Consider the following 115343-nt stretch of genomic DNA (forward strand, 5'->3'; position numbering starts at 1 on the left):
TTCTTTTATAGCATCAGGATACGTTTTAAACCATTTCATGCAATTGGCTACTTTGCCTTTATGAGATTTTTTGTAATCAGATATTTCGAATTTATTCGGCACGTATTGAACATTTCCTAAGTTTTTGGCAGATTCTATCAGTGCGCCACTTCCTGCTATAACAAAGAGCGTTCGCCAAAATCCGGAATGCACCATTTTTTTCATAATACTAGGTTCAATAGTTGGTAGCGCAGCAGGTCCATCACCTATCATTAAAGATTTAATGCTGCTTTTATAATTAATTACATAAGACAAAGCTGCTGCCATACCAACATCTGGAGCAACTATATGCGCATTCTCTATCTTAAAATGATTGATAAAAGAATGTAGAAAATCACCTTGAAATTTAAAAGACATATAGGAAGTCTTTGTAGCACTTGCACCAAAACCAGGCAAATCGTAGGTGAATAAATTATATTCTCTTTTTAATGCTTCCCAAATAGGCGAATAGGCAACAATGGTATGAGGAAAAGCTGATAATAAAATAATCGTTTTTTTAGTAGCATCTATCACATCAGATTTGGCCATTCTTACAGAAACCTTATTAATCGTTTGGAATTCCAAAGGCATATGATAAGGTTGTTCTATGGTTGGTTGTCGCCTATAAGAATTCTGCTTTCTTATTGCATTTAATGACGACATTTCAGGAGTAATGAGACTTACAAAAGTGGCATTAAACTTATCGTATAAATTGATCCTACTTAGTTTTTCTTTTTTCGCCATAATTATGTTTAATCGATTGACGATTAAAAGATACAAATTATCGGTAAAAAGAGCATAGTTTTAAAGTCTGCGATCTAATGCTATCTGCTTAGAACGTATAGTTTGGGTCATGGTCATCCACTATTTGTTTTGCAAGTTCATGCAAATCAGTATTGAATCCAGTATTGTAATTATGAGTGCTTAAATCAACATTATAAATACTGCTCAACCAAACAAGAGATCCAGTTTCTATCACAATTTGCCCTTGATGTCCTTTTGTATCTGTAAAGATTGAAGTTGGTTTGGGGCCAAACATTGTAATCTCATCTTGCAGTAAATTATCTTGTTTCATTTGAGCTAAAAATTTACCAGCCCAACCCGTTGGAATAGTGAAAATATTGGTGTTTGGAAATTCTGTGCGTAATTGCTCTACCATTGTGTGGTTTACAAGATCATTTACAAAATAGTTATAAAGTTCTTCTATTGAATCAAATTCATACTCTTGTGCTCTTTGTTCCCAATCTGCTGGAAAATCAATTTGAGGAATGGCAATAAAAATTGCAATATTTGGATTGTTTTGTATGGCATATGCTATCCATTCGCGATGGCCCTCTACAGGGTCTTCTGGTTCATGACCAGCAGTCATTCCAAATATTTCAATGTTACCTTGGTCGAGTGTAGCTTTGATTTCTTGATGTTCAGGACTGTCTGAATCGTTCCAAAAATTAATGGGTCTACCATTATCTCCTCCACGCGTAATAAGTGTACTGTTATGGTTTGTAAATCCAGCATCAATTGCCAACTCATCTAGTTTTTGAGCGTATGGTTTAAAAAAACTATTTCCTATAAGAAGCATGTTGTAACCATCTACTTCGTAAATTGGAATATCATCGTCTTGTTCACATGAAAAACAAATAAAGATAAAGGCTGTAAGTGTTAATAGGGTTTTATTCATAATTATGTTTAGCTTCTTAGACTGTAATGATTTCTGTTGGTTTAATAGTACAAAGAAAAATATTTTTTATTGTTTGCTGAGAATTTTAAAAATTCTGCTATTGATAATTTCAGAAAGATTCCAGTTGTACAATTTAGGGTCTGTAGTACTGTAAAATGAGATCACAACCGCATCTAAGTCTTTATCGTAATTGGCAAAACTTTGATATCCTGGTACCCAACCCCCGTGTTCGTATTCGTAAACAGAAGCATAAATTTCTTGTTCGCCATCTTCAAACAGTGTACCCTCTATTAAGGCTCTTAAAAAGGTTGCTACATCTGCTGCAGTTGCATGCATGCCGTAATCGTTACTTTTTAAATCATCAGGATAACCCACGTGGTAACCACTCATAACATCATCTATATTTACCTCGCTAAGTGAGCTATATGTATTGTTGAGTTGTAGCGGATCTAAAATTTCTTCTTGAATAAATTGAAAGTTGTTGTAGCCCAATACATCATCCATAATCTTGTTGAGCAGAAGGTAATTTGTGTTGCAGTATTCGTAGTCTTCACCAGGGTCAAAATTGGCGGGTTTATCTAAAATTAAGGCAAGACTTTCTTCATAAGATTCCGTTGGGGCAGCCCAAAAATTTGGAGCATCTGTAAAATTGGGAATACCACTCCTATGCTGAATAAGCAATCGCAATGTAATTTTATCAGCATTTTCAATACGACCTTTTAGTTCAGGTAAATAATCAGCCACCGTTTTGTCTAACGATAGTTTTCCGTCGCCCACCAATTTAGTGACAGCCACGGCGTCAAATAGCTTACTAATACTTGCAATTTTAAACAAGGCATCAGGTTTGGCAGGTGTTTTGGTTTCTCGATTAAACCATCCTGCCGCATATTGCTGAGGTGCTTTACCTGTTTGATCTACATAAACAATCATACCTTCAAAACCATGATTTATGGCTTGTTCAGCTTGTTCTTGAACTGTATTTGGTAAAGGTAATATCCATGCTTTTACCAGTAGCCACGGAACGAAATAGAGCGATATAACGGTACCTACAAATAATAAAATTCTTAGAATGCGTTTTTTATTGCTGTTCATGTTGAAATGTATTTACAAGAGTAAAAGTCTGATTTATTACAAAGATGCCATTATTTTTGCTACCCAACCGTCGTTTTATTTGGATGGGTTGTGACATGATTACAATTTCTCAAAAGTTATGTACTAAGAACTTTCTGTTGTTCGCGGTTTTAGAATTAGAAACCCATATATCATTAAACTTAATTGTATCGCTAACCCAATACCTAAACCAAGTAAATTTTCTTTTAAAGAAACGAAGTTTTTTGTAGTCAGGTAAAAAATGGCATAAAGTCCTACAGGTATGTTTAATAATAGACTTACCACTAACCCTGGATTGTATTTAAACCGGAATGCCATACCAACATGTGATAGTGCATTAATGACAGAAAAATAGGCAGTCCATAATCCAATACCAATGGCAATACTACTCGCAAAATAAGCTGAAATTGGAAACGCGATAAAAATAATAGGCACATTGATCCAAAAAGCAGCTTTCTTGTCTAGAGGTGTATCAGATTGTTGAGAGCCCAATACTTTGGTGTTAAAGAATGCTAAAAATCCACCAGGTAATATATACTCTTCAAATTGATGCAAGAAATAAACTACCGTTTGCAACCAAATAAGAAAAACGGCCGTATTTTTTTCTACACCAAAAACCAACAAGACCGCTGTTGTAATTAGAGCCAATGCCAACGTTGCTTTGTGCCAGTTGTTATAGAACCATTTCATGGAGTATTTATTTTAGATAGCTTAAAGATACCGTTATTTTGAAAATTTTATGAACTAAGAAATTGTTTTATTAAGCCTTATGATTCCAATTGTAAAAATGAGTCTCTTTTTGGGCTTCATATCATGATGAAATTGATGGTTTTAGTTCTTGTAGACTTTAATTATATAAAATCAGTCACCTTATATTTTTGACAACTTAACTTTTGGAATCTTCCATTCAACGAAATTTTTTAAGGATCAAGTAGACCTTTTAGTAGCTTCAATAAAAAAAGCTATGAAAAATTTAAATCCATTAAAACAAATTATAAATATTACAATATTCTTAATTTTTGTTTCAAGTTTAAAATGCTTTAGTCAAGAAGTACTTCCATTTCCTGAAGAAAAATCTTCTAGTAAAGCTGGTGTTACTATTGCAAATTCAGTGTACAATCCTACCCCTCCTCCAAGAAGAATTGCTGAGGACGCTCCTAATATCGTTATCATACTTATAGACGATATTGGAAATGGAACTGCTGATACATTTGGTGGTGAAATTCATACACCAAATCTTTCTCGTATAGCGAATAGTGGAATAACATACAACAGATTTCATTCTACTGCAATGTGCTCTCCTACGCGTTCGTCTTTGCTTACAGGAAGAAATCATACAGCAGTTGGTAATGGTCAAATCTGTGAAATTTCGAATGATTGGGATGGCTACAGAGGAAGAATACCAAAATCAGCCGCAACAATTGCAGAAGTATTAAAAAACTACGGTTATAATACGTCGGCATTTGGTAAATGGCATAATACTCCATCAGAAGAGACGACATCAAAAGGGCCGTTTCACAGTTGGCCAACCGGGTATGGGTTTGAATATTTTTACGGGTTTCTATCTGGTGAGGCATCTCAATACGAACCGAGTCTTGTGCGAAATACAACTATTGTAGATCATCCAGAAACCAGTGGTGGTCACGACTATTATCATGTAACTGAAGATCTTGCTGATGACGCTATACATTGGATGCGCGAACAAAAAGCATTCGCACCAGATAAACCATTTTTTATGTATTGGGCTTCTGGGGCTGTGCATGGGCCTCATCAAGTAACGAAAGAATGGATAGATAAGTATAATGGTAAATTTGATGATGGATGGGATGCCTATCGAGAACGCGTTTTTAAACGTCAAATAGAAATGGGTTGGATTCCAGAAGGCACTGTTTTAACGGAAAGAGATAAAACGATGGCAGCTTGGAATGATATCCCCAAAAACGAACGTGAATTTCAGAGTAAACTAATGGAGGTGTATGCTGGTTTTACTGAGCATACAGATCATCATGTGGGCCGTATTTTTGATGAGATTGAAGCGCTAGGTGAAATGGATAATACAATTATTTTTTATATATGGGGAGATAACGGATCTTCTGCAGAAGGACAAAACGGTACGATTAGTGAATTATTAGCACAAAATAGTATTCCAACAACCATAGACCAACATATTAAAGCACTTGATGAACTTGGAGGTTTAGACGTATTAGGTAGTGGTAAGACCGATAATATGTACCATGCTGGTTGGGCTTGGGCTGGATCAACACCCTATAAATCTACTAAGTTAGTAGCTTCGCATTTTGGAGGAACAAGACAACCAATGGCAGTATCATGGCCAAAAAAGATTACACCTGATAAAACTCCAAGATCGCAGTTTCATCATGTTAATGATATTGTGCCGACGTTATACGAATTATTAGAAATTACACCTCCAAAAATAGTAAATGGTATAAGTCAAGATGCAATAGATGGGGTGAGTTTGGCTTATACGTTCAATAATCCTAGTGCAGAAGGACGATTAAAGACTCAATTTTTTGACATAATGGCAAGTCGAGGGGTATATCACGAAGGTTGGTTTGCTGGAACTTTCGGGCCGAGAATTCCATGGGTTCCTGGGCTTCCAGAAGGAATTATGGAGTGGAATCCTGAAAATGACGTATGGGAATTATACAATGTAGAGGAAGATTGGTCACAATCCAATAACCTTGCAGAGCAATATCCTGAAAAACTTCAAGAATTAAAAAGTCTATTTTTAGTAGAATCGGCTAAAAATGATAATCTGCCAATAGGAGGAGGCTTGTGGTCACTTGTCTATCACCCAGAGGATGCACCAAAAACACCATATGATAATTGGGAGTTTTTTGGAGATATAGATCGTATGCCAGAATTCGCAGCACCAAAGCTTGGAAAATTTACGAATACTGTAAAAATGAATGTCACAGTGCCTAAGAAAGCGAATGGTGTATTGTATGCATTAGGAGGATTTGGAGGAGGACTGTCGTGTTTTGTACAAGATGGATATTTGATTTATGAGTACAATTTATTTGAAATTGATAGAACGGTCATAAATGGATCTAAAAGATTACCTCAAGGTTCTGTTGAAATTGAAGTGATCTCTACGAAACTAAAAGAATCAGCTCAATCTCCTATGGAAATTGTGATAAATGTGAACGGAGAGTTATATGCATCAGGCATTGTGCCAATTATAGCGCCACTTACATTTACAGCAAACGATTGTTTAGATTTTGGAAAAGATTTAGGGTCTCCAGTCTCTTTGAGATATTATGATGAAGCTCCTTATAGATTTAATGGAAAAATTTCTAAATCTACAATTAGTTATCCTAAAAAATGATAATCAAGTGTTTAATAGACTTAATAAGCGCATAGAGTTCCTGTTTAAATAAGAGTTTATAACTCTATGTGCCTTTTAACATTGATTTCTGATGTTTTTATGAATATCATCTCACTAAATTTCAATTTTTGCATAAAAGATTGGTGATAAATGTCCTTAATGATTTATTAAAATTTTTCTACAAATAGTTGCAGGCATAAATCTAAATTATCATGAAAAAAGTAACATTATTTTTATCGCTAGTGTATGTATTTATTTTTTTTAATTCGTGCTCAGAAAATTTAGAAGACTGTATTACTTCTGCATTTAAAGTTAAGGTTGCCTCAAGCAACTCATCATCGTATGAGAGAAATTATACTACTACAATACCTCAAGTTTTAACTAATGATATTGTGGTTAGTACTGGAGATGCTATAGCACCATATGGTTTAAATACAAATGGTTATAATTTAACGGTTTTGAATGGTGATTTAATTATAAATGGAGGAGTCAATGGTGCCAGTAATACAATTATTAATGTTTATGGCACGTTTGATGTGAGCGGTTCTGTTAATTTAAACAATATGCACGTTTATTGTAATTCTGCTTTTATTTTTGGCTCAATGAATGGTGGAGGGACAATTTATTATTGCAATGCGATTTCAATGGTTGGTGTCATGAATCAAAATCAATCAAACCCTATTTTTCAGCAAAGTAATCACTGTAATACACTTAGTTTAAATGAATTGAGTTACGAAATGGTTGAGGTTCCTTGCCATTATTTGGGAGAAACAATTGATGGCTACAGATACATAGAAAATTAAGGTTAATTTTTTAAGTATACTTTAAATATTTTGAGTGCTAATCTGCGGAGTTTTTTCTTTGAGAATTATGTCATTTATAGCATTCCATAGTGAAATTCTTTTCGAAATAGATTGCTTAGCCACAGCTAATACTTCATTCCATTTAAATTCATCATTACCGCATAATTCTTTTATCATTTGAAGAGATAGTGGTCCATGTTCATCACCATCTAATTCTATATGTCTTTCTAAATAATATCTAAATTTCGTAAAATATTCATTTGAACTATCCGCCTTATTAAGAATTTCTATAAACATATCAGGAATGATATCTTCTCTACCAAAAGTAAATGCAGCTGCAATTAAATGTATTTTATTTGATTCAATAATTGTAAAGGTGAATTTTACAAAATCTGCTACACGTTGATCTATATCTATTTCACTTAAGGCATAATTGACACTATTTCCATTTCTAATAAGTTTGATAAATTTGTCAATCTGAGTAGTATTTGCTCCAAGTTGACACATTGCATCACAATACATTTCAAAATGACTCTTTGCCTCTCCAATTTCATTAACATCACTTTCTTCACTGAATACGATTTCATTGATAAACCTAGTTAAAGAGGCGTTATTGGAGTGAACCCAGGGAGATTGTATACTTGTAAGGTGTATTTGTAAAGATTTTAAAAGAGACATAAAATCCCAAACGGCAAACACATGATTTTCGGTAAAAGTTTTTACATCTTCTAAATCATTTAGATTCACATACACAATATGATTTTGTAATTGTTGCCTTAGATCATAAATTTCTTGTTCTATATATTCTATTCTACTCATTTTAGACTTATATCATTCTATTTATTTAACTCGATTTACAAACCAATTGTTGCACCATAGTATTGCCACAACGGTACATTGTTTAATTGATCCAATTTTGCTACAATCTTTAAGTATTATTGACGTAATTACTATTCAGTTCTTTCATAGAATATGCTTTTTATCTAAATATTATTTAATGAATATTTATAATCAATGATTCTTAATTAAAAATGTATTGTACATCTAAAAGAGAATTAAATTCTAATTAAACAAATAAGCAGGTTAGTTGCCGTCGCAACCTGGTTTAGCATCTATGTCAGATTCTAAACGTACATTGCTTAATCCAATATCTGTTCCGCTATTTGCATTTAGGGTTAAAGCCGTAGAAATTTGTGTCATATCAACACCTAATTTTTCAAAACAGCTCAGGCTAATTCTATATTCTTTCCACTCGTTAGCATCAATAACAATATCCAAGGTTTTATCACAAGAACCACTTATATCACACATACCAACTTGAATGGTTGTATTTTTTCCGGTAAACGATTTTGCATTAAAGGTCAATTCCATTGCACCATTAGATTGACGCGCCATATCTGTTGTATTCGCTGTAGAAATACGCATTTGATCGCCATCTGATTTTGTCCAGTTTAATCGCAATGCATCCTCTTGAGCTAAATGGTCTGTTTTACTAATAATTAAACCACCAACTGAAGTTGGGAAACTTGCAATTTGTTTTACCAAATCACCCGTACTTAACCATAAGCCCCAAGGCGCTACAGCAGTACCTTTTTTAAAGAATTTACCCGTAGATGCAACTTCACTATTTTCTAAACCAGAAACTTCAGAGAAAGCCGGAACTGCTTCAGTACTTGTATAATTTAATCCATAACCAAATTTAAATAAAGCCTCGTTATTATCTGAAACCACTGCGCTTGCTGGCCATGTAAAAGATAAACGACCTGTAAAATCAAAAGAAGGATCTCTTTGGAAAAGTAAGTCAGAAATACCACCTCCTTCACTACCAGGTAACCATGCAGCAACAAAGGCATCTGAATTATTGATTTCTGGGTTGGTCCACATTGGTCGTCCAGATAAGAAAATAGAAACTATTGGAATTCCTTTTTCTTTATAGGTTGCCAACGTAGACACATCAAATCCATTTGGAACAAAATCTAAATTTTCGCGGTCTCCTTGAAATTCTGCGTATGGATCTTCGCCATACACGGCAATTACTACATCTGCTTTTATAGTAGTATCTCCTTCAGGTGAAAAAATTACTTTTCCTCCTGCTTCATTAACTACTTCTTCAATTCCTGATAAAATCGTTACTCCATTTGGAAACTCATCGTTGGTATGACCTGTTCCTTGCCAAGAAAGTGTCCAACCACCACTTGCTTTAGAAATACTAGCAGCACCATCGCCAACTACCAAGACTGTTTTTGAAGCATCTAATGGTAAAACTTGATTGTTGTTTTTTAGCAATACCATAGATTCTCTTACAGCTTGTCTTGCGATAGCTCTGTGCTCAGGTGTGCCTAATAAATTTTCGTTACCTGCATTTGCACGTGTACTAGGAGCTCCTTTTTCAAAAATACCAGATGCTAATTTTACACGTAAAATACGACGCACTGCGTCGTCTAAGCGCTCCATAGGAATAACACCATCTTTTACTTGTTGTAATGTACTAACGTATAAACCTTTCCAGCTATCTGGAGCCATATACATATCTAACCCTGCATTTAAAGATTGAGCGCAATCTGTATTGGTACAGCCTGGTACTTGGCCATGTCCATTCCAGTCGCCAACAACAAACCCGTTAAAGCCCAGTTTACCTTTTAATACATCGGTTAATAATTCTTTATCGCCATGTAATTTTCTTCCATCCCAACTAGAGAAAGAAGCCATTACGGTTTGTACCCCTGCAGGAATCGCACTGTAATATCCAGCAGCATGTACTTTGGTTAATTCTTCTTCTGTAATTTTTGCATCACCCTGGTCTACACCATTTTCTGTAGCACCATCTGCTAGAAAGTGTTTCGCACTTGAAATTACTTTTCCATCGCCCATAAAATCATCAGCTCCAAATTTGCCTTGTAATCCAATTACAATGCGATCTCCATACGATTGCACAATTTCAGGGTTTTCAGAAAAACCTTCATAGCTTCTTCCCCAACGCAAATCTTGCGGTACTGCAAGAGTTGGGGCAAAGGTCCAATCGTGTCCAGATACGGTTAACTCGTGCGCAGTTACACCTGCAATTTGTTCCATTAAATCTGGATTGTTCATAGCGCCTAGACCCACGTTGTGTGGAAAGACAATAGCACCTTTTAAATTAGCATGACCGTGCACTGCATCTATACCCCAAATAATTGGAATTGCAATTTCTACACCTTCGTCGTCAATAGAGGCATTGTAATATTTATCTGCCATTTCTAACCACGAATTGGTGTCTGCATATGGTAATGGGCCAGGGGCAGAATTACCACCACTGAGCACAGATCCAAGTCGGTATTCTTTTACTTCTTCTGGAGTAACTGAACCACTATCTGCTTGAATTACTTGACCTACCTTTTGTTCTAATGTAAGTTTTGGTAGTATCTCATCGATTTTCGACTCTATAGCAGGGTTTAATGGTAACGATTCAATGGCTGCCCAAGTATCGACATTTTTAGTTTCTTTGGACGGTTCACAACTTAAAAATAAAATGGATGTTACACTTAAGACTAGCGCAACATAACGTAAAGATTTACTGGTGTGCATTTTGTGATTTTTGTTTTTAGATGGTATAAAATACCTTTTTAAAGCGGGCTAAAGATAATGAAATTGACTGAGATGATTCATTCATTTTTTTGTTACATATCTAAGAAGAGCTTTATGCGTAAAGTAAACAAACAAAGCCAGCTTTGGAGCTGGCTTTGAAATGTTTTTTTGTGAAATAATATTACTCAATTATAATTTTTTCTGCACTATCCGTACCAATCACTTTTAGATAATAAAGCCCTGTTTTCCAAGAACTCACATCAATTGTTTTCTTTCTGCCATCTAGCATAAATCGTTTAAATTCTCTACCAATGCTATCGTAAATAATTACCGGTGTGTCGGTTTGAATCTGCATTGGAACTTCAATATTCAATTCGTCTTTAGCAGGATTAGGATACACTTTTGCCATAGATTCTATGGTTTCATTGTTTACATTTAATACAGCATCGATTCCTGAATATTGAAATATGCCAGCATTGGCACTTGCTGCATAAAGTATTCCGTCTTCATTTACATGAATGGTTGGTATTGTAAGCATGTCTGGTAAACTATTATCATCTAGATTAGTCCAAGTAACTCCCCAGTCTGTTGATAGATAAATAGGTTTATAGGTTCCCTCACCTTCATACAAACAATTATTATTTATAGCCGGGTCTTTCCAATCTGACATAGATAGTCTATCGGATGTTTGCACAGAGTATACAACACCATTTTGACGAGGATCAAATTGAACTGGCCCCATCCAGGGTGTTGTTTCGGTTAAATTATAATGCAAACTACCATCTAAGCCTACACTGTTTATATTCCATTTATTTCCTGGTGCCCTGGTATCATCAAATTCATAGACACCTTTTCTACCGCCCATTAAAAATCTTAAGGTACCTCCAAGGGTTGGATCGTGCGCTGCGCGCGGATCTATAGCAATTGCATGTCTATTTTTGTTATACGTATTAAATGAAATAGGGAATAAGTTAGTAGTTCCACCTCCTGGAGCAGTGGCTGTTTCTCTATCTGGCTTTTCTAGAGAAGTCCAAGTATTACCTCCATCTGTAGTTAAATATAATGACCAAATAAATTGAGAAGTTTCTACTCTTTCACGAGTTGCAATGGCTACTTGACCGTTACTAGATGAAACCTCTAATACAACCAATCTTTTACCGTCGGGAAGCGCTAATTGGTCAAATGTTACTCCGTTATCTGAGCTTCTAAAATTTCCTAAATATACGTAATTATCTACCCAAAACCCTTCTCCTACAAAATCTGCATCACTTTTTTTATTAATATAAACACGCTGTGGATCTGTCGGATCACCACGCATTGTTAGAACCCAGGAAGACAAATCAGCAGTTTGCCATGCATCAACTATAATACCTGCTCTAGAAGCCAATAAAATGGCATGTTGAGGTTGATTTAATGGTATGCCTTCTTCCCAAATAATTCCAAAACCTGCGCGGTTTGAAGCACCTCCACTACCAAAATCACTTTGTGAAATACTTTCTATATCATGCATAATATCATCAGAAAACTCTGTAATACCTTGCCAAGATTCGCCCCCATCCGTTGATAGAGCAAAGCCATATTCTCCTAGACTACCGCCTATTAAAGTGCCATTTGCAGCAGTACTAATTTGATTTAACCATTTGGTTTCAGACCCCGTAGTAAATGAGGTAGCTGTTGCTCCAAAATTTGTACTTTTTAGAACCGGTCTATCTTTAGAAGACGACATCCATACTACTGTAGTGGCGTCCATAAAACCAACAGCAGAACCTTGATCTCCTCTACCGCTTTCTTGGTCCATTGACCATCCAAAATCTTGCATATGGAATTGTCCGACAGCCCCTGAAACAAAATCTGAAACATATTCTTGTCCAGTACCAGCATCGGTTGTTGTGCCTCTTGTAATATCACTCCAACTGAGACCATCATCATCAGACCAAATAAAACTGTGTTCTAAATTGCCACCAACTTGAATGACCCAATGATTTGGATTGTATGGATTTTGATAAATGGCACCAAGGGTATCCATATTTGGATAATCATCTGCATCTAATTTTACTTCATATCCTGCACTAGTTGTTAAAGTAGCACCATCCACATTCATTCCAAGATCTCCACTATCTCCCGAAACAGGTTCACCTTGAAGTCTAAAAGGATATAATGCGCGCCCTCCGGTAGATTCTCCACCTGCAGCAGAAGCATCAATAATAACAAATCCAGCTTTACCAACTTCATTAGTTTCAACATCGGTAATATTATACAAGCCATTTAGGCATAATTCTGGAGTACTCATTACTCCAGTAGCATTGTTTATATCAATCCTATAAAGGCGTCCACTATCGTGATACACTTGTCCGTGAATGTCTTCTGGAGTACTATAACCGTCTGCTACTACAAGATATAAGCGCGTTTCGCCACCAAGACTCACACCAGCCGACATGGTTTTAATAAATTTCCCAGCAAAAGCAACAACTTCCCATGTACCTGCGTCTCCGTTAGAAGTTGAACGAAGCAATCCGTTTTCACTACTACCATAATACACATGTGTACTTCTTGCAGGCGCAGGATCTACCAAAAAAACACGTTTCCCCACAGGTTCTTGACCTGGAGTTGTATTGATACTCGTTGGGTCTCCCGTTAGATTTTCTGGTAATCGCAATACTTGGGTCCATGTTTCACCCGTATCTAATGTTCGGTAAATTCCATAAGGGTGATCTGTTCCCCAATTGGCATCGTCAGAGCCAGTCCAATCTCTGGCACCCATTAATCCAAATGCTAATGAGCCATTATGCGGAGAGAAACCAAAGGTATTACCGCTCCAACCAGCTTCTGTGCTAAAAGGTTTAAAGTCTTTACCATTATTAGATACAAAACCTTGTATCCACATATTTCCAGACATGATCATAAAGTTTGGATTGGCAGGTGATATACCAAAGAAGTTGACTCTTTGACCACGCATTTCGCCTCCATATGGTATAAAGCTTTCTGCTTTATGTTTAGCACTCGGAAAAGAATTTCTGACCCAATCGCCTTGTGATAGTGCAACCTGAAAAGTACAGCAAGACAGGGTCAAAAAAAGCATCACATTTCGAGCAAATTTAGAGGATAATTCTTGAGCTCCACAAATTTTTGCTCCAATAGGGATAGCTTTTTTCGGGGTTGATAATTTTTTTTTCATTTTTAGGGGTTTTCAGTATGAATATTATCTCAATAATTAGTTTTGAGATTATTTGTGTTTATAAGACAGGATTCTATAGTTTTTACCCTGCTTTTTATACAGTAATCACAAAGATATTAGAGTTTTGTCTTAAATTCAATAATTAGTTGATTAATTTTGAAAGTGTTGTGTAATGAACCCACAAGTGGCTTTCGGAAATATTATTTAACGTTGGTTGTTCTCTTAAAACAAGCACGAGAGTAATCATTAAATAAGAATTACAAATTGTAATTCTTAACTAATTTATATTAGAATCATAATCGTCTTATAAATAAAAGTGTTTTAAGATCTGAGTTTTATTTTCTTCATTATTCTGGCTAACGAGCAAGTATAGGGCGCGTTTTAATATGCTTTATACATTGTTGTAGTGAATTTTTTTAAATAACTTTTTAATTGAATGCTTTACTAAAGTTGTGTAATAGAAGCTTATTTTTTAGAAAGCTTTTCTTTTTTAACCTATGTTGATCGGATTTATGATTCTAAATTTCAGTACAAAACTGGATGCAAAAGCTCGTGACGAATTGTCTTTCCATTACTTTTCTTTTTAATGCTAGCGGTAGATATCTCGCCTGCAGTGTTAGACCAAAGTATCCAATACTCTTTATTTAAATTGATTTGAAGTTTTTCATTACGAGTAAGTTTTGGGTTTAAGCTTCGATAAGTCCTATTGCGAGATTCTTCAAATTCTACCTTTATTCCTTTCGGCATGCCATTTGTATGCTTTGAAATGATGTTTACCCGTGCATTCTCATTATAAAAAAAAGCATCTAGTTGGTTCTTATTCTGATCGAAAATTCCAAAAGATTTAACAGACCCATTTTTGTTCATGTTAAATTCGAGCACTAATTTGTCTTTGTGATAGTATTTGTGCATTCTCGGCGTTAAAAATTGATCATAATAATAGATGTACGCAACTAATTTACCCTTGCTATCTAATAAACTTGTGTAGTTTTTATCGTAGAAGTCTTCTCTTTTTTTCTTCCAATTTTCGTAGTGCCTCACAATTTTAATGGTCTCGTCTTTATTATATATTATAATTGTACCATTACCATCTTTGAAGGTCCCTGAGTCGCGTTGCTCTCCATTTTCTTTGAACTGTTTTTCCCATGATAGCCTTCCATTATTCCAGAATTTAATGGAACTAATATTACCCGATGAGTAGTAGAACGTCTGCTCTCCGTGCCTCTTTCCTCCCAAAATTGTCTTCACTTGAGATAAGCCCCCATCTTCATTATAGTAACGTACTTCGCCCTCGAGTTTCTCTGATTCCGGAGAAACTAACGTCCCACTCATTTGTAAGGCCCCATTTTTGTAAAAATCTTCAATTTCAAGATTCATTACACCGTTTTTCCATTCTTGATTACGATAGAAAGTGAATTCATTAATGTCATTCGTTACCTTCCAATTAGAATCGTAGAAAATTTTGTACGAACCGTTTATGTTACCGTTTACATAATTCACCTTTTGTTTAACGGTACCATCCGACCAGTATTCTGTCCAAACTCCTTGTTTTTTTCCATTGACAAACTCTCCAAGTTCACCAGCTAGAGCTTGTTCTTGCAGTTTTCTTCTCTCAATTTCTTTGGTTTCCTCTTCAAATTTTTCCTTAACAATGGCAGTTAGTTTTACCATCTCCATATAATCGTCCCGAGATTCATCGGACACTTCAAAATATTTACGAAGATGTTGTTCTGCCTGCTGATAGTTATTTAGTGCCATGTAACTTTTTACATACAGTGCTTCTACACGACCATTAGTGGTTGCGAGGTATTCAACAACCTTATCAAGATTTTCGATTGCCTTTTTATGATTTTTAAGATTTGCAGCTTCCTCCGCCTGCATGTAGTAGGATCTTGCCAGCGTTTCATTATCTTGAGCAGTGGTTGTTATGTAGCTCAACGCAAAAAAAACAAAGACAAAAAGGCGGATCACTCTTGATCGTAAAATTATAAAATTCATTGTTCGGTTAATCATTATTGTTCTTTTTTTTGGTTCCCCAGAAATCATCTTTCTTTTCTTCGGTCTTTTGGGTTTTAGTCTTTTTGTTTCCCCAGTAGTCGTAGTTCTTATCTTTGTAATATTGGTCTAGTTTGAGTTTGATATCTGTAGCAAGCGTTTCTGAGATTCCAGTTATGTTAATAGGACTTAGGGTATAGGTTCCCATAGTACTCTGGTTCGGGTTTTGGAAAAGTGATCCTTGCCAGAAGAATGCATCTTTCTTTTCTGGATGGGAAAAGTTTTTAAAATAGGTATCTATAACATCGTTTTCGTAGTTATCGGACACTGAGCCAAGTTTATTTACAGGAAAATTGAAAATCTGGTATTCATCTTTTCGAGTAGAATTTGCGTTTATAATTTTAGGCGTCCATACCCAGAAATCAGCATCTATGAATGGTTTGCTTTTGGGAGTGTATGGAAGAGGAAGAAATTTGCTCGCCACATTTGAGTTTTGGCTGTAGCTGGCTCCTTCATGATTGATACGAGTAACGGTAAACTGTTCAAACTTTGCCACAATGTAGGGATAGCCAAAGAAGACAAATTTCGATTTTACAGTAACGAATCCATCAACAAAGGTCTTTTCGCTTATTTTCAAACTAGAGAAGAACACTTTTGTGGTGGTGACTTTGCTTTCTATTTTATCGCTTTCTATTTCTTCATCAAGTACTATAACTTCGTATCCTTTTTTCTTAAAAAAAGAAATATCTTCTTCTCTACTCTTAAGTATTTCTTGAAGGGACATACAGTTGAAATCTCCTTGAGATCCATCGTATATCACAGGGTAGGTGTCAGAAATATAGAGTGGCGATAGTTTCTTCACAAAACTTTGTTCATACTCCCTCTCTTTTTGCGTGTCATTGCCTTTTATAATAGGACTAAAATATGCGATGTATTTATCAGGTTTTACGAGAATATCAGAATACGTGTCAACATCGGCTGTATACAAACATACATACTCATAACAATTGTCATCACCAGTTGATTGAGCATTGCAGACATCCTGAATCGAAACATAAAGGATAACTGAGAAAATGAATTTTATGTAGGTACGGGCTTTGCTTTTGACGGTAATCCGATTCAGGATTTTCTTTTTATGGTAATAATATTCTTTTCGTTTGTTGATCATCTGTCTATGAGTTTTGGCTAACGGTCTTGTGTATGGCTCGTTGCGGAAAATCAGCAATAGTATCTTAGATTAAAAATAATAAAAAATATTGATTTGGTAATGTTTGTGTTTTGTTGGGATGCTTTTGGTAGGTTTTAAGCTTTTGTTGATTGTCAGTTGTGTTACTTCTGTATTTTTTGCAATTATATATTTGACTTATAGATGAACTATTGATGAATTGTGTTTAAATAACTATTAAACAAAGTTCTATTTTGACGAAAGAAGCAGTTAGCAAGGCCAAATTATTGGTTGTTAATTAGTTTGGCGCCAGCAAAGTGTTAATGGTAGCATTTAGAAGCTTGAGAATTATAGAATTTAGATTAAATTTCTTTTTTGCGAACGATGTTAAGTGTTTTACCTGGAAGCTCATTAAAGGCGATTCTAACTTTTTCGGCGAGCAGTAATCATTTGGTTTAGGTTCATAGGCTAAATTTTAAGACTGCATTGCTGCATCTAATTGTACCTTAAAATTAGTAGGTTGGTCTATATAGAAACTCAAAATACGATAACTTTTCTTTATACCATATACGCCTGTTAGTTGATGTTCCGATTTTAAATAGAGCACACAATTATGACTTTCGAGTGTCCCCAAAGCCGATAAACTCTTGGTAAGCTTGTCTTTTTCTAATTCTTGAGAATTGAGTTCTAAACGGTCTATTTGATCAAAAGTAATATACGTTTCATTCATAATACTATACCTTAAGGTGAGTCCGTTTGGGTCTATGCTAATTGGGCGTTGCGATAATGCTCTGGCATAGCCAAAAAATTGAATGGCGGTGTACACACTCAAAACTGTAACTATCCAAGCGGCAACGACGTTCCATTTCATTAAAAGAAAATGCAGCGCCACCGTTTCTATGGCAATTACTAAAATAATGCCTCCATATAAAGCAGGTGTTCCGCTGGTTTTATGATAGCTAAACTGGTTGGGTGCAAGGTTGCTTTTTTTAAAATGTAGAAAGCCGTAATACAGCACGCCCACCTCTGTAGCCAAAGCTAAAGCGAGTCTTTTTGGTACAATTTCACCACACACATTTTTAAGCACGTCGTAAAAATCGGGAGCGCTGGTCTTTAGTCTTTTATAGGCCCTTATGGCTTTGGTTACTTTATAGATAATAAAACCAACCACCGAAAGTTCAATAAGCGGCAATACGTAATGGGTAAACATATCGAGGTATTGCTGTTGCGCTTCTGGTATGGTTTTATAACCAATAAACAAGCCAATAAGCACCACCGGTATGCTAGTGGTTTTAGGAATCCTAGATTTGCGAATTAAAAACAAATACACCAACGGAATTACCAATAACAAATCGATACTAAGGGCAAGTGATAACGTGTTGTTTAGAGCTACTTGTTGGGTGAGCAGTACTGCCATGACAAACAAGAGTAACGGAATGCCAAAAATGAGCAGGTTGTTAGTAGGTGTGTATGTGCTTTTCATAGTAAAGCGGTTTTAGTTGAGCTATGTGTTTACTAGGATACCTATTAGTAGCTTAACCACTGTAGATGTTACACTATTTTACTGCTAATTACTGCTCGTACAATGCTATCGGTAAGTTGTCTGGATATTTAAAAAAGAATAAGCGTTTACCTATATGTTCTTCTGTACGAATGACTTGTGTGGTAATACTGTGTTGGTTTAAATGTGCTACCCATTGTTCTAATTAGTCTATTGCAAAAGCCAAATGCCTTCAACCAGCCGCTTCTGGGTAGGAGGGTCTTTTTGGCCGATTGGGAAACGAAAACAACAGCATCTACTGCAACCTTTATATTTTGAGAAATATTCATTTTGTATTGAATTTACACAAATGCACGGAAGTTATTTTCAAATGTTTTATATTGTTTTAGGCTATGATTTCTTTGTGGAGAAAGGTCGGAGGTATTTCGGAGTCTGGAATCATAGTTTCAAGGTTAGCTTTTATAGTTAGTTTTTTATTTAAATCTAGTAATCGACTATTATCATTATTCTACTGGGTTTTATTCAATCTTTTAAACTTATTTCCTATCCATAATTCGTGAGTGACATTACAATAAGAGCAAGTTTCAATCATATTAGTTTCAGGGTCGATTGCTCCAATATTGGTAATTATAAGCGTACTATCTTTTTTAAATTCTAAACCGAAAGAGGTCATAATTCCGTCATATATTTTTCCGGTTAATCTGTCAATAACCATACTATATTGGCAAGAACTACCGCATCCCCATAGAACAAGAGTGTATTTTCCGGCAAAATTTATTCCTTTTTCACATTCATTTTTAATTTGAGTAATAAATCGCTTAGCTTTTTTATTTGTTGAAAAATCTGGATCTAAAAGTTCTCCTTTATAGATTTCTACCTTGTATTTTTCAAAAGTTTGACTCGACATGAAGAGTTTAAATTCGCTTTGCACAGAATCAATTTCCTTGTTATTTTGTGATTCGCAAGGTGCAATAAACAATACAATCATAAGAAATTTTAAAATCTTCATAATCAAACAATATACGAATTCTTCTTAAACATAGTTCTGATTTTTGAAAATTAAGATAGTAAAATTTATATCAAAAACAGTAGAATAAGAATTAAGTTACATTGAAATGGCGATATTATACTTTGTTCTTTTGAATTTATATCACCATCTAAAAAGCATGAATCATGAAGTAAATGTTACAAAAGTACTTATATAAGAGGCCTAATTTAGGTTGCAATAATTTATGTTATGCTAATTACGGTCTATTTTCAAATTGTATTATTTATAATTGTTACTTTTAGATAAAATTGAGACTTATATACCTAAAGGTAAATAGGGTATTAGAAAGAAAAACCAATTATAAATTAATTATGAAACAGAAATATCTTTTTTTATTATTTACATTTTTATTTGTAAGTGCGGCACAAGCGCAAATTCCTTCAACACTATATGTAATTGTTGAGGATGCTACTTCTACCTATGAAGATTATTATGAATTTTTTAACTCCGGAACAAACATGAGGTTCGTTACTGTTTATGTACTGCCAGGAAAACAATATTATTTTGACACTGAAAAGGAAGGTACAGGAACACAATTTGGATTAGTTGATCCAAATATTGGGCAATCAGAAACACCACCAGTAGCGCCTAATTTAGATATTTATACCTCTACCAATATGGTAGGCACATTGTTATCCTCTGGACAAAAGTTTTCTGCGCCACAAGGTGAAGCATATGAAATTGAAATTGATTTGACAACAGGAGTTACGCAAATTAACAGAAGAATTTTTAACGCCGTGGTTTATGACCCTAATGATCCAGCAGGAATTAGTAGTGGAACCTTATATGCTTTAGACTATGTGAGTACAGACGAAGGAAGATATACCATTTCTAATATTACGATTCCACTAGGCTATGAATTGCGATTTATTAGTAGAGAAGGTGCTTTTTTAGGAATTCCATCAGGGAATGATCCTACTGTTTTGACAGGATCTATTATCAATGATTCAGGAGGTAATTCAGATCCCATTACACCAGCCGCTGGCGAATATGATATTACCTTAGACCTTGGAACCGGATTTGACGGAGCTTATGTATTATCAGATTCTACACTCTCAAACACATCGATTACGGACCCTACTTTTGAAGTATTCCCAAATCCTATAATTTCTGATATTTACGTAAATACAGATACAGAAGGAAGTTTCAAATTAGCTTCAGTTCTTGGTCAGATTTTGGTAACTGGAGATGTTAGAAACGGTCAAAATAGAATACAGGTTGACAATTTGGCACAAGGAACCTACTTTCTTACAGTAACTTCAAATAAGGGAATCATGACCAAAAAAATTATTAAAAATTAATTTTATTTACACCAACAATACATTTAGTTAATTTTTTTTATTGTAATAGCAACAAAGTCCTTCAGGTATTCAGGAGGACTTTTTCTTAGATCTTAATTTGTTTCTTTTAGGGGGAGGGAATGGCGAATACTTTTTGATTAAAAAATAGCCATAATTATTGAATTACCTTACTTTAATAAAAAAATCGGTTGAAAATACAATAGCATATAGTGTTAAAATAAAGGTGTAGTTCAGAATTTAATTGTACAGCTCGTTCTTAACTACTATTCTTTATGTTCTTTTTTGACAATAATTTTATTGTCTTGCTTTTGCTTTTAAAATTGATTCAATAGCCTTGTTATTATTGAATGAAACAGCAGCTTGTCTTGGTAGATAATTTTTAAATGTCTTTAAATGCTCATTTAGTATACCAATAGCCGCCCGCATAACCCATGATTTTTTTATAATCATATGAAAACCCGTGCAATTTTTAAGATATGCGCTGTAGTAATTTGGTTTAGCAGTTTGTTGAAACACATTTCTTTTGGGGTGGGAGTGCAAAGCACGTAGCAACAAAAGTTCAACGCTAGTTGAATGTGTTTCAACGTTTTTGTGTATGATTAGTTGCGGGAAAATCAGCAAGATTTTTCTGCTTTAGCACTTAGGTAATCAATTCGAGTGACACGAGCGAAGCGAACTGGTGCAACAATTTCTGCTGAGGAAATTCCGTTGCAATTAATTTTATACGGTGTTAGGCAAAGTATTTTTTTCATATTTATTATGGATTATTATTATTGCTAATCCAAACAGGACAGCTACGAGGATTAAAATTGTACTAATTGATTCGCTTACTCCGAATGACATACGAATTAAAATCGTTGAAACTACAAATCCGGAATTTCTAATTATTTTGTGAAATTTATCGGTGTAAAAGAAGGAAATTAACAGAAGAACGACATCCACTAAGATTAGTACGGTAAAAAATTCATCAAAGAATAAATTATTAATTGTTTCAAAACTAGGTAAGTCGTTAGAGGCAAGAGAAACATCTAAAGTCCAATTCAAAAGTGTAACTAGAGCCATGATAAAAAAAATCGGAACTAGAGCAACGGCAATAATTTTCTTTCTATGTATGAATCTTTCAATTTTTAGTTTATTGTCATTTAGTTGCGTTGATTTTTGCATTCCTTGTTTTTGGAACTGAAAAATCAGATAGAAAAGAATAACTGATGCCAAGATATCATAGGTGAATTGCAAATCTTCTTTTATTTGAAACCAATCTGATGACAGTTCAAGAGCAGACAAATCTTTAAATAATCTTCGGATAATTATAAGTGTTATAATTTCATACTGTTTAGTTATGTAGGTGGTAAATGACTTTGGTAAGTAATAAATTAATAAGTAAACTTCATAAACAAGTATAAATGAGAATGGAGTGTAAATTGCCGATATTGGATTTTTAAATAATTCTGGTTCAAGAGATAAATTTACTATACCGAATTTTGATAAGTAAATTAAAATTAAGTGGATGAAAAAGCCAAATAACGCAACATAGAGTATTGTTTTTTCAATCCGCCTTTTGGCATACTCAGATAGAAAAATTTTGTAAAGTTTATTTAATAAATTCATATTCTATTATATCTGATATATTTTGCCTAATGTGTTTATGTAGGGTTAGTTGTGTGGTTAAGCAACTAAGTTAGCAAACATATTACAGATAGAAAATTCCAGCGGAATTTTTCGTAAGTCGGTAGTGATCTAGCAATTAATTATACACGTTGTTCCCAACGTTTTTTAATACTCAGGGCTCAACTTTTTCATTGTTAAGATTACAGACTTCGCAACTTTAGGGTTATCTCGAAAAATGTGTAACGAATTAGACAAATTTAGATTATTGGTAAAAGCTTCTCCAGATCCTCCGAATGAACCTCTTATAAAATAAATTCCTCCATCTTTTGCATTAATTTCAACGATGTCTTTTTTTGAGTTTTTTTGATTGTACTTATGTACTTCCCCAGCTTTTATTTTGTGTAAGTAATAACTATGAGTTTTAATATTAATAAATGGTTCTCCATTATATTCTACTTTACAAGCTAAAGTGGAGCCCGTATATACGTATGGTCTATAAAAATAAACATGCGCAAATCCAGATTCCGGTTCTTCAATTTTGATATTTAATGGGTTCTTTATTATAGATGTGTCAGAGAAATATGCGTCAGCAAATTTGAAAATATTATTTTTCTTCTTTCCGTTTTGACCATTCACGATGTAGGTAACATTTTTATTTTTCAATTCGACAATTTTACAATGAACAGTATCATTTTGAACGGTTACAAGGTAATCGGAACCTGATGTTTGAGAAATTGCACAAATACTTAGTAAAGTCAAGGAAAGAGTAATTATTTTTTTCATTTTAAAGTTTAATTTATCAATTTTTAATGTTGGGTAACAACCTACTAAACGCAGTTCTGATTAATTCACCAGTCTTATCATAATAATGAATTTGCTTGAGCCTGCCCTAAAATTGTCTAGGGGAAGTCTAATCCGAACTAAATACAGTTCCACATGTTTTATAAAAATAACGCGAATACTATTAGGCTAATTATTTTTATGTTTTTGTTTGGTTGAATAGGCATATTGTTCGAAGGCTTTGATTATTTTCTTAGGAAATTCGTCAGATAGTTGGTAAAGTGTTTCTGTACATTTCATACTATCCATATTCCCAGGTTGATAACTTTTTTTGCATAGGTTAATAAAGATCTCCTCTCTTTTTTCTTGAACGCCTCCATTATCCCAGCTGACTGCATCTTTTTTAAAGATGAGCTTTATGTATTCATGGTTTCCATCATCAACAACTTTTTCAACTTGTATCAAATCATCAAGGTGAGCAGACTGAGTCAGGTCCTGATTCGTTTTTACATAGGTACTAACTTGTGTTAATCTACCATTTTCTATAGAATGTGTATAGCTATATACCAAAGAGTACCCTGCTGCATAGGAAAGCTCATTGATGAAATCGAATTTGCTAATGTTCTTTTGTAGAAATTCTAGTTCCTTTTCTTGAGAATATATATTTGAAATGGTAATGACGAATAGTAGTAAGGATAATTTGAATCTCATTTTTTTATAAATTTTGCGTTAATTTTTACCAACGGTTTGTGTATGATTAGTTGCGGGAAATGTCGGAGACTTTTCCGCTTAGAAATCAGCCTAAATGTATGTTTTTATTTTTGTTTAATGTTCAAGTGTAACAATGAATTATAGCCATTGTTACCAGCTTTTTTTATTTTCAAGGCACATACAAGTATCCATGTCAAAATTAATAATTCAATAATTCGTTGATAAAGACCCAAAAAATCTGATTTAAGATTAGAAATTAATAAAAAAACAAAACCAGCACTTAGAGTTCCCAAAATAACAGATATAAATGAAAGAACTTTATAGTTTGTGAATTTACTCAACCCGATACCTGTTATTATGATGCTTACAGGAACAAAAGCATATATTACCAAAGCTGATATATTATGTATTATTTGCGAAATACTTGGATTTATATATTCAGGATTACAGCCGGTATCACATGGAAAAATCGAAACTACAATAGTTCCAACCCCATAGAATAGTCCAACACTCAATAACCCCGTTTTGATTAATTTAGATGAGGGAAAATACTTGATCCCAAGAAAACAAAAAAGAGTAAATAAGACTCCACTTGGTATATAACCTAAAACTCTTAACCATAATCCATATTTTGTGTCTACAGCATAAGTTTCACTAATATATTGGCTAGTAACACTGTAATTGTCAATTAATATACCTCCAATAAGACAGCTACTTACAAATAAAATTATACCTATTACACCTATTAAATATATTGTTTTATTATTCATTTTTTATTTTTCAAGTTCTGACTAACGTCTTTGTATAGTTTTGAAAATCAGATGTTGACGTTTCTGATTTTTAGTCTTATTTTTTTCTTTTTTTTCGAAATAAGAGGAATTGCTGGTAACAAACTGCTAAACGCAGTTCTATATTTTACGAGTAAATATAAAGAATTTGAGCAACCATTATCGGAGTAATAGACTTCCTATTTCACTTCGATAATAGTTCATCAAATAGATAATTTAATTATCGTTATTTGTCAAATTCTGATTATTGAGAACGTAAAATACAGATCCAAATTACGTTTAGGAATATGGCCTGTTGTTTTTGGCTAATGGGTTATGTTCCTTGTTATAAACAGTATTTATTCTTTATAGTTTGAATTAATTGTTATCCTCTGTAGGAGTTTCTGCTTTAACAGGCATCGTAAATTCTGAATCATCAACCGATGGATTTAATTCAATAGCTTCAATGGTGATTGGTTGTCCAACTTGACTCATTGAGGTAGGGAAATAAAGTCCTCCAAACTCTTCATAATCACTCATTGTCGAAGTAAACACTTGTCCTTTCATCGGACCTTGTTTAGCCTCAGAGTCTAGCGCAATAGGCACAAAGTTTTCAGTGTCAAAAAAGTAAATAGTAGCATTTTCTTCCTCTTTGCCATCAACCATAATTGGATTTTTGGTTAACTTAATCTTAAAGCATTCAGCGCCTTCTTTTGTCTCTTTTCCCAGCAACTCAACTTTGTAGCCATTTTTTTTGTAGTTAAGAAAAGGATCTGGGAATTCTTTTGCTTCATTTTTCTTGTAGTTATCGGTACTTTCTTTATCAGAAACTACAGCTTGCTGTGTCATAACATTGGTGTTCCATAAAATATTACCATCATAAACACCTTGTTTAATTTCTTGACCTTGGAATTTAATTTTAAGCATTGTTCTCCCGTCTTTTAGTGTTAACATTTCTACTGGGATTTTCATGCCTTGTGCATTAACGCTTCCAATCATTTTAAGTCCTTTAAGGCTCTCCCATTTGGCTTTGCCTCCAGTATTCTCGAAATAATTTGCAATAATTTCCTCGGCTGTTTGAGCGTTTACTGAGAGCGCAATAAGCATTAAACAGGTAAATAGTATTGTTTTAAATGATTTCATCTTGTGTTTTTTTAATTTTTTTATATTCTGAGTAACGTTTTTTAAAAGTTTAGTAAACATAGGGGTTTTCACACTTTGTCCACTGTAACGAATTTATTCAATTTTCTCCGTAAAACGTTTCCAAGAAGTAATTAATTTTTTGGAAATAGGAGGAATTGTTTACAACGGTCTAGTATAAGAATAGTAGCGGATTTTTATGCACTTACTTTTTGGTAAAACACAGACCTTTTTTATATTAACTTTGCTTCGTTTTAGTGATTAAACCGCTATTATTTTTATACAATGTTGGTAGCCGTTATTTTACCAATCATTTTTATTTAAGCGTTCCCAAGACGAAGTACTTTGATTAAATTTACTAACCTCTTTAAGGTTTCCTTTTTTGTAAACCTCTTTTCTGGTTGGTAATCCATTTTCATTCATAATAAACTTGGTATAATCATTACCAATTTGATCAATCATAGTTTTTATCATACCATTATCATGATAGGTAACATAGTCATTAATCTTAATATTATTATATTCCGATGATTCATACGCTTTACATATAACTTCGTTTATTTCAGAGTTTGTAAAACTTTTAAAAACCTTGATATTTAGGGCATAATAATCCTTCATGTTTTTGACATAAGATGAAGCTTCTACCTTTTCATATCTTATTTCTTGGATTGTTTTACCATTATATTTAAATAAAATAACCGTGGCTTGTTCATCTGGGAAATATAACTCAACAGTTTTATTAAATTGAACGTGTTCCTCTGCACTTAAAAAAGTATGATTTACCTTATTAAATCTATTAGGTTTTTTGGCATAATAGTAAACCTTTTCAACTAGTCCATTTTTCGTGTAACATACGGGAATTTCACCTCTCAAATCTAATTGGGCTATTATTTCGTGCGCTCCGTTTACATAATCATAATACATTCTAAGTTGTATTTCAGAACCATTATACCATTCAGATAATCTTTTTGTACCATTCTCATTAAAATATTTGATTTTGAAAATTTTACCATCTTCTAATTCAAGGGTTTTTCTATTACCATTAGTATAATAATTATTTGAAGTTTCAATATCAACTAGTATTCTTGAAACTTCTTTTATTCTAGAATCTGAATCATCAGCTTCGTTTAGAAATTGCTCAAACAGTGCTTTGGAGTTATTAATATTTATATCATTCAAAAACCTAGCCTTAGCCTCTAAAAAAATAATATCTGGATTGGTATCACCATTTAAATTTTCCTTTGTTTTAATTAATAATTTTATGGCTTCATCATAGTTTTTATTTTCATATTCCAATTGTGCCTTTTCATAAAAGGCTTTTGCCATCGTGACGTTTTGAGCATATAGAGATGAATTAATAAATAATACCAATAGGTAAAAGATTAATTTTTTCATAAGTTTTTAGTTATTATTATTCCAATAGTCTGTTTTTTTCTTTTTGTTCTTTTTCTTTTTGTCGGTTGACCAATAGTCTGTCTTTTCACCAGATTTTGTTTTTACCTTTTCACCTGTCCAATAATCCTTGCTTTGTTCGCTGTTTATTTTATCATTTAAAAAAGTGATTTGATTCGATTTAGGTGGTATTGCCTGACTAAAGTAATGTGTAGAAACCGCTTTATCCAAATTTGATCTTAAGCTATTTGTTACGGCCTCAACACTTTTTTCCCAATTGAAGAATACAGTGTAATAATCATTAGCTTTTCTTCCAAAATACTCTGCAAGTATTTTGTTCTTGATTTCCTCTATAAAGGGATATTGACCATTAGAATAAGGGAAAAAAGCAAATACTTGAGAAAACTGAACATTGACTTCTTCATTTATTTTAAATTTCATTGTATTAGGATACCTGACATTTTCATAGTAATAGTCGTAGTCTTTCGGAATATATGCAAAGTATATATATAGTGGTTTAAATCCAGTCCCATCTTGATTTAGTACAGATTTCAATTTAGGTTGCTCTAAAAATGCCTGTCTTGCGCTAATAACTGCTTTAAATTGCCCACGATACTTCTCTGCTTGAAAATCAAATTGATTTTTTCGTTCCTCTTCCATTTGCTTTTTCCGTGCCTGTTCTCGTTCAAAAGCAAGCCTATTTTGACGGTTCTGCTCTAACATATTGCCAAGAGCAGTCAAGGCTTGAGTAGCATATTGTATACGTTCCATTTGTTGCTCATATTTGGCTTGGCTTCTCGCTTTTTGCGCCTCAATTTCTGGTGTCGTTGGTAAACCATTACTGTCATACATAACACCATTATTATTCGATACTGTTGAAGTTGAATTATTGGATGAGTTTCTACTTACTGATGATATATTGCCAATTGTCTGTGATGAATTTTGAGTTTGACTATTTGAGACTGATTGCTGGTTTTGGTCAGCATTGTATTGCCTTAAAGCATTACTAACTGTTCCAAAATCTCCACCTTTTACACTATAAATATTTAGTGTCTCTACCCTTCCGTTACGTTCCCAGTAATTCCCCTCTCTATATTTACTTAAGGCTTCATTATGTTGTTCTTTTACACTAGGCGCCCAATCAATAAATCTGTTGATACCGCTATTTAGATTAATCGTTCCGCCTTTACTAAATGTACCACTTGAACGCCCTATTACATCACGAATCTGCATGCTTACTGTTCCATCTGCGTAGAAAAAACAATTAGAACAGTTAAATGGAAAACTTACACCATATTCGCTAAGTGAATTACCAGAAAAATTATTAATCCCTTCGACAACGGTTTTACTTTGTTGTATGGCAAGTGTACCAAATCCTGTTGGGCTTGTCAAAACCTCTACATAGCCATAAATCCCGCTTGAGGTTTGGAATTGTCTAGTGAAATTTTGTGTATTCTGTGCAAAAGAACTTGCAAATGTAAAGGTGAGAAATAAATTTAAAACTATTCTATTCATAATATAAATTTAAGTTTTTCATCAAATTTTCGAAACACCTAATATTGGGTATTTTTAGTCATAATTGCTACCAACAACCTGCTATACGTAGCTCTGTGTTTTAAGAGTAAATATAAAGAATTTGAACAACTATTATCGGAGTAGTGGACTTCCTATTTCACTTCGATAATAGTTCATCAAATCGATAATATGATTATCGTTATTTGTCAAATTCTGATTATTGAGAACGCAAAATACAGATCCAAATTACGTTTAGGTATAGTTGAGACATCGTTTTGGCTCGATGCCCAACTAGCGTTGATGTTTTATAGATAGGCGATTGTGTAATTTGGTTTAGCAGTTTGTTGAAACACATTTCTTTTGGGGTGGTAGTGCAAAGCACGTAGCAACAAAAGTTCAACACTAGTTGAATGTGTTTCAACGGTAACGTATATGAGCCGTTTTAATGGCTTATATACATTGTTGTGCTTTCGTTTTAATTTTTATTGACCAATTTTAAATTAAAGACACCTTTTTTATCACTAGTCTTAATGATTAGAATGGCATCACTAATTTCGCTTGATGGATTCTTGTCAAATTTCAAATTAACCTTAACACCATCAGATTCAGTGAAGAACGTATTATTTGACTTCAAATAAAGCCCATCACTGTAGCCACCGGAATCACTGATGCGTAAAAAGTTTTCGAACGAATCTATCTGAAATCTATTTTCACTTTTAAAACCTAGAGAATCCCCTTCAATTTTATAGGTTTCATAAGAACCAACATATTGTTTTAAATTGTCGCTACTTATAGAAATAAAATCGCTATCTGTCTTTTGTTTTAATATTGTTCTTATTTCTTCCAGTTGGACTATGTAATGTTCTATAAAACTTAAATAGATATTAATGGTTAAATGATTCAGCGCTACTTCATTCTTATAACGTAAACTACTTAAAAAAAAATCTTGTAGCTCCTTACTGCTATTGTCACTCGTAATTGTTTGAGATATCCATTCGGAAAACCAACTGTAGTTATCTTTATAATAGTCTAACATTTTGTTAGCTCTGTTATTTATATCCTTCTCAGTCGGAATTATGGTAGAATTTTCCATTTCTTCATAGAGTTTTACAATCCTCAAAGAAAGGTCATCGTTAAGATTTAGAGCTTTTAATTGCTGAACACCAGTTTTGTTTAGGCTGGTAGATACTCTTGTAGTTATAAGCCGTGTATAGCCTTCGTCAAATAATTTGAGAGTAATTGAATCACTTTTTACTTTATTAAAAACAGGTATCAGATTGTCCCAATAAGATTGTTGCACATATAGCTCTCGTATGTCATTATCTATGTCCAGTATGAGACGTTCATTTATTGCTAGAATCTCCTTATCCCGCTTTTTTTGCTCATTCAAATTATTAATTTGAAGAGCAATTAAAATTCCAATTACAACAAGAATAATTTCACCAATTGCGTATAATAGATATTTACTGAATTTATTTTCAGAGAGAAGTTTTTGCCTGATTTTTCTAAAGAATTTTATCATTGGTTAGCGGTTTCTCATAATGAAGCACAACGGTAACGTATAAGAATAGTAGCGGATTTTATGCACTTACTTTTCGGTTTTTTACTGTTGTTTAATTTATACATTTCACTTTCATTTTAGCGACTAAACTGCTATTATTTTTATACAATGTTAGGTGCTGTTATTATATTATTTCAGTTTAAATTTAGGGTTATATATTATTCCGATAATATTTCCAAAAGGGTCTTTTACTGTCGCAGTCATTATTTCTCCACCGACATTATACGGTTTTTCATTTTCGATTGCTCCTAATTCAATTAGTTTTTTGTAAGTTTCGTTAATGTCATTCACTCCCCAATATGTAACAACATTTTCAGTTTTATTTTCAATTGGTTCCTCTTCAGGCTGAAGTCCGAGTTCAAATCCACCAATATTAAATCCGACATAAAAAAGTTGGTCAAAGTAAGGTTCGATACCAAAAGCTTTAGAATACCATTTTTTTGCATTTGTTATGTCTCCGACTTTGTAGATTGTAGTTCTTAATCCAAGAAATTGTGTTTTTTCCATTTCCGTTTTTTTGTTTTCCGATTTAGAAGAGATTTGAGAGAATCCAAATTGAGTAAATAATAACAGAATTCCAATTATAGTTCTTGTTTTCATTGATTGGTTTTAATTGCACCTAACGTTCTTGTGTATGATTAGTTGCGGGAAAATCAGCAAGATTTTTCCGCCGTGGCACTAAAGTAATTAATTCGAGTGAATTTCCGCTGAGGAAATTCCGAAGCAATTAATTATAGACGTTGTTACCCAACGTTTTTTTTATTAATTTCTTTTATTTGTCCGATTAACAGTACAATAAAACTTGAAAGCCAAATTAAAAAGCCAATTCCGACAATTACATCATTATTTAGTCCGCCTTCGTGAACCGGCACTTCTCTAATTCCGATTGTAAATAATCCGAATATAATTGTTAGAATTGATATTCCGATTTTCAGTTTTAGATTTCCTTTTCTAAAAATCAGATTTCCAAAATAAAGGAAATTCGCAATCCAGGGAAGTCCTAAAAAGAGTTCAAGTTCAAATATTCCAATCACACCTATTATGAGCCCAAAAAAACCAACTAACCAACTTCCAAAGAAAATTGGAGTAATAAGTGAGATTCCATATAGAATCATTGATTTTTTTATGTAAGATAATTTCTTAAAATTCTGTAGCAATTTTTTATTCAGTTTTTAGTGTTTTTCTAAATGTTGGGTAACGTTTAGTATATGGCAAGTAGGGCAGTAGAAAGCGATAAACTTTCGGGTTTGCACTGAGCCAAAACGTTGTATTTTGTTTTTAATTTATTCATTCCTAAAAGCCAAATCAACGATTTGGCGACGTTCTACATAACAATGAACTTTTGTATACCACCAAACGCCCTATTTGCTATATACAGTGTTACCCATATGTTTTTCTTCAATTTTAAATCCAGTCAAATCTTGAACCACTCTTTTTGCTCCTTCTTTTAATAATAACTCTCTATTTTTTTCTCCTACACCTATAAATTCCAATTTTAGATTATTAGCTGTCAATAAATCCCATAGACCATCACCGACTGAAATTATTCTTTCAAACTGCTTAACGTTATAGTTTTGACAAGAGCTTTTAATGGCTGCTTCTACAATGTTTTCTCGACTATAGATTTGATCTGATGCCACTAATTGCCATTCTTCAAATTTTAGGCCTATTGAGCTTAGCTTATGTTTTGCAGCTTTTCGTAATGATCCAGTTGCATAACAAACACCAAATTCTGATTCTTTTTGAAGTTTCTCTACTAGTTCTTTTGCTCCTTTAATCTCTTTAAAATTGATAAGATTTATTCTTTTGGTTAAACCATTTTTAAATTTAAGGGCTTTATCTTCTGTAAAGGTTTTGTTTTGACTTTTTTCATAAATTTCTTTCGCTATGAAACTATCTGTATGATGTTTGAAAGATTTGAAGTCAGCATTGATTTTATTCACTCCAATTTCTAGCAATGTCTCTGTGAATGCTTTTTGATGCTGCAGTACACTATCAGTTAGTGTTCCGTCAATATCAAATACTATTAATGATTTCTTTTTCAATGCTTCTTTATAATTATGGGTAACGTTTTAGGCTATGATTTCGTTGTGGAAAATGTTGGAGACTTTTCGCTAATGAAATCAGCCGATTGGTTGGTTAAATTTATGTTTTTTAGTTCAATTGCCACAATGAATTATAGCCTGTGTTAGCTGTAGTATTTTTTTAGTTTATCAATAATTTGTTTGTCTATTTTCAAACCTTTATCATTTTCAATAAGATCAAACATTCTTTTGTCATTTTTCATAGCTAAATAACAAGCCAAATTATCTTTAATACACCCATCCTCATTTTTTAAAATCCTATTAATAAATTCCTCATTGTCGTTAATGTCCAACTCATTTTTAATGAAATCATCTATTTCATCCAAAAGTTCCGAAAATTTATTTTCTGTAATTCCATAAACGTTGTTATTTCTAAAAGAATATTTTTTGGGCGCATAAATGAATTGATTCCGTCCAATTTTATTTTCTTTAATCCATTTTTTTAGTCTTTTAGAACTTACATATGGAAGTATTTCCAATTGAATATAAGAACCTGACATATTACTGTGAGAACTCCAAAAATTAATTTCTACAATTAAGTCGTTATTTTCACGCCTTATTTTCGGTCTGCTTTTTGAGTATTTCCAGCCTTTTTCAGAATAGTGTTTTCCAATTGAATTACAAATTTCTTTAAAAATTAGAGAAGGCTTAGTTTCTGAATCAAGAGTATTTAAAATTGAATCTTTATTCCAATGCACTTTCATTTATACGTGTTTTTGGGATATTACAGCTAACGGTCTCGGCTATGATTTCGTTGTGGAATCATCCGCAGGATTATTCCGCTGAAATCCAGCCGTTTGGTTTATACTTTTATTTTGGCGTGGCACAAAACCACAATGAATTATAGCCATTGTTGTAAGTAGTTTATTTATACAATTGGGGTTCTGTAATTCCTTTTTCGAGGAACATTTTTTTGTTCATTTCGAAGTGCATTTCGGTCATTCCATTGTAATACTCCTTAAGATTTGGTAATTCGTAAGCTTTTCTTAAACTATCCACAATAGTAGAGTCAATAATTCCAATTTTTGGTATTGCCTGTCCTTTGTTATTATATGTCAACTGACTGCCAAAACGTTGTGGTTTTTTAAGGTTGACATTAATTCTGTCTTCTAACATTGCGTAATGATATTTGTCCGTACTGCCTTTTTCAATCTCCTTTTTCATGGCTTTCAGCATTTCTTGTTGAAAAGGTATGTCATTATCTGCATGTTGGATGGGTAACCAAAAGCTCGTAGAGGCTTCTTCTCCAATTTTTTTCTCACCTAAATAACCGTAATCTTTATAAAGTCGTCTTATTCTATTTTGATTATCGATACCAACACTATCTCTTTTTTGTTTAAAAATTTCCCAAGCCTTCTGATTCCCATACTTTTCTCTTAAATCAGCAGGTGGAATTCCAGCATATTTTTGGTCAATAAAATCAATTTGACTTAATTCTGCTAATATTTTCTCTTTCTCTTTTTTGGTAATTTCTCTCTCTTTTTCACAACTCATGCATAAGATTCCAATAAAAAACAATAAAATTATTCTCTTCATATTTCTGTTTAAATTACTTACAACGTTCTTGTGTATGATTAGTTGCGGGAAAATCAGTAAGATTTTTCCGCCGTAGCACTAAGGTAATTAATAAGATTGAATTTCCGGTGTGGAAATTCAGCCGCAATTAATTATACACGGTGTTGCCATTAGTTATTTAATCAGAACACCACTTCCAACTACTATTCCTCTTTGCATTTTATACTCTTTTACATTTTTTAAAGTAAGGCTTCCCATTACAGTTATTTCACTTCCTTCTCCATTAATTATTGTTCCATTAGAATCCATTTTGATTTCAAAGGGATAAGTCAAATGTCCATTAATAACGCAAACAGTTATAGGCTCACCAACAATTTTATTAGCGATAAGTTCTATCCATTGTGAAGGTATATCTTTTTCGTATTTTTTTTGAAATTCTTCTTTTGTGTAATTATTGAATTCAATATCTATTTTCAAATCCTCCTTTTTATTTTCAACGGAAAGTCTTTTTCCACTCGGAATACTTTCTATATTATCAAAGTTGGACATAACCAACCAATCATTTTCACGCATTGAAAAAATCAATTCTCCTTTTTCAGATTTAATATCCAAATTCAGGAGAGAATTATCTTTTTCATCAGTTGTCAGCCATAATAATTGTTCTTGCTTATTTAGATAAATATTTTGGGCTCCAATGAATACATTTCCACCGATTAAGAAAACTAAATTTTCTCGCTTCCAACTTATTTGCCCATTTACCGAATCAGATGAAGATAAGAAAGGATTCTTTTTTAGCTCCATTAATTGGCTATCTGTATATGCTCCATAATCAGCTTGCTTATGATGTTCAAGACATAATGCAATCATTCCTTCCGGTCTATGATGATTTTCAATATGCCAAGGTGGATCAAAATGGTGATAGCTCAAATATGGGCTTCCACAATTTTCAATTGGGCATCCAAAATTCACTTCTTTTCTTAAAGTATCCCTTACCTCTTTCGGAATATTTCTAGTCATTGGCTCTAATTAATGGCAACGTTCCGGCTAAAAAGCGTAGAAACGGTCTGGTTGGTTAGGTCTATGATTTTTAGCCATTGTTGTGTACAGTTTTTATTTTTTATTCATCACTAAACACTCCAATTGTATCAGCTTTGTAAACGTCAAAATCCACTTCAGTTTCAGTTTTAGCCAAGAAGTCAATTGTCCTTTTATTAAGTCCAAAATATGGAGTTGAAGCTTCTGGATTGATGTCTATGTCAATGACAAATTGCAGTCTGGTGGTCAATCCAAGTTCTTTTTTTAAACGGTTTATTTGTTCTATTTTATTTGCAAAGAGAGTCACGAGTTTTTCGAGAGGAGTTTCTAAATCAATCTCTTGTCCTACGTCAATTCGAAATTTCCAAGAAGTTGATTTAGGAACAGGATCCTTTTTTATCATCAGTGCAGTCGGCTCAATCCCTAATTGGGCTGTAACCACATTTGTATCGAAATAATCCGAATTAAATGAAAAATAGAGGTAATTGTTACACTCTGTTCCGCTGTATGTTATTTTCTCGAATGCCATTTTTTAATTGTACACAACGGCTTCGTATAACCGTCAGTTACGGGCTAATTTAGTATTTATATTTGGTTTAGGAGCTGACCTTAGCAATTCCGAGTGGATTCGGACGAAGTCGAATCCGCCGTAATTGCGGTTATACATTGTTGCCAGTAGTACTTTATTCTTATTGCTGAAACTCTCCAAATTTGCTATTCTTTTCAGTCCATAAAAAGTATTCTCCAAACAAAGTTCCAGATAACAATTCAGTCGTTATGTTCTCTACTTCTTGTCCGTTTATTGTTAATCCTAAACTCTTATTGTTATTTAAGTTTTCTTCAATTTCTCTCAAGAAATTAAATGCAGTCGAATCCAAAATATTCAGGACAAGTCGGTTTAGAATTTCTATTTGTCTTTCATTCAATCCGTTAAAAAATTCAAATCGTTCGTCTTTTAATTTTTGAAATTCAGGTGCTAAATTCGGGTTTCTAGGTAGTTCAGAGTATTCTTTTTCACTCATAGATTTTCCAAAGTCTCTATTTTTTTCATAGTATTTAAAGTTTTCATCGCGTAATTTTCTTACGATTATTTCCCCGAGATCTTTATAGTCTTTTGAAAAATCCATTCGTTAAATATTAGTTTTGATTTGCGTTCTTCGTATTACTGGCAACGGTCTCGTATAACCGTCAGTTACGGGTTTTAAATTACTATTTTTCGATTAATAACTGACGCTCGCAATTCCGAGTGGATTCGGACGTAGTCGAATCCGCCGTAATTGCTGTTATACATTGTTGCCACCAGTTATTTTATTCCGATTACTTTTTCAATCGGTTCGTTAATATAATCAAATTCAAGTTTTTTTATTCTGTGTATTGGGCTGTCAAATCCAACAATATTGTTTCCACTAAATGACCTTAAATCCAAAACTCGAAACTTCTTTTTGTATTTAGTCAGCGTTTGGTTTTTCAAGTCCACAATTCCGATTTTTTGGAATGTTCCGCTAAAAAATGACCTGTCCCAAATCGGTATTGCAACTTTTTGTCCATTTCGAGTCCAAATTGCTGGTCCACCACAATTTTCGGGAATCAGAATTTCTTTATTGTCATAAAGCTTGATTTTGCATTTTCCACTCAATGGTGCACCCATTCCAACTTCGTTAAGATTGGAATATTCCAACGTAGCTTTATTTTCATCTTCTTGTCCGTTTGAGTTTTCATTCGGAAAATCCCAAGCATTTGGATATTTAAGAGAGTCCATTGAGAATCCAACTATTCTGCCTATGGAAAGTTCGTCAAATTTTAATGCTTGAAGTATTGTTCGAGCTTTGTATTTGTCCGATTTTTTGGCTTTGTCAAATTCATCCATTAAACCACTTTCCCAAAGACGTTCATTTCCAGTCATTCCTTCAATTCCTAGAACATTATTCGCTTTTTCGTAAATTTCTTTAGTGGTCATTTCTCTAATTGGTGGCAACGGTTTGGCTATGATGCGTTGCGAGTAGCAGCGTGGCTAAGCGCCACTCCGGTCTGCTTGTGTTTTTCTAACCAGTAGCGAAGCGCGCTGCCTAACACAAACGTTCATTTTTCTATTTGAGATTAAATGTAGGAAATAATCTCCAACTTATTGGGGAAGTAGCAATGCATTATAGGTGTTGTTGTGAGACGTTTATCTGTCCAAAACTGATAATTAATTAATCCTTAAAATACTGTTTAACATGGTAATTAGGTTTAATAATTGTCGAATCTGGTTTTTTTGAAAGTTGGAACTTGTAAATTGATTTATCATTCTTTACAGTGTTATTGAGGTAGTTGATTGATTTATACATAACAAATGTGCTGTCATTTATAACCATTCCTTGTCTCTCATATATTAAGCCATTTCGAAAGGATTGAATTCTTATGACATTACCATCTACTGAGTATATGGGATATTTATCTCTTGAATTAATAATTTCACTATAACATTTAAAAAAATTTATAATCGTATCGAAGTTCTGTTTAGGTTTAAGTTTACATTTCTTTTTACCTTTCTTAAATCTTAAGGTCATACTCGAATTACCAATATAGTCAAAAGGGAAAACTGCTCCATTTTTAAAAAATATAATTGGTGAAATATATCTTATCGTATCATTTTTAGATTTAATTTTCGATTTTCTCTGATAATAGAAACCATCAATCCTTAAGTTGCTATTATGAACGCCAACCTTATCAATTGGAATTGGTTTTTTTGAATTTAATTCATCTTGTGCAGTAAGAACAAGTGGGAATAAAAGAATATAAAATAGAATTGTATTTAGTTTTACTATTTTCATAAATAGAAATAAGACGGTTAAAAATGTCTCACAACGTTCTTGTGTATGATTAGTTGCGGGAAAATCAGCAAGATTTTTCCGCTGTGGCACTAAAGTAATTAATTCGAGTGAATTTCCGCGAAGGAAATTCCGTAGCAATTAATTATACACGTTGTTACCCAACGTTTTTATTTTTTTCTTTTAATTGTCCGATAAGCAACACTATAAAACTCGAAATCCAAATAACAAATCCAATTCCTACTACGATACCAGAATTCCGCCCACCTTCATTTTCGGGTAATTCTCGAAGTCCGATTACAAATAATGCAAAAATTATAGTCAAAATTGATATTACGACTTTTGTTTTCAGGTTCAACTTTTTAAAAATCAGATTTCCAAAATATAGGAAATTAGCCAACCAAGGTATCGCAACAAATGGTTCAAGAGCAAAAATTCCTAACCAGCCCATAATCAGTCCAAAAACACCAATTGTCCAAGTGCCAAAAAACATAGGTGTAATCAATGCAATTCCATAAAGAAGCATTGAAACCTGTTTGTAAGATAGATTTTTCATTTATTCAATTGTTCTTGTCATTAAAATTGTCATCATTATTCCGATATATAAAAACGGAATTGCACTTAAAAAAATCCAAATCAGATTATTTTTCAAGTCAGATTTATGTTTTGAAATCAAAAGGATAGTATTTATCAGTGACCAAAAAATTCCACCGTAAAAGACTAACAATGAAATCATATTTCCATATTGATAAATCCAAGTTCCACGATAAGGCTGAACCATATATTTCAATGACATTGAACTTAAACAAATTCCGATTATCAGAATTCCGCTTTTTTTAGTCCAATCTATATTTTGAAGTGAAATGTTCAATGTTTCGTCAAATGTTGGGTAACGGTTTGGGCTATGGTTTCGTTGCGTGAAAATCCGTGAGGATTTTCCGCCGTAAACCGAAGATAGCAAATTTGCGAGGACTTTCCGAGAAGAAAGTCAGAAGTAATGAACTATAGCCGTTGTTGTGCACTGGTTTTTATTTTAAATATTTTTCTATTTCAGAAAGTTCCAAAACGATTGAACTTGAACTTACATTAAAGCACGCACTTCCAATTCCGTAATCAACGTTAAACTCCACTTGATTTTTGTCGGTAAATGAAATTCCAAATTCGTTTAGTTTATAATATCTAAAGTCAATCCATTTCATACAGTCGCTGATTTCAGGAATTTTGGAATTCGATTCGTATTCAGTTTTGAGTTTTTGGTTTATTAATTTTTCCAATCCGATTGCCTTTTTATTAAAAAAGTCAGAGTTTTTTACTTTTATAGTATCCTTTTTGTCAATCTGAAACAGCTCATACTTATAAGAATATCGACCTTTATAATCAGCAATTCCAGTTGATTTGAATAAGTGATTTTTAAATTCACAAGTTGTTATAATAATGTCATCTGAATATTCAGGGTCTTTTTTAGTCGATTCGTTACAGACAATTTTTAAGTCCGTTTCTTGAGCTTTGACTTTACAGGAAAAAGTCAAAAGAAGAGTCAAAATTATTAATGTATACCTCATTTTCTCAACTTGTGCACAACGGTCTCGGCTATGATTTCGTTGCGGAAAAATCCGCAGGATTCTTTCCGCCATTGCCGAAAGATAGCAAATAAGCGTTGAATTCCGATTAGGAATTCAACCGCAATGAATTATAGCCATTGTTACCTACAGTTTTTTATTTTTTTTAAAATCACTTGTTATTCCGTTCAATATTTTAGGGTTAGTTCTCAATAATTCAGCACATTCAGATATATAAATTTCAACAAAGTCGCGTCCACTTTCCGTCATCATTTTCAATCCGCCAGTTTTGTCGAGATTATGAATCCAATAAAAATTCGTTGGATAGATTTGGTGATTAAATTCAATCGGTTCCGAATGATTTGTAATTCCGATAATTGGTGCGCTTGAGTCAAATTTAAAAATCAGAGTTGAGAATTCAATATCAGCTTTTTGAGTTGTTATATAATATTCATCTTTAATCCACTTTTTCTTGAATTTTGGAAATCCGAATTCAGATTGCAGGAAAGAGAAATTAGTCAAAATCTCTTTTTCTGATACTTTCCAAGTCGGTTTAAGAATGTCCATTTTTCAAATTGTAGGTAACGGTCTAGTGTATGAGTAGTAGTGTATTTATACTCACGCACCTTTCGGTTTTGCACTGACCTATGTTTTATATTTTGACTTTCGCTTTATCACCTAAACCGCTATTACTTATACACCGTGTTGGCAACCGTTATTTTTTAGATTCAATCTGTAATTGTTCTCTAATATAGTCGTTCAATTCAGATTTATTTATTCCTAGGTATTTTTTAATCGCATTGTAGTAGTCCTCATCAGTTTTACCACTTGACATAAACTCCGAGAGTAAACTCCAACTACCTTTTTCTAATATTTTCCTTGCTATTAGTCCGCCCAAAACATAATGATAAGAAGTTTCGCTATCCAAGTTTGTTAACTTGAGCATATCGTTTAGATCTATTTCAGAATGCCTCTTTAAATAGATATTTACTCGTTTTATATGCCAATCCAAGCTTTTTCCACGAGATCCTCCCAATAGTGTTGCTACTCCTTCTGAAACCCAAAAATGCTTGTTTGGATAGTGTTCATCAATTTGAACGTGGAAAACTTCGTGTGGATAATATTCTCCCAAACCACCGCAATAAACTTTGTCGTCAGTTGCTTTGCCGCTTGGTTTTGACTGTCCGCCCATTCCTATGTAATAATCAAACCCTTTTAGTTTTTGGATTTCATCATAGTCGTCAGCGAGATAATATTCAAATGGTTTTGGTTGCACCCCAAAATTCTCACAAGTTTCATTTATGAAATTATTAAGTTTTTGAGCTTTCTTATAGTTGAACTTATGGGAAGGCGGATAGTAAAAGTCGACAACACCAACAGTTGTACAATTCCAGGTTTTTTTATTTACAGTTAGAGCATTGAACAGTTTAAATGTTCCGTTTTCCTTTTTCGCAAAATAGTTTACTATTGCTAAAACGTATGGACTTCCATCTTCTTTACAATAAGAGAATTGAGCTTTAATTTGGCAGATATTATTTCTAAATTTTATACTCAAAACGTGAACTGGAAACCCCATATAAAGTGAAGGTTGAAACTCGCTTTCCAAGAAGTCGTAGTTCTTATGTTTCTGTTGCTCTTTAATATTCCAAAATTCATTTTTTCCTTTATTTTGCGGCCTTGAATCCAAGTAGTTTTCAAAGAGCATCATTACCTTTTTAGTTTCAATATCTGCTGTATCAACAATGTAGTTATATGTTACCTTTTGTCCAAAAGCTTGAAAGCTTAGAAAAATTAATATAATGATTTGTAGTAGTTTCATTACAATGGTTGCCAACGTGTTCGTGTATGGTTTGTGCCAGCTATTGGGACAGATTGGTTACATGAAAAATTTATTAGAATTAAAAGTAAGAAATTTTTGTGTATGACTGCTGGCATGAATTATACACGTTGTTGTACGCTGGCTTTTCCATTTTCTATTATTCTGCATTGTTCAAATTCCATTTCAGGATAAGCTTCATTTGCCCAATCACTTAACATTCTTAAAACGGGCAAAAGTCCAACTGCTTTTTCAGTCAATGAATATTCAACTCTTGGTGGAATTTCAGCAAAAGATTGTCTTAAAAGTAATCCATCGTTTTCTAATTCTTTCAGTTGATTAGTCAATACCTTTTTTGAAATTGTTGGTATAAGTGTATTGAGCATTCCAAACCGTATAGAACCATTTGATAATAAGTATAAAATAATCGGTTTCCATTTATTGCCAATTATGTTCATTGTATGTACAAGTGAACAAGCATTCGGGTTGTCTATATATTTTCTTGCCATTAGTTACTTTTTGGTTACCACTATTTGTTCAAATGAAAACTAAATAGTTTCTTTTTGATACTAAAAATAGTTTCTTTGCGATACAAATGTAATTAAAAATTTAAAATGAAAAATATTTTTATAATCAACGGTCATCAGAAATATCCATTTTCTGAAGGAAAATTAAACGCAACTTTAACTGAAAAAGCGGAAAGCTACTTTAAGAGTAATGGTTACAATATCAAGAAGACTACAATGGAAAACAATTATGATGTCAATGAAGAAATCGAAAAATTCAAATGGGCGGATGTGGTCTTTTTTCAAACACCATTGAACTGGATGGGTGTTAGTTGGTCGTTTAAAAAATACATTGATGAAGTTTTTTCGATGGGTATGATGGGCGAAATGTCTGATGGTGATGGAAGAAGTAAAGAAGCACCGAAGAAGAATTACGGATTAGGTGGAAAGTTAAACGGAAAGTATATGATGTCAGTAACAGCTAATGCACCAAAAGAAGCTTTTAATAATCCAGAGGAAACATTTTTTAATGGAATAAGCGAAGATGAGCTTTTAAAGCCAATGCATCTTAATTTTAAATGGTTTGGTTTTGAACCTTTACCAACATTTATGGCATATGATGTAATGAAGAATCCAGAAATAGAGAATGATTTTAATCGTTTTGAAAATCATTTAAAAGCAAACTTTTAAAGTATTTACTATGAATAGACCAACACCAAAACATATAGCACCAGATTTACAATTTCCATTATTAGATGGAAATCAATGGCATTTAGCAGACCAAAATCCAGACAATTTTACCTTGGTTGTTTTTTATCGTGGGTTACATTGTCCACTATGCAAAAAGTATTTACAACAATTACAAGAATTGCTACCAGAATTTGAGCAAAGAGGTGTTAATGTAGTAGCAGTAAGTATGGATTCTGAAAAGAGAGCAAGACTTTCTCGTCAAAAGTGGGAATTGTCTAATCTTACTTTGGGCTATGGTTTATCTGAAAAATCAGCCAGAGATTGGGCTTTGTATTTAAGTGCAGGTGTAAAAGATGGTGAACCAAGTGAGTTTAGTGAACCAGGATTGTTTTTAATTGACAATAATAATCAAGTCTATTATTCGGCTATAAACAGTAATCCTTGGGGAAGGCCATACTTACCATCTTTTGTGAAAGCTGTAGATTACATCGTTCAATCAGGTTATCCTGCAAGAGGTGAAATGCTATAAATCTTTCATATGGATATAAAGACAAAAGAAAGATTGATAAAATTGGCAGAAGAAGAAATCCCAATTCATAAACATTTTGGATTAAAAGTTGAAATTGTTGAAAAGGATTTCATCAAAGTACGAGTGCCATTTAGAAAAGATTTAGTCGGTGATATTCGTACTAATCATTGGCACGGTGGAATTATTGCTACAATTTTAGATTCCGTTGGTGGCGCTATAGGGATTGCCAATTTCAATTCGTCAGAAGATAAACTGTCAACAATAGACTTAAGAGTTGATTATTTGAGATTTGCAGATGGAAATGATTTAGTTTTTGAAGGAAAATTGGTCAGAATGGGAAATCGAATAATGGTGACCAAAATGAAAGCATTTCAAGACAATTTATTGGTGGCGGAAGGAAAAGGTGTTTATAATTTTATTCGATCATGATTTTCAGCTTGCGTACAACGTTCTGTGTATGGACAGTAGGGCAGATTCGAAGCACTTCACTTTTGGATTACCACTAAGCCAAAACAAACGTTTTTACTTTTAATTTTCTTTTTTGTTAAACGTCAAAACTTTGTTTTGGCGTTGCCTGCTAAAAGAACAGGACTTTCAATTTATCTCTAAATGCCCTATTGGCTATACACCTTTGTTAGGCAACGTTTTTTATTTACTATTCATTAATCCCATTGAGGATTTAGATGGTTTACTTTTATATTTCAAGTTTGCATTGTCAATTTCTCGTAGCATGGTTTGTAAGTCTTTAATTCTATTGGTGTCAAGTGCTAAATTCAAAGCAGTACCTTTAAAAGGTGTTTCTAAAAGTCGTTCCTTATTTTCGGAAGTGTAGTAACCTAATTCCCCACTTGCCATAAAAAATCCACCACCTCTTTTGCAAATATTACTTGTCATAAAAAGACCGTAACCGGAATTAGCCCATTCTCCTTTAGGTTTCCTTTTTTGTCCCTTATAGACTTTTCCTGAAGTTGCTGGTCTTAAAGCAGCCCTTATAGCATCCTCGTCATTATTAAGCTCTAACGTTGGGTTATCACTTAAGGACTCTTTTAGTCCAATTCCTCTATCAATTATAGAAAATGAAACTCGATTTAATGATGGTCGATATTGCGCACAAAATCCAAACTGCTCCGCGTGGCTGTGTTCAATCACATTTCTGAATATTTCTCTCAAACAATAAGTTAACACCTCATTTAAGTCACCTTTTTCACTTCTTGTTAGGACATTTGAAATTTCTTTAGCTCTTGATTCCAACAATTCAGCTGGGTTTATCATCAATTCTCTTGCATCTTGCTTTATTTCTCTAGTGTTATAAATATTTATTGGTATGTAAGTTGAACTGCCTTTAGCTTCTCCTGGTCTTTTGCCGAAATTCATACCAAAGGCTTGAAAAAACCCCATATGCGCTGGGTAAGTGCAATGGTCAAAATGCGTTGCTATAAATTTTGATTCTTCAAATCGACTTCTGCACCTCTGAATTTCACTTGACACAAGCAGTAAGGAAAAAGGGTCAATTGTATTCAAACTTGAAAAGTCAAATTCAATTTCCTTATGTGGTTTTAATGCACGCAAATCCCTAACAAAATCAATTGAGTTTTGAAAAGTTAATCTTGTAGGAACTTCTATTTTTTTTCGTGTCATTTTATATGTTGCCTAACGGTCTCGTATAACCGTCAGTTACGGGTTTTAAATTACTGTTTTTCGATTAAGCACAGACGCTCGCAATTCCGAGTGGATTCGAACGTAGTCGAATCCGCCGTAATTGCGGTTATACATTGTTGTGCATAGTTTTTATTCATTAATTTTTTCAATTTTTTCAATTAGTTCGAGTCCTTTCTGTTTGAATTTCGATAATTCGGGTAAATAAACTTTATAGGCAAAAAATTCAGCAGTAGCTACTCTAGTTTTATAGTCTCTGCTTTTTAAAGCATATTCAATAAACTCCTTATTTACTTTTAGTTGCACATAATCTAACCACCAATCAGTATTGTTTTTCCAGTATGTGAAATTCTCTTTATAATCCTTGGAACGCAGTTCATCATCAACATTAATTTCCAATATCTGTTGCTTATAAAACATAATTAATTCTTGTACTAGGGTTTCTTTCTCTATTTCCACATCTCCTTTAAAGTCCTCCAATAACGAAACACCTCTTTGATTTATAGCTAGTTCTGGGTAACCAAAAATAAGAAAAGCTATATTTGGATTCTCTGTATAGTCTTCAATGGTGTATTCGGATTTTAGAACTTTTTTGAATACAGGTTTTTTATTTTCATAAAACTCGAAAACTTTATCAATTTTGACTAGGTCAGTTTTGAGATCTTCTTTTACTTGAACTAGTATTTGGTTAAGTTCGTTATTTTTCTTTCTATTTTCGTTCCAGTTGTTTATTGAAACGGCTATTAATATCCCTATTACAACTAAGATAATTTCTCGAATAGCATAAGTGAAGAAATTGGATTGTTTATTTCCCACAGCACTTTGTTTACCTAAAATATTTAATTTCATTATTGTAGTTAAGTAACACTTAACAATTCTAGATTATTGTTTCATTTCGCAAATTGTGCACAACGTTTTAGGCTATGATTTCGTTGTGGAAAATGTCGGAGACTTTTCCGCTAAAGAAATCAGCCGATTGGTTAGTTAAATGTATATTTTTTTGTTCTAATGTCACAATGAATTATAGCCATTGTTGTGCGTAGTTTTATTTTTTCTCTTGTTCAATTTTTAAATCTACTATTTTTCCTTTTTTGGTTATACTCATATTTGAGATTGTCAATTCAGGGTATTCATAATCCATTATTATGTGGTCATCATATTCTCTGTTTTTTATTTTTCCAAACGAGAAATTGAATATAGAATCATTAAAACTCTCTAATCTAACATTAAAATCAGTTCCTAATCTACCCAAATTTTCATCGTTCTCTTTGTTTAAAATCACAAAAATTTCTTTGAATCTAAGTGATTGGTCAAATGAAAAAATTGTGTCATTACTTTTTCCAACATAGATTGAGTCATATGAAGTCAAATTGAGTTTGTAAAAAATCTTTTTTTCAACAATAATTTTATTCAAAGTGTCAATTTGAAATATAAAATCATTTAGTTTTCCAAACTGGTCTTTTGCTTGTTTAAATACTTTACTTTTCAAGAAGTCTGATTGGATTATTTCCTTTTCTTTCGATTCAGAATTAGTTTTACAAGAAATAAAAAATATGAAAATCAAGAAGTAAGTTATTTTTCGCATTCTGTTTCTCCAATTACGCACAACTACTGGATATCATCAATATTGATGATAAACTCTTCTATATCCAATGCAGTCGTTTAATTTTCAATTATTTTTCGTTGGTTTTATAAGCAGGGAGCTTATATGGTAAATATAGTGTAAAATTTGGCTTGAGGCAACCCTCATATTGTTCTCTTTGTTTTTGAGTATTTTTGTTAAAACCTATTGCTGTTCCTACCAATCAATTACCTGTCACTACAGAAGCAGTTATCTCAAAATTGAATGCCATTGTTGCTATACGTATTGAAGTTTTGGAGTAAAAAAGTTAGCTCCATGCAATAGGTATTTGATCCAACACTTGTTCTAATTGTTCTAAAGAATCTTTGTGCACCATTTGAGTTGAGATGCCCATTTCTTTTGTGTCGGTTTTTAAAATATAATCGCCAGCAAATTTTTTCTTTACCACAATGTCTTTTATAAGAAATTCTTTTCCAAACGGTCCGTTGATTTTAATGCGGTCTTTAGTAATTGTTAGGTAATGATGATTTCGTAGGTAATAGTATACAATTAAATAGGTTGCAGCCATAAACAACCAAAAGTAATCGAGAGCTTTTAGACTTCCTTCAACAATCCAATTGACTATAAAAAATGCCAACCAAATCAACCCAAAAATGAGGTTGATATTTACAGTTTTATTTTTATAACGAATAATCATCTTAATTTTTTACTAGGTTGATGAGTTGTTTGCCAAAAAGTGCTGCAAAGCCTGCAGCCAAACCGCCTATAATCCCTGTAATCAATAACAACAGATACGGATTACCCCCTAAATTGAGTAAGACAGAAATCTTTTCTGCCAAGATAAAGTTGTTGGTGGAACTCACTACATACGCATAACCCATCCAAAACAGTGTTATTGCCACAAACGGACTAAAGAATACCGCCGCTTTTTTTAGGGGCATAAAAAAGGCCGTTGCAAATGCGGCAATCATAATACCATACCATGGTAAAAATTGTGAACAAATAAGTGCCAATAAAATGGTGGCAATACAGTTTATAAGAATCTTTTTATTCATGGCTAGAAGGTGTTAGGGTTTGTGTGGCCATAACGGCATTGGTTTCGTTTACTGATTGCATAAAGTTGAGTTCGAGGTACTCCCCAGCAGCCCAATCGTTGATATAATTGTCGTAATAGGCAGACCCTGGATTTCCAGATTGTCCACCCGGATAAATACCCAAGGCTTTTGGAGGCGAACTCATTTCAACAATCATACGCCAAGAGGCACCGTGACGTTCTGAAGTAGCATTAACAATGCTGGCATCGCCACCCACAGGTACATTAAATCTTGAAAAGGCAGGTAAGCCTTGTAACAGGTGTTCTACAGAAGTGCCTTTGTAATCTTTCCAGAGGTAGTTGCCGTTTGCTTTTTTAAAGGCTTGTAATTTTTCAACAGCTTTTTTAAAAGCTGCCAAGAAAAGATCGGGTGCTGTTTCTATTGTATCGGTTTCAAGAATGTCCATAAACGCATCTTCTGGATGATGGATTAACAAATAAATGGTTTGGTAGGAGCTAGGTGTGGTAACCGCTTCTTCTGCGTTGTACAACTCATCCCAAATCATTGGGTATAATTGTTCCCACCATGCACGCCAAATACTCGGACCTACCACATCTATTTCGTTGAAGAAATCCCAGTTGCGCACTTCTTGATAGATTGTTTTTTCAGCTTCAGTTAAGTCTGCTTGGTCGAGGGTTTTAAACATTTCTGGTAAAAGCTCTGCAGCCTTAAGATTGTAGTTGTTGTTGTGTAACTCTTTAAAATCTGCTACGCTGAATTGCTCTTTCGAACGGAAGAAATCGTTGATAACGCGGTTGCGGTACATTTCGTACCCATCGTTAAATACGTAGAATGGATAGTCTTCTCCAGCGGGATGTTGGTTGGCAGAACTTACAAAACCACGTTCTGGGTTTTTTACATGCGCATTGAAAGGCTGTGGTATAAAGCTTTGCCAATCGTGTTCTGGATTTGATCCATCCATTAAAAATTTTCCTTGTCCTTTCCATTTATTTGGAAACTTACCTTGCACCCAAAGAGCGATGTCTTTTTCGGTAGAAGCAAATACAAAGTTTTGCGCAGGCGCGGTGTAATGCGATAAGGCCTCAACATAGTCGTCGTAATTTTTAGAGGTGTTTAAATTTAAAAATGTACGTTGGTTGTTACCACCAAGATGTCCTATCCATTTCATGGCATAGCCTGCTCTTGGATTATCTCCTTTAAAATTTAAGTCGTAGGTAACCGGACCGTGATGTGTATAAAGCACTGTATCTAAAACAGTAGCTCCATTTCGCACAGTAATTTCTTCAACACGAGTTTCAATAGCTTTCCATTGGTTGTTGTGTTTGTATTGGGTTCTATCTTCGTTGAATGTTATTTTATACCAATCGAGCACATCGCGTTTTGCATTGGTAACGCCCCAAGAAATGTGTTGGTTAAAACCAGAAATAACCCCTAATGCTCCTGGTAGTGTTGCTCCCATAACGGTATGATCTGGAGTGCTCAATTGCACCACAAACCAAATAGAAGGAAGGTTTAAGCCAAGGTGTGGGTCGTTTGCTAAAATAGGATTGCCTGTGGTAGATTTTGCTGCAGAAACAGCCCAGTTGTTACTACCATTATCAGGATGTGGCTTAGCGATGGTTTCTACAATAGTATCTAACGGTACTTCTGAACTTGGTGTTGCTGTTATTGGAGTATCTATAAAACTCCAATCGGTTTCTTTAGGAATAACAGGATCATTGATATCAAAGAAATCAGGAAACAATAAGTCGAAACGCTCTTTACCAAATTTTCTCAAAATGTTGGTGTACTCTAAATCGTCATCACCAGTTGCCAACATTTTAGTCATATACATTAATAGCAATGCCGTTTTTTTGCTCGTCCAAGCTTCGGGTTGGTAGTCGAGTAATTTGTATTCTACCGGAAGGTCTTTCTGCTCTAAAGAGTTGATATATGCATTTACACCGTCAGCATAGGCTTCAAGATACGCCAATCCGTCTGGATCGTCCTCCATCTTTTTTAATACATTTTCCGCAGCGAACACCATGCCTCTTCTGCGCTCACCGCGGTCGTAATTTATTGCTGCTTCTCCAACTATTTCAGACAATCTACCAGCAGCGGCATGGGTTTGAAATTCCATTTGCCACAAGCGGTGTTTGGCAGTAATATAGCCTTGTGCTTTGTATAAATCTTCTCTGTTTTGGGCGAATATATGCGGAATTAATGCCTTGTCGTAATGCACCGTAACTTCGGCTTTAAGATTGGGGATGGCAATTTGACCATCGAGCTGGTCGTCGGTTTCATTTTGCCAAACGCCTTGCACAGGATCTAAAAATTTACCGATAGGAGGAATGCTTCCGAATTTGGTATTTAGGACATAAAAAACAACACTAGCAAGTACCAATGTTGTGATAAGTTTCAAGTATTTCATGAAGTGCTAACTTTTACTGGATGTAAGTTACAGAATTATATTGAGAGTTGTAACTTACCTATTATGGGAAAATAATGGTGAAAATAAAGGTCGAGAAAATGGCGATTAAAATCACCCCATAAATAATATTGGTACGCCCTTTAGAGAGCGAAAGCATTACAGTAAAAATGGATAGACCTAGCAATAGTGTTGCGATTTCATTTAACCCTAAATTCACTTCAAGATTAAACGCAATACTTACAAAAGCCACAGTAGGAATGGTGAGTCCAATGGCTGCTAAGGCAGACCCCAAGGATAAATTAAGACTGGTTTGAATATCGTTTTTATGAGCTGCTTTAACTGCAGCAAGGGCCTCTGGTAATAAAATTACAGTTGCAATTACAACTCCTAAAAGTGATTGTGGTAAACCAGCATCAATAATTAGTTTTTCTATAGTTGGCGAAATTGTTTTAGCCAATAACACCACTATGGTCAAACTTAATAGTAGAAAAATAAGATGTATCCCAATATGGTCTTGATGGTTTGCTTCTGAATGGCTATCCGGTTTTTCAGATAAGAAATAATTTCTGTGTCTAATTGTCTGAACATAAATAAACGTAATGTAAATAGCCAAACATACAATGGCCACAAAAATAAGTTGCGGATTACTAAAAGTACCGATGTTTTCAATAGACACGTAATTGGGTAATACCAAAGAAAGAAATATGATGGTTACTAAACTCACCAAGGCTGTATTTACAGATTTCTTTTGAAAAGTTTGTTCAAAATGTTTGAGACTCCCAATTAAAATACAAGCTCCAATAATGAGCGTAAGTAGTATCATTACAGCAGCAAAAACGGTATCTCTCGCCAAATAAACAGCCTTTTCGCCTCCTGCCAACATGAGCGAAACAATTAAAGCAACTTCAATAATAGTAACCGAAACAGCTAAAATTATGGTGCCGAAAGGTTCACCTACTTTGTGCGCAATGTATTCAGAATGCATTACTGCCGACAAGATGGATCCGACTAATAAAAGAACAACGAGTACTTGACCTACAGCATTTGTTTCGAAAAGCTCTGTAGTATATGCTATTATCGCAAGTATCGGTATGATGTTATTCCATTTGAGAAGGCTCTTTAAATTCATGTATTGTGGGATTATTGATATGTACGCTGTAAAATTAAATTTTATGATAGACTTCTTCAAACGGTATTCTAAAACGCGGACCATAAATACCTTTATCGTCTCGAATACCGCAACCGATTACCATATTAATTTCGGCACTTGAAGGGATGTTTAATATTTTCTTTACACGAAAGGTGTCGCTTCCTTCCATTGGGCAGGTATCGTAACCTATAGCTGCCATACTAATCATAAAATTTTGAGCAGCGAGTCCTGCGCTTTTATGTGCCACAATCCGCATATCGCTCTGGCGTACTTGGCGATACATAGGTTTAAATAGCCCCATGATTTGAAACATAAAAAACTTGAGATACCCTAAGATGCCTAGAAAATCGGCATAGGCCATCGGTATGAGTTTTTGGTAATAGTTTAGCGCTACTTTTTTACGCTTTTCTAATCTTGGTTCTAAATCAGGTTTATCAAAAGCAGCGGATAAAAAATCTATATTAGCTTTAGCACGTTTGCGCCACAAGTCTTTGCGAGCGACCACTACAACCAATTGCTGAGCGGTTTGCGCAGCATTTTGATCGAAACAGGCTACAGCCATTTCTTTCAATTTTTCAGTATCGGTTACATGGTAGAATTCCCATAATTGTAAATTGGAACTCGTTGGTGCAAGCACAGCTTGCTCTATACATTGCTTTACTTTTTGGTTGTCTATTGGAGTATCTTTATAAACCCTACATGAGCGACGGTAGTTGATTGCCCCGCTTACTGTTTTTTCCATGGAATGATTTTAAGTTGTTAATCGTTCAGTTTGGTCGCAGTAAATCGCTGAACTTTAAATCCGGTAACCTGATCGTCTTTAAATTCAAAATCGAAATAGTCGCCATCTTTTTGGTCAAAAAATTTAGCATCAGATTCTTGAATCATAATAATAGCATTGTCTAAAAAATCACCTGTAACTTCTAAGTCTAAACCTTTTACAGCAATATTAAAATCTCCGAATTCTGGAATGTTATAATCCCCTGCAAATTTTTGAAGTGCTTCCGTTGAGGTTTTCATGCGTTTACGCAGCATGGGCTCAATACCTGGTAGATTGTATTCTTTGGCAAAGCCTAAAAGGATTTCTTGAATAATGCTGTAGTTGTCTGAATTTACCATTACTACAACCGCTACTGGTTCGTCTTTCCAAGCGTACATTTGGGCTCTAAAACCTTCGTCTGCACCACCATGACCAAACATTATTTTATTGGCACTTGGGCCCAAACCATGGTCGTTCATCCCTGGAGTTAACATGTCGTTTACTGTAGCGACTTTTAACAAACCATCTTCTTTATTTTGATAAATATTCTGCATTTCTTGTGCCCATAGAATTAATTGCGAAGGTGTGGTCCACAAACCAGCTGCCGCCATTTCTGGGTAAATAGGCCATTTGCCCTCAACTTCGTCGCCATTCATTCGGTAGCCCGTTGCTGCAATACTGTGGTATTTTTCTGGTAACGGATTAGCAAAGGTACTCTTGGTCATGCCCAATGGGTCTAAAACATTGCTTTGCATTAATTCTGGATAAGATTGTTGATCTACATCGGTAATCATTAACTGCATAATGGTGTAACCACCTCCTGAGTACATCCAGCTTTCTCCTGGTTCTTTATAAACTCTTACCGAATCGGTATTTCCCTTGCCATCTAACACGTCTTGCACAGACGGAATGGTATCGCCTTTATCGTATCCTGGAAAACCCCAAACGGTTAATCCTGCGGTGTGATTTAATATTCTGCGTGTCGTTACTTTTTCTTTTTCAGTAAACTCATTGTCTGGTAATTGCCAGCTTTTAAGGTATTGGTTGATATTGGTATCTAAATCAATGGTACCTTCTTCTGCTAATTGATGCGCTCTTGTTGCAGCTACAGGTTTACTGATAGATCCAGCTAAAAATAAAGTTTCTGTAGTAGCAGGTCTGTTAGCTGCTGCATCCGCCATTCCATAAGCTTTTGCCCATTCAATTTGTCCGTTGTTTACAACGGCTATGGTAACCGCAGGAATTCCTAATTCTTTCATGCGCGCTTCGATATTGAAATTGGCCACCGAATCGCCTTCTATTTGTAAATTAGGTTGCAAGCCATTTTCTATGCGCTGTATGCGTTCTTCAACAGAAATTTCTTGCGTAGGAGCGGTGTTCTTACAACTCAATACAAGTGCTGTAAGTAATAGAGGAAATAACTTTTTCATAAGATGAGTAGGTATAGGTTTTATATGAGGTTCTAAGGTACAATAATATATTGACTGCTTTCGATTAGATTTGATTGTTTAAAATAGTGCGAAAGGTGAGGTTCATTCTTGGTGTATTTACTTTGGCTGCTTTTGGTAATTGATGTAACCAATGCTGTTGAATTGCGCCTTGCATTACTAACAAGCTACCATTAGCGAGTGGAATCGTGACTTTTTGTTTTGTGACTTTGTGTTTAAAACTAAAGTTGCGTTCGGCGCCAAAACTAACTGATGCTATGGCTGCATTTGGTTGTAATTCGGGTTCGTTATCGCTGTGCCAAGACATGCCTTCTTGACCATTGTGATAATAGTTGAGCAGACAGGAATTATAGGTAGCACCACTTTTTGTTTCTACTGCTTTTTTTATCTCTATGAGTGCTGGTGTAAAAGGTAGGGCAGATTTTGTTGTTCCTGCATAGGAGTAGTTGAATTTTTCGAGACCGTACCAAGCCACTTTTCGTTTTGTTACTATGCGTTTGCCAAACATAACCACTTCATCTTGACGCCAAATGATGGTGTTTGTCAACACTTCTAAAAAATTGTTTGATATGGCATCGTCAAAAAGGTTAGAGTGGTAATAGACCTCGCCATCTTGAGGAAGTAGATTCTGGTTTGGATCGAAATTGAATAACATTTACTGGTCTTATTTATTTCAAGTTGAATTTGTTCTGAACCAATTAGAACATTTCTAAAGTACTAATTCCCTATTAAATCTCAGGTATAATACATTATTCAATTTTGCACTAGAAATATAATGGACCTATAAATCCTACTAAAATTATGAAATATGAATAGGATGAATCCAATATTAATCTATAGCATAAGCTCTGGGTACCGACCATTGGTCTTGATATCCTTCTTGCCAATCTTGAGATGCAATTTCTTGATCTGTAGCAAGACAAGCATCGAGCTCTACTCTTATTTGTTTTTCGTTAAGGTGTTGACCAATAAATACAATTTCGTTTTTCCTGTCGCCAAAGGTGGTATCCCATTCTTGTTCGATTTGCTCTTGGTTTTCAACAAACCCCATATATTGGATTCTCTTTTCAAAAGGCATGCTACTCCACCAAACACCTGCACTATCTGATTTTAATGAGCCTCCTGCTTGCCCCCAAATGAGCGCCTGCTCTGGTCTTGATGCCAACCAAAACAACCCTTTACTTCGTATAACTGATGGAGGAAAATTGTTTTGAATATAATTCCAGAATCTATCTGGGTCAAATGGTTTTTTTGTTCGATAAACAAAAGAAGAGATCCCGTATTCTTCTGTTTCAGGTGTGTGTTCTTCCTTCTTTAATTCTTCAATCCAACCGGCACTTTGTTCTGCCTCTTCAAAATCAAAAAGACCTGTATTTAATATTTCTTGAGGAGCTACTTTACTGAAACTAGATTCAATTATTTTAGCAGATGGATTTAACTTATTGACAACTGCTTTTAACACTTCTAAGTGTTCTTTTGCTACTAAATCGGTTTTATTGACAATAATAACATTGGCAAATTCTATTTGATCTGTTAGCAGATTTACAATGGTTCTAAAATCACCTTCAATATCTGTGAGTTCTCTATCCATTAATCGTTCTGGGCTGCCAAAATCTTTGAAGAAATTAAAAGCATCTACCACGGTAACCATGGTATCTACATAACTAAATTGAGATAGATCTATACCATTTTCTTCATCTACAAAAGAGAATGTTTGTGCCACTGGAACAGGTTCGCTTATACCAGTGCTCTCTATTAGTAAATAATCAAATCGATCTTCTTTGGCTAAACGTTCAACTTCAATCATTAAATCTTCACGTAAGGTGCAGCAAATACACCCATTGCTCATTTCTACCAATTTCTCTTCTGTTCTAGAAAGTGTGTTTTCACTTTTTACTAAATCCGCATCTACATTTACTTCGCTCATGTCATTAACAATAACAGCCACTTTTAAACCTTCTTTATTGTGTAAAATGTGATTTAGTAATGTAGTTTTACCAGCACCCAAAAATCCGCTTAAGACCGTAACAGGAAGTTTCTTATTCATATCTATATCCAAAGATTAATTATAAGCAACAAAATTACAGATAAAAACGCATTAACGCAATTGAGTTGCAATAAGATAATTATACCTTTGTAATGCAATAAAAAATCAGCGTATGGCATTAGACAAACTTAGTATTGGAATCATAAATGTATCAGATAGAGCAAGTAGGGGTGAATATGAAGATTTACCGGGTAAAGAAGTTAGAAGGCTGTTAGATGTATGGCTCACTACAGAATGGAGAGAAGTATATGCTGTGATTCCAGATGAGCAAGAGCAATTGGAAAAAGCAATGATTGAAATGGCAGATCAGCAACAATGTAGTTTGATAGTAACTACCGGAGGTACAGGTCCTGCTAAGAGGGATGTTACTCCAGAAGCGACTATTGCTGTTTGCGAAAAACTGTTACCGGGATTTGGAGAGCAAATGCGACAAGTAAGTTTGCAATATGTGCCTACTGCTATTCTTTCTCGGCAACTTGCGGGAATTAGAGGGCATACATTAATTGTGAATTTACCGGGTAAACCAAAGTCAATTCGCGAATGTTTAGAAGCGGTATTTCCTGCAATTCCTTATTGTGTTGACCTTATTGAAGGTGCTTATATTGAGACAAATGAACAAGAGATGAAGGTGTTTAGACCAAAGAAAAGTTAGAGTTAAAGGTATAGATTGTTTTTACAATTTGAATTTTTGACATCTTAGGTTTTCGGTTAAGCTTTAAAGTTGGTTTTTTTAAATCTAGAAATGACATGAGCACAAAGAACTACAGCTAGGAATATTAGACAGAGTTATAGGGGGTTTCTTTAATACATTAGATGTATCTTTTTATTTTTGTTCCAACCTGCTTGATTTTCAGATTCAACAAAATAAATTTTTACATCTGCTTGATTCTGATATTTAACAAAGTAGATTTTTTTCTTTGCTTGATTCGCATAGTCTGTAAAAAACCATTTTCCGTTATTTTCTCCAGCTTGGTTCTCGTACTTCACTTTGAACACGTTTAAATCTGCTTGATTCTCATACTTCACAACAAAAACTTTTACATCTGCTTGATTTTCGTATTCAACCGAGAATACCTTTTGTGCAATTGCAGTGCTTGTTTGAAATAGTACTAAAAGGATTATTAAAGTACGGTTCATATTAAGTGAAATTTAATCGTTCTTGAGTATGCGTAATAGCAAATTTGCATGCGATACTTTATGTTAAGTAAAGTACAAAATAAAAAGTAATAGCGATTTGAATTAATATTCAAATCGCTATTATTAATAAACGATATTGGCAATGGTTATTTGACAGTTACTTGATTCCAAATTCCAGTTTCGGCTGTTTTTTGAGCATATGCTGAAAATGTTTTTGCTTTTCTTCCTAAAACTCGTTCAATGTCATTAATTACTAGTTGATTATTCGGATTGGTTAAAACATGACTGAATAAATACTCTATTAACCACACAACATCCTTCGGTATTTGCATTTGCTTCATCCCTTCAATATACTGTTCTAATGTTATGTCATAGAAATTTAATCTTCTGCCGCTAGCCTTTGAAATGATGTTCACAACATCTTTAAAAGTAATTAATTCTGGACCTGTTACCTCAATAATTTGACCATTATAAGAATCATCTAGCAGTACTGTTGCGCCTACTTCTGCAATGTCATCAGCATCTACAAATGGTATTAGAACATCAGATAAGGGCAATGCTACTTCTCCAGATGATATTGGTTCTAAAAAGAAGCTTTCACTCCAATTTTGATTGAACCAAGATGCTCTTACGATGGTATAACTTATACCTGAATCTATGACAATTTTTTCACAAGCTTCTGCTTCGGTTTCACCTTTTCCGGAGAGTAGTACCATTTTTTTAACACCTAATTCCTTCGCTAAATAGGTTAAACTCTCTATGGCATTCTTAGCGCCTGGAACCGCGAGGTCAGGATAATAGGTAACATACATTTTTTCGATACCATTTAGGACCGCTACCCAAGTATCTTTGTTATCCCAATCAAAGCTTGGTGATGTATTTCTTGAGCCAATTCTTGGCTCAATTCCTTTGTTTTGTAATTGCTCCACTACGCGACGACCAGTTTTTCCTGTTCCTCCGATAACTAGAATATTTTCCATATACTTTTATATTTTTTATCTGATATTATTTATGATTTGAATTCGTCAAGTTTTTTTAGTTTCTCTTTTTTAATGAATCCCTTTATTAGTCCAATAAACCAAGGAACACCATAGCCATTTTTATGTAAATGATTTGCACCAAAATGATAAATAGCTTTGTTGCCCTTAATTCCGTGACCGTCAAGTAATCGATTATAAAAGTTGAAAAGACAGCCAATTAGAATTACCTCTTGCAAATCTTCTTCACTCCAACCAGCATTAAATACAGCATCTGCATCACTTTGTGTAAGCTTGCTTGCTGATAAGGTTAGTTTTCTTAAATAATTGAATAGTGGTTTTTCAATACTTTTTACGTGGGCTGATGTTACATCTTCTAAAAGTGATTCTACTATTTTTGGAGAAACACCAAAGTTTTCTGCCACGGCTACATGGGATCCATAACAAAAGCTACATGCGTTAAGTCCAGAAACGTAGGCTGCAAAAAGTTCTTTTTGAGCGTGAGTAAAACTTGATTTTCCACGCATTATTTTTTGAGAAGCTTTATCTAAGGGACCTAATCTATTTCGGTCATTCCATGTGATATCTGTAATATCAGACAGTTCATTTAAATGTTTAAAAAAAGGCATAATATTATAATTAAGTATTTATTTTTTTGATTTTAATCAAGTTTTATTTTGAGTAAAGTGTCCCTAGTATTAGAAATAAAAAAGAGATGATTGATGATGTTGTTCTTAACATATGCCAACGATTCCAAGGGTGTTCAAATTTATTTCTAAGTGTTTGTAATTCTAATTTTGAAAGCGATTCTAGATTTGATTTATCTAACATCTCATTTAAAGGTATGTTGCCAAAAACAGTTATTAGACCTATACCTATAAAGAAAAAGATTGCTGCAATTAGAAAAAGCCAAAAAATTATATTATTACTTCTAAAAAGAAAAGCGTTCAGAAAGAGCAACATACTTGGACCCATAAAAACAAGCATGAATGGACCATTAATTATAGCTCTGTTCATGGCTTGGAAAGCTTTTAAAAAACTGATATTATCTAATCTTCCGATACCAGGAGTAACTGCGTTAGACCAAGTAAAACATAATCCAGATGTTAAACCTGTAAATAGAATACTGATTATTAATACAATAATTTTAAAGTTGATTTCCATTTTGACTATTTTTTGAAATTAATATCCATGTTAATAATTCTTGATGTTCATTTTGATTTAGTTTTGTTTTCTTCCTTTTAGGCATTCTTTTTTTTGTAAAAACTTGTTTGTAAATATCATTTGCCCAAGTATTCATATTTTCTTTGGTAAATATTCTTCTGTTGTTACGTCTGTAATAACAGGTGTTGCATTTACTCTCTATAATCATGTAAGTATTCTCTTGACAAGATTTATCTAAAACCATTGAAGAATGCTGAGTGATAGACTGTTTAGTTACTCCAATTGAATTGCAAGAGTCTATAGTATTAGCGGTGAGAGTGACTATAAGTCCTATTAAAATTTTAATGAGAGTTACCATTTTTAAAGACTGTTTCTTAGATTTTCTATTAGATTGCTTTAAAGGATATTTAGGAGTTTATGGTGAAATACCACTTACATTTAAGCTTTAACCTTTTGTGTTAAATAGTTGCCATAGTACAAAACAATAAAGTAAAACTCTACGACTAGTGTGTAGAATATGGCATCGCCAAAAAACTCCGAAAAACTGCCGCCATTTGGAATAATAAACATCGGGACTGTAACCAAAGCATCTAACACAATAGAAACTCCGATAAAGATTAAGGCTAATACTGAAGGTTTGATAAAACTTTTTTTATAAAACAAATAGGTACCAATGCTAGCGCATGGTACAATGGCAAGCACAAGTACAATATTTGATTGTAGTTCTGTGTTTTCTAAAATTGTCAAGAAAGAAGAAAGATAGTAGCAACTTACACCAAGAACCCATACTAGTATGGCACATGTTATACTGTATACAATTTTATTGATCATAATTATTTAGTTTTTTAATTATGATACAAATCTATAGCAGCTTTGTGCCAGCTACTTATTCTGAAAGAATTATGATTTATTCGAAAAGAATTTTACACTTGGCTAGGTCTGTAACCAAACTTTTTTTCAAAAGCGTTCGAGAAAGAACCAAGACTATCGTAACCTACAGCCCAGGCAGCTTCTTGAATTGTTTTTTGTTGATTCTTTATTAAATTATAGGCTTTTGTCAATCTTTCGTTTTGTAGATATTTAAAAACGGGTACTCCAAACTGAGCTTTGAACTCTATTTTGAGCTTATTTGTATTAACTCCTATTTTGTTAGCTAGTTCTGTTAAAGAAGGTGGATTTTCTAAATCGGATAACAAAATTTCTTGAGCAAGATTAATCTTTTCTATTAGTGAAGTATCAAATTTTGTGTTTTGTTGTTTTACCAATTGTCCAAAATAATGAGATAGTAAAGCTGTCATATGGCTTTTGTAAAACATCATTTTAATTTCGTTTTCATACGTATTGCTAAAAAATTGTTCAACTATTTGAAACATTTCTGGAATCATATTAAAAACAGGGCCTTCAACATAATGGTCTTTTGGGTGGAGTAATTGATGTAAAAATTGTTCTAAGAATTGACCTTCACCATTAGGCAATTTATCTAAGTTCCTAATTGCTGTGGCGATTACTAAACACTGTAATGGCTTTAATTTAGAAACTTGATGTTCAAATTCTACCTCACTATCTGCATAAAATGATAGGACCATGCCTTTTGTATGTTGGAATTCTTTTACTTTACCTTCGAACTTAACTTTTAGGCCAACATCTCCAGCGCCATAAAAGGCAATTCCTATTACAGGTTCGTCAAAAAAACAAGAATCTACTATATTACTTTCGCTTGATGTTTCTTCTAATAGAATGCTGCAGTCATTTATGTCTATTATTTCGCGATTCATTCTTACTAATTCTCTAAATCGAGTTTAAATATTACCAATGGCTTGTGTATGATTATTTTCGTAAATTTAACTATTCGAAAGGCAAGTACAAAACAACTAGGAAATCCATAAGAATTTTTCTAAGTAATGCATGGTAACAATGAACTTTGAGCTTTGTTGGGTATTCGCTATCTTTTTAGTTTAATTTTATCATTCTAAAGTTTATTACTAAACCTTTATCTTAATGAATTTCAAATGTTATAATTGGGACTATGTTGATACCAATTTAATGACTTCAACAGGCTCCGATCTGCCTTTGAGTTGTATTGGACCAAGCGATTCAAAGGTGTATTTTTCAACATCGGTAAGATCATTAAGCACTTCTTTAGACATAAGTAACTCCGATTTAAACTGCTTATTCAACTGCTCTATTCGTGATGCTAATATGACTGTGTTTCCGGTTACTGAATATTGTCTTCTTTTAGCAGTACCTACATTTCCCGTTACAATTTCTCCAGTATGTAAACCAACACCAATTTTTGTATTAATTAATTGACCAGATGAACATCGATCTTCAAGCTCCTTTAGTATTTCTAAAGATGCATTAACTGCATTTTGACTATGATTTCCTGGTGAAGCTGGCGCACCGAAAGATGCTAAAAAACCATCTCCCATAAACTGATTGATGATGCCATTATGCTTGCTAATAATATCTATCATAAATCCAAATACGTCATTTTGGTATTGGTTTATTTCTGTAGCATCTCTTGATTCAGAAAATGGCGTAAAATTTCTTATGTCCAAAAACATGATACAGGCTCGTACTTTATTAGCTCCAGATTTATACGAATCAGATAATAGTTCTTTAGCTACTTCTGGAGATACTTGCTGACTAAACAAGGTCATGGCTTTTTTCTTATTCTCAATTTCGAATGCATTACGCTCTTTTAAGTACCTGTTGGCTGCTTGCTTTTGTCGGTAACCATAATAGATAACACCAACTAAAAGCATAAGTAAAAAAGCCCCAATTATCAATGCTTCCTTGGTGTTTTCTGATTTTTCCAATTTCATTTTATCAATTGCTTGCTTTTTTGAGAATTCCAAACTATCCGCTAAGACTTCTTTCTTAAACTCCATTTGTTGAAGTTTTGTTGCGGTTTCTCTAAGATTAAGGCTTTTATCTAACAACCTTATTTTTTCCAAATAAAATAGGGCATCATCCTCTTTACCTAATTTTTTAAAAGAATCATATAAACATTCGCAAGCATCACTTTGCGTTATAAGATCATTTATAGATAGGGCCAATTGGTAACTCTTCTGACAGTTTTCTATAGATTTAGTGTAGCTGTTTTGGGCAAGATAAATCTCTCCAATATTTATTTTAGACCTCGCCATACCTTGCTTGTCATTTACCTTCTGCTGAATGTTTAAGCTTTGATTGTAATAGTCCAATGCCTTTTTGTTTTCATCAAGCTTATGGTAAACAAGTCCTATACAGTTCAGGTCGTTGGCAATACCAATTTTATTATCTAGATCCTCATTAATAGCTTTACTTTGCTTAAAATAGTTCAAAGCTTGGTCATAATCCCCTTGATTTTTTGATATAAGACCTAGTTTATTTAAGATTTCAGATATCCTATACTGGTTGTCCTGTGCTTTATAAAAATTCAAACTTTTATTAAAGTACTCCAGAGCTTTAATCTCATCGCCTTGATCAAAATAGACCGTACCAATATTAATTTGAAAATCTGCAATACCACTTTGGTCTCCTAGCTGTTCATTAATCTTTAGTCCTTTATTATAACAAATGATTGCTTTTGGATAATTGCCTTGAATAGAATAAATGAATCCAATACCTGCAAGAGAAGTAGCAACACCTATTTGATTATTAATTTGCTTGTTAATCTTGATACTTTCATTGTAATAATCGAGTGCTTTTGTATGATTACCATTTCTCCTATAAATAACTGCCATATTATGAAGGGTGCCAGCAATATTTCTTTTGTCATTTTGTATTTTATAAAGCTCTAAAACTTTTTCTTGAAATTCCATGGCTTTGAAATAATCACCTTTATTCTTGTAAACAATACCTTGGATATTATAACCGTAATTTTTGGCTTTTGTATAGTTGTAATCTTCTCCATATTTCACAAGATTTTTTGCTAAAACAATTGCAGAATCTGGTTTAGAGTATAGAAACCCTTTCCAAATATATTGATAGTACGCCTTGACGCGAACCGAGTCGACCAGAGCTTTATCTTGCCATATTGCATGCAATGAGTCGAGTTGGGTTTGTGCATTTAGCTTGATCTCTGTAGAGTAGAATATTACGATTAAAATGAGCCATTTAAGACTCGCGCAATACTTTATTATTTGATTTAAAATTTGCATAAAAATTCAAATATCTTTTAGTTTAGTGGTAATGGTGTAAAGAACTTTTTTCTGCACTTTACTGTTCGTGTATTCGAGATATAGACGAAATTAACATTTCAATTGAAATCTGCCAAAGTCACCATCGGATTAATTTTGATTTCTCTTGAGATTCATTTTTTTAATAGAGTTTTTTAAGATTTGTTACTGAGAGTCAAGTATAAGCGTCAGTTATCGTTTTTAAGTTAATTTTTTTCTATTACGTACTGACTTTCGAATTTCCGAGAGGATCCGTACTTCGTTAAATCCGGCGTAATTACGATTTTATTTTGTTAGCTAATGGCTATTATTGTTTCCTTTTTTTTAATCACAACCAGAGCTTAATCGAACCAAACTATATCCTGATGTTTCAAAATATGCTTCTCCGCCATTACATCTGAATATAATTGGAGTGACCAATTCATTTCCAAAATTCAAATCAACAGTTAGCACATCGCTTTCAAATGTATATTCATTTGTTTCGGGGAGGGCGTTAGAATCTCCTGCTTCAAATGATTCATATTGTGATGCACAATCATCTCCAATACAATAATAGGTATATCTGATTCCATTTTCAAAAATGTACATTGTATTTGAGATACCTTGATCACTTATTCCATCCGTGTTGGAAGGGAATAACCATTTACCTTCAATATCATATGCAATAGGTATTTCGTTCGTATCATCGTTTTCACAGCTTAAAAAACTTAATATAAGTACACTAAGCATTAAAATTTTTCTCATAAGTAAAATATTAGATGGTTTTTTTATAAAACATTTGACAACATAAAATTTCTAACCATTCGTTTCAATAGCTTTTAAAAACTTTATTTGTTGCTTTTTTACCTGTAACTAACGGTCTAGTATAAGCGTCAATTACGGTTTTTAAGTTAATATTTTCTATTAAGCACTAACTTTAGAATTTCCGAAAGGATTCTTACTTAGTCGAATTAGCCTTAATTATGGTTATACAATTTTGTGCTACGTTTTATTTAACGTCTATTATTTTGTAATCCTTCATTCCATTTTCTAACGAACTCATCAGACCAAGCATCCCATCCAATTGTCACTAGTGTCCAAATAGCAATTCCAACAATTATGAGATTAAGTATTAGTCCAATAATAGCAATAGTCTTTCCTTTTTTTATTTTGTTGATATTAGAATATGCCTTCGGATTTTGCTCGTATATTTTTTCAGATTTTCTAGCGAGTATATATGAAATCAGTGCAAAAACAATTGTAATTCCACCGAAGAAAAATAGTGTACAACTCAATAGTGCAAATGTGTAAATTAATTTTCCGTTTGGTAATTTAGTTTTCTCCATATTTTATTGGTCATTTTTGGTACTCAAGTATTATTTATATCATCATTTAATAATAAATTTTAATATTTTATTGCATGTTGTACCACGGTTGGGATATGATTTCGTTGCGGAAAAATCCGCAAGATTCTTTCCGCGGTAGCCTAAAGATAGCAAAAAGGGTTGAATTCCGATTAGGAATTCAACCCCAATGTTTTATAGCCATTGTTGTCAAACATTTTTTATGTCTTTTTAAAATGTATGGTGATTGTTGATGTAAGAATTAAAATTCAACCTTTTATCTAATCGAAACATGCTTTTCAATCAACTAAATCATCTGTAATAATGAGTGAATATTCATATTCAAGACTTGATAGTTCGTTTAAACTCCAGAGTTCATCTAGTATTGGATTCTGTTCATAAGCTAGCACTTGATTTTGATTGGAATCTAATTTAAACAATTGAATAGAATTAATATTACTATTTTCTGAGGGACTAACTACAGTTGATGCGTTAGGTCCTGAATTAAAAACATGACTCGATTGACTTGCTATTACAGTTTCACCAGCTTCTTCAGTAATAAAAATTAGATTGATGTTAGAGTCGTTTTGAATTATATATTCTGTGCTTACCACAATTTCGTCAGACTCACATTGAATAGCCATTAATAAAGGAGCGATAAATAAAATGATTAGTAACTTTCTCATAATAACATTTCTTTAAAGATGAAGGAATAACTAAATGGTTGCGTCAAATATTTGGCAACAGTTCGGCTATGAAGCGCAGGAACAGTTTGGTTGGTTTGGCATAGGCTTTATAGCAATAGTTATTTCATCTCTACTTTTTTAAGTAGTTTCAAATTACCTTTTAGATCTTTATAGACTTTGGCTTTCCACACCTCCTTGTTATCTAGTTGAAATTGTACATCATAATTAGTTCCATTTACTATTTGTGATTTCGCATTAACAATCTTTTCAAGTTTCGCATTAGTGTTCATTTTACTGATTGCAAAATCAACGACTTCTTTAACTTCATCGTTGATCTGTATTGAACTCCATCCACCAACAATTTTAGGAGCTATATTTTTGTTACTCGAGCTATGGCTTACTTGAAAGTGTTTGCCTTTATATACAGTGCCCATTATTTCAATGTCTTTTAATTTCTCTTTGTCATAGGTGAATGGATTATCTTTTAATAATGTGAAATTTGCGATCTTTCCGGCTTTAATACTTCCGATTTCCTGTTCTAAATTTAAGGTTCTTGCCGCATCAATTGTAATAGCCTTTAGAGCATCATAAACCGAAATTCTTTGCTCCTGAGAATATTTATTTCCTTCGGATGATACTCGGTTAACGGCTGTCCATGCCAATGTTAAGGGTTCTACCGGGGCCATTGAAAAGTCTGAATGAAAAGACAATGGTATATCGTTATCGGTAAGATATCTTAGCGCTACAAGGTTTTTAGCTCGTTCTGAACCCAGTCCATTTTCAGAGTATTTATCGGCTAGTGCCCATAAATAATAAGGGTTTACTGAAGCTTCTGTTCCTAAAGTCGACATTTCCAGCGCCATGCCTTCATCAAAATACCCCATGTGATGCAGCGTAAGACGATGATCTTTTCGAGGGTTCGATTTTTGTGCCTTTTTTACAAGGTCGAGAACCATTTGTTGCCCCAGGTCGCCATTGGCATGAATATGAATTTTATAATCATTATTCCAATACATCATAAGCTGCTCTTCAAATAAATCTAATGGTGTCATCCACTCTCCTGAATGTCCATCAGTATATCCATCTTTCATTTGCATAAGTTGCGAATAAATTGCTCCATCAGAAAAGAGTTTTACTTGTTTAGGTAAAAAGTGTACGTTGTGTCGGTTATAGGCTTTAACTGTATCTAAGGTTTCCATGAAAGCCATCGCCTGTTGGTTTCCTCCTTTCATTCCATATAGCTGAGTACCGCTTGGAATTAAATAAACATCATATGGTGGGTTGTTCTCCATTTCTTTCATGAGTAAATTCAACTCTCCATCAAAATTTGAACTTGGAAATCCAGGCTCTGCAATAGTTGTTATTCCATTTTGTAATAACAAGTCACTCATTGTGCTTAGGCCTTTAAGGTAGCTTCCTGGTTCTAGTAAAATAGGAGCCATTTTAGGAACAAGTGCAAGCCATCCTCCTTCGTAGAAATGTCCTTTTTCCCATTCTACTTGGGGGTTTCCTTCAAAATCACTTTTCTCAATACCCAGTTTGGTAATAGCAGCATCGTTCAAATAAATTTCATGGAAGGAACGATGAATAATTCCGACTGGTAACTCACCTGCAATGGAGTTTATCATTTCTCTAGAAAGCTCTCCATGCCAAAGTTGATGATACCCCCAAATGAAGTAAATTTCATCTGGTTTCGCATTGGCTGAGATAGATTCAGTAATTTTTTGTCGGTAAGCTTCTTCTCCCTGTACACCTTTTTTTACCTCACTAGGTAAAATCCAATCATATGGCGCAATAATTTCGTTTTGTAGCATTATAGCAGCTAATGAAGGATGTAAATGAGGTTCAATAAAACCAGGTAATAGAGTTTGTCCATTGAGGTCATGTTTTTTAGAATTTGGAAAAAAATTTTCCGCTTCCTTTACTGTTCCTACATATTCGATTTTATCATTTATTGTCACTATTGCTTCTGTATACTCAAGTGAGTTGCCTTCCATGGTGACAATTGTACCGCCATAGTATATCGTTGGAATTTCGATCGATTGAGTTCCTTTTTCTTGGTTGCAAGAGATCAATAATAGGATCCCTAAAATTATACTTACTGATTTTAACTTTTTCATTTGTTCGGTTTTAATTGTTTCTAACGCCTCAGTATAACCCACTTTTACCGATTCTAAGTTATGGTTTGTCAGGTACTGACGCTCGCAATTCCTAGCGGATTCGGATGTAGACGAAACTGCCGTAATTGCTCTGATACACTGTTGTACAACGTTTTTTATATTTAGTTTGCGATTCCAATTTTTATAAAAAGTTCACGAGCTTTAATTAATTTAGATTGGTTTTTGAAATTTCCCAAATTCCTTTTCTTTCCGTTTTTTAATTCTAGTGCAAACCTTTTCTTTCCAAACACAATTTTTTCTTCTAGTCGACTTATTTGTTCAACAGGAATGTTATTAGCGGTTGACATTTTAAACAAAAACATAAAGAGAACAACCAATGAAATAATTCCCAATCCAGCCAAGATATATTCAATAAAACCATATTCAGTTGTTTGTTTTCCAAATATTCGGATTACTGCGTTTGCTATATTTAAAATCATTAAAATTTTTAAAATCAGATATTGGTTTTTTAGTCCATCTTTGATTTCGATTGAGTTTTCTGATTCGTTTAATTGTATTTTCATCTCTTTTTAAGTTTTCTTGACAAATGTTTTACGATTTGGCTATTATTAGTAGCGTGGTTTAGCGGTAAACTTTTTAAAGTTAGAATAAACTGAAAATACGTAATAATTTTCAGAAGTAGGTACGAACAAGTACTTAGTTATAGTCATTATTATAAACAGCTGATTCCAGTTTTGTTAATAATTTGGGATTGGATGGCCTCAACTCTTCTGGACTTATCACTCTACCTTTTTTATCTAAAAAAATAAATCGAGGTAGAGCGCCAATATCATAAAATTTTACAAAATCAGAATTTGCACCAGAATAGAGTTGTATTCCATTGATTGAATTTTTGGTAATATAATTCTTCCATTTATCAAATTCTCGATCAATACTAATTGAAATAATTTGAAGTTCATCATTATTAGAAAAGTGTTCCTCAAGTTGTTTGAGAAAATCATGTTCTGCTTTACAAGGCTTACACCAAGTAGCCCATATATCAATATAAAGATATTTACCACTAAAATCTTTTAATGAAATATTATTATTTTTAATATCTGTAAAAGAAAAATTGTTCCCTAGTTCATTTACCAAAGATGTTTTATACAAGTATTTTGCATTTTTCTGCTGAAGAATGTCGGAGAATTTATTAAAATTTACTTTGACATAAGTACTTAAACTATCTGCTATATTTAATGAAATCCCTTTTTCATTAATTAAGTCACCTTTTTCATAGATGAGTGTTTCAAGCTCTTTTTGTTCAATACCATTTCGGACTATATTAGATAATTGGTTTTGGTGTTTTTTAGAATACGCTAAAAAATTATTAGGTTCCTTAAAGGTGCCGTCATAAGTTATAGATTCAAAAAGTTCGTTCTCATTCATAGATAGCCTTATTTTGCTATTTGGTGAAATTAGTAACTCTCCCAATTCCCCCTGTTTCCCATTTGAAAATGAATAAATTTGATAAATTTTCTTTTCACGAACATTCAGAGTGTCTTTAACACTCTTAAACTCATTAAATCTAAGAGTAGTCTTTACCTCCCATGACTTTTCTTTATCATATATAATTAGGCTATCCAGTGATTGTTGATTAGTTACATGAACTTCGATTACAGAAAAAGGTTCTTTTATTTCATCCTTACAACCGAAAACAACAATGGATAGTAGAAATATTATTACTGATGGCTTAATCATTTTGTTTAGTATTGTATATAACGTTTTAGGATATGATTTCGTTATGGAATCATCCGTAGTGTTCCGATTATGAAATCAGCCTATTGGATAGTTAAATTTATATTTTTTTGTTCTAATGCCAAAATGAATTATAGCTAATGATGAAACAAGCTTTTAATTTTTACCAAGTATTTTTTCTTTTTGATAATAAACTCTTCCTCTGTTATGATTCCTTCATCTAAAAGTTCTTTTAACTTTTTTAATTGGTCCTATTTAACTCAGCTTCCAAATTTTGTCATTGTTATAAAAATCAGTATTAATGTTAATATTCCAATTATACTAGTAAATCGTCCTACTTTTCTAGATTTTGTCCAACCTGATAATCCAATCATAACAGATAGAGAGAAAAGTCCAATCATAAATGTCAATATTCCCACAATTCTAGTAATTTGAAAATCCTTTATTGAAACGTTTTTGATATATCCGCCTGGTGTTGTTGTCATAATTATATCAACCATTGCAAAAACGGTTACGAGAAAACAGCCAGCTGATAAAGTCGCAGATTTCAAAATTCGATTAGTCAGTTTATCATTTTTATCAGAAACCAATAGGCTCGCTACTACCGTAATTGAAAAACCACTTAACAAAGAAGTAATCAGGAGTGTTTGTTTTGCTAATTCATTCCAGTATTCTAATGTAATTTCCATAATTTTTTCTAATTCGGTTTAATTAATAGCAAGGCTCATTAATAACCGTCAGTTACCATTTAAATTTACTAATTTATAATAAAGCACCCATATTTGAAATTAGTGGTAGATTCGAACGTAGTCGAATTTGGCATAATTTAAGTTACAGATTGTTGTTTTTTTATTATTATTTGAGTTCTTCATCTATTAATTCTGTAATTAATTGAATTTCCTCAATTGCTCGTTTATATGCTTCTTCTTTTCGTGAACTAAGATAAATTGTCAGTACAAAACTATTTTGAAAGTCAATTCCAAAAATAGCATTTGGATTTCGAGCTGAAAAATCAACAAGTTTAATGTGTTTCAATATTTCAAGACCAATACTGTTCTGTATTGCATTAGAATGAATTTGCTCCATTCGATTCATATACATATATGTTGCCTCTAGTTTTTGGATCTTTTCCATTATAGTTTTATTTTTCAATAATTTTGATTCTCCACTATTAATCAGATTTTGATATATATTACTGCTAACATCACCATCAGTATATTGAATGAGATCGCATTCAATCTTCACAAGAGTATCTATTTTTGTTCGATCATTTTTTTCTATAAGCATAACTCCATATTCGTACTTTTCAGATAGTTTTTGATTCGCTTTAAGATTATCAGAAATTGTGCTCTTATCGGCGTTAATCTGACGTTTGATATTTTTGTAGATGTAATTTGCTGCGTTTATTTCAATACGCTTACTATTCAATTCATTAATATACAATGCTATTAAAATACCTAGGACTACAAGAGTAATTTCTCCAATGGCATATTTTAGATAATTCTCTGCTTTTCCTTCTGAAGGTAAATGATGTCTATTTTTTCTAAAAATTCTATTCATGGTCTTTTGGCTGGTTATAATAAGGTACAACGTTCTAGTGTAGATTAGTTGCGCGGGTTAGTACTTAAACTTTGCGTGTAAACAACAAGCAAAAAATCCGCGAGGATTTTACAGGAGTGGTAGAGAGTAGTCAATTATTTCTAGCCGTTGTTTTATGTTGTTTTTATTCTGTCATTTTATTAATAAGTTCAATTCCTTTTTCAAGGGTTTCATCCGTTTTAATAGTTGTTTGCTTTACATAATTTGTTGGCACATATTTTTCTCTTGGTGTTCCATTTATATGAAAAAGTTTGGCGGTCGAAAGGCGAAATCCAAAACTTTGGTGTTTAAACGAAAAACCATACACTTCCCCTGCCAAACGTTCCATTTCAGTACCAACTACTTGCCCTCTATTCATTCCTTCAAAACCAATTGCAAGACCTTCTCCCATGCTACCTGTCCATCTTCCAACTAAAATTAGAACAGGGTTTTTGTATTGCTCTTTTCTCGGGCTTACATATTCAACCCAACTTCTTTCAATATCTGGGTTTCCTTTTGATTTCGACATAAAGGAATGTCTTTGATATGGTTTAGGCTCGTTAATAAACCTACTCATTATTCCACGCGCCTCATATGAATCACCACCATGTACAGTATTTCTTACATCAATAATTAATCCTTTGGTATTGAATAGACTATCGAGCGCATTATCAAATTCATTGATAATTTCATCTTTACCAAGTGAATTGTTTATTCTTATAACACCAATATTATCTATTTTATTGACTGTTAAAAGGGTTGGTTCTTCTTTCATTTCTAATTTATCTAAATCGAAATCAATTATGGTATCGTCTTTTAGTTTTAATTTTAAAACTCTCGGTTGATTGTAACGACCTGCTAATATTTTATTAGAAATCCACTCTTTGACATTTATAGCTTTTTTGTCATTACAATGAGTTGGGAATTGTTCTATAGCTTTATCAAAATCAATTTCATTTATCATTAGTAATTCAGCACCAATTATGTCATATTTGAGGTTTTTTATTTGTGTTTGCCAAACATTTGAAACAATGATTTTATCCTCTTCTGCCGTTACATAAACTGGTGAAGAAAGACGAAAAGAAGAATTATACGCTGTGTTTAAATGGACGTGACTATCATAAAACTCATCTAGTAGATATTCAAAAAAAAGCACAATTTCTTCCTCTGATTTTATATTAGGAATTAATGCTTCGTAATATTCTCTAATACAGTTTAAATCAACGTTTTTTTCTTGCAGATAGGTGTAATTGTGTGAAATACTATTTAAAATTACATTCAAGTCTTCTTTTATTCTAATAGGATCAATATTGCTTTCTTGAGAGTTGACACAAGAGAAATTGAATAGAAGAAATAAAAAAGTTAGTTGTCTCATAATTTTTTCAATTGTTTTTCAAATTGCTTAGAACAGTTTGGCTACGTTGCGTTTTAATGTAGTTTAGGTGTTGTTATGATACTATTCATTTGTCTAATGTTAATTCTTCAAGGGAAATAGTGTAATCAACACGTTGATTATCATTTATATCCCAAATTTCTACTTTTACAGTAGGTGTAATACTACCACAATTAATTGAAAGCAAACCAAAGTGATTCTCCATAATTGGCCCTTCTATTCTATACTTATTAGGAGTGGCGAAATGCCAGGTAGATGATAATCCACTGGAGGTAATATCGTATATGGGATAAAGATTTCGCACCTCCATTTTTGAAATTTCAGCATAATGAACATCACCTGAGATAAACAGAACACCGTTGGCTTTAGTTTTTTTGATTAATTTAAGAAGCTTTCTTTGTTCATTCGGAAAATTAGCCCAAGCTTCATATCCATTAAATTCGACTCCAAATTGTGTTCCAGAACCAATGATACGAACGTCAGCGGGTTTTTCAAGTTCCTTTTCTAGCCATTCCCATTGTTCTTTACCAAGCATGGTAGCTTTACTAGAGCTAGTATGTGGAGCATAATCTAAGTTGTAAAAGTATCTTCGGTCATTCTTGTATTCACCGTTATAGTCCTTAATGTCATCTCTAAAAGTTCTTACATCAAGCAGAATTACTTGAATGATTTTGCCATTCTGCTCATATTCATAGGAGTGGTATATACCCTCATGTGTTCTGCGATCGCTAGTATCTGGTTCTTCAAAAAAATCAAGGAATATATTTTTTGATTCTTCCTTAAACTCGTAATGTCTTCCAGCGTCATTCCATCCGAAATCATGATCATCCCATGTCGCAATAATTTCAACATTTTTCTTCAAGTTTTGAAAAGATGGTTTTTCATTTAGCAGCTTATACTTTGATCGTAAAGTATCCATTTCCTTAGTATCGCCATAAATGTTATCTCCTAAAAAAATGAATAAATCAGGTTGATGTGCAACAATATTATTGAATATTGGTAAAGGATTGTTCTGATGACCACAAGATCCAAACGCTATTTTGAAAATACCGTCAACCTGAGCGCAAGCATTGGCAGTGAAAAGGAAATAAATAGATAGAAGAATATATCGGCACATAATTTTTTAATTAGAGCAACTTCTTAATGAATTGTTACGTGGCTTATATTAAACTACTACACGTAGTTCTGTGTTTTATGAGTAAATATAAAGAATTTGATCAACTATTATCGGAGTAGAGTGCTTCTTATAAAACTTCGATAATAGTTGATCAAATTGATAATGCAATTATCGTTATTTGTCAAATTCTGATTATTGAGAGCTCTAAATACAGATCCAAATGTTTTAAATTCATGAGTTCCTAATTATAAAAATATTTAGGTAACGAACTAAATTATGTCTAGGTATAGTTGAGACATCGTTTTGGCTCGATGCACTACTAATGTTGATATTTATAAGACATGCGCTGCAGTAATTTGGTTTAGCAGTTTGTTGAAACACATTTCTTTTGGGATGGGAGTGCAAAGCACGTAGTAACAAAAGTTCAACGCTAGTTGAATGTTTTTCAACTTTATTGCATATGATTAATTGCGGGAAAATCAGCAAGATTTTTCCGCCGAGGCACTAAAGTAATTAATTCAAGTGATACGAGCGAAGCGAACTGGTGAAACAATTTTCGATGAGAAAATTCCGTAGTAATTAATTATATGCGTTGTTGACGGTAGTTATTATTAAAATTACAATTAAAGTAATTATTAATAGTATCAAATAGATAAGATATGTTAATATCAACTTCAAATTCTTGTTGAGCCAACTAAATTCATAAAATAATCGATTGTAGACATACAAATTATAGAAAATGCCTAATATCAACGGAATCATAGCTAGTAAACTATTTCTGTCTTTTATGAAACTGAAAAGTGAATAAATTAGTAGTTGTTCCCCTGTTATGTATAGATTTAAAATTAAATGTTCTGAAAAATTATATTTATTCTTTTTGAATGCAAGAAACGAAGCCAAAGAGAATAGCGGAGCAATTATAAGAAATACATAAGTCTGATTTTTGGTTAAAAAGTCAAGTGTTTTTAATTCAACAGAATTTTTCAAGTTTTCATTTACTCCATTTCTAAATCCATTAACAAAATCGTCCACAAAAGTATCATTACCTATAAATTTTGTAGATATTAAAAACACCGAGGAAGAAATTAGAAGAAAGGCAAATGGCTTATAGAATTTTTTCCTTTTACCTAAAAAAAAATCATTTAAACTTTTCCCTGGACTCAACAGTAATGTTTTTACAGTAAATAAAAAGCCATAATTAATTTGGAAAATACTATCTATAATAGATTTACTTAAATAGTTCCAACTAATTCTTTCAACTTTAGAACTCTGCCCACATTGATTACAAAATTCTCCTTCAAATTTATTGTTACAGTTTTTACAAATCATTTTTTACTGCAGATGCTTTTCAATTACTACCAACGTCAAATATAAAGGGCATTTTGATGCCCTTTATATAGTTGGTAAAAATATTATTGTCTTGCTTTCGCCTTTAAAATTGATTCAATTGCCTTATTGATATCTAATGAAGCTGCAGCTTGTCTAGGAGGGTAATCTTTAAATGTCATTAAATGGTCATTAAGTATTCCAATTGCTGGCTGCATCACCCATGATTTCTCCATAATTAAATGAAAACCCGTTATGTCATCGTATCTTTCGAAAGGGTCTTTTCTCAAATTAAACAATTGAGGCATGGTGTGTTGAACCATATCGTCAAAGTAGCGCTCTTTGGTAGCAAAATGCATTTTCCATGGACCAACTCTCATTGCGGTTAGGCCACTTTCGTAATAATAGAAAAAGTGGTTTCTGGCTGATTCATCTGACTTTCCAGTCCAATAATCGAGATTATTATAGCCGTCAATGTAGACTTTGTATTTCATATCGCCTACTTGCATACCATTCATTAATTCTTCATGAATATTTTCATTACCAACAGCAGCCATTAGTGTTGGTAAAACATCTTCATGTGCCGATATACCGTTTCTGATTAATCCTGCGGGTATTTTTTTTGGCCATCTTACCATAAATGGCGAGCGTAGGCCACCTTCCCATGTAGTCATTTTTTCACCTCTGAACATTGTTACGCCCGCATGCGGGAAAGAACTTTGTTCAGGACCATTATCTGTCGTATAAATTATTATTGTATTTTCATCAATACCTAGTTCTTTTATGTAGTCGAGTAATTCACCCACTTGTCCATCATGCTCCATTAAGCCATGTCCAAACAGATCTAAATCAGTGCTGATGCCAGTGGCTAAATTCTTTGACTCATCCTTTAAACGCGTATAAACATGCATGCGGCTTGTAGCGTGCCAAATGAAAAAAGGTTTCTCCGCATCTTTAGCACGTTTCATGAAATCTTTCGTTTTAGCGACTAACTCATCATCAAATGTTTTCATTCTTTCGGATGTGAGTTGTCCAATATCAGTTACTTTTTGCTTTCCAATAACGCCAAATCGCGGATCTTCAGTTTTGTCAAAGGTGTTAGTAGCATAAGATTCAATAATTCCACGGGGGCCATATTTATTTGCAAATTCTTCACTTTTTGGATAATCAGCCTGCTCAGGCTCTTCAGATACATTGAGATGGTATAGGTTACCGAAAAACTCATCAAACCCATGAACTGTTGGAAGGTGTTCATTTCTGTCACCTAAGTGATTCTTCCCAAATTGTGCAGTCATGTAACCATGAGGTTTTAAAAGTTCTGCTATTGTTGGGTCTTCCTTTTTTAATCCTAACGGATTCCCGGGCTGTCCAACGGTAGTTAGCCCAGTTCTAACCGGTTTTTGTCCTGTGATAAATGCTGCCCTTCCTGCCGTGCAACTTGGTTGTGAGTAATGATCAGTAAATAAAACACCCCCTTTAGCTATCTTGTCAATATTAGGAGTTGGATATTGCATTCCCATTGAATAGCAACTTAGGGCATTAGGTGCCACATCGTCCACCATAATTACCAAAATGTTTGGTTTTCCCTGTGCTATGGCACTTAAGAAACCGAATAGAAAAATAATTAGAGTACTTTTTTTCATAACATTTATTTTAATGATTTTGAGTTTATAAAAATTTCGTAAATTAAATTGCCACAAACTGCTAAATGTAGTTCTGTGTTTTACGAGTAAATATAAAGAATTTGATCAACTATTATCGGAGTAGAGTGCTTCTTATAAAACTTCGATAATAGTTGATCAAATAGATAATGCAAGTATAGTTATTTGTCAAATTCTGATTATTGAGAGCTCTAAATACAGATCCAAATGTTTTACATTCATGAGTTCCTAATTATAAAAATAATAAGGTAACGAACTAAATTACGTGTAGGTATAGTTGAGACATCGTTTTGGCTCGATGCCCAACTAGCGTTTATGTTTTTGAGATATACGCTGTAGTAATTTGGTTTAGTAGTTTGCTGAAACACATTTTTTTTAGGGTGGGAGTGCAAAGCACTTAGCAACAAAAGTTCAACGATAGTTGAGTGTTTTTCTACGTTTTGGATAAAAACGTTTTAATACTTTTTAGGTTTTGTTGGCTACAGTTTTAATTCTTAAAATCAGTTTTTCCTAGCCAAGAAAGCATTGCATCGAATCCAATATCTCTTACAGGTTTAGGAGATAAAAAAATATCATGCTGTGCATTGTCAATTTGCATCATTGTAACATCCTCACCTAATTTTTTTCCAATTCTTTTGATGTCTTCAATATTTAAAACAATATCATTAGTCATTACCTCTTTAGAATATTTCTTAGTTTTTACTGAACCTGATGAATGCATTATTAAAGTGGGAACTTGAATATTTGATTTGTCTAATCTTTTCTGCGCTCTTGCAATTGCATCAATCCATTTGAAGTACGTTGGAAATCCTTTTATTGGTTTCCAATCAAGGTTAAATTCCCATTCTCCAAAATGATCTTTATGTACACTTTGGGCATATACTGGAGATAGTGCACCCTCTATTTTGGCATAGTTTGAGAATTTACTAATCAGTCTTGCTAAAAATTTACTTAATGATTTTTCAATCTTAGATTGATTAAAATCCAAAAATGGAGAGTTTAAAATCAAGCCATTTATAAGACCTCTTTCTTTACCAAAATTCATGTAACAGCTTGCTGTTAGGCCACCTGTTGAGTGTGCTAATAAAAAGACAGGATTGACTCCACTTTTAATTCTACGAATCGCGATTGAAATTTCTTCAAAATACTCTTCAATATTTTTACAATAATTAGGATGCTGATGTTTCATCAAGGATCTGCCATGTTTGCGGAGGTCGAGTGCAAAAAAATCAAAGTTATTCTGGTTAAATTTCTCACCTAAGTGTGGGTGAAAAAAATAATCGACATATCCATGCAGATACAGCACACTTTTTCTGCTTCCTTTATTATTTTTAGATGCAGTCAAAACCGCCTTTACTTCGCCTTCATAATCAGAGTTAAGCTTAATGTTTTGACTCGTGTAATCGTCCTTTAAATTCATTCTCATTTAATTGTTACCAATGTTTTATAGCCATTGTTGTGCTTAGTTTTCTAATTGTTGTTGAATGAATGTGTTAAATTCGTTTTCAGTAACGCTGAGTTTTTCATATAATAATGAATATAAGTCGGTACTTTCATTTCCAATGGTAAGAGAGTCTTTAATTCCTTTAATTCCTTCTTTTTTATAAATTTCACGAATAATTATTGCTCCTACAATATATCTTAAATCTGTCATGTGTTTTCCATTTGGAATATCAAAGTCAGTAAGATTGTTTATGTTAGAATAATCGTAATTAGGATTTGTCTTATGAAACTCTTTTAATTCTTTGAAATGCCAATCAAATGATTTCTCTGTACTTCCTGCTAAATAGGTAGCAATACCTTCATTTATCCAAAAGTGAGGAATGTTTTTAGCTACATTGAAAGCATACAAATGTACTACCTCATGTGGATAGTATTCCGAATTGTTACCTGCCAAAATAACTTTGTTACTAACAATAGCAACTCCCCCTGATTGCTCTGGTCTGTACATTCTATCCATATATTCATAACCCCAAATTTCTGTTATTTCTCTTGATGTATTTGAAACAAAATAATCAAACTCTAAAGGACTTGTGTTAAACTGTTTGGCAAATCTGTCACTATCCGAATTCATAAGTTTTGCTTTTTCAATATCAAATTTGTGAAAGGGATGAACATAGTAATTTATATTTCCAATTTTATGATGTTCTAAAATTTCTTTATGATAGGTAGTACTATTCACAAGTAAAAATTTGCCATTAAATTTTTTCGCATAAACAGTTGGAATGACATCTAAAAAGATCTCACCGTTATTATCAAGATGAGTAAAGGCACTTTTTAAACAATAGTAATCGTTTTTCACTGGAAAAACCCCTATTATTCTACACTGAGTTTGATAATCTCTATTTTGTATATTATTGATACCAACTGCCCATAAATACTCGTCTGGAACATTTATATTTTCAAAAGACCAGTAAGGCGAATTTGTATCTCCATATTCTCCATTCAAAAGATAATCTTTCCAAAGTTGAATAATTAATTTTTCATTCTCATCATCTGCATTTATTACTTGTTCACCAACATAGAAAACCAATTTTTCGCTTAAGGAATCTTGGATATTGTTTTGGCTGAAAGCTTTGAATGTTAGAGGGAATAAAATAATTCCAGCAATAATATTTTTAATCATTTTATAATAATTACGATTGAGGCTTTGTTCGTTTTCTAATTAAGCACAACGGTCCGTAGAACCGTACGTTACGGGTTTAAAGTTAGAGTTTTCGGTTAAGCACTGTATTTAGCAATTCTGAGTGGATTCGGACCTAGTCGAATCCGCCGTAATTGCGGTTATACATTATTGGCAATAGTTATTTTACTTTTTGTTCAAATTTAAAAGACTGTTTTTCATTTGTAACTACGATCTCATAAACTCCTTTTTTCAATCCGAGATTACAATTGTCTTTTTGATTTTCAACTTCTGTAATATCAATTGGAACAGCTAAATTTATATCTTCCCCTTTTTTATAAGCTAAAACCATAATTGGAAAATCAATTTGAATATCAGTTAGTAAAATAGAAACGTTTTTATTTCCATTTTCGAATAACCAATTAGGTCTATCATCAATATATTTTGTGTTAGGATGAAGAACAGCTATATCAGTCCAAGCCTTTCCTCGTTGATAGCTTAATGGTTTATTATCTTTGTCAATAATTACTGACGATTCTTTAATGTCTAAGGCTTTCAAAAGAGGATGATTGTATTCGGGTTTACTTTTTTCACTATAAACTACTTGATTAATAGTCAAAGGATTTATGTTTGTATATTCAGTTAATCTTCCAGCCATTGCTTTTTCCCATGAGCTATGATTTCCCTCTAAGGCGTGGTCATAACCGCAATGGATTAAGAAATTTTCATTTGGTTTGGAATTGATTACATTCTCAATATTTTTTGCTTGTTCAATCTCTCTTGGTTTCCCACTTCCTTTCCCAATATTTTCATAAGCAAATAGCTCATATCCAATTTCAAGAGCATCTCTAACTAAATTACCAAATTGAGGGTCTTTGATATACAAACCTGTTTGTTGAATTGGGTATTTTCTTTGATTAAGAGCTGAAACTAAACTATCATTATTTTTTAATGCCTCAAGCCCTAAATTTTTATATCCATTTTCAAATAACTTTTGAAGAAGAGATTTTGTAAATACTCGATGAAACGAATTGTGGTGAGCTTCATTGATAATTATTACTTGATTCTCCTTTGCTTTTTCTATAATATACTCACTTGCTTTAATTTTCGAATACTTCTGATTAATAGAATCTATTTGGGATTTTGAAAAGTTTTTTTCTCTTGTTCCCATTGCCAAATCCCATTGAATTAAAGCATTTTTATAATCTCCTTTTAAAGCATAATTAGAAGCTGAAATTTGATACTTCCAAGAAACAGTATCTTTTTCAACATCATTCTCTATTTCAGATGAAAATTTATATTTTGGTTTAAAATCAATTTTTTCAATCACTCTTTTTTCTTCTTTACAAGAGTCGAATAAAATAATCATTGCAAATATGTAAAATATGTTTTTCATAATTATTGCCAACAACCTGCTATACGTAGCTCTGTGTTTTACGAGTAAATATAAAGAATTTGAGCAACTATTATCGGATTAGAGTACTTCCTATAAAACTTCGATAATAGTTGATCAAATAGATAATACAATTATCGTTATTTGTCAAATTCTGATTATTGAGAACGCAAAATACAGATGCAAATGTTTTACATTCATGAGTTCCTAATTATAAAAATATTTAGGCAACGAACTAAATTACGTTTAGGTATAGTTGAGACATCGTTTTGGCTCAATGCCCAACTAGCGTTGATGTTTTTTAGATAGGCGATTGCGTGCTTCAAAATTATCCAACTGTTACGGTGTTGAAGCAGGCTACTGCTCTTTATTTTAGCACAATCCCGCCCATTTTGTATATACCGTGTTATGGGCTGGTTTTCATTCTAATGAATGTTAAGGACGTAACCTAAAAGCATTTTTATATTTAATGAAGTGTTGTCGAATTTATACATATAAATCTTTTTCACTCTTTATACAAGTAGCCTGTTGCTGTATAACCCCAATCAGTGTTTCCATCAGCGTCTTCCATTTCATTACTAACATGTCTAATAAAATGAACTGAAAGTTTATTCGCATTATTCCAAACTAATGAATAAACTTGAGTTTCTGTCCAAACTCCACCTTTATTCATCCAAACATAATTAAGTTGTTCTCCATATCCTTTACTCCAAGAAACTTCTTTAAAGAAGTCTTTTGTCCTTTCGCCATCTTCATCTTCGGTAACACTATACACATTATTATCCTCTATATACAGGGTGATAGATAAGGTCTTGTCCGTGGAGGTATTTAGTTTACCCGTCCAAATTCCATCAAAATCTCTATTTTGAGCATTCAGAAATAAGCTAAATAATAACATACAAAAAGTAATATTCAATTTTTTCATTTTTTTGTCTTTCGAATTTTCTACTCATATGGCTTTTCGATTTCGCCCCGTTTTTATAGAGGTCGCTGGTCTCCTCTTTTTTGTACGTAAAAAATAATCTCGAAATAATAACTTTTATGATGTATCAAAAGCCTTTATCATTTTTATGTTTTTTCGTTCAACTTTTTTAACTTGCCCATAACAACCTGCTAAACGCAGTTCTGTGTTTTACGAGTAAATATAAAGAATTTGATCAACTATTATCGGAGTAATGGACTTCCTATTTCACTTCGATAATAGTTGATCAAATAGATAATTTAATTATCGTTATTTATCAAATTCTGATTATTGAGAACGCAAAATACAGATCCAAATGTTTTACATTTATGAGTTCCTAATTATAAAAATATTTAGGCAACGAACTAAATTACGTTTAGGTATAGTTGAGATATCGTTTTGGCTCGATGCCCAACTAGCGTTGATATTTTTTAGATAGCCGATTGGTTGGTTAAATTTATATTTTTTAGTTCTAATACCACAATGAATTATAGCCAGTGTTGTAACACGCTTTTAATTTTTATCAAGTATTTTTTTCTTTTCGACAATAAACTCTTCTTCTGTTATGATTCCTTCATCTAAAAGTTCTTTTAACTTTTTTAATTGGTCATATTTATTGATAACAGATGTTTCTTTATTTGTAATAGATTTCTCTGCTGTTATTTTTTCTTTTGTGCAATTTTCAATCTCGCAATACAGAATAGCCAATTCAATATCGAGAGTGACCCTCCCGTATCCTTCTACATTTACTCTAAATCGAGCAATTTTTTTATCATTTTCGAGGTCGGATATATTTTCCATTTTTTTTATTGTTGCCGTCCTTCCTTTATATTTAGCTGGTAGTCTATTGCTTTTGTTAGTTGTTAAAATGCTAATAACTCCAAACGTGTCAAATGAAATAAACCTTCCTTTGTCAAAAGCACCTTTTTTAAGCTTAATTATGTCTCCTATTTTGTAAGTAATTCCATTAGATGCTCTGTATTCAGTTATTTTTTGCGCCTGAATCGAACAAACAAATAGAAGAGTGAATATTGTTAATAATGATTTTTTCATAGTGTTATTTTATTAAATGTGTTTCAACGTTCTTGTGTATGATTAGTTGCGGGAAAATCAGCAAGATTTTTCCGCCGTAGCACTAAGGTAATTAATTCGATTTAATTTCCGCTGAGGAAATTCCGTAGCAATTAATTATACACGTTGTTAGCCAATGGTATTTTACATTTTCTTATATAGTCCATTTGGAATTAGTCTCAATAATTTGGCAATAATCCACCATCTTTTCGTAACGTATCCAATACCTTTCTTCTTTTTTATAGTTCCAAAAATTTGTCGAGCTGCTTTTTCCTTTGTTGTGACCCAAAATTGACCTTCTCCTTTTGCCATATCTGTATCAACAAATCCTGGTCTTATATCAGTTACGTAAATTGGATTTTTTGTTTTAGCAACTTTTTGTCTCAATCCCTCCAAATAGTTAATTTGATATGCTTTTGAAGCGTTGTATGCTGGTGCCATTCGACTTCCTCTAATTCCTGCAATTGAACTTATAGCGACTAAATGTCCTTTTTTTTGTTTTTCAAAGTAGTTAATAGCCCAATCGACGATTTCTGTAAAAGCGTTTACATTGAGTAAATTCGTTCTATGCTCAATTTCAAAATCTAATCCTTCGTTTAAATCTCCTGTTCCCGAGCTCAAAATCAAAAGGTCAAGTCCTCCAATTTTTTTGGTCAATTCAGATAATTTTTCAGCGTTATTTTCAGTCACACAGTCAAATGGACTTATTTCATAATTGTCTGTTTTACTTTGTTTTAATTTTTCTAATTCAGTTTTCCGCCTGCCTGTAATACCAACTTTATATCCATTTTTAGCAAGGGTTTTAGCTAGTTGGTTTCCTATTCCAGAAGTTGCTCCAATTATTATTGCTTTTTTCATTCGGTCTTACTTGTGGCTAATAATCTGCTAAACGCAGTTCTGTATTTTACGAGTAAATATAAAGAATTTGATTTACTATTATCGGAGTAATGGACTTCCTATTTCACTGCGATAATAGTTTGTCAAATAGATAATTTAATTACCGTTATTTGTCAAATTCTGATTATTGAGAACGCAAAATACAGATCCAAATTGAGTTTAGGTATAGTTGTGACATCGTTTTGGCTCAATGCCCAACTAGCGTTGATGTTTTTTAGATAGGCGATTGCGTAATTTGGTTTAGCAGTTTGTTGAAACACATTTCTTTTGGGGTGGGAGTGCAAAGCACGCAGTAACAAAAGTTCAACGCTAGTTCAATGTTTTTCAACGGTCTCGTATAACCGTCAGTTACGGGTTTTAAATTACTATTTTTCGATTAAGCACTGACGCTCGCAATTCCGAGTGGATTCGGACGTAGTCGTATCCGCCGTAATTGCGGTTATACATTGTTGTGCCTAGTTTTTTTATTCATTAAAATTTTTATCACATATAGAATTGGAAGTCCAATCAATAAAATTGGAAAAAGAGGTCCAAGAAATTTATCAAGTTCATTTTCTATTCCAAGTCCATCTAAAACTGACATTAAAGTCACCGAAAGACAGAGAAACCCATTGAGTAAGTTCAAAATACGTAGCATTTGTGTCGCTTGTCGGTAATTATATTCCGCATTATTTTCATCTATTTCAGATGGATAGTTGAAAATCCACGGATATTGATTCAGTTTATAAATTCCGATTCCAATTATTCCACAAATTATTGGGCTTGCCCAAAGCAAGTCTTTTGTCCCAAATCCATTTTCGTCTTTAGATGGCCAATTAAAATGTATGGGTAGCTTTTCGGGTAATTGGTTGTAATAAAATCCGATTAAAATTCCCGAACTCAAAATCAATAGAAAAGTCACAATCTCTATTAAATTATCAGCAACAGTTTTTTCTATTTTAATTTTCGGACGATTCATTTTTCAAATTATGCACAACAAACTGCTAAACGTAGTTCTGTATTTTACGAGTAAATATAAAGAATTTGAGCAACTATTATCGGAGTAGAGTACTTCCTATTTCACTTCGATAATAGTTCGTCAAATAGATAATTTAATTATCGTTATTTGTCAAATTCTGATTATTGAGAACGTAAAATACAGATCCAAATTACGTTTAGGTATAGTTGAGACATCGTTTCGGCTCGATGCCCAACTAGCGTTGATATTTTATAGATAGGCGATTGTGTAATTTGGTTTAGCAGTTTGTTGAAACACATTTCTTTTGGGGTGGGAGTGCAAAGCACGTAGCAACAAAAGTTCAACACTAGTTGAATGTGTTTCAACGGTTTGGCTATGAGCTGTTGGGGATTTCTTGACCTAATTTTTCATTTTAACACTCACCTTTATTTTATTTACTAGTTTTCATTTAAATACCTAGACCCCAATTGCTTATAGCCGTTGTTAGCGGTAGTTATAGTTATACGTATAATGCAGTAGCTAGTGTATTAGTCAAAATTATGCAGGGTCATTGTTAATTATTATTGGACCATCATCAGGTCCATCAGGCTCTCTTCCTCCTGCATCTACTTCAATAACTGGCCCTTCGATTTCAATGGTTCTTTCTCTTGACTCTACGTGTGTGCTAAAATCTCTCCCATTACTTGATTTTCTTTGAATTCTTGGTTTACTTCTCTTTAGCTTTATGAAGTTTTGATTTGCAGCTTTTTCAGAGTTTTTATTATTAGCTAGAAGTCCTTTCCTCTCGGCATCTCTTATAATTTCAAATAATTCATTATTCGATAAATTAGATTTTTTCGCAAGTTTGCCAAGATAAATACCTACTCTGTTATTATAATCATCGTAAGGATCATTTCTACTATATTCATGATTATCTAGAATATCTTTAGCAGTTTTAGAACCTAAGTAAGTAGTCATTAATGAAGCCCAGTAAGCATGCCTAATACTGTCACGTGGAGTATTCCTAAGAGATCCTTCAAATTCCTTTAGACTAGCAGATTTTTTGTATGCTATTATCATACCAAGATATGCACCTATTGCACTATCAATTGGGTGTTCTTTAAGATACTCTTTTTCTTTATCGTTTAATCTAGCATAAGTGGCTGATATAGTATCCTTATATGCATTAAATTTTAATATACTATAAAAATCTCTTTCAAAAGTTGATTTAAATATGAATGAACCGGCTAGAGGGTTGGCGAAACTAATATAGATTCTACTTAAAAGACTTGTTCTTGTCGTAAATTCATCTTTAAAACTGCCTTCAAACAATTCTATTTCTTCAATATCTTCTGATTTAGAAATAAAACTGTTATTTAAAAAATACCCGACTCTCCTTTGTGTCATTGTATAAATTACCTTAGAAAGATTGGGTAATCTGATCGATTCATGTTCAAAAAATGTTACATTTTTTTTATAATATAACTCTACATCAAAAACTGAAACTTTGTTGTTTTCTGAGATCAACCGATAGAATTTTACTGGCTTAGGTGGTAATAGTGAATTTCTCGTTAAAAAATCAGAAATAACTGAATTATTAGAAGTAATATTAGAATCAATTTCTTTTGTATCAAAATTCATTTTAATATCGTTTGTGTAATCAAAACCTAAATTACACAGCAAGAATTTTTCTTTATCTGATATAAGAACTTTGGTTGTATTATCAAATCGATGTATAGAGTAGTTGAGTCCTTTAATAGTTTCATTGGATAGAACTGTAACATTTTTATTCTTATATGTTTTAATTACAGATCCGACACTATAAACTATTTCTGGACCATCTTCTGAAAATTTACAATCAAGTATGTTAATATTATCACCTAAATCGATTTCAAAATGTTTCAATAACTTAAGATCAAAGCCGATAATTATGTATTCAAAGAATAAAAATTTGTTTTTTTTCTTTGTTAAACATGATATTACGAATACATTATTAGATAATCTTGTATCAATAAAAAAAATACCATCAGAAATTATAGGAATTTCTTCAGCAATTACAATGCCTGAAATTTGTAAAGTTACCGAATTCGAAGGGTAAAAATCTAAGCATTTGTATTCTTCAGTTTCAAGTTTAGCCTTTAATTCACTCATCTTTAATGAGTAATCACCGTTTAAATGATAAAAAACCGGAAACCCTATGTCTATCAATTGCTCAGGTGTAAAAAGATTTGATTGTATTAATTGTGCAATCATTTTATAAGAATAAGATTATTAGCATTTTTTGTTTGTGATTAAGAATTTCGATTGAGTGACCAAATTACCGCTAACGGTCTCGGCTATGATTTCGTTGTGGAATCATCCGCAGGATTATTCCGCCGAAATCCAGCCGTTTGATTTATACTTTTATTTTGGCGTGGCACAAAACCACAATGAATTATAGCCATTGTTGGCATTAGTAATTATTTTCTTTGTTTTCTTCTATCTCTTATAAATAACCAGATACTTAAAATAGAAATAATGGCTAATACGTAATATCCACCTCCAATTTTGTGAATAAACCCACTAATTAAAAAATTGTTTAAAAAATGTAATGCGATTGCACTAACTAACCCAAAATTTAGATAAGTCAAACCTAAACAAACTCCCATCATTACAAAAAATATAATATTAAAGCTTGAAATATCTTGGCCCATTATTGTATTTGAAAGGTGAATAAAGCTAAACATGAGAGAAGAAATTAATAGGCCAATGTATTTTTTGTTTTTCTGGTTGAAAAAATTCAATAGTGTTCCTCGAAAAATAATTTCTTCGGTAACACTAGCACCAAAGGCCATTGCGAAGTTTTTAAGCGTAAAGCCAACAAATAAATATTCAATATTATCAGTGTCAAGAAACTTGCTTATCCTAGTGGGATAGAGAATAATTAAAGCCAAAGCAAATCCAATGAGCACTTTTATAATTAATGGGCTATTTAGTATTAACTTTTCTGGTGGTATTAAGTTTATTTTCCTAAAATATAAGTTCGATAAATAATAAGTTAGGAAAATGAAGAGAATAACTTGAAACAAATCAATAACACTTCTTACAGTTTCATTTTCAAACAGTAAAGTAAGAGCCATTGTTACACCTGAAAGGACTAGGAATAACAGGGTAATACCAAAAATGCTCAAATAAGGTGAAATATTAATTTTTTTGTCCATTATTTTGTTTTATTAATGCCAACGGTTGGGCTATGGTTTCGTTACGGAATGGTACGCGAGTATCATTCCGCCGTAACCATAAATTTAGCAAAAAGGCTCGAAATTCCGATTAGGAATTTCAGCCTTAATGAGCTATAGCCGTTGTTAGGCAACGTTTTTATATTCATTTTTTGGTTTAGTTTTATTCGTCAAAGTAATAAAAACACAGAAATTCAATATTATTGTCAACATTCTCATTTTGCGTTAAAAATACTCGAAATTCAAATTCACAATCTGATTCTGCATCGATATTCACACAAGATGTTGGCGATGCAGTATTTGATGTTGAATAAGTTATTATTTCTCCGTTCTCTCTAAACACAAAGCTTGGACTTCCAGAAACAGATTCAAGATTTTCATTCGTAATTGTAGCTGTAATCAAATATCCTTTTTCGTTAGATTCATTAAATGTTTGAATCATAAAATTCGATTGAGTTACTCCGTTAACTCCAGGGAAAGGATTCAGCTCACAAGGATTTGTGAAATTGTTATTATCATTGTCGTTTCCACAACTAATAAATGTCAAAATCAGAAAAATAATCAGTAAGTTTTTAAATCTCATATGGGTTTTTGTTAAATGTTGCCTAACGGTTTGGCTAAGCTGCGTTTTAATGCAGTTTAGGTGGTGTTGTAGCGTGTTTTATTTAATCAAATTTCCATTACTATCTAGTAAGTTTCTAGGATACTCTAGCATTACTTGTTGAAATACGTATTTATCTGCTTCCGTCTGCTCAACTTCTAAGTAAACATCTGCAATAGTTTCTAAATCCTCTAAGGTGTGTTTGATCTCTGTGCATTCTTTTTTTATGAAAACGTTATGACACAATTTACCTAATAAGATTCGAGGCATATCCTGAGTTAATAATCCTATCAGCCCTATTAGTTCATAGTTGCCAGCAGTATATTTCAAAAGATCCTTTTTATCTTGAGGAGTGAGTGTTTTTCTTTCGTTAAAAATTGTAAGTAAAAATTCAAAGACCTCAAATTCACTATTATTATGTAATAATTCTTTCATTTCTGTAACCAAAGAGTTAATCTTTAAATGTGCTACAACGTTTTGGCTAAGCTGCGTTTTAATGCAGTTTAGGTGTTGTTATCCATTTTTTTTTATTATTTCAATAGTTTGCTCGACCCAATCTCTTCCTGATTCAAGATATTTATCAGGCGGAATACCAACCATCTCATATTCAATTGAATTATATGATTTTTCAACTGTCATCAAAACACTAAAACCACATTGGGTTGTTGACTTAAGTGCTTGATTTCCATATCCGTAAGCTACTCTTCCTTTAGTATTTTCGCCTACTACAATAACATTTTTAAATTCTCTTATTTCAAGGAGAATTAATTCAGTCGCACTTGCTGAAAAGCTGTTAACAATAACATAGGCTTTAATATCATTATTTTTTTTCAGGAATTTAATTAGTGCCTTTCCTTGTAGCGTGGATCCTCCACTATTATTTCTTAAATCAATTATCAAGTTTGGTTTGTTGATTTTACTGAAACTGTGTTTATAAAAATTATCAATCTCCTTCATAAGATTTGAAGTTCTTGAAAATGTAGATATTGAAATGTAATCAGTAGATTCATTAATTTCTTTGAACTCGAAATTTGAATTCTTTTTTTTATAGAAGAAGTATGACTGATCCTTATTCCAAATGGAAGGAAAAATTCTTCCATCCTTAAGCAAAACTGATTTACGATAAATTAATTGACCAGCTTGGTTGAATTCAAACATCTCTAAACCATCTTCAGTTTGTTTAATTTTAAAAATAATTGAGCCTTGTTTCCATTTCTCTGCCTTACTAAAAAGTGAAACTGCAACCCATGTTTTTTCACCTTGCGGAACTAAACCAACTTTTGTACTCCCTAAGTAATATATTCCTATTATAGAGTCATTTTTATTTTCGACTAAGGTAATGAGAGAATCAATATTTTCCGAATATTGAGGAAGGTTTTGGAGTAGACTGTCTTTTGTTTTATAAACCTGATTGTGATCATCTTTAATATAAGAGATAAGTTTATTAAGATAAGCACCGCAATAGTGATCAATATCTTGATCATCTGAAGCTTCTTCTTTAACTTTAATTAACCATTTATTAAAATCTTTCTTATTTCGTTTATTTATTTGATCCTTATAGCTTCTTGAGTTTTTAATTATAGCATTTAGCTCATCTAATTCATTGGCGCAATTACATTTTGCAATTTTAGTCTGTGCCATTATCGTAACAGAATTAAATATTAAAAATGTCATTGTAAATAAAAGTCGATTCATAATTATGGATAACGGTTTCGTATAACCGTCAGTTACGGGTTTTAATTTACTATTTTTCGATTAAGTACTGACGCTCGCAATTCCGAGTGGATTCGGACGTAGTCGAATCCGCCGTAATTGCGGTTATACATTGTTGTAAGTAGTTTTTTATTCTTTTTTTATTAAAACCCATTTTTCTTCTTTGTCATTTTTATAAGAGACAAGACCATAATCTTTATCCCACTCAAATTCAGTTATTCCAAATTTTCCATTTAGATTGGAATAAGGACAATTATCTTTATTAAATACATATACATTTTTCCAGTCAGAGTTTAATTCAGATAATTTTGTTTTCGGCAAATCGTGATCGTAATTACTATATTCTAAATTCAATAAACGAATTACTGGACTTGAGTTTTCTAGTTTTTCATTTGCACTAATTTGTACAAAGTAGTCCTCAACTATATTGAAAGTGTCCTTTTTAATTTTGTAGTCTATTCGAGCAAAATCTTTGTCAAATTTTGAGACAAATGGGTTGCATTCTCCTTTAGCTTCTTTGATAACTTTATTAGTGATAAAAATTGTGTCAAAATCATTTAGTTGCGACTTGAATATCAATTTATTTCCAATTTCGTAATTATTGAACCAAGTTTTATCATTCGCAGTAAAATATACATTGATGCAATCAGAACTACAAGACTGTATAAAAACAAAAATAATAATGAGGATTAGATATTTCATTCTCGACTCGGTCAGATTACTTACAACGTTCTTGTGTATGATTAGTTGCGGGAAAATCAGCAAGATTTTTCCGCTGTGGCACTAAAGTAATTAATTCGAGTGAATTTCCACTGAGGAAATTCCGCTGCAATTAATTATACACGTTGTTGGCTAACGTTTATTATAGGTAATTGAAGAATAGTTCAATAAACACACCAATGACAACACTTAATATAGCTGCAATATTAGACAAGCGTTTTAAATTAAATGTGTTTACAAAGGCCAACCATAGGCATAACAGAGCACAAATAGATAAAATTATAGTTCCATATAAAGGCACGATACTGTTGAAAAGCCCAATTTGATTAAAAATGGGATCTAGCAAAGCTGTAAAACCAAAAAGAGCTAAAGCGAAATTTGTCTTTTTATGTCCTCTAAATAAGTAATAACTTGCAATTAATAGCTCAACACTTATTGCTAAAGGACCAAATTGGTTATAATATTCTCTTTTAAAATATACCTCGAAACCTTGGTGAAATTCGATCTTCATTATAAATGCAATACTTAGAGCAATTCCGATAATCAAAAGTAATGATGCAATTGTCTTTCTTTTTTTCATATGGCCTTTCTAAATGTTTGCCAACAAACTGCTAAACGTAGTTCTGTGTTTTAAGAGTAAATATAAAGAATTTGAACAACTATTATCGGAGTAGTGGACTTCCTATTTCACTTCGATAATAGTTCGTCAAATAGATAATTTAATTATCAATATTTGTCAAATTCTGATTATTGAGAACGCAAAATACAGATCCAAATTACGTTTAGGTATAGTTGAGACATCGTTTCGGCTCGATGCCCAACTAGCGTTGATATTTTATAGATAGGCGATTGTGTAATTTGGTTTAGCAGTTTGTTGAAACACATTTCTTTTGGGGTGGGAGTGCAAAGCACGTAGCAACAAAAGTTCAACGTTAGTTGAATGTGTTTCAACGTCTCGCATATGGTGCGTATCCCATAGGGTATGCATTATATGCATTGTTAGGCGTTCGGCTTTTTATTTTTTCTTTTCATGGAAGTAACCAAAACCTCCAACCACTCCAATGTTTTCTGTAATAATAATTGAAGTCTTTGAGTTCAGCATTTTGGTCAAGTCCATTCTGTTTTAGTTCACTTTGATATTCTGTTAATGCTTTAAAAGTCTTGACTTCATTTTTGTCTAAGTCATAGAGGAAGAATTTACCTTCATAATTTTCGTTGTGGCTTCCCGCCAGCCCGTAAACATAGTCGTCTGTAATATGGAAGTTGTCAATGTCCAAAGCATAGATTCCATTGTCAATGTCTTGAATGTAAGCTTGAGTTCCATTAATCTCTTGAATTTCTCTAAAATGTCCGATTGGAATTCTTGCTCCGTCTCCAAGTCCATGGTCTCCAAAATGAGTTGTCATAAAACCGAAAAGTCCGACTGTAATAATGAAGCCACTTATAAACCAAAATTTAAATTTCTTCCGTGCTACTCTGTCAAACCAACTGTCTGGTCGATACTTCCCAATCAGTTTAAATAACAAAAGAGTCAAAGTCGCATAGATACTCGCGAGTATGGAGATTTTGATAATCTCGAATATCAAATGAAATAATGCTTCCATGTTTTTCTCGTTTCTTTTTTCAGCTGACGCCTAACGTTCTTGTGTATGATTAGTTGCGGGAAAATCAGCAAGATTTTTCCGCTGTAGCACTAAGGTAATTAATTCGAGTGAATTTCCGTTGAGGAAATTCCGTAGCAATTAATTATACACTTTGTTGTAGGTAGTTTCAAAAGAATAATTCATTTTCCTCTTTCAAATCAAAATTGTTAATGAAAATATCGGATGTTTTTAACTTATTATCTATGAGTATGTATCTTTTGTAAATACTGTCCATATGAAAAGTAATAGTATCTTTCTGTATGGATTCAATAACAATGCCGTGAATTTTATTATTGTAATAGTTTTCAAAACTAAACTCTAATTGCTCAATTGATTCTGAAGTTACGTTTGAAATCCAAATACTATCTCTATTTTGCTCTAAATAAGTGAAGCGAATGAATCTATTCTTAGAGTTTTGAAGAGTTGAATCATTGTAAAACGAGAACAGTTCTAATTTGCCATGGTAAATGTTTTTTGATGAAGAATTATTAATACTTAGATTGTAAAATCGGGAGTTTAATGTGTCGATTTTATTATTTCTATAAAGTAAAATTTGATTCCAAATAGAATCATTATTTTCCGAAATGTATAATTCCACCTTAGCACTAATAGAGTCTTTTTTATTTAAGTTAACCCAACGTTTATTATATCTGCCTTTTGTCAATAGTTCTTGGGTAAAGTATTTATTATTACTTTCTTCTTTTAGTAGGGAGTCAATTCTATTTTCCCAATTCAATTGCTCTTGCACATTTGCACTGTGCTCTGTTTCTGTATCATAAAGTCTCTGCATTTTTATATTTTCCAAAATGATAGAATCAAGAGTAGTTTTAAACTCGCTTTCACTTTTCGGTTCAGTCTTTTTTAAATAATTGTTTAGAAATCTAGAATAATATTCAGTGATGTTAAAATGATATTGTTCATGTTTAAGTAAATAAACGCTCTCCTTAACTTTTGAATCATGCCAAGATTTATTATTTATTTGAACTGCTTTCGAATTGTATTTTTTATTAATTGAATCATATTCTACTTTAATTTCTGTATAAATTTGAGCAGAAAATCTGCTAAAAGGTTTGGGCATTCCTTTAAAATTAGACCAACTAATTTCATTCCATTCTGTTGTAGTTTCTTTTTTGTAAAATGAATTATCGAATAGAACTATAAATGCAATTATAAATATGGACGAAAATAGTATGCCTATTTTAATTTTCGTAGAAATGGTCATTAGAAAATTCGAATAAAGTGCTTAATTCCTGAAATTAATAGTTCCCACAGAAAAATGAAAATTAAAAAAATTACAATTATTTTCAAATCTAAGTATCTGTAAAATCCAATAAGGTTACTCATAATATGAAATGTCAAAACAAAAGCATTATCAATGATTATTCGTCCTATATAAATATTGCTTCGTTTATGTTCTATTTTATAAAACACATGATTTGTAGACATTATTATGGCGAAGATAAATAACTCTAAAAGCCAATGTTTTGTATTGGTAAAAATTCTTGCTTCTGGATAAAAGTATTCAAGATAATTTAAACAAATTGTAAAAAACACTAGAGATATAATGCTCAAAAATTCCTTATAACTTATAGTTTTAAAAAAATATCTTAATTCTCTATTTTCGGAAGTGTTTCCTTTCATTTTTTTCTTGTACTGATCGAAATCAAAAATTACCTACAACGGTCTCGTATAAGAATAGTAGCGGATTTTCTCGCACTTACTCTTCAGTTAAACACAGACCTTTTTTATATTTACTTGCTTTAGTTTTAGCGATTAAACCGCTATTCTTTTTATACTATGTTAGCAAATGTTATTGTTTGTTTAAATTACTGGTAATGTTTTCTATCATCTTTTCTAATTCTGGATCGGGTTTGAGTTCTTGTGCCTTATTAAAATAAGTTAACGCTTCTTTATGTATATCTTTTCTTAATTTATTTAGCCTATCATACTCATTAAAATTATTTAAATTATTATTCATTTGCTCAACAATATCATTCTCTTTACCTAAAATAATAAGTCCCACATTTAAGTTAGCACCAAAGTGATTAGGATTAATTTTCAATGCGTTTTCATAATAGTATTTGGCAGATTCATGATTTTTAGTAACACCATCTCCATTATGATAGAGGACTCCTAAATTATAGTTCGCACCTTCACTACCCATGCTTGCGGCCTTTTTATATATTTCAATAGACTTGTCATAATTCTTTCGTGAGTAATGACTTGTGGCAAGTGCTAATAATATATCCAAATCAACATCATCACTAGTTAATGCAATACTTGATGATAGATCATTACTAAATTCATTCAGGAGTTTAGGCATTACTAAAACTCCTAAAAAATCAGTTTGGTAATATGTATTCAGGAATGAATCTATAGAATCAATTAATAACTCCTGTGATCCACCTTTTTTGTATACAAAATAAGTTCCTTTATCAAAGGTTGATAAGAACTTATTATAACTCTCTACAGAAGCATATTGGCTTTTTTCTACTCCCCAATCAAAATCTAATGATACTGTTTTTTCACCTGTTTTATAATTATATGAGGCCTTTACATGAAGTATATACTTTTCTATATCAAAATATTTAAGCTTGTTATACCCCCTATTGCCTAATACTCGAACAGGATGATCAAACCTTGCATCTTTTACTTCCCTTGAGAAGGCTACATGAAGTGTATTCCCTTTAAAATAGGCATCTTTTATTTTTTGTTCTGCTATATAGATACATAAACCATTTCTATTAGACTCGGATTCATTTGTATTTGTACCGAGATAGGTATTACCTGCTGTTAAAATGAGTTGCAAAATTCTTTGTTTTTCTTCTTTTATGGTATTTGCAGGAAATTTTTTGAAAATATTAATGATTTTTCTAAGATCATTATAGGAATCTCCCCTGAGGTTTGACACATAACTTGGAAACTCATTGAAAAGTTTTTCTTTGGCCATCATGTCTCTGTATTCCTGACTTCTTCTTGCTTCTCTTTTTTTAGCAGCATTCACAAATAACCCTCCTATTAATTGACCAGCCGACTCTGAAAAGTTATTCCAGTTTTCATTATCTCGCTCAATACTTAATCTAGTAGCGGTAACTTGATCTCCATTTGCTCTGGCAACATTTATAGATGATTCTCTTAAGAATGAAATTTGTTCATTCTTTAATTTTTTTTCTAATGGATCGGTTATGGTCAGAAGATCATTTTCGGCTTCATTTAAGAGTTGTAATGGCGATTTTAAATACACATATTCGTTTTCAGTATCATTACTTGTTACATCATTTTTTGTTTTTTTATTATTTGATGATTCATCATTTGAACGACCATTTACATTGCTGTTTTTAAATGAATTACAGGATTTAAAATCATTGATATATTGCTTAATATCAATGTCTAATTTTACTACAACTGTTCTTTCTGTTATTCTGTCTTTTAAAAAATTCTTATGCACTATTCCACCCACTAGTCCATCAAGTTCATATACAAATCCGTCATCAAAACCTTCTTCGACTGCTTTTTTGAAAAGATGATGTTGTTTTATTGCTGAAATAATTTCTGGTTCAATTTTGGATTTCCAAACTTCCATATAGGATTTATTTCCATAGCTAGTGCAAAATGGTTCACTGGGATAGTATTCAGCATAAAATAAGTAATCTTTATTAGCATTTGGTGATGCAATTAATTCTCCACCACCAATTCCCCAAGGCTGATTTATTCCACTATTCAATTTGTTATCATCTGAACAGCTATTACACTTTTCTTGAGCATTAATGTTTGTTAAAATTGAAAACAAGAAAAAGGTCAATATTAATTTTAAGTTTTTCATTTTTAATATTTGCTAACGGTCTCGGCTATGAGTAGTTGCGCGGGTTTGCCACGAACTTCGCAAGTACACACCGAGTTGGAAATTCCGCAAGAATTTCCAAATTAGGTGAGAACAAGCAATTACTTATAGCCATTGTTAGCAGCTGGCTTTTTATTTTATTAATTTCTCCATTTCATTTTGTAATCTTTTTTCTGCACCCATTATATCTAAAATCATCATCTTAAGAATCTCCTTTTTTGTTCTATCCGTTTCCTCAAAGTTTTGGAATATAAACTCAGTATGTTTCTCGATTCTTTTGGTTAAATTTTGTTTCCTATAATCTATGTCGGCAAGGGCAGATAGCCTATTGTATTCAATCAATTCGATTTTGGTATTCGCTATGGCGTTCCATCCATTGGTTTTAATTGGAGGCGAGTGAATTCCGTTTGCTTTTATTATTATTTGGTACAATGAAATTCGATCGTTATTCAAGTAAACATTGATTGTGTCGACAGAAGCTTGGTGTTTGGGTAAAACTTTTTTAATGTTATCAATGTTTTCTTTCAACTCGTTCTGAATGGAAGAATAAACTTGATTTAGATATTTCTCTTCCTTTCTTTCATCATTCCAGTTATTTATGAATAATGCGATTAAAATTCCAATCATAACTATCAAAATCTCCTTTATTAAGTGCTTTATTCCTTTCATAAATAATTCCTTCTTTATATTCGATTTTTTCGCTTGCTGCTAACGTTCTTGTGTATGATTAGTTGCGGGAAAATCGGCAAGATTTTTCCGCCGTAGCACTAAAGTAATTAATTCGAGTGAATTTCCGCTGAGGAAATTCCGTAGCAATTAATTATACACGTTGTTGCCATTAGTTTTTATCTATTTATATTTTCAACGCGTTCAACTTTGTTCTCCTCGTTAAAGAAGATAACTAATTGATAATGGTCCAACATTGCATAATTATCTGGGTCAGGGGCAACATAACAGATTGTGTTTTTAGTCCAACAACCAGTTGTATAGCTAATTCCTAGCAATTCAATTATCTCATTTTTTGTTTTTCCGTTGAGTTTTTTATTCTTTTTCAAATCATTAATCATTCTGTATCTTAAATCTACATTTTCAATCCAATCCTTTGAATTAAATTCTTTAGATCTTAAAATTGGATTAATGATTCCGTAACAAATACCGATAAATATAGCTGTCCAAAAAATCGGTAATAAAAGTGTCGCAAGAATTGAATATAATTTTATGTTTTTATTTCGGGATTTTTTTGTCAAAACCTTTTTGTACATAAAGTAAGAAGGAATTAAGAAAAGAACCTCAAATACGATAAAAAAGAAAATCAGTTTAATCATTCGGGCATTTTTATCAAATTAATGGCAACGGTTTTGTGTATGAACTGTTTTAATGGTTTATATACATTGTTAGCGATTTGTTATTTTATCTCAAGTTCGAGTAGATTCTTCAACGCTCGGTTCTTTTCAATTAATAGTGTATTTCTATTTTTTCCTCTAGAAATCAAACCACCACTCCAATTTGATGATTGGACTATTCTCTTGTAACCATCTGAATTGTTATCACTAAAGAAATTTTTAGCTAATTCTAGATTATTCTTACTTGCAGACCTTATATACCAATAGTCCAATAATTCAGGACCATAGAAAAGGTTTCTAAATTCTCTTCTATCTTCACGTGATTGGTAAGTATTATCATCAACCAATCTATAATATTCTATAGTTTGGTTGATTAAAGATTGATTTTCCAACTTGTAGATACTACCTGTATTAATCATTTCATCAAAAGTTGCTCGAACACTATTAACATCTTTAATATCCGCACCACTGAAGAAAGCGACCTTCTCTAATTCTTCAGGGCTCTCAATTTTATCCATTACAAGAATCTTATAAACTTCACCTATGTTTTTTAGGTTTTTCGTGTAAGTTGAATCTATATATTTAAGACGATTATAATCAGCATCAATATCCTGCATTAATCTATGCAGCACATTCGTAGCGGCGTCCTTATCTAACCTTTTTTGGTTTAAATTATTTATTTGCAAGGCTATTAAAATTCCAATAACAACAAGGATGATTTCTCCTATGGCATAAAAAAGATAGTTTCTAACTTTACCTTGTTTAATTAACTTTTTCCTTATTTTCCTTATCAGTGTGAACATTATATCATCTAATAATCGCTAACGTTTTAGGCTATGATTCCGTTGCGGCGAAAATCAGAATGATTTTCAGAGTAGGAATCGGTAGCATAGGTTAGGGGATTAAATTTAGTTTTTCTCACGGTTTTAGCAATGGATTATAGCCTTTGTTGTAGAGCGTTTTCTTACATACACTCTTCGTAATATTCGCTCCATTTACAAATCCATCTGCCATCTACATTTAGATACATTCGTTTATAGCCAGTCATACCTTCGTCATCAAGTGTTTCGTAGTAAATGAATACATCCAGAATATCATCACTATTAAGGTCATAACCAGTCCCACTTATTTCCTTTTTATCAGTCGTCAATAATTGAGTCTCTGTTTCTATTATTTGACTAATATTTGAGTTGTACGGGATAATAGCAATGCCATTCAAGTTGTTCGTTCTCGCATCTTGTACGTCGAAAAGTTTATCAAAATTTAAAACTGGAAATAGAATAGTCCCAGGGCAATCAGTTTGTCCGAACAAATACCAATTATCGATTGAAGCATTATAAAATTTGTTGTTCAAATATATGAGCGAAGATTTCTTTTCAGTCCAATCGATTTTTATCCCTAGATAATTTGAATCTGCGTCCTTACCCTTTTTAATAGAAATGTTGCTGTCTTGAGATAATAAGAATTTCAGAATTGATAGGTCACAGTCCCAAGAAAAAGGAATACTCAGTCCACTTATTTTTATTGGAACGACAAAACTTGTTTCAGAACTCAGATTGTTAAAAAAAGAACTATCAGTATTTTCCAAATCTGGGTTAGTGGAAATCCAATCAGAATTAACGGTCTTACTAATCTCTTCGTAAACATTCTGTTGCCCAAAGCAGGCACCGCTAATCAATAATGATAATATTATTAAATGTGCTTTCATTCTTAATGCTCTACAACGTTTTAGGCTATGATTCCGTTGCGGAGAAAGGTCGGAGACATTTCGGAGTTTGGAATCATAGTTTGTTGGTTAGGTTTTAAATTTAGTTATATATTCAAATTTAGCAATGGATTATAGCCATTGTTGGCAATAGTTTTATTTTTTATATTTTTCAATAAGTTCTGGCTTCGTAAATGTCAATGATAAAATATTTTCACCATTCACGTATTTTCCTCCAGTTAGATATGTAGTAAAATCAGAATCCTCCGCCGCAATAATTGCGATATCATTATTGTTCAATTCAGTTATAAAGTCATCTATTAAAATTCCCTTTGAAGTTTCTATTACTCCGACTATACTTTTCTCCTTAAGAAATATAATATGTGTATAGAAATCAGATTTTGTCAGATACTTGATTCCCATAGTATTCAGACCATTGATGTTAATACCTGTCCTTTCTTCAATATCTTCTGAGTTAAAATGTCTTTCTAGAAACATTAGACTATCCCATTCGAAACAGTTCAATTCATTTTTGAAGTTAAGTTGTATATTTTCAGATAATCCATTATTTACTTTAATCTGCAAATTTTGTAAGCATTCCTTACCGTTATTATAGGAACACCCAAATAATAAAAATGTACTCAGGATTAAAATGTAAATATTAGATTCTTTCAATGTCGATTCAAATTATTGCCAACTACTGGATATCATCAATATTGCTGATAAGTAATTATATGTCACCCAGTAAGATTTTAATTTTTTAGTTAACGTTGGTTCTATTATTAGCTAAGGTATTAATAAATCTTGAATCTTACCAATGTCATTTTTCGCAACATGCGTATAAATCTCCGTTGTTTTACTCGAGTTATGACCAAGTAATAGTTGAATGTGTCGCAAACTTGTACCTGCCTCTAATAAGTGTGTTGCAAAACTATGCCGCAACATATGTGGGGTAACTCTTTTTAAAATTCCCGCTTTTGAGGCCGCTTTTGTAACAATATTTAAAACACTAGTACTGCTATATTTTAAATTCGTTGCGCCTTCAAATAAATATTTTCTCGGTCTAAAGGTTTGGTAATAAGAACGAAGTAAAGCTAACATAGTTGGGGTAAGTACCGTAAACCGATCTTTAAAGCCTTTGGCCCCGCGTACCTTTATTAACATACGCTGGCTATCAATATCTTCAACTAACAAATTAATAAGTTCTGATCGTCTTAATCCACCGGAATATAATAGTGAAATTACACTTTTGTGTTTTATATTTTGCGTATGTAATAGTAGGTCTTGAACTTCACCTTTCGATAAGACCTTTGGTAGTTTTTTTGACTTTTTTGGTCGTTCAATCTTAACGAAAAGCTTGGGTAAATCTAAAACCGTTTCATAATAAAACTTAATACTGCTTAAAGCAATATTCACCTTAGATGTGCTCGCTTTTTCCACTGTGATTAAGTGCTCTAAATAATTTCGGATTTCATTTTCGTTAATGGCTTTTAATGACGTATAATTAAAGTAATTTAAAAACTTTAAAAATGCATTGCAGTAGTTGCGCTGTGTATTTGCTGCATAACCTTTTAATATTAACTTCTGTTGATAAGCTTTTGGGATTTTTAAATTACTGTACACAGCATTGTCTAATGCGACTGTCAATTGTTTTGACTTAATGGCTTGACTCGTTTTAGAAATATGTTTTGCATTTACCCAAGCAATACCTCTAAACCCATCAAAAATAGTTTGCAATGCTCCAGAAGAATAGTGAACTAAATATTGATTCTTTTCTTTACTCCAAGTTGCGCCAATTAAATCTTCAGCAATTGCCTCTAAAGATTTGTTGGCGCTGAACTGCAAGCCTATAAATTTTTGCTGGCTGGAGTACACATAGGTTAGATTGACTATATTGATCATAATTAAATGATTTACAAAACATGCCTTATTTGCTCCCTAACAGCAACAATTCATTACATACAACTTCGGTTACATAACGCTTGTTGCCTTCTTTATCATCATACGATCTTGAGGTTAACTTACCTTCAATGGCAATCTCACTTCCTTTTTCAAGGTATTTTTCTACTATCTCAGCCGTTTTGTTCCAAGCCACTATATTGTGCCATTCTGTGTTTGTTACGCGCTCGCCTTGAGCGTTTTTGTAATTTTCGTTGGTGGCAACAGAAAAGCGCGCCAGTTTTTTACCGCTTTCCATGTTTATGATTTCTGGATTGTTTCCTAAGTTGCCAATTAACTGTACTTTGTTTCTAATTGAATTCATGGTTTTAAATTTTAGATTACTATTTCGATTTGTTGTTGCAAAGATGAAGTCGATTAATAATCTTATCCGGTTGATAAATGATTACTTTCGATTGTAAATGTGGTTAGTCGATTACATTCAAATAAATTAAGTATCTTTCAAAAAATCACAAACTATGAAGAAAGTATCAAGTGTTACAGCATATCTAGCCCTTCATCTCGAGTGGATTGAAGAGTTCAGGTATTTGCGCAGCTTAGCAAACAGGACTTTTTTAAAAGAAACCATTAAATGGGACGCACCAATCTATGCGGTAAATAGTAAAAATGTGATGGGTATTGGTGCTTTAAAAAGCATATATGAATCTTTTAGCTTATCTAAAAAGCGTGAATATGCAGATCATATTAGTGCAGTAAATAGAGAGGCAACAAAACTGAGTAGCTTAGAAAAAGCAATACCTATGATTAAAGGAGGCAAAGGCTTGTATTATAAATACAAAAACTGCTAATATGGATAACCTCACTTGTAAAGAATGCGGAACGCCATTAATAGGTCGAATAGATAAAAAGTTTTGTTCAGATTATTGCCGAAATACTTTTAATAATAAAGTAGATAAAGAGAGTAAGAATATGATTCGCAATATCAACAACAGATTGCGAAGAAATTATAAAACACTATCTGAGTTGAATACCACAGGAAAACAAAAAGTGACTCGCGTAAAACTACTGAGTCACAATTTTGATTTTAATTTATTCACTTCTATTTATACCACCAAAACAGGAAACACCTATTACTATGTGTATGACCAAGGATATTTGGCTTTAGAAAATGATTATTATTTATTAATTAAACGTGAATAATTAAAAGAGACTTGCTCTTCTAAAATTGCGACGCCAACTACGACCGCTTAAATCTAAAGCTGCTTTTAGAACATCTTTTTGACTGATTTGACCAATTAATTTACCGTCTTGTACAATTGGAAATCTTCGACGTCTGCTATTTAAGAATTTATTAACCGCGTCAAAAATGTTCATATTACCATCTATGGTTTCTACATCTTTGATCATGTGTTTCTCTACAGAATTATCGCCCATTGGCATATTAAAATAGCGACTTTCTGAAAGTTGTTTCATACAGTCTCCTTCTGAGATAATTCCCATCAGTTCACCTTTGTCGTTAACCACAGGGCCACCTGAAATACGTTTTTTTATCAGGGTGTCCATAACTTCTAATACTGATTGGTTGGGGCTAAATGTAATCAGTTTTTTTGTCATGTAGTCAGAAACCAAAATTGGTTTTCCTTCTAATTTCTCTGGCTTCTTTGTCTTTGCTTTGTAATTTTTGATTGCCATAACATTTACATTTAGGATATTGTTAAAGATAGGAAATTTATTCTCATTTCCTATCTTTAAACCCACGTTGTCAATATTTTATATGGCTAAATCAAGGTTTATTTTACCTGACTCATGCGAAGTGTATTTACCATACCCTTTTCTTTTACAGGCATGGCAGTCAAATTAATTACCAAATCTTCAGATTGCAAATATCCTTTTTCTTTGGCAATTTCATTAATTTCTTTAATGGTTGTATCTGTATTTACAAGGTTGTTATAATACAGTGCTTTTACACCCCAAAGTAAGCTTAAAGACGATAAAATACGTTTGTTAGATGTAAATGCTAAGATGTGTACTTTAGGTCTCCATGCAGATACCTGAAATGCGGTATATCCAGAATTTGTAAGTGTTGCGATTGCTGCTACGTCAAAGTTATTTGCCATTAACGCTGCGTGATGACACACTGCTTTTGTTATGTATCTATTTGTTTTAATATACGGCGGTGTATCTGGTACTTTAATAATTTCAGAGTTCTCAACACTTTCGATAATGTTGGTCATATGCTGAATTACATTCGGAGGGTTTACACCAACAGATGTTTCACCAGAAAGCATTACCGCATCTGCACCATCAATAATTGAATTGGCAACATCGTTTACTTCGGCTCTTGTAGGAACTAGATTTTCAATCATAGATTCCATCATTTGCGTAGCAATAATTACAGGAATACGCGCTTGTTTAGCTCTTTCTACCAACTTCTTTTGTACCAATGGTACTTCGTTCATAGGAATCTCAACACCTAAATCGCCGCGTGCTACCATTAATCCATCTGTATGCGGAATTAAATCGTCAATATTTTTAACCGCTTCAGGTTTTTCGATTTTTGCAACTACAGGAATTCTATAGGAAGAGTGCTCTTTAATAAGATCGTGTAGCATTACTAAATCTTCACCAGTTCTCACAAAAGAAAGCGCAAACCAATCGATTTCTAAACTCATGGCAAAGATGGCATCTTTTACATCTTTTTCTGTTAAGGCTGGTTGCGAAATATTGGTATTGGGTAGATTAACACCTTTCTTAGATTTTAATTCACCACCTCTAATTACTTTCGTCTTAACTTTTGTTTTACCATCTGTTTCTAATACCTCAAATAATAATTTACCATCATCTACAAGAATATGCTCACCAGCCTTTACATCTTGCGGAAATTGTTGATAGGTCATAAAGGCTTGTTTGTTATCGCCTACACATTGTTCTGTTGTAAACGTAAAAATATCACCATCATTTAAATGTGCTTCAGACATGGTGCCTACTCTTAGTTTAGGACCTTGTAAATCTGCTAAAATAGCTGGGTAAATATCTAACTCTTGACTAAGCTCTCTAATAATTTTTACACGCTCTGTAACATCGTCATAATCGGCATGTGAAAAATTGATTCTAAATACGTTAGCTCCGGCAAGAATCATTTTCTTAATGCTTTCTCTATCTCCACATGCTGGACCTAATGTTGCAACTATTTTAGTTTTTTTTGTTTGTGACATTTCGTTAAAATATTAAATAATCCTTCGACTTTAAGGTGGAAGGATCAATATTGTAAGATGTAATTATTTCGTGAATATTATTTAGCTTATCTAGGGTATTTGAAAGTTGATGCGCATCCATTTCGCCTTCAATTTTCAAAAAATAGTCTACGCGTTTTCTTTCTGGTATTAAATAAGAAGTAGAACTATAAACAACTGATTCAGAAAACAACCCAGTACTTTCTTGCGTGATTTGTTGCTCTTGAAATTTGTTCGCTATTAAATATTGATCTATTTGATTTTTACAATCAAAATAATCGAATACCGTAAAGCTAGCATTGGTATTTTCAAAATCGAGCGAGTCTTTAAATCTGGAGAAAGCGGTGTTTAAATGCACATTTAAAAGATAGGCCAATCTATAATCTTCTTCAGCAGTGTGAATACCTATAAGATTGTAATCTTCGGCCAACTCTAATTTGTGAATTTGCATAAATTTGTTTTCTAAACCAACTACAAAATTACGATTTGTTTAGCGATAATTAATTGAATTATACTTAAAAACACGTGGTAAAAATTGCTTATTGATTAATTTTTTGATATTTCTTTTTGAAAAGCATAAAAGGCTCTTCGCGCTGCAATCTCTTCGGCTTTCTTTTTCGAGGTAGACCTACCTTTAGCAATAATTTTGTCGTCTAAATAGAGCTTTACACTAAAATGTTTAACCACATCTTTTCCTGTGTCATCGTATACATCAAAATAAAATCCGTGTTTCTCTTTTTGACACCACTCTATAAATAAACTTTTATAACTTGTTACTTTACCTTCTAGTTTTGGAATATCTACATAAGGTTTAATTACGCTTTGATACACAAATCTTTGACAGTATTTGTATCCTTTATCTAGATAAATAGCCCCAATTAGAGCCTCAAAAATATTCCCATTTATATTCTCTCCAAACTTAGATCTGGATACATTGCTTTTTACAAAGCGAATAAGGTTTAAATCACGGCCTAATTCGTTTAAATGCTCTCTGCTTACAATTTTAGAACGCATTTGTGTGAGGTACCCTTCGTTACCCGAAGGAACTTTTTTATAGAGGTAAGCTGCAATAATGGCATCTAACATTGCATCGCCCAAAAATTCTAAACGCTCGTAGTTTCTTGGATTGCCAGTTTCATCTGTTTCTTTAATAGAACGATGAACAAAGGCATTACGATATAGTTCAATGTTACGTGGTTGAAAACCTAACACTGACTTTATTTCAATGTAGAAAGCCTCATCCTTTTTAGGAAGAGGTTTGATTATTTTTCTAATAAACTTCATTCTAAACCTTTAGTCTAGTTTTTTGAAAAGCACACATGCGTTATGCCCGCCAAACCCAAATGTATTACTCATCACAACACTTACGTTGCGATGTTGCGGTTTATTTAGTGTAAGATTAAGTTTTTCATCAATATTTTCATCTTTAGTTGTGTGGTTTATGGTAGGTGGAATAATACCATGTTCTAAAGATAAAATAGATGCAATGGCTTCTATAACTCCAGCAGCTCCTAACAAGTGCCCTGTCATAGATTTTGTTGAGTTGATATTAAGGGTATATGCATGATCTCCAAAAACATCTAAAATAGCTTTGGTTTCTGCAATATCACCTAATGGTGTAGAAGTACCATGTACATTAATGGCATCAACATCTTCTGGTTTTAAATTAGCGTCTTCTAAACAGTTTAGCATTACGTTACGAGCACCTAACCCTTCAGGATGTGGAGCTGTAATATGATGTGCATCTGCAGATAAACCGCCACCGCCAACTTCTGCATAAATTTTTGCGCCACGTGCAACAGCATGTTCGTATTCTTCTAAAATCAATGCTCCTGCACCTTCACCTAAAACAAAACCATCTCTGGTTGCATCAAAAGGTCTTGAAGCACTTGAAGGATCTTCATTTCTAGTAGATAAGGCGTGCATGGCATTAAAACCACCAATACCTGCTTGTGTTACAGCGGCTTCAGAACCACCAGTAATAAACATCTCTGCTTTACCTAATCTAATATAATTATAAGCATCAATAATAGCATTTGCAGAAGAAGCACATGCTGAAACGGTTGTAAAGTTAGGGCCTCTAAAACCGTATTTAATTGAGATATAACCAGGAGCGATATCTGCAATCATTTTTGGGATAAAGAATGGATTAAATCTTGGGCTACCATCACCAGCAGCAAAATTTAAAACTTCATTCTGAAAAGTTTCTAAACCGCCAATACCAGCACCCCAAATAACACCAACTCTATCTAAGTTTAACTTTTCTAAGTCAATGTTTGCATCGTTCATGGCCTCTTCAGCAGCAACCATTGCGTACTGCGTAAACTTATCCATTTTACGAGCTTCTTTACGATGTATAAAATCGTTTACATTAAAATCTTTTACCTCACAAGCAAATTGTGTTTTGAATAACGAGGCATCGAAATGTGTGATTGGTGCCGCACCACTTTTGCCATTCACCAATCCGTTCCAATATGATTCGATATCGTTACCAATGGGTGTTAATGCTCCAAGTCCGGTTACTACTACACGTTTAAATTCCATATAAATGATTTTAATGATGTTCTAAAAATGAACTACGAGTTCATGTCTAAATGCATGAACCCGTAGTTTTGTATCTTTAGATTACTTTTTTGCTTCTTCGATGTAGCTAATTGCTTGACCAACAGTACCGATATTCTCAGCTTGATCATCAGGAATTTGGATATCAAATTCTTTTTCAAATTCCATGATTAACTCAACAGTGTCAAGTGAATCTGCTCCTAAATCATTTGTGAAGCTCGCTTCAACAGTTACCTCATTTTCGTCAACACCTAATTTGTCAACGATGATAGCTTTTACTCTAGATGCAATGTCTGACATAATTTTCTAATTTTTAAAATTTAAATTCTCGGCAAAAATAAAAAACTTATTTCTTATAAAGCTATTTAGCCTAAAAAATGTGTTACTAAGTTAGTAAAAAGCATTTAATTTCTGAACCTGTGTTGGTTGCTATAAATATTATATGTTTTTTTGTGCTACTTTATAGACTGATTACAATGAAAAGACTGGTTATTTTGGCTTCTGGTTCTGGCACAAATGCTGAGAATATTGCTAACTACTTTAAAGAGAGTACATCTATTAAGGTTGAAGCAATATTAACTAATAAGACCACCGCGGGAGTTTTGGAAAGAGCGAAGAGATTGAAGATACCATCTAAAGTGTTTACTAAAACTGAAATGAATGATGCTAACATTTTTGGAAAGTACTTAGAATCGCATGCTGATTATATTATACTTGCAGGCTTTTTATTGAAAATACCTGATTATTTAGTTGCTATATTCCCTGATAAGATAATTAATATTCACCCAGCATTGTTACCTAAATACGGTGGTAAAGGTATGTATGGAATGTATGTTCATAATGCCGTTGTGGCAAATAAGGAAGTTGAAAGTGGTATTACAATTCATTTTGTAAATGAACATTATGATGAAGGCGCTATTATATTTCAGGCTTCTACAGCAGTTACAGCTACAGATACTCCTGAAATGGTGGCGCAAAAAATTCACGCCTTAGAGTATGCACATTTCCCTAAAATTATTGAAGAGGTTGTGAATGGATAATCAAGTACATATATATACTGATGGCGCTTGTAGCGGTAACCCAGGAAGAGGTGGTTTTGGTATTGTGATGGAGTGGGTGGGTAAACCCTATAAAAAGGAGTTTTCTGAAGGATACAAATTAACAACCAACAATCGCATGGAGCTATTGGCAGTCATTGTGGCTTTAGAGAAATTGTCGAAGCCGGATTTAAATATTACTGTTTTTTCAGATTCTACTTATGTTGTAAATGCGGTTGAAAAAAAGTGGTTGTTAGGTTGGCAACGTAAGCGTTTTAAAGACGTGAAAAACCCTGATTTGTGGAAACGTTTTTTAGTAGTTTATAAGCAACACAAACCAAAGTTTGTATGGGTAAAAGGCCATAACAATCACCCGCAAAACGAGCGTTGCGATGCGCTAGCAGTAGCAGCAGCCAAAAAGAAGGAGCTGTTAACAGATGTAGGTTACGAAACAGCTACTAAAAAACTCTTCTAATCTTTCTCTTTATAACGTAGCTTTTTAGTTTCAATACCAATAGCTGTTTTTGCAAGAATGGTAAAGACAAAAGCGCCTAATGCCCATATGCCAAGAGTTACCATTATTTCAATTCCAGTTGGGGTATATTCTGCAATTTTACCATAAGGTCCAGGTATAAAACCTGGTACAATTAATCCAAAACCTTTTTCAATCCAAATTGCCACAAATAACATAGCACACGCCGTATAAAGGACTTTAAAGTTTCTTCTTAGTTTATTTGAAGTTAGTAGGATAGTAGCTGTTATATTTAACGGTATTGCTGTCCAAATCCAAGGCATTAAAGCGTTTTTACCATGCAAGCCAAAGTATAGATAAATCGCACTTTCACTGTGGTGAGTGGGAGCATAGAATTCTTTAAACAGTTCAGAAATTAACATGATAAGGTTTACCTGCGCCGCAACCGTAACTACCATGGCAATTTTACGAATAGTTTTATCCTCAATTTTAAAATCAGAGTACTTGCGAATGAAAGCTAATACAAGAATAATAAGTGCAGGTCCTGCTGCGAAAGCTGAAGCCAAAAATCTTGGGCCTAATAATGCATTGTTCCAGAAAGGTCTTGCTTGTAGCCCTTGGTATAAAAATGCAGTAACTAAGTGAATGCCGACTGCCCAAAACACCGATAATAATGCACCGGGTAAATACACACTTTTTTTAGCTTCTTTACCTTGATAATGCCTAAATAAGATGTATAAAGGGATGGTTATATTTAAAAATAAATAACCATTTAAAACGAGTACATCCCAAGTTAGCATGGAGCTCGGAAAATTAAACACACCAATTCCTGGTATCATATGCCAAAGCACAGATGGGCCACCCATATCTGCAACAACAAATGCTAAACACATAATAAGTGCTGCAACTGCCAATCCTTCTCCAATAAGAACTGCTTGTTTAAAATCGATGTCTTTTAATACATATGTAGGCATTACAAGCATTACAGCAGCGGCCGCTACACCAACTAAGAACGTAAAGTTTGAAATGTACAACCCCCAGCTAACACGATCTGTCATGCCAGTAACTACCAAACCTTCTTTTAATTGTATAGAGTAGCAGTACATGCCAATCAGCATCATGAGCGTCAAAAAGGCCATCCATAGATGGTATTGACGCGTGCCATGGGTAACAATGTCAAAACTATCTTTTAATAAACTTTTAAAAACTTTGAGCGTTCTCATAACTATAGATTTTGCATTGTGTGATTAGTCCATGAAATACCAGAACTTCGGTTCTGTACCTAAGTCTTCTTTCAATCTAAATACTTTTTTATTTTCTAATACCCATCTAATAGTACTTTTTGGGTCTAGTAAGTTTCCAAATATTCTAGCACCAGTAGGACACGCCTCAACACATGCTGGGTTTTGTCCTTTTCTTGAGCGTTGAACACAAAACGTACATTTTTCCATAACACCTTTTTTACGCAATCTGTTGCCTAGGTAATGTTGGTTATGGTTCACTTGTTCTTCTGGTACTTCTGGCTTACTCCAATTAAATCTTCTACCATCGTAAGGGCAAGCTGCCATGCAATATCTGCAGCCCACACACCAATCATAATCTACAACTACCAATCCGTCTTCTTCTCTCCAGGTTGCTTGTACCGGACACACATCTACACATGGTGGATTATCACAATGGAAACACTGTGTTCCCATATAAAAATGACCTTCAGCGGGAACTTCGTGATAATAGCTATCATCGGCCTCATCAAATTTGAGTCCTTTACCATCTTTCATTTCATGAATACGTATGTATTGCATTTGTGAGTTTCTATCCTGATTGTTTTCTTCTACGCAGGCATTCACACAGTCCATATACCCTTGACATTTAGAAATATTAAATGCATAACCAAAGAGCACATTCTCTTGAGCGTCGGTAGAAGTCATGTTTAAAGTTTTGCCCGTTCGCATTTGATAGGAACGAACCAATCGGTCAACCGTAGCCTTTTTCTCGTCTTCGGTCATTAATTTGTAGTTGCCTTTAAACTGCTCTTCCCAATCTATTTGTGCTTTTTCTTTAGCATCGTCATCGGCAACAACACTACACGATGTACTCACTGCTCCAGCTCCTATTAAAAGACTCGCTGTTAATTTTCTAAAAGCTGTTCTTCTGTCCATTTGAACGTCAAACACTTGTTGAAAACCATCTTTTGGTTGCTCTTCGGCAAAACTGGCATCTACAGCAGCATCAAATTGCTCGTCTGATATTTCTTGAGGTTGCGATTGATGAGATCCACAGCCTCCAGATGTTTTACCACAACCACAACTTGATGGAGGTTCAGGTTTAGAGTGTCTGCCTATGTTAAGCGAGAAAAAGTTTCTTCGGGAATTTTCCATAGTGTTGTTGTGTTAAGTGTTATTCTCTTTCTTTTAGCATTTGTGTATTAAATCTTGCCGGCCATTTTGATTCGAAACTCGGGTTGTGCGGATTATGACAATTTACACAGGTAAACGAGGCTCTAGGAGGTGCCCAACTGCCCATGCTTTTACCGTGTGCTCCACCAGTCCAATCTTTGTATTGTTGATTATGGCATTGGCTACATACATTGTAACTGTTGTTAAAATCTACTTTAGACCCGGTAAAAGTCTGAAGCTCATTCAAATTTTCACCATTATGACAGGTGGTACAATTCATTGTTTGAGCATTGGCATGCACAATTTCTATGTCCCAATGCGCTTTTTGTCCTTCTCCCATTTTCATTTGATTGAGCGGTTTTATATGGCATTCTGTACACTCAAAAGATTTAATTTTGCTTTTACGTTCGGGGATATAGAATACTTGCCCATTTTCACTTACCTGCATTAAATCATATTCGGCATAGAAGGAATCCGAGCTCAAATCAACTCCATGGTAATTTTCTCCTTCGTGTTTGAACTTGTCAATCACACTGTGATAGTCATGGTCTCCATGATTTTTTTTACAACTCGATAATACGGTTAGAAGACTTAACCCCAATATTGCAATATATTTATGGAAGCTCTTCATGATTCTGTTTTTTAAAAATTCCTATATCTGCTGTTACTTTATCATTTAAAACGTGGCATTGTCTACAATTAACACGCTCTGGATGGGTTACACGAATCTCAATTGGTGCACTTGGTCCTGCATGACACGATAAACAATTTTCTCTCATTTGTAAAGAATGCGGCACAATTGGTGGGCTACCCGGTAGTGCATTATTACCTGGGCTAGGTGCCTTAAATGCAGCAAAGTTTGTTGCTTTAAATAAGCTACTTGTTTCTTGCGGTACATGACATTGTCTACAATTTATCATTTCTGGATGAGGAGTTACTGGAGCGTAGTTTCCAAATTTTGGAGAGAAACCTCCGTTTTCATGACATTTTAAACAACTATTACCGCCCATATTTAAATTGTCTGCTATTTCATGTGGTATATAAGGTGGCGCTCCTGGATAGGCTCTATTGTCGTAATAGGTATCTAAAGTGCGCTGATGATCTTCATCATAAGGCATTTTTGAGTAGTCTAGTGCGTAACCAGAGCGTCTAAAAACACCTGTTTCGGATGGAATAGATGGAACGATTCTTTGACTATCTAATGGTACATATGCTTCTTCTCTACCTTGGTTGTAACTGTGATTCCACACCACGATAAAAGATATAAAGAGCAACGCAAATATTGAAAGCATTCTAATTCTTTTCATAACTAAGCCTTTTCAACTTTAACCGCACATTTTTTATAGTCTGGTTCTTTCGATATTGGACAGAAGGAATCTAAGGTAATATCGTTAATAAGCAGGTTCTCGTCAAAGAAAGGAACAAATACTTGCATTGGTGGTGGTACACCACGTTCGTTAACAGAGGCAGGTAAAATAATTTCACCTCTTCTGGTAGTAAGTTTTATTTTATCGCCAGATTTAATTTGCATACGTTCTGCATCTTCTGGATTTAATTCAACATAGGCGTGTGGCATTGCTTTATGCAGCACAGGAATTCTTCTAGTCATAGATCCTGTATGCCAGTGTTCTACCACCCTTCCTGTATTTAGCCAATATGGATAGTCTGCATCTGGTTCTTCTGCAGCAGGTTCGTATGGTCTTTGCCATATCACCGCTTTTCCATCTGGTTTGCCATAGAAGTGAAAATCTTCTCCGTTACTACATGCTGGGTCGTATTTGGCATTGAAACGCCATTTGGTTGATTTACCATCTACAAATGGCCACATTGCTCCAGATTCTTCTTTAAGCACTTCCAAAGGAGCCATTCGATGTTTGTCGTTATCATGATGTCTCCTATATTCATTGTAAATCTCTGTTATATGCTCTTCTTCTGAATAATAGAATTGTTTTTCAAACCCTAAGCGTTTCGCAACCTCAACAATTTGCCAAGTGTCACTAATTGCCTCTCCTGGTGGTTCTAGCATTTGCTCAAAATATTGAGTTCTTCGCTCAGAATTACCATACATTCCTTCGCGTTCTATCCACATAGCTGATGGTAGTATTACATCTGCGATGTCTGTGGTAGGCGTTGGATAAACATCAGAAACAACAATAAATCTTCCTTCTTTTTTAGTGGCATCTCTATATCGTTTTAATTTGGGCATAGTAACCATTGGATTGGTAACTTGAATCCACATAAAACGTATTTCTCCTCGATCTAAAGCTCTGAACATTTCTACCGTATGATAGGTAGGCTTCGGATCGATATTTTCAACAGGAACATCCCAAATTTCTGCGGCAAATTTTCGATGCTCTTCGTTCGCTACAACTCCGTGAGGTAATTTATGTGTTAAGGTGCCTACTTCTCTAACCGTACCGCAGGCACTTGGTTGTCCTGTTAATGAAAACGGACTGTTGCCTGGTTCTGAGATTTTACCAGTAAGTAGGTGAATGTTGTAAACTAAATTGTTAATCCATGTTCCACGCGTATGCTGATTCATACCCATGCACCAAAGAGACATGACTTTCTTATTTGGGTCTCCATAAAAAGACGCCATGTATTTAATGTCTTTTGCAGATACTCCAGAAATTTTCTCAACCTTTTCTGGTGTGTAGTCTTCTAAGAACTCTTTGAATTCTTCGAAACTTATTTTTTCGGGTTTATCATTAAACACGTAATTATCTTCTAAACCATAGCCCATATTGGTAAGGCCTTTATTGAAATTACAATGCTTGTCAACAAAACTTTTATTCATCCAACCGTTGTGAATGATTTCGTAGCAAATTGCGTTTGCAACAGCTAAATCTGTTTGTGGTTTAAAAAGAATAGACCTATCGGCGGCCATACTGGTACGAGTAGTTCTCGTAGCAAAATCAATTATTTTAACACCTCGTTTTAAGCGGTTATCAAGTAATCTTGAAAACAATACGGGGTGCATTTCTGCCATATTATTGCCCCAAAGTACAAATACATCCGCATGGTCAATATCATCATAACATCCCATAGGTTCATCAATACCAAAAGATGTCATAAAACCAGTTACTGCACTTGCCATACACAATCTCGCATTTGCCTCTACATTGTTTGTACCTATACATCCTTTAAACAACTTAGAGGCAGCATAACCATCTGGAATGGTCCATTGACCTGATCCGTAAATAGAAACGGCATCTTTACCATGCTCATCAATGGTTTCTTTTATTTTAGATGCGACCAAATCCAGAGCTTCCTCCATGCTTGTTTCTACATACTTTCCATTTTTCTTTACTAGCGGTTTGGTTAATCTGTCTTTACCGTATAAAGCCATAATAGAATGATATCCCTTTACACAACATAAACCTTTGTTAACAGTTGAATTTGGATCACCTTTAACAGCTACAGCTTTGTCGTTTTCTAATCCTATTAAGACACCACATCCAACACCGCAAAATCTACACGGTGCTTTTTTCCATTCAAGATTGTTTTTAGTGGTGTGCCCCCATTGTTCTTCGGCAAAAACAATTCCTGGAAACATTGTTGCAGCAGCTGTCATGGCAGATAGCGCTGCCATTTTTTTAATAAAACTTCTTCTGTTGGATAACGAGGTGTACATAGGCTTAATTTTTACTTGGTGAGTTAAATCCGGATACCATTGCCAATAATTTCAAACTATCTATTTTTTGTAAAGAAGATTGTAAATGATCTTCTTCTTCTTCAGAATTTGTATCTGTTATAAGTATGAGGACTTCTTTGTTTTTGGCTGGAATAATTTCGCAATATTCAATGGCAGCTAAGGCATAAGCCAATTCTTCTTTTTTACCATTGTACGGATGTGCTAAATAGCTTTTTATAGGCATAGCAGTTATTTTAGTTTCTTCTAAAGTAGGGGGTTATGCTGCCTAATCCAATAATAAATATTATGTGTTTTAAATAGCAACTGTCTCAAATCTAGCAAAATAAATTTGAAATGTAAATAGTGCTATTTAATATAGAATGATTGTAAATTAAGACAACATTGCTTTGGCTTTTAATGTAGCTTCCACTAATAGGTCGATTTCTTCCTTCACATTATAAAAGGCAATTGATGTTCTGACAGTGCCTGGAATTTTATAGTAATCCATTATAGGTTGCGCACAGTGGTGACCAGTTCTAACCGCAATTCCAAGCTTGTCTAAAATAACACCAATATCATATGGATGTATACCTTCAATATTAAAAGAAATTACAGAAGTTTTGTTTTTTGAAGTACCATATATTTTGAGCCCGTCAATAGCTAGTAATTTTTCTGTAGCGTATTCTAAAAGTTCTTGTTCTCTTTTTTGAATAAAATCGAAACCAATGCTATGTGCATAATCTAATGCAGCACCAAAGGCGATGCCACCACAAATATTAGGAGTGCCTGCTTCAAATTTGTGAGGTAAGTCTGCGTAGGTAGTTTTTTCGAAAGTTACTTCTTTTATCATTTCTCCTCCACCTTGGTAAGGAGGTAGTTTGTTCAGCCATTCCTCTTTACCATATAACATGCCAACGCCTGTGGGGCCATAAATTTTATGAGCAGATGCCACGTAAAAATCTACATCTAAGGCTTGTACATCTGGTTGAATATGCGGACATGCTTGTGCGCCATCTATTAACACAGCAGCACCAAAAGCATGTGCTTTTGAGATAATCTCTTCAATAGGGTTGATGGTTCCTAAAGCATTTGAGATATGATTGGTAAATACCAATTTGGTTTTTTCTGAAAGTAAATTGTTGTAAGCGTTCATTTCTAAAGCACCTTCTTCATTCATCGGAATTACTTTCAAAATTGCTCCTGTGCGTTCGCATAACATTTGCCATGGAACTATGTTCGAATGATGTTCTAATGCCGAAACTATAATTTCATCGCCTGGGTTTAATAAGGTTGTAAAACCAGTTGCTACAATATTAATACTATGTGTGGTACCACTGGTGTAGATAATTTCGTGCGCTTTGGCTGCATTAAAATGTTTTTGAATTTTTAATCGTGCTTCTTCATACTTATCTGTAGCCTCTTGACTTAAAGTATGAACCCCTCTATGAATGTTTGCATTGTAGGTGCTGTAATATTCGACAATTACATCAATAACCTGCTGCGGTGTTTGTGCTGTAGCAGCATTATCAAAATACACCAAAGGCTTACCGTTAACTTCTCTTGATAAGATTGGAAAATCTGAACGAATTTTTTGAATGTTTAGCATACCTATAAATTGACGAATATTAACGGCAAAATTACAAAAGACCAATAGATTTTAATGCATAAGCTATATATTTGTTTTATACCCAAGTACTGTAATTTCAATTTAGTTTTTACTTCATGAAAAAGTTTTTCAAATATTTTGTACTCTTCTTAATTATAGGATGTTCTGTAGTTGTTTATCAGAATTATCCAAGGTTAAATATTATAACAGGTTACGCTTCAAAAAGTACGGCATCTGTGGTGTATTTGGCGAATAGACCTTTAGAGTCAGTTGAATCGCAAGACAATAATTATGCCCCGGTAAATCAATCTAGTAGCAGTGTTAATAGAGAAGAACAGTCTGCATCTTCAAAGGTTTTTGGTTTGAAAAAACGCACTGCTGTATACAGAGAAGGTTTGGGTGCTGTTTTGGTGAATGACAGTTATGACGCTAATGCAAGTTATTTAATCCCGAATCGAACGAAGGAGACTAAACCATTGCCTTTTCCTTATGGTAATATGCCTCAAAAGGACACGATTTTTGAGAATGTAGATTACAAACGATTGCAAGCGGCAGTTGCTGCAACTTTTGATACTATTGGTGGTTTTGATTTAAAAACACGATCGTTTTTGGTGCTGTATAAAGATC

Annotated in this window: 115 protein-coding genes and 1 pseudogene (2 of these 116 cut by a window edge); 12 read left to right on the top strand and 104 right to left on the bottom strand. The window is 33.2% G+C overall.

Going from position 1 to position 115343, the window contains the following annotated elements:
* From ACYQ5R_RS06120 to ACYQ5R_RS06135, 4 genes are all read right to left on the bottom strand, one after another.
* Positions 1 to 762 carry the 5' portion of an alpha/beta fold hydrolase gene (locus ACYQ5R_RS06120; protein WP_460190037.1) on the bottom strand. Its footprint begins 213 nt before the window's first position, so only the first 762 of its 975 coding nucleotides appear in the window; its start codon is at positions 760 to 762; the stop codon falls past the left edge of the window.
* Between the two features lie 88 nt (positions 763 to 850).
* Positions 851 to 1696 (bottom strand): hypothetical protein, encoded by an 846-nt coding sequence (locus tag ACYQ5R_RS06125; RefSeq protein WP_460190038.1) that lies wholly within the window; start codon positions 1694 to 1696, stop codon positions 851 to 853.
* 66 nt (positions 1697 to 1762) lie between these two features.
* Positions 1763 to 2788 (bottom strand): serine hydrolase domain-containing protein, encoded by a 1026-nt coding sequence (locus tag ACYQ5R_RS06130; RefSeq protein ID WP_460190039.1) that lies wholly within the window; start codon positions 2786 to 2788, stop codon positions 1763 to 1765.
* 123 nt (positions 2789 to 2911) lie between these two features.
* Entirely contained in the window at positions 2912 to 3496 is a 585-nt protein-coding gene (locus ACYQ5R_RS06135) for an HXXEE domain-containing protein (RefSeq protein ID WP_460190040.1), read from the bottom strand.
* Between the two features lie 274 nt (positions 3497 to 3770).
* Between ACYQ5R_RS06135 and ACYQ5R_RS06140 the strand changes: the two genes are divergently transcribed.
* Entirely contained in the window at positions 3771 to 6155 is a 2385-nt protein-coding gene (locus ACYQ5R_RS06140; protein WP_460190041.1) for an arylsulfatase, read from the top strand.
* Positions 6156 to 6367: 212 nt separating this feature from the next.
* Positions 6368 to 6958: a hypothetical protein gene (locus ACYQ5R_RS06145; RefSeq protein WP_460190042.1), complete on the top strand. Its 591-nt coding sequence runs from the start codon at positions 6368 to 6370 to the stop codon at positions 6956 to 6958.
* Positions 6959 to 6979: 21 nt separating this feature from the next.
* Here the strand turns inward: ACYQ5R_RS06145 and ACYQ5R_RS06150 are convergent, their stop codons facing one another.
* The 7 genes from ACYQ5R_RS06150 to ACYQ5R_RS06180 all read right to left on the bottom strand — a co-directional run bounded on the left by ACYQ5R_RS06150 (position 6980) and on the right by ACYQ5R_RS06180 (position 19367).
* Positions 6980 to 7777 (bottom strand): DUF3050 domain-containing protein, encoded by a 798-nt coding sequence (locus ACYQ5R_RS06150; RefSeq protein ID WP_460190043.1) that lies wholly within the window; start codon positions 7775 to 7777, stop codon positions 6980 to 6982.
* A 264-nt stretch (positions 7778 to 8041) separates the two neighbouring features.
* On the bottom strand, positions 8042 to 10522 hold the full coding sequence (locus ACYQ5R_RS06155; RefSeq protein WP_460190044.1) for a glycoside hydrolase family 3 protein: 2481 nt from the start codon (positions 10520 to 10522) through the stop codon (positions 8042 to 8044).
* A gap of 181 nt (positions 10523 to 10703) precedes the next feature.
* The gene (locus ACYQ5R_RS06160; protein WP_460190045.1) at positions 10704 to 13697 is read right to left on the bottom strand and encodes a T9SS type A sorting domain-containing protein; all 2994 of its coding nucleotides are present in this window, start codon (positions 13695 to 13697) and stop codon (positions 10704 to 10706) included.
* Positions 13698 to 14222: 525 nt separating this feature from the next.
* Positions 14223 to 15635, bottom strand: coding sequence for a hypothetical protein (locus ACYQ5R_RS06165; RefSeq protein WP_460190046.1), 1413 nt, complete (start codon positions 15633 to 15635; stop codon positions 14223 to 14225).
* A gap of 67 nt (positions 15636 to 15702) precedes the next feature.
* On the bottom strand, positions 15703 to 16680 hold the full coding sequence (locus tag ACYQ5R_RS06170) for a hypothetical protein (RefSeq protein WP_460190047.1): 978 nt from the start codon (positions 16678 to 16680) through the stop codon (positions 15703 to 15705).
* Between the two features lie 652 nt (positions 16681 to 17332).
* A complete protein-coding gene (locus ACYQ5R_RS06175) occupies positions 17333 to 18340 on the bottom strand; it encodes a SoxR reducing system RseC family protein (protein ID WP_460190048.1) in 1008 nt (335 codons plus the stop codon).
* A 526-nt stretch (positions 18341 to 18866) separates the two neighbouring features.
* A complete protein-coding gene (locus ACYQ5R_RS06180; protein ID WP_460190049.1) occupies positions 18867 to 19367 on the bottom strand; it encodes a hypothetical protein in 501 nt (166 codons plus the stop codon).
* A gap of 350 nt (positions 19368 to 19717) precedes the next feature.
* Here ACYQ5R_RS06180 and ACYQ5R_RS06185 point away from each other — a divergent pair, with 350 nt between their 5' ends.
* Complete coding sequence (locus tag ACYQ5R_RS06185) at positions 19718 to 20707, top strand: T9SS type A sorting domain-containing protein (protein ID WP_460190050.1); 990 nt, start codon at positions 19718 to 19720, stop codon at positions 20705 to 20707.
* 294 nt (positions 20708 to 21001) lie between these two features.
* Here ACYQ5R_RS06185 and ACYQ5R_RS06190 read toward each other — a convergent pair whose 3' ends face one another.
* The 24 genes from ACYQ5R_RS06190 to ACYQ5R_RS06305 all read right to left on the bottom strand — a co-directional run bounded on the left by ACYQ5R_RS06190 (position 21002) and on the right by ACYQ5R_RS06305 (position 41509).
* Positions 21002 to 21133, bottom strand: a complete 132-nt coding sequence (locus ACYQ5R_RS06190) for a hypothetical protein (RefSeq protein WP_460190051.1) — start codon at positions 21131 to 21133, stop codon at positions 21002 to 21004.
* 294 nt (positions 21134 to 21427) lie between these two features.
* A complete protein-coding gene (locus tag ACYQ5R_RS06195) occupies positions 21428 to 22315 on the bottom strand; it encodes a hypothetical protein (protein WP_460190052.1) in 888 nt (295 codons plus the stop codon).
* Positions 22316 to 22480: 165 nt separating this feature from the next.
* Positions 22481 to 23098, bottom strand: coding sequence for a hypothetical protein (locus ACYQ5R_RS06200; protein WP_460190053.1), 618 nt, complete (start codon positions 23096 to 23098; stop codon positions 22481 to 22483).
* A 186-nt stretch (positions 23099 to 23284) separates the two neighbouring features.
* Positions 23285 to 23806 carry a hypothetical protein gene (locus ACYQ5R_RS06205; RefSeq protein WP_460190054.1) on the bottom strand — a complete coding sequence of 174 codons (522 nt, stop codon included), beginning with the start codon at positions 23804 to 23806 and terminating at the stop codon, positions 23285 to 23287.
* Positions 23807 to 23910: 104 nt separating this feature from the next.
* Positions 23911 to 24576 carry a DUF998 domain-containing protein gene (locus ACYQ5R_RS06210; protein ID WP_460190055.1) on the bottom strand — a complete coding sequence of 222 codons (666 nt, stop codon included), beginning with the start codon at positions 24574 to 24576 and terminating at the stop codon, positions 23911 to 23913.
* A gap of 375 nt (positions 24577 to 24951) precedes the next feature.
* Positions 24952 to 25716 carry an outer membrane lipoprotein-sorting protein gene (locus tag ACYQ5R_RS06215; protein ID WP_460190056.1) on the bottom strand — a complete coding sequence of 255 codons (765 nt, stop codon included), beginning with the start codon at positions 25714 to 25716 and terminating at the stop codon, positions 24952 to 24954.
* A 300-nt stretch (positions 25717 to 26016) separates the two neighbouring features.
* A complete protein-coding gene (locus ACYQ5R_RS06220; protein ID WP_460190057.1) occupies positions 26017 to 27108 on the bottom strand; it encodes a hypothetical protein in 1092 nt (363 codons plus the stop codon).
* A 6-nt stretch (positions 27109 to 27114) separates the two neighbouring features.
* Positions 27115 to 28620 carry a hypothetical protein gene (locus ACYQ5R_RS06225; RefSeq protein WP_460190058.1) on the bottom strand — a complete coding sequence of 502 codons (1506 nt, stop codon included), beginning with the start codon at positions 28618 to 28620 and terminating at the stop codon, positions 27115 to 27117.
* A gap of 475 nt (positions 28621 to 29095) precedes the next feature.
* Positions 29096 to 30142 (bottom strand): DUF6090 family protein, encoded by a 1047-nt coding sequence (locus ACYQ5R_RS06230; protein WP_460190059.1) that lies wholly within the window; start codon positions 30140 to 30142, stop codon positions 29096 to 29098.
* A 168-nt stretch (positions 30143 to 30310) separates the two neighbouring features.
* Positions 30311 to 30781, bottom strand: coding sequence for a VOC family protein (locus ACYQ5R_RS06235; protein WP_460190060.1), 471 nt, complete (start codon positions 30779 to 30781; stop codon positions 30311 to 30313).
* A gap of 143 nt (positions 30782 to 30924) precedes the next feature.
* Entirely contained in the window at positions 30925 to 31296 is a 372-nt protein-coding gene (locus ACYQ5R_RS06240; RefSeq protein WP_460190061.1) for a hypothetical protein, read from the bottom strand.
* Between the two features lie 246 nt (positions 31297 to 31542).
* Positions 31543 to 32226, bottom strand: a complete 684-nt coding sequence (locus ACYQ5R_RS06245) for an HAD family hydrolase (protein ID WP_460190062.1) — start codon at positions 32224 to 32226, stop codon at positions 31543 to 31545.
* A 143-nt stretch (positions 32227 to 32369) separates the two neighbouring features.
* The gene (locus tag ACYQ5R_RS06250; protein WP_460190063.1) at positions 32370 to 32969 is read right to left on the bottom strand and encodes a hypothetical protein; all 600 of its coding nucleotides are present in this window, start codon (positions 32967 to 32969) and stop codon (positions 32370 to 32372) included.
* 160 nt (positions 32970 to 33129) lie between these two features.
* Entirely contained in the window at positions 33130 to 33801 is a 672-nt protein-coding gene (locus ACYQ5R_RS06255; protein WP_460190064.1) for a DUF6624 domain-containing protein, read from the bottom strand.
* 153 nt (positions 33802 to 33954) lie between these two features.
* Positions 33955 to 34797, bottom strand: a complete 843-nt coding sequence (locus ACYQ5R_RS06260; RefSeq protein ID WP_460190065.1) for a hypothetical protein — start codon at positions 34795 to 34797, stop codon at positions 33955 to 33957.
* A gap of 100 nt (positions 34798 to 34897) precedes the next feature.
* The gene (locus ACYQ5R_RS06265; RefSeq protein ID WP_460190066.1) at positions 34898 to 35344 is read right to left on the bottom strand and encodes a DUF4279 domain-containing protein; all 447 of its coding nucleotides are present in this window, start codon (positions 35342 to 35344) and stop codon (positions 34898 to 34900) included.
* A gap of 160 nt (positions 35345 to 35504) precedes the next feature.
* Positions 35505 to 35942, bottom strand: coding sequence for a hypothetical protein (locus ACYQ5R_RS06270; RefSeq protein ID WP_460190067.1), 438 nt, complete (start codon positions 35940 to 35942; stop codon positions 35505 to 35507).
* A 176-nt stretch (positions 35943 to 36118) separates the two neighbouring features.
* The gene (locus tag ACYQ5R_RS06275; protein WP_460190068.1) at positions 36119 to 36772 is read right to left on the bottom strand and encodes a hypothetical protein; all 654 of its coding nucleotides are present in this window, start codon (positions 36770 to 36772) and stop codon (positions 36119 to 36121) included.
* Between the two features lie 235 nt (positions 36773 to 37007).
* Positions 37008 to 37718 carry a hypothetical protein gene (locus ACYQ5R_RS06280; protein ID WP_460190069.1) on the bottom strand — a complete coding sequence of 237 codons (711 nt, stop codon included), beginning with the start codon at positions 37716 to 37718 and terminating at the stop codon, positions 37008 to 37010.
* A gap of 64 nt (positions 37719 to 37782) precedes the next feature.
* Positions 37783 to 38181 (bottom strand): hypothetical protein, encoded by a 399-nt coding sequence (locus ACYQ5R_RS06285; protein ID WP_460190070.1) that lies wholly within the window; start codon positions 38179 to 38181, stop codon positions 37783 to 37785.
* A gap of 472 nt (positions 38182 to 38653) precedes the next feature.
* The gene (locus ACYQ5R_RS06290; RefSeq protein WP_460190071.1) at positions 38654 to 39259 is read right to left on the bottom strand and encodes a hypothetical protein; all 606 of its coding nucleotides are present in this window, start codon (positions 39257 to 39259) and stop codon (positions 38654 to 38656) included.
* Positions 39260 to 39331: 72 nt separating this feature from the next.
* Positions 39332 to 39751 carry a hypothetical protein gene (locus ACYQ5R_RS06295; protein WP_460190072.1) on the bottom strand — a complete coding sequence of 140 codons (420 nt, stop codon included), beginning with the start codon at positions 39749 to 39751 and terminating at the stop codon, positions 39332 to 39334.
* 148 nt (positions 39752 to 39899) lie between these two features.
* Entirely contained in the window at positions 39900 to 41018 is a 1119-nt protein-coding gene (locus ACYQ5R_RS06300) for a hypothetical protein (protein WP_460190073.1), read from the bottom strand.
* Positions 41019 to 41122: 104 nt separating this feature from the next.
* On the bottom strand, positions 41123 to 41509 hold the full coding sequence (locus tag ACYQ5R_RS06305) for a winged helix-turn-helix transcriptional regulator (RefSeq protein ID WP_296358143.1): 387 nt from the start codon (positions 41507 to 41509) through the stop codon (positions 41123 to 41125).
* 105 nt (positions 41510 to 41614) lie between these two features.
* Between ACYQ5R_RS06305 and ACYQ5R_RS06310 the strand changes: the two genes are divergently transcribed.
* From ACYQ5R_RS06310 to ACYQ5R_RS06320, 3 genes are read left to right on the top strand one after another with little or no spacing between them, the layout of a single operon-like run.
* Positions 41615 to 42196: an NAD(P)H-dependent oxidoreductase gene (locus ACYQ5R_RS06310; RefSeq protein ID WP_460190074.1), complete on the top strand. Its 582-nt coding sequence runs from the start codon at positions 41615 to 41617 to the stop codon at positions 42194 to 42196.
* Between the two features lie 10 nt (positions 42197 to 42206).
* Complete coding sequence (locus ACYQ5R_RS06315) at positions 42207 to 42725, top strand: peroxiredoxin-like family protein (protein WP_460190075.1); 519 nt, start codon at positions 42207 to 42209, stop codon at positions 42723 to 42725.
* Between the two features lie 9 nt (positions 42726 to 42734).
* Entirely contained in the window at positions 42735 to 43154 is a 420-nt protein-coding gene (locus ACYQ5R_RS06320; protein ID WP_460190076.1) for a hotdog fold thioesterase, read from the top strand.
* A 219-nt stretch (positions 43155 to 43373) separates the two neighbouring features.
* Here the strand turns inward: ACYQ5R_RS06320 and ACYQ5R_RS06325 are convergent, their stop codons facing one another.
* From ACYQ5R_RS06325 to ACYQ5R_RS06375, 11 genes are all read right to left on the bottom strand, one after another.
* Entirely contained in the window at positions 43374 to 44363 is a 990-nt protein-coding gene (locus ACYQ5R_RS06325; protein WP_460190077.1) for an ATP-binding protein, read from the bottom strand.
* Between the two features lie 150 nt (positions 44364 to 44513).
* Complete coding sequence (locus tag ACYQ5R_RS06330) at positions 44514 to 45230, bottom strand: DUF6090 family protein (protein ID WP_460190078.1); 717 nt, start codon at positions 45228 to 45230, stop codon at positions 44514 to 44516.
* A 196-nt stretch (positions 45231 to 45426) separates the two neighbouring features.
* Entirely contained in the window at positions 45427 to 45870 is a 444-nt protein-coding gene (locus ACYQ5R_RS06335) for a hypothetical protein (RefSeq protein ID WP_460190079.1), read from the bottom strand.
* 400 nt (positions 45871 to 46270) lie between these two features.
* Positions 46271 to 46660, bottom strand: a complete 390-nt coding sequence (locus ACYQ5R_RS06340) for a hypothetical protein (RefSeq protein ID WP_460190080.1) — start codon at positions 46658 to 46660, stop codon at positions 46271 to 46273.
* A gap of 1 nt (position 46661) precedes the next feature.
* Positions 46662 to 47018 carry a hypothetical protein gene (locus tag ACYQ5R_RS06345; protein WP_460190081.1) on the bottom strand — a complete coding sequence of 119 codons (357 nt, stop codon included), beginning with the start codon at positions 47016 to 47018 and terminating at the stop codon, positions 46662 to 46664.
* The gene (locus tag ACYQ5R_RS06350) at positions 47011 to 49428 is read right to left on the bottom strand and encodes a penicillin acylase family protein (RefSeq protein WP_460190082.1); all 2418 of its coding nucleotides are present in this window, start codon (positions 49426 to 49428) and stop codon (positions 47011 to 47013) included. The genes ACYQ5R_RS06345 and ACYQ5R_RS06350 overlap by 8 nt, the downstream gene beginning before the upstream one ends.
* Positions 49429 to 49489: 61 nt before the next feature.
* Complete coding sequence (locus ACYQ5R_RS06355) at positions 49490 to 50557, bottom strand: calcium:cation antiporter (RefSeq protein ID WP_460190083.1); 1068 nt, start codon at positions 50555 to 50557, stop codon at positions 49490 to 49492.
* Between the two features lie 34 nt (positions 50558 to 50591).
* Positions 50592 to 51320, bottom strand: a complete 729-nt coding sequence (locus ACYQ5R_RS06360) for a nitroreductase family protein (protein ID WP_460190084.1) — start codon at positions 51318 to 51320, stop codon at positions 50592 to 50594.
* A gap of 17 nt (positions 51321 to 51337) precedes the next feature.
* On the bottom strand, positions 51338 to 52768 hold the full coding sequence (locus tag ACYQ5R_RS06365; protein WP_460190085.1) for a serine hydrolase domain-containing protein: 1431 nt from the start codon (positions 52766 to 52768) through the stop codon (positions 51338 to 51340).
* A gap of 64 nt (positions 52769 to 52832) precedes the next feature.
* Entirely contained in the window at positions 52833 to 53441 is a 609-nt protein-coding gene (locus ACYQ5R_RS06370) for an alpha-ketoglutarate-dependent dioxygenase AlkB family protein (RefSeq protein ID WP_460190086.1), read from the bottom strand.
* A gap of 174 nt (positions 53442 to 53615) precedes the next feature.
* On the bottom strand, positions 53616 to 54833 hold the full coding sequence (locus tag ACYQ5R_RS06375; protein ID WP_460190087.1) for a GTP-binding protein: 1218 nt from the start codon (positions 54831 to 54833) through the stop codon (positions 53616 to 53618).
* A 112-nt stretch (positions 54834 to 54945) separates the two neighbouring features.
* Between ACYQ5R_RS06375 and mog the strand changes: the two genes are divergently transcribed.
* Positions 54946 to 55485, top strand: coding sequence for a molybdopterin adenylyltransferase (gene mog, locus ACYQ5R_RS06380; RefSeq protein ID WP_460190088.1), 540 nt, complete (start codon positions 54946 to 54948; stop codon positions 55483 to 55485).
* A gap of 149 nt (positions 55486 to 55634) precedes the next feature.
* Here the strand turns inward: mog and ACYQ5R_RS06385 are convergent, their stop codons facing one another.
* The 45 genes and pseudogenes from ACYQ5R_RS06385 to ACYQ5R_RS06605 all read right to left on the bottom strand — a co-directional run bounded on the left by ACYQ5R_RS06385 (position 55635) and on the right by ACYQ5R_RS06605 (position 100140).
* A complete protein-coding gene (locus ACYQ5R_RS06385) occupies positions 55635 to 55970 on the bottom strand; it encodes a DUF6150 family protein (RefSeq protein WP_460190089.1) in 336 nt (111 codons plus the stop codon).
* 146 nt (positions 55971 to 56116) lie between these two features.
* The gene (locus ACYQ5R_RS06390) at positions 56117 to 56950 is read right to left on the bottom strand and encodes an NmrA family NAD(P)-binding protein (RefSeq protein ID WP_460190090.1); all 834 of its coding nucleotides are present in this window, start codon (positions 56948 to 56950) and stop codon (positions 56117 to 56119) included.
* 29 nt (positions 56951 to 56979) lie between these two features.
* Entirely contained in the window at positions 56980 to 57576 is a 597-nt protein-coding gene (locus ACYQ5R_RS06395) for a carboxymuconolactone decarboxylase family protein (protein ID WP_460190091.1), read from the bottom strand.
* Positions 57577 to 57619: 43 nt separating this feature from the next.
* Entirely contained in the window at positions 57620 to 58111 is a 492-nt protein-coding gene (locus ACYQ5R_RS06400) for an anthrone oxygenase family protein (protein WP_460190092.1), read from the bottom strand.
* Positions 58095 to 58469 carry a hypothetical protein gene (locus tag ACYQ5R_RS06405; RefSeq protein ID WP_460190093.1) on the bottom strand — a complete coding sequence of 125 codons (375 nt, stop codon included), beginning with the start codon at positions 58467 to 58469 and terminating at the stop codon, positions 58095 to 58097. Before ACYQ5R_RS06405 ends, ACYQ5R_RS06400 begins: the two co-directional genes overlap by 17 nt.
* A gap of 80 nt (positions 58470 to 58549) precedes the next feature.
* Positions 58550 to 58942, bottom strand: a complete 393-nt coding sequence (locus ACYQ5R_RS06410; RefSeq protein ID WP_460190094.1) for a hypothetical protein — start codon at positions 58940 to 58942, stop codon at positions 58550 to 58552.
* 92 nt (positions 58943 to 59034) lie between these two features.
* Positions 59035 to 59886: a helix-turn-helix domain-containing protein gene (locus tag ACYQ5R_RS06415; protein WP_460190095.1), complete on the bottom strand. Its 852-nt coding sequence runs from the start codon at positions 59884 to 59886 to the stop codon at positions 59035 to 59037.
* Between the two features lie 249 nt (positions 59887 to 60135).
* Positions 60136 to 62142 (bottom strand): tetratricopeptide repeat protein, encoded by a 2007-nt coding sequence (locus tag ACYQ5R_RS06420; RefSeq protein ID WP_460190096.1) that lies wholly within the window; start codon positions 62140 to 62142, stop codon positions 60136 to 60138.
* A 456-nt stretch (positions 62143 to 62598) separates the two neighbouring features.
* Positions 62599 to 63018: a hypothetical protein gene (locus ACYQ5R_RS06425; RefSeq protein ID WP_460190097.1), complete on the bottom strand. Its 420-nt coding sequence runs from the start codon at positions 63016 to 63018 to the stop codon at positions 62599 to 62601.
* Between the two features lie 248 nt (positions 63019 to 63266).
* Positions 63267 to 63599, bottom strand: a complete 333-nt coding sequence (locus ACYQ5R_RS06430; RefSeq protein ID WP_460190098.1) for a CCC motif membrane protein — start codon at positions 63597 to 63599, stop codon at positions 63267 to 63269.
* A 296-nt stretch (positions 63600 to 63895) separates the two neighbouring features.
* Complete coding sequence (locus ACYQ5R_RS06435; RefSeq protein ID WP_460190099.1) at positions 63896 to 64282, bottom strand: hypothetical protein; 387 nt, start codon at positions 64280 to 64282, stop codon at positions 63896 to 63898.
* 119 nt (positions 64283 to 64401) lie between these two features.
* Positions 64402 to 66357, bottom strand: a complete 1956-nt coding sequence (locus tag ACYQ5R_RS06440) for an amidohydrolase family protein (protein ID WP_460190100.1) — start codon at positions 66355 to 66357, stop codon at positions 64402 to 64404.
* Between the two features lie 206 nt (positions 66358 to 66563).
* A complete protein-coding gene (locus ACYQ5R_RS06445; protein WP_460190101.1) occupies positions 66564 to 66965 on the bottom strand; it encodes a hypothetical protein in 402 nt (133 codons plus the stop codon).
* Between the two features lie 133 nt (positions 66966 to 67098).
* Entirely contained in the window at positions 67099 to 68139 is a 1041-nt protein-coding gene (locus ACYQ5R_RS06450) for a TlpA family protein disulfide reductase (RefSeq protein WP_460190102.1), read from the bottom strand.
* Positions 68140 to 68273: 134 nt separating this feature from the next.
* A pseudogene (locus ACYQ5R_RS06455) lies at positions 68274 to 68375 on the bottom strand (SHOCT domain-containing protein); the annotation flags it as partial.
* Between the two features lie 21 nt (positions 68376 to 68396).
* The gene (locus ACYQ5R_RS06460) at positions 68397 to 68825 is read right to left on the bottom strand and encodes a hypothetical protein (RefSeq protein WP_460190103.1); all 429 of its coding nucleotides are present in this window, start codon (positions 68823 to 68825) and stop codon (positions 68397 to 68399) included.
* A gap of 166 nt (positions 68826 to 68991) precedes the next feature.
* Positions 68992 to 69696: a hypothetical protein gene (locus tag ACYQ5R_RS06465; RefSeq protein ID WP_460190104.1), complete on the bottom strand. Its 705-nt coding sequence runs from the start codon at positions 69694 to 69696 to the stop codon at positions 68992 to 68994.
* Positions 69697 to 69859: 163 nt separating this feature from the next.
* Complete coding sequence (locus ACYQ5R_RS06470) at positions 69860 to 71089, bottom strand: S41 family peptidase (protein WP_460190105.1); 1230 nt, start codon at positions 71087 to 71089, stop codon at positions 69860 to 69862.
* A gap of 85 nt (positions 71090 to 71174) precedes the next feature.
* On the bottom strand, positions 71175 to 72224 hold the full coding sequence (locus tag ACYQ5R_RS06475) for an alkaline phosphatase D family protein (protein WP_460190106.1): 1050 nt from the start codon (positions 72222 to 72224) through the stop codon (positions 71175 to 71177).
* A gap of 579 nt (positions 72225 to 72803) precedes the next feature.
* Positions 72804 to 73553 carry a DUF3667 domain-containing protein gene (locus tag ACYQ5R_RS06480; RefSeq protein ID WP_460190107.1) on the bottom strand — a complete coding sequence of 250 codons (750 nt, stop codon included), beginning with the start codon at positions 73551 to 73553 and terminating at the stop codon, positions 72804 to 72806.
* A gap of 83 nt (positions 73554 to 73636) precedes the next feature.
* Positions 73637 to 75193 carry an arylsulfatase gene (locus tag ACYQ5R_RS06485; protein ID WP_460190108.1) on the bottom strand — a complete coding sequence of 519 codons (1557 nt, stop codon included), beginning with the start codon at positions 75191 to 75193 and terminating at the stop codon, positions 73637 to 73639.
* Between the two features lie 505 nt (positions 75194 to 75698).
* Positions 75699 to 76631, bottom strand: a complete 933-nt coding sequence (locus tag ACYQ5R_RS06490; protein ID WP_460190109.1) for an alpha/beta hydrolase — start codon at positions 76629 to 76631, stop codon at positions 75699 to 75701.
* Between the two features lie 42 nt (positions 76632 to 76673).
* Positions 76674 to 77837 (bottom strand): hypothetical protein, encoded by a 1164-nt coding sequence (locus ACYQ5R_RS06495; RefSeq protein WP_460190110.1) that lies wholly within the window; start codon positions 77835 to 77837, stop codon positions 76674 to 76676.
* Positions 77838 to 78015: 178 nt separating this feature from the next.
* Entirely contained in the window at positions 78016 to 79230 is a 1215-nt protein-coding gene (locus ACYQ5R_RS06500) for a hypothetical protein (RefSeq protein WP_460190111.1), read from the bottom strand.
* 502 nt (positions 79231 to 79732) lie between these two features.
* On the bottom strand, positions 79733 to 80152 hold the full coding sequence (locus ACYQ5R_RS06505) for a hypothetical protein (protein WP_460190112.1): 420 nt from the start codon (positions 80150 to 80152) through the stop codon (positions 79733 to 79735).
* Between the two features lie 549 nt (positions 80153 to 80701).
* Positions 80702 to 81241 carry an SHOCT domain-containing protein gene (locus ACYQ5R_RS06510; RefSeq protein WP_460190113.1) on the bottom strand — a complete coding sequence of 180 codons (540 nt, stop codon included), beginning with the start codon at positions 81239 to 81241 and terminating at the stop codon, positions 80702 to 80704.
* Between the two features lie 162 nt (positions 81242 to 81403).
* Positions 81404 to 82117, bottom strand: a complete 714-nt coding sequence (locus tag ACYQ5R_RS06515; protein WP_460190114.1) for an SDR family NAD(P)-dependent oxidoreductase — start codon at positions 82115 to 82117, stop codon at positions 81404 to 81406.
* 478 nt (positions 82118 to 82595) lie between these two features.
* Positions 82596 to 83114 carry an SdpI family protein gene (locus ACYQ5R_RS06520; protein ID WP_460190115.1) on the bottom strand — a complete coding sequence of 173 codons (519 nt, stop codon included), beginning with the start codon at positions 83112 to 83114 and terminating at the stop codon, positions 82596 to 82598.
* A 537-nt stretch (positions 83115 to 83651) separates the two neighbouring features.
* Positions 83652 to 85346 (bottom strand): DUF6973 domain-containing protein, encoded by a 1695-nt coding sequence (locus ACYQ5R_RS06525; protein WP_460190116.1) that lies wholly within the window; start codon positions 85344 to 85346, stop codon positions 83652 to 83654.
* Positions 85347 to 85552: 206 nt separating this feature from the next.
* Positions 85553 to 86293, bottom strand: a complete 741-nt coding sequence (locus ACYQ5R_RS06530; protein ID WP_460190117.1) for a CPBP family intramembrane glutamic endopeptidase — start codon at positions 86291 to 86293, stop codon at positions 85553 to 85555.
* 181 nt (positions 86294 to 86474) lie between these two features.
* Positions 86475 to 86894, bottom strand: coding sequence for a hypothetical protein (locus ACYQ5R_RS06535; RefSeq protein WP_460190118.1), 420 nt, complete (start codon positions 86892 to 86894; stop codon positions 86475 to 86477).
* Positions 86895 to 86972: 78 nt separating this feature from the next.
* Positions 86973 to 87242, bottom strand: coding sequence for a hypothetical protein (locus ACYQ5R_RS06540; RefSeq protein WP_460190119.1), 270 nt, complete (start codon positions 87240 to 87242; stop codon positions 86973 to 86975).
* A 183-nt stretch (positions 87243 to 87425) separates the two neighbouring features.
* Entirely contained in the window at positions 87426 to 88553 is a 1128-nt protein-coding gene (locus ACYQ5R_RS06545; RefSeq protein ID WP_460190120.1) for a S41 family peptidase, read from the bottom strand.
* Positions 88554 to 88754: 201 nt separating this feature from the next.
* The gene (locus ACYQ5R_RS06550) at positions 88755 to 89327 is read right to left on the bottom strand and encodes a hypothetical protein (RefSeq protein WP_460190121.1); all 573 of its coding nucleotides are present in this window, start codon (positions 89325 to 89327) and stop codon (positions 88755 to 88757) included.
* Positions 89328 to 89487: 160 nt separating this feature from the next.
* Positions 89488 to 89925, bottom strand: a complete 438-nt coding sequence (locus tag ACYQ5R_RS06555; RefSeq protein ID WP_460190122.1) for a hypothetical protein — start codon at positions 89923 to 89925, stop codon at positions 89488 to 89490.
* 448 nt (positions 89926 to 90373) lie between these two features.
* Complete coding sequence (locus ACYQ5R_RS06560; RefSeq protein ID WP_460190123.1) at positions 90374 to 90751, bottom strand: hypothetical protein; 378 nt, start codon at positions 90749 to 90751, stop codon at positions 90374 to 90376.
* Between the two features lie 364 nt (positions 90752 to 91115).
* Positions 91116 to 92210: a hypothetical protein gene (locus tag ACYQ5R_RS06565; RefSeq protein WP_460190124.1), complete on the bottom strand. Its 1095-nt coding sequence runs from the start codon at positions 92208 to 92210 to the stop codon at positions 91116 to 91118.
* Positions 92211 to 92798: 588 nt separating this feature from the next.
* On the bottom strand, positions 92799 to 94811 hold the full coding sequence (locus ACYQ5R_RS06570) for an SEL1-like repeat protein (protein WP_460190125.1): 2013 nt from the start codon (positions 94809 to 94811) through the stop codon (positions 92799 to 92801).
* Between the two features lie 150 nt (positions 94812 to 94961).
* A complete protein-coding gene (locus tag ACYQ5R_RS06575; RefSeq protein ID WP_104813708.1) occupies positions 94962 to 95498 on the bottom strand; it encodes a DUF6090 family protein in 537 nt (178 codons plus the stop codon).
* A gap of 176 nt (positions 95499 to 95674) precedes the next feature.
* Positions 95675 to 96154 carry a hypothetical protein gene (locus ACYQ5R_RS06580; protein WP_460190126.1) on the bottom strand — a complete coding sequence of 160 codons (480 nt, stop codon included), beginning with the start codon at positions 96152 to 96154 and terminating at the stop codon, positions 95675 to 95677.
* An 80-nt stretch (positions 96155 to 96234) separates the two neighbouring features.
* Positions 96235 to 96975, bottom strand: a complete 741-nt coding sequence (locus tag ACYQ5R_RS06585; RefSeq protein ID WP_460190127.1) for a hypothetical protein — start codon at positions 96973 to 96975, stop codon at positions 96235 to 96237.
* 161 nt (positions 96976 to 97136) lie between these two features.
* On the bottom strand, positions 97137 to 97880 hold the full coding sequence (locus ACYQ5R_RS06590) for a hypothetical protein (RefSeq protein ID WP_460190128.1): 744 nt from the start codon (positions 97878 to 97880) through the stop codon (positions 97137 to 97139).
* A gap of 153 nt (positions 97881 to 98033) precedes the next feature.
* On the bottom strand, positions 98034 to 98402 hold the full coding sequence (locus tag ACYQ5R_RS06595; protein ID WP_460190129.1) for a hypothetical protein: 369 nt from the start codon (positions 98400 to 98402) through the stop codon (positions 98034 to 98036).
* Between the two features lie 261 nt (positions 98403 to 98663).
* Positions 98664 to 99779, bottom strand: a complete 1116-nt coding sequence (locus tag ACYQ5R_RS06600) for a tyrosine-type recombinase/integrase (protein WP_460190130.1) — start codon at positions 99777 to 99779, stop codon at positions 98664 to 98666.
* A gap of 25 nt (positions 99780 to 99804) precedes the next feature.
* Positions 99805 to 100140 carry a single-stranded DNA-binding protein gene (locus ACYQ5R_RS06605; RefSeq protein ID WP_460190131.1) on the bottom strand — a complete coding sequence of 112 codons (336 nt, stop codon included), beginning with the start codon at positions 100138 to 100140 and terminating at the stop codon, positions 99805 to 99807.
* A 154-nt stretch (positions 100141 to 100294) separates the two neighbouring features.
* Between ACYQ5R_RS06605 and ACYQ5R_RS06610 the strand changes: the two genes are divergently transcribed.
* Entirely contained in the window at positions 100295 to 100624 is a 330-nt protein-coding gene (locus tag ACYQ5R_RS06610; protein WP_460190132.1) for a YdeI/OmpD-associated family protein, read from the top strand.
* A gap of 1 nt (position 100625) precedes the next feature.
* On the top strand, positions 100626 to 100976 hold the full coding sequence (locus tag ACYQ5R_RS06615) for a hypothetical protein (protein WP_460190133.1): 351 nt from the start codon (positions 100626 to 100628) through the stop codon (positions 100974 to 100976).
* On the opposite strand, the gene ACYQ5R_RS06620 is transcribed toward ACYQ5R_RS06615, so the two are convergent.
* From ACYQ5R_RS06620 to ACYQ5R_RS06645, 6 genes are all read right to left on the bottom strand, one after another.
* Positions 100977 to 101468 (bottom strand): CBS domain-containing protein, encoded by a 492-nt coding sequence (locus ACYQ5R_RS06620; RefSeq protein ID WP_460190134.1) that lies wholly within the window; start codon positions 101466 to 101468, stop codon positions 100977 to 100979. It abuts the gene before it with no gap.
* A 98-nt stretch (positions 101469 to 101566) separates the two neighbouring features.
* Entirely contained in the window at positions 101567 to 102991 is a 1425-nt protein-coding gene (pyk, locus tag ACYQ5R_RS06625) for a pyruvate kinase (RefSeq protein ID WP_460190135.1), read from the bottom strand.
* Between the two features lie 4 nt (positions 102992 to 102995).
* Entirely contained in the window at positions 102996 to 103460 is a 465-nt protein-coding gene (locus ACYQ5R_RS06630; RefSeq protein WP_460190136.1) for an IPExxxVDY family protein, read from the bottom strand.
* Positions 103461 to 103555: 95 nt separating this feature from the next.
* Entirely contained in the window at positions 103556 to 104293 is a 738-nt protein-coding gene (gene rnc, locus ACYQ5R_RS06635; protein WP_460190137.1) for a ribonuclease III, read from the bottom strand.
* Positions 104294 to 104302: 9 nt separating this feature from the next.
* Positions 104303 to 105553, bottom strand: coding sequence for a beta-ketoacyl-ACP synthase II (fabF, locus tag ACYQ5R_RS06640; protein WP_460190138.1), 1251 nt, complete (start codon positions 105551 to 105553; stop codon positions 104303 to 104305).
* Positions 105554 to 105634: 81 nt separating this feature from the next.
* Positions 105635 to 105871: an acyl carrier protein gene (locus ACYQ5R_RS06645; protein ID WP_460190139.1), complete on the bottom strand. Its 237-nt coding sequence runs from the start codon at positions 105869 to 105871 to the stop codon at positions 105635 to 105637.
* A 176-nt stretch (positions 105872 to 106047) separates the two neighbouring features.
* Here ACYQ5R_RS06645 and purN point away from each other — a divergent pair, with 176 nt between their 5' ends.
* On the top strand, positions 106048 to 106611 hold the full coding sequence (purN, locus tag ACYQ5R_RS06650; protein WP_460190140.1) for a phosphoribosylglycinamide formyltransferase: 564 nt from the start codon (positions 106048 to 106050) through the stop codon (positions 106609 to 106611).
* Positions 106604 to 107083 (top strand): ribonuclease HI, encoded by a 480-nt coding sequence (gene rnhA, locus ACYQ5R_RS06655; protein WP_460190141.1) that lies wholly within the window; start codon positions 106604 to 106606, stop codon positions 107081 to 107083. Before purN ends, rnhA begins: the two co-directional genes overlap by 8 nt.
* Here the strand turns inward: rnhA and dsrP are convergent.
* The 7 genes from dsrP to ACYQ5R_RS06690 form a co-directional block, all read right to left on the bottom strand.
* The gene (gene dsrP / locus ACYQ5R_RS06660; RefSeq protein WP_460190142.1) at positions 107080 to 108303 is read right to left on the bottom strand and encodes a sulfate reduction electron transfer complex DsrMKJOP subunit DsrP; all 1224 of its coding nucleotides are present in this window, start codon (positions 108301 to 108303) and stop codon (positions 107080 to 107082) included. The genes rnhA and dsrP overlap by 4 nt on opposite strands.
* Positions 108304 to 108327: 24 nt before the next feature.
* The gene (locus tag ACYQ5R_RS06665) at positions 108328 to 109458 is read right to left on the bottom strand and encodes a 4Fe-4S dicluster domain-containing protein (RefSeq protein ID WP_460190143.1); all 1131 of its coding nucleotides are present in this window, start codon (positions 109456 to 109458) and stop codon (positions 108328 to 108330) included.
* 19 nt (positions 109459 to 109477) lie between these two features.
* Entirely contained in the window at positions 109478 to 110107 is a 630-nt protein-coding gene (locus ACYQ5R_RS06670) for a multiheme c-type cytochrome (protein WP_460190144.1), read from the bottom strand.
* Positions 110091 to 110783 carry a nitrate reductase cytochrome c-type subunit gene (locus tag ACYQ5R_RS06675; protein WP_460190145.1) on the bottom strand — a complete coding sequence of 231 codons (693 nt, stop codon included), beginning with the start codon at positions 110781 to 110783 and terminating at the stop codon, positions 110091 to 110093. The genes ACYQ5R_RS06670 and ACYQ5R_RS06675 overlap by 17 nt, the downstream gene beginning before the upstream one ends.
* 2 nt (positions 110784 to 110785) lie before the next feature.
* On the bottom strand, positions 110786 to 113110 hold the full coding sequence (locus ACYQ5R_RS06680; protein ID WP_460190146.1) for a molybdopterin-dependent oxidoreductase: 2325 nt from the start codon (positions 113108 to 113110) through the stop codon (positions 110786 to 110788).
* A gap of 4 nt (positions 113111 to 113114) precedes the next feature.
* Positions 113115 to 113354 (bottom strand): hypothetical protein, encoded by a 240-nt coding sequence (locus tag ACYQ5R_RS06685; protein ID WP_460190147.1) that lies wholly within the window; start codon positions 113352 to 113354, stop codon positions 113115 to 113117.
* 147 nt (positions 113355 to 113501) lie between these two features.
* Positions 113502 to 114716: an aminotransferase class V-fold PLP-dependent enzyme gene (locus tag ACYQ5R_RS06690; RefSeq protein ID WP_460190148.1), complete on the bottom strand. Its 1215-nt coding sequence runs from the start codon at positions 114714 to 114716 to the stop codon at positions 113502 to 113504.
* A 116-nt stretch (positions 114717 to 114832) separates the two neighbouring features.
* Between ACYQ5R_RS06690 and ACYQ5R_RS06695 the strand changes: the two genes are divergently transcribed.
* Positions 114833 to 115343: the beginning of a serine hydrolase domain-containing protein gene (locus tag ACYQ5R_RS06695; RefSeq protein WP_460190149.1), read on the top strand. Its footprint extends 824 nt past the window's final position; only the first 511 of its 1335 coding nucleotides appear in the window; the start codon lies at positions 114833 to 114835; its stop codon lies beyond the right edge, outside the window.

It is taken from the genome of Urechidicola sp. KH5 (assembly GCF_054661455.1).

Coding starts and splice junctions, on each gene's coding strand:
- ACYQ5R_RS06185 (WP_460190050.1), top strand. CDS start 19,718: ATGAAACAGAAATATCTTTTTTTATTATTTACATTTTTATTTGTAAGT.
- ACYQ5R_RS06430 (WP_460190098.1), bottom strand. CDS start 63,599: ATGGAGAAAACTAAATTACCAAACGGAAAATTAATTTACACATTTGCA.
- ACYQ5R_RS06485 (WP_460190108.1), bottom strand. CDS start 75,193: ATGAAAAAAAGTACTCTAATTATTTTTCTATTCGGTTTCTTAAGTGCC.
- ACYQ5R_RS06470 (WP_460190105.1), bottom strand. CDS start 71,089: ATGAGACAACTAACTTTTTTATTTCTTCTATTCAATTTCTCTTGTGTC.
- ACYQ5R_RS06615 (WP_460190133.1), top strand. CDS start 100,626: ATGGATAACCTCACTTGTAAAGAATGCGGAACGCCATTAATAGGTCGA.
- ACYQ5R_RS06510 (WP_460190113.1), bottom strand. CDS start 81,241: ATGAAAAAATCATTATTAACAATATTCACTCTTCTATTTGTTTGTTCG.
- ACYQ5R_RS06315 (WP_460190075.1), top strand. CDS start 42,207: ATGAATAGACCAACACCAAAACATATAGCACCAGATTTACAATTTCCA.
- ACYQ5R_RS06500 (WP_460190111.1), bottom strand. CDS start 79,230: ATGAAAAACATATTTTACATATTTGCAATGATTATTTTATTCGACTCT.
- ACYQ5R_RS06145 (WP_460190042.1), top strand. CDS start 6,368: ATGAAAAAAGTAACATTATTTTTATCGCTAGTGTATGTATTTATTTTT.
- ACYQ5R_RS06445 (WP_460190101.1), bottom strand. CDS start 66,965: ATGAAAATACAATTAAACGAATCAGAAAACTCAATCGAAATCAAAGAT.
- ACYQ5R_RS06425 (WP_460190097.1), bottom strand. CDS start 63,018: ATGAGAAAAATTTTAATGCTTAGTGTACTTATATTAAGTTTTTTAAGC.
- ACYQ5R_RS06240 (WP_460190061.1), bottom strand. CDS start 31,296: ATGATTCTATATGGAATCTCACTTATTACTCCAATTTTCTTTGGAAGT.
- ACYQ5R_RS06310 (WP_460190074.1), top strand. CDS start 41,615: ATGAAAAATATTTTTATAATCAACGGTCATCAGAAATATCCATTTTCT.
- ACYQ5R_RS06385 (WP_460190089.1), bottom strand. CDS start 55,970: ATGAACCGTACTTTAATAATCCTTTTAGTACTATTTCAAACAAGCACT.
- ACYQ5R_RS06340 (WP_460190080.1), bottom strand. CDS start 46,660: ATGATTATTCGTTATAAAAATAAAACTGTAAATATCAACCTCATTTTT.
- ACYQ5R_RS06295 (WP_460190072.1), bottom strand. CDS start 39,751: ATGGACATTCTTAAACCGACTTGGAAAGTATCAGAAAAAGAGATTTTG.
- ACYQ5R_RS06475 (WP_460190106.1), bottom strand. CDS start 72,224: ATGTGCCGATATATTCTTCTATCTATTTATTTCCTTTTCACTGCCAAT.
- ACYQ5R_RS06320 (WP_460190076.1), top strand. CDS start 42,735: ATGGATATAAAGACAAAAGAAAGATTGATAAAATTGGCAGAAGAAGAA.
- ACYQ5R_RS06590 (WP_460190128.1), bottom strand. CDS start 97,880: ATGAAAGCACATTTAATAATATTATCATTATTGATTAGCGGTGCCTGC.
- ACYQ5R_RS06460 (WP_460190103.1), bottom strand. CDS start 68,825: ATGGAAATTACATTAGAATACTGGAATGAATTAGCAAAACAAACACTC.
- ACYQ5R_RS06685 (WP_460190147.1), bottom strand. CDS start 113,354: ATGCCTATAAAAAGCTATTTAGCACATCCGTACAATGGTAAAAAAGAA.
- ACYQ5R_RS06370 (WP_460190086.1), bottom strand. CDS start 53,441: ATGTTATTCAATTTCGATCCAAACCAGAATCTACTTCCTCAAGATGGC.
- ACYQ5R_RS06505 (WP_460190112.1), bottom strand. CDS start 80,152: ATGAAAAAATTGAATATTACTTTTTGTATGTTATTATTTAGCTTATTT.
- purN (WP_460190140.1), top strand. CDS start 106,048: ATGAAAAGACTGGTTATTTTGGCTTCTGGTTCTGGCACAAATGCTGAG.
- ACYQ5R_RS06250 (WP_460190063.1), bottom strand. CDS start 32,969: ATGAAAGTGCATTGGAATAAAGATTCAATTTTAAATACTCTTGATTCA.
- ACYQ5R_RS06435 (WP_460190099.1), bottom strand. CDS start 64,282: ATGAGAAAGTTACTAATCATTTTATTTATCGCTCCTTTATTAATGGCT.
- ACYQ5R_RS06375 (WP_460190087.1), bottom strand. CDS start 54,833: ATGAATAAGAAACTTCCTGTTACGGTCTTAAGCGGATTTTTGGGTGCT.
- ACYQ5R_RS06690 (WP_460190148.1), bottom strand. CDS start 114,716: ATGCTAAACATTCAAAAAATTCGTTCAGATTTTCCAATCTTATCAAGA.
- ACYQ5R_RS06325 (WP_460190077.1), bottom strand. CDS start 44,363: ATGACACGAAAAAAAATAGAAGTTCCTACAAGATTAACTTTTCAAAAC.
- ACYQ5R_RS06350 (WP_460190082.1), bottom strand. CDS start 49,428: ATGAAATACTTGAAACTTATCACAACATTGGTACTTGCTAGTGTTGTT.
- pyk (WP_460190135.1), bottom strand. CDS start 102,991: ATGTCACAAACAAAAAAAACTAAAATAGTTGCAACATTAGGTCCAGCA.
- ACYQ5R_RS06490 (WP_460190109.1), bottom strand. CDS start 76,631: ATGAATTTAAAGGACGATTACACGAGTCAAAACATTAAGCTTAACTCT.
- ACYQ5R_RS06135 (WP_460190040.1), bottom strand. CDS start 3,496: ATGAAATGGTTCTATAACAACTGGCACAAAGCAACGTTGGCATTGGCT.
- ACYQ5R_RS06215 (WP_460190056.1), bottom strand. CDS start 25,716: ATGAAATCATTTAAAACAATACTATTTACCTGTTTAATGCTTATTGCG.
- ACYQ5R_RS06580 (WP_460190126.1), bottom strand. CDS start 96,154: ATGATTAAACTGATTTTCTTTTTTATCGTATTTGAGGTTCTTTTCTTA.
- ACYQ5R_RS06330 (WP_460190078.1), bottom strand. CDS start 45,230: ATGAAATTAAATATTTTAGGTAAACAAAGTGCTGTGGGAAATAAACAA.
- ACYQ5R_RS06480 (WP_460190107.1), bottom strand. CDS start 73,553: ATGATTTGTAAAAACTGTAACAATAAATTTGAAGGAGAATTTTGTAAT.
- dsrP (WP_460190142.1), bottom strand. CDS start 108,303: ATGAGAACGCTCAAAGTTTTTAAAAGTTTATTAAAAGATAGTTTTGAC.
- fabF (WP_460190138.1), bottom strand. CDS start 105,553: ATGGAATTTAAACGTGTAGTAGTAACCGGACTTGGAGCATTAACACCC.
- ACYQ5R_RS06675 (WP_460190145.1), bottom strand. CDS start 110,783: ATGAAAAGAATTAGAATGCTTTCAATATTTGCGTTGCTCTTTATATCT.
- rnc (WP_460190137.1), bottom strand. CDS start 104,293: ATGAAGTTTATTAGAAAAATAATCAAACCTCTTCCTAAAAAGGATGAG.
- ACYQ5R_RS06600 (WP_460190130.1), bottom strand. CDS start 99,779: ATGATCAATATAGTCAATCTAACCTATGTGTACTCCAGCCAGCAAAAA.
- ACYQ5R_RS06230 (WP_460190059.1), bottom strand. CDS start 30,142: ATGATAAAATTCTTTAGAAAAATCAGGCAAAAACTTCTCTCTGAAAAT.
- ACYQ5R_RS06575 (WP_104813708.1), bottom strand. CDS start 95,498: ATGAAAGGAATAAAGCACTTAATAAAGGAGATTTTGATAGTTATGATT.
- ACYQ5R_RS06670 (WP_460190144.1), bottom strand. CDS start 110,107: ATGAAGAGCTTCCATAAATATATTGCAATATTGGGGTTAAGTCTTCTA.
- ACYQ5R_RS06570 (WP_460190125.1), bottom strand. CDS start 94,811: ATGAAAAACTTAAAATTAATATTGACCTTTTTCTTGTTTTCAATTTTA.
- ACYQ5R_RS06535 (WP_460190118.1), bottom strand. CDS start 86,894: ATGAGATTTAAAAACTTACTGATTATTTTTCTGATTTTGACATTTATT.
- ACYQ5R_RS06190 (WP_460190051.1), bottom strand. CDS start 21,133: ATGCGGGCGGCTATTGGTATACTAAATGAGCATTTAAAGACATTTAAA.
- ACYQ5R_RS06355 (WP_460190083.1), bottom strand. CDS start 50,557: ATGAATTTAAAGAGCCTTCTCAAATGGAATAACATCATACCGATACTT.
- ACYQ5R_RS06255 (WP_460190064.1), bottom strand. CDS start 33,801: ATGAAGAGAATAATTTTATTGTTTTTTATTGGAATCTTATGCATGAGT.
- ACYQ5R_RS06560 (WP_460190123.1), bottom strand. CDS start 90,751: ATGACAACTCATTTTGGAGACCATGGACTTGGAGACGGAGCAAGAATT.
- ACYQ5R_RS06665 (WP_460190143.1), bottom strand. CDS start 109,458: ATGGAAAATTCCCGAAGAAACTTTTTCTCGCTTAACATAGGCAGACAC.
- ACYQ5R_RS06390 (WP_460190090.1), bottom strand. CDS start 56,950: ATGGAAAATATTCTAGTTATCGGAGGAACAGGAAAAACTGGTCGTCGC.
- ACYQ5R_RS06415 (WP_460190095.1), bottom strand. CDS start 59,886: ATGAATCGCGAAATAATAGACATAAATGACTGCAGCATTCTATTAGAA.
- ACYQ5R_RS06465 (WP_460190104.1), bottom strand. CDS start 69,696: ATGAATAGAATTTTTAGAAAAAATAGACATCATTTACCTTCAGAAGGA.
- ACYQ5R_RS06585 (WP_460190127.1), bottom strand. CDS start 96,975: ATGTTCACACTGATAAGGAAAATAAGGAAAAAGTTAATTAAACAAGGT.
- ACYQ5R_RS06550 (WP_460190121.1), bottom strand. CDS start 89,327: ATGAAATATCTAATCCTCATTATTATTTTTGTTTTTATACAGTCTTGT.
- ACYQ5R_RS06620 (WP_460190134.1), bottom strand. CDS start 101,468: ATGGCAATCAAAAATTACAAAGCAAAGACAAAGAAGCCAGAGAAATTA.
- ACYQ5R_RS06150 (WP_460190043.1), bottom strand. CDS start 7,777: ATGAGTAGAATAGAATATATAGAACAAGAAATTTATGATCTAAGGCAA.
- ACYQ5R_RS06520 (WP_460190115.1), bottom strand. CDS start 83,114: ATGAATCGTCCGAAAATTAAAATAGAAAAAACTGTTGCTGATAATTTA.
- ACYQ5R_RS06555 (WP_460190122.1), bottom strand. CDS start 89,925: ATGAAAAAAAGAAAGACAATTGCATCATTACTTTTGATTATCGGAATT.
- ACYQ5R_RS06395 (WP_460190091.1), bottom strand. CDS start 57,576: ATGCCTTTTTTTAAACATTTAAATGAACTGTCTGATATTACAGATATC.
- ACYQ5R_RS06235 (WP_460190060.1), bottom strand. CDS start 30,781: ATGAAAACAAGAACTATAATTGGAATTCTGTTATTATTTACTCAATTT.
- ACYQ5R_RS06220 (WP_460190057.1), bottom strand. CDS start 27,108: ATGAAAAAATTAATCTTTTACCTATTGGTATTATTTATTAATTCATCT.
- ACYQ5R_RS06345 (WP_460190081.1), bottom strand. CDS start 47,018: ATGAATAAAAAGATTCTTATAAACTGTATTGCCACCATTTTATTGGCA.
- ACYQ5R_RS06130 (WP_460190039.1), bottom strand. CDS start 2,788: ATGAACAGCAATAAAAAACGCATTCTAAGAATTTTATTATTTGTAGGT.
- ACYQ5R_RS06450 (WP_460190102.1), bottom strand. CDS start 68,139: ATGATTAAGCCATCAGTAATAATATTTCTACTATCCATTGTTGTTTTC.
- ACYQ5R_RS06400 (WP_460190092.1), bottom strand. CDS start 58,111: ATGGAAATCAACTTTAAAATTATTGTATTAATAATCAGTATTCTATTT.
- ACYQ5R_RS06630 (WP_460190136.1), bottom strand. CDS start 103,460: ATGCAAATTCACAAATTAGAGTTGGCCGAAGATTACAATCTTATAGGT.
- ACYQ5R_RS06405 (WP_460190093.1), bottom strand. CDS start 58,469: ATGGTAACTCTCATTAAAATTTTAATAGGACTTATAGTCACTCTCACC.
- ACYQ5R_RS06175 (WP_460190048.1), bottom strand. CDS start 18,340: ATGAAAAGCACATACACACCTACTAACAACCTGCTCATTTTTGGCATT.
- ACYQ5R_RS06125 (WP_460190038.1), bottom strand. CDS start 1,696: ATGAATAAAACCCTATTAACACTTACAGCCTTTATCTTTATTTGTTTT.
- ACYQ5R_RS06180 (WP_460190049.1), bottom strand. CDS start 19,367: ATGAAGATTTTAAAATTTCTTATGATTGTATTGTTTATTGCACCTTGC.
- mog (WP_460190088.1), top strand. CDS start 54,946: ATGGCATTAGACAAACTTAGTATTGGAATCATAAATGTATCAGATAGA.
- ACYQ5R_RS06545 (WP_460190120.1), bottom strand. CDS start 88,553: ATGGCACAGACTAAAATTGCAAAATGTAATTGCGCCAATGAATTAGAT.
- ACYQ5R_RS06195 (WP_460190052.1), bottom strand. CDS start 22,315: ATGAATTTATTAAATAAACTTTACAAAATTTTTCTATCTGAGTATGCC.
- ACYQ5R_RS06610 (WP_460190132.1), top strand. CDS start 100,295: ATGAAGAAAGTATCAAGTGTTACAGCATATCTAGCCCTTCATCTCGAG.
- ACYQ5R_RS06260 (WP_460190065.1), bottom strand. CDS start 34,797: ATGACTAGAAATATTCCGAAAGAGGTAAGGGATACTTTAAGAAAAGAA.
- ACYQ5R_RS06605 (WP_460190131.1), bottom strand. CDS start 100,140: ATGAATTCAATTAGAAACAAAGTACAGTTAATTGGCAACTTAGGAAAC.
- ACYQ5R_RS06360 (WP_460190084.1), bottom strand. CDS start 51,320: ATGGAAAAAACAGTAAGCGGGGCAATCAACTACCGTCGCTCATGTAGG.
- ACYQ5R_RS06160 (WP_460190045.1), bottom strand. CDS start 13,697: ATGAAAAAAAAATTATCAACCCCGAAAAAAGCTATCCCTATTGGAGCA.
- ACYQ5R_RS06530 (WP_460190117.1), bottom strand. CDS start 86,293: ATGGACAAAAAAATTAATATTTCACCTTATTTGAGCATTTTTGGTATT.
- ACYQ5R_RS06200 (WP_460190053.1), bottom strand. CDS start 23,098: ATGAAAAAAATAATTACTCTTTCCTTGACTTTACTAAGTATTTGTGCA.
- ACYQ5R_RS06225 (WP_460190058.1), bottom strand. CDS start 28,620: ATGAATAGAATAGTTTTAAATTTATTTCTCACCTTTACATTTGCAAGT.
- ACYQ5R_RS06265 (WP_460190066.1), bottom strand. CDS start 35,344: ATGGCATTCGAGAAAATAACATACAGCGGAACAGAGTGTAACAATTAC.
- ACYQ5R_RS06305 (WP_296358143.1), bottom strand. CDS start 41,509: ATGGCAAGAAAATATATAGACAACCCGAATGCTTGTTCACTTGTACAT.
- ACYQ5R_RS06680 (WP_460190146.1), bottom strand. CDS start 113,110: ATGTACACCTCGTTATCCAACAGAAGAAGTTTTATTAAAAAAATGGCA.
- ACYQ5R_RS06205 (WP_460190054.1), bottom strand. CDS start 23,806: ATGAGATTCAAATTATCCTTACTACTATTCGTCATTACCATTTCAAAT.
- ACYQ5R_RS06270 (WP_460190067.1), bottom strand. CDS start 35,942: ATGGATTTTTCAAAAGACTATAAAGATCTCGGGGAAATAATCGTAAGA.
- ACYQ5R_RS06410 (WP_460190094.1), bottom strand. CDS start 58,942: ATGATCAATAAAATTGTATACAGTATAACATGTGCCATACTAGTATGG.
- ACYQ5R_RS06515 (WP_460190114.1), bottom strand. CDS start 82,117: ATGAAAAAAGCAATAATAATTGGAGCAACTTCTGGAATAGGAAACCAA.
- ACYQ5R_RS06565 (WP_460190124.1), bottom strand. CDS start 92,210: ATGACCATTTCTACGAAAATTAAAATAGGCATACTATTTTCGTCCATA.
- ACYQ5R_RS06155 (WP_460190044.1), bottom strand. CDS start 10,522: ATGCACACCAGTAAATCTTTACGTTATGTTGCGCTAGTCTTAAGTGTA.
- ACYQ5R_RS06275 (WP_460190068.1), bottom strand. CDS start 36,772: ATGACCACTAAAGAAATTTACGAAAAAGCGAATAATGTTCTAGGAATT.
- ACYQ5R_RS06290 (WP_460190071.1), bottom strand. CDS start 39,259: ATGGCGGAAAGAATCCTGCGGATTTTTCCGCAACGAAATCATAGCCGA.
- ACYQ5R_RS06645 (WP_460190139.1), bottom strand. CDS start 105,871: ATGTCAGACATTGCATCTAGAGTAAAAGCTATCATCGTTGACAAATTA.
- ACYQ5R_RS06495 (WP_460190110.1), bottom strand. CDS start 77,837: ATGATTAAAAATATTATTGCTGGAATTATTTTATTCCCTCTAACATTC.
- ACYQ5R_RS06210 (WP_460190055.1), bottom strand. CDS start 24,576: ATGAATAATAAAACAATATATTTAATAGGTGTAATAGGTATAATTTTA.
- rnhA (WP_460190141.1), top strand. CDS start 106,604: ATGGATAATCAAGTACATATATATACTGATGGCGCTTGTAGCGGTAAC.
- ACYQ5R_RS06365 (WP_460190085.1), bottom strand. CDS start 52,768: ATGAAAAAGTTATTTCCTCTATTACTTACAGCACTTGTATTGAGTTGT.
- ACYQ5R_RS06525 (WP_460190116.1), bottom strand. CDS start 85,346: ATGATTGCACAATTAATACAATCAAATCTTTTTACACCTGAGCAATTG.
- ACYQ5R_RS06285 (WP_460190070.1), bottom strand. CDS start 38,181: ATGAAAAATCTATCTTACAAACAGGTTTCAATGCTTCTTTATGGAATT.
- ACYQ5R_RS06140 (WP_460190041.1), top strand. CDS start 3,771: ATGAAAAATTTAAATCCATTAAAACAAATTATAAATATTACAATATTC.